We start from the raw sequence: 114229 nt of genomic DNA on the forward strand, positions 1-114229 counted from the left end.
CCTGCCCGCAGCCTGGACGAGCCAACGCGCGAGATGGTCGTTTGGCCAACCTTATCTCCTGACTGATGAACCATCGGGTTCAGCCCAGCGAACGCAACGATGGCAGAGGGACTTTCGTACTTCAGCGGATCGCCCAGCTCGGCGAGCAGCAAGGCTGCCGTGGTGTCGCCCAGTCCGTCGATGGAGGTAATCAGTTCACGACGCCGACGCAGGTCCGGATCGTCATCGATCGTCTGCTCGATGGCCTTGCGAGTCTTTTCCATCTCATCGGTGATGTGCCCGATCACCGCCTTGATCGATGCCTGGACCGTCAGCGGCGCCACATCCAGACGGTTCTGCTCCATCTGGCGCATTTCCTTCAGGTCGTCCAGGCGGCGTACCAGCGCTCGCAGACGTCGCTGAGCTTCTGGCTCAGGCTCCCATTGGCGCAGCGAGTCGCCCTTGTGCTGAGCATAGGCAGCAATGGTCTTGGCATCGGCTTTGTCGGTCTTGACGCGCCGCAGCTCAAATTCGGCGAACTTCGCGATTACCGCTGGGTTGACGATGCAGACCCGATAGTGACGGGCATGCAGGTATTCGGCCAGCGCCTCATGGTAGGTGCCAGTGGCTTCCATCACCACCCAGGCGCCAGGCTCGGCGTGGGTTTGCAGCCAGGCCTCGAACTGTTCGAAGCCTTTTGAATCGTTGGCCAGTCTGGCCTTGGTGCGGACCTTGCCGTTGGCAAGCGGGGTAGCAATGTCGAAAGATCGCTTGGCGACATCGACGCCAACAACAACGGACATGATCTTCTCCTTCAGACGATAGGGGGGATCATCCAGCACTCGGTTCAACCTTGTGAATGCGTGCTCACGCCGGGGGCGGGCACTAGATACCGTTCGAACTGTTCGAGTGAGGGTGGAAGGCCCGAGCATATCTACAATGCGGGCTCGATGCCCTAGGAGCGGCTCTGCTTCATGGCCTTCCCTCGATGATCAGTCGAGAACTTTGGCCTGCAAGGAGGCAAAAGTCGAGATACAAGGAGCGGCCCCTGTGCCGCGATTGGGCCCGCCAGGGCCCACATCAGCACTTGGCAGAAACCATAGAATCTCCCACAAAGGGTGCGATGGCCTGCAGCGCTGCGGTGTGACTACAGGCCCAATCGCGACATTGGTGCCGCACACACAAGGGGGCGTGACAGCCTGCGACACTGCGAGGTGGTCACGGGTGTGGGAGCGGGCTTGCCCGCGAGGCAAGCGCAGTGAACCCCAGCCCACCTGTTCTCTCGAATGCAGAACCCTGCGCCCTGGCGCGCCACTGACCCCGAGGCCAACCGATGACGACGCTGTTCGATCCGATCACCCTGGGCGACCTGCCCCTGCCCAACCGCATCATCATGGCACCCTTGACCCGCTGCCGCGCCAGCGAAGGCCGTGTGCCCAACGCGCTGATGGCCGAGTACTACACACAACGCGCCAGCGCCGGGCTGATCCTCAGCGAGGCGACGTCGGTGACGCCGATGGGCGTCGGCTACCCGGACACGCCGGGCATCTGGACCCAGGAACAGGTCCGTGGCTGGACCCAGGTGACCGAGGCCGTGCATGCCGCCGGTGGGCGGATCTTCCTGCAGCTCTGGCACGTGGGCCGCATCTCGCACCCGACCTACCTCGATGGTCGCACCCCAGTCGCGCCCAGCGCACTCAAGCCCGCAGGCCATGTCAGCCTGGTACGCCCGATCACCGACTACCCAACGCCACGTGCACTGGAGACCGACGAAATCGCCGAAGTCGTCGAGGCCTTCCGTGTCGGCGCCGAGCATGCCAAGGCGGCCGGCTTCGATGGTGTGGAGATCCACGGCGCCAACGGGTACCTGCTCGACCAGTTCCTGCAAAGCAGCACCAACCAGCGTGACGACCGCTACGGTGGCACCCTGGAGAACCGCGCACGGCTGATGCTGGAGGTCACCGATGCAGTGATCGGCGTGTGGGGCGCGCAACGGGTCGGCATGCACCTGGCGCCTCGCGCCGATGCCCACGACATGGGCGACGCCAACCGGGCCGAAACCTTCACCTATATCGCTCGTGAACTGGGTGCCCGCGGCCTGGCCTTCCTCTGCGCCCGTGAGCAGGAAGCCGATGACAGCCTCGGGCCGCAGCTCAGACAAGCCTTCGGCGGCCCCTACATCGCCAACGAAGGCTTCGACAAGGCCAGCGCCACGGCCGCATTGACCGAAGGCCGCGCCGATGCAGTGGCGTTCGGCGTGCCCTTCATCGCCAACCCGGACCTGCCGGCACGACTGGCAGCCGACGCGCCGCTCAACCCGGCCCGTCCGGAAACGTTCTATGGCCAGGGGCCGGTGGGTTACATCGACTACCCTCGCCTCTGAGACGGCAACACCTCTGCGGGTCAGCGCCGGGCATCAGGCCTGGCGTTGATCTGCTGCTGAAGGTTCTGCACCTGACTCTGCAAGGTGTTGAGGTTGCGGCTGACCTGGGTGCGGAAGGCATCGAACTCTTGCACCGAGGCGCCGCCGGTCGCACTCGGTGCCGGGCGGTTCTCGAGCTGCGCCTTGAGCACCAGCATGTCCTGCTGCAGAGCGTCGAGCGCCGCGGTGGGGTCGCCCTGCTGCTTCAAGGCAGCCAGCTCGCCGTCCAGGCGCTTGAGCCCGTCCCCCAGCGCGCGGCCGTCGACCTGGGCCGTCTTGAGCGTGGCCAGGTCGGCGGTGATCGACTGCACCTGTTCCTGCACGCGTGCCTGCGCCTCGCTCAAGGCCGCCTGCTGACGCTGGGATTCGGCCAGGGCTTGCTCGAGGCGCTTGCCCAGGTCGCCCGCCTGGCCCACCACGCCGTCCTGCTGCTTGCCCTGCTCGTCCAGGGCGGCCTGCAATTGGCGAATCTGCAGCTTCAGGGCCTCGGTGTCGGTGCTGACGCTGGACTCGCGGGCCTGTACTCGACCGCTGATGACGTTCAACCGCCCTGCGGCCTCCTCGCTGATGCGCGCGAAGCTCTCCTGGGTCGCGACCAGCTGCTGCTCGAGCAAGGCGATCTGCTGGGCGCTCCACCAGCCCAGCCCGGCCAGGGCGATGCACGCCGCGCCCAGTAGCGCCCACAGCGGCCCGGTGCCGGCCGAGCGCGTCGGGCGCGGATGAGCATGGGCAGCGCGCAAGGGGGCGTCGTCACGGGCGCCGGCATGCAGCGCGGGGACATCGTCGGGATCATCGTGGGTATCGTTACGCATCTGAAGCTTCACCACGGGGGCAACCAAAAGAGGCGCCAGTATAAACCGTCCAGGCCAGCGTTCGGCAGCGAGGCCTCACTGACCGCCCTGCCCCTTCCACCAGGTGCAGAACTCGTCCAGGGCCGCCCACAGGCTGACCTGGGGACGGTAGCCGAGTCGCTGGCGCGCACGGCTGATGTCGAGGGTGAAATCCTGGCTCAAGGCCTGCACATCGTGACGCGACTGGCTGGGCTGCGGACGCCCTGGCCAGGCCCGGCAGACGGCTTCGCTCAGGGCGCCCAGGCCATAGGCCAGCCCGGGGTCGCAGTAACGCGTCACCGGCGGCAACCCCATCTGACGCATGACGTAGTTGACCACGTCCCACAGCGGCAGCGGGTGACCGTTGCTGATGTTGTACACCTGACCCAGGGCGTCTTCCTCGGCGAAGACGGCGGCCAACAAGGCATCGTTGAGGTTGTGCACGCTGGTGAAGTCGACGCGGTTCAGACCGTTGCCGATGATCGCCAGCCGACGCTTGCGGTGGCGCTGCATCAGGTGCGGGAAGAATCCGGCATCGCCTGCGCCGGTCACCCGATGGGGGCGCACGGCCAGCGTTTCGAGGCCGAACTCCTGGGCACCGAACACCTTCTGCTCGGCCAGAAAGCGAGTCAACGCCTGTGGGCCGCGCAAGCGACGCGGCAGCGGGTCTTCGTGGATCTCGGTGCGGCCCGGGCCATACACCGCCGAGGAGGACACATAGACCAGCCGCCGCACATGCTCCTTGAGGCTGCCTTCGACGATGTTCTCGGTGGTCACCACGTTGGCCTGGTGAAGCGCCTGATAACCGCCCCATTGCCCCTGCATGCCCGCGCAATGGACCACGACATCGACACCCTGGCACACGCGCCGGGCCAGACGTGCATCGCCCAGGTCGCCCGGCATGAAGTGCGCGCCGCGCTTGACCAGGTGCTCGACCCCTTCGGCACGACGGCCATTGACCCGGACGTCGAGGCCCTGTTCGAGCGCGAAACGGGCGAAACGGCCGCCTATGAAGCCGCTCGCACCGGTGACCAGAATTCGCATGTTTGACCTCGCCTTGCCAGATTCCAGATGCAACAGACGCCCGCCGGGCCTACAACGGCACCAGCCAGTGCGCTGCCGCCTGTCGCAGGTGCTCGGTCAGGTGGCCGAGCAGCATCCCGCCATTGCGCCAATGATGCCAGTACAACGGCACGTCGATGGGCGTGTCCGGGCAGATCTCCACCAGCTGGCCCGTCTCCAGGTGCGTCAGGATCTGGCATTCCGGCACCATTCCCCAGCCCAGCCCGGCCTCGGTCATGCGCAAGAAGCCTTCGGCCGAGGGGCACAAGTGGTGGACGAACCCTCCTTCGAGGCCCAGCGAGGCCAGGTACCGGTGTTGCAGGAAGTCATCGGGGCCGAACACGATCGCCGGCAATCGACTCAGCCGTGCCTTGTCAAACCCGTTCGCAAAGTGGCGCGTCATGAAGGCCGGGCTCGCCACCGCACGGTAGCGCATGGCGCCCAGCGGCAGGCAGCGTGCCCCGGCCACGGGGCGCTCGCTGCCGCACAGACAGGCGGCGACTTCACCGGCCTTCATGCGCCGCAGGCCCACGTCCTGGTCTTCGACCACCAGCTCCAGCAGCAGCGACTGGGCCGCGCAGAACGGCCCGATCGCGCCTGCCCACCAGGTCGCCAGGCTGTCGGCATTGAGCGCGATGCGCATCCGCTCCGGCATGCCGTCGGCCTCCAGCGCAGGCACCTGGCGCTGCAGGTCGCGCTCCAGCAATCGCACCTGCTGAACGTGGTTGAGCAGCTGGCGACCGACGTCGGTAGGCAACGGCGGTGTGGCCCGCACCAGCACCGGCTGACCGACACGCGCCTCGAGCAGTTTGACCCGTTGCGACACGGCCGACTGCGACAGCCCCAGGACCTGGGCGGCGCGTTCGAACCCGCCTTGCTCGATGACCGCCGCCAGGGCGGCCAGCAACTTGTAGTCGAACATCGTTTTCCCTAATGCCGGATCAGCGTTATTTGTTTTTCTTATATCGTAGCCAGCGCCAGAATGCTCGCCTTCATATCGACGATCGCGTTGCCTACCGGGCAACGTCAGGGGAGCACTTCTCGCATGTGGCAAAGTTATCTCAACGGGCTGTTGGTGTCCTTGGGCCTGATCATGGCCATCGGCACCCAGAATGCCTTCGTGCTGGCCCAGAGTCTGCGCCGCGAACACCACCTGCCGGTGGCCGCACTCTGCGTGTTGTGCGACGCGCTGCTGGTGAGCGCTGGCGTGTTCGGCCTGGCCACGGTGCTCGCCAACAGCCCGATACTGCTGACCGTGGCCCGCTGGGGCGGCGCGGCGTTTCTGGTGTGGTACGCCAGCAAGGCGCTGCTGCGCGCCTGCAGCCGACAGAGCCTCGCGCAGCAGCAGGGTCTGGGCCTGCGCTCGCGTCGGGCCGTGTTGCTCAGCGCCCTGGCGGTGACCCTGCTCAACCCGCACGTGTACATCGACACCGTGTTGCTGATCGGCTCGCTCGGCGCCCAGCAGCCCGTGCCAGGCGCCTACGTCGCCGGCGCCGCCAGCGCGTCGCTGATCTGGTTCTTCACCCTGGCCCTGGCCGCTGCCTGGCTCGCCCCCTGGCTGGCGCGTCCGACCACCTGGCGCCTGGTCGACCTCATGGTCGCGGCGATGATGTTCGCGGTGGCGGTGCAATTGGTGGTGGGGTGAGCTGCACGCTGCCTGTCCCTGTCCCTCAGCTCTAACTTGCGGTCTGCCGCTCCCCAGATGCTATGATCCGGCCCCGCGTCGCAAAGAGTACAAACTCGCCGACGCGTTGAAGGCCGCCCGTGATCGGCCTTGCGTCCCCTCGCAAACAGACCTGAACAGGAGAACGACCATGGCTTTTGAATTGCCGCCGCTGCCGTACGCCCACGATGCCCTGCAGCCGCACATCTCCAAGGAAACCCTGGAGTATCACCACGACAAGCACCACAACACCTACGTCGTGAACCTGAACAACCTGATCCCAGGTACCGAATTCGAAGGCAAGACCCTCGAAGAGATCGTCAAGACCTCCTCGGGCGGCGTCTTCAACAATGCCGCGCAGGTCTGGAACCACACCTTCTACTGGAACTGCCTGTCGCCCAACGGCGGCGGCGAGCCGACCGGTGCGCTGGCCGACGCCATCAACCAGGCGTTCGGCTCCTTCGACAAGTTCAAGGAAGAATTCAGCAAGACGTCCATCGGCACCTTCGGCTCTGGCTGGGGCTGGCTGGTGAAGAAGGCCGACGGTTCGCTGGCCCTGGCCAGCACCATCGGCGCCGGCAACCCGCTGACCAATGGCGACACCCCGCTGTTGACCTGCGATGTCTGGGAACACGCCTACTACATCGACTACCGCAACGTGCGTCCGAAGTACGTCGAAGCGTTCTGGAACCTGGTGAACTGGGACTTCGTCGCCCAGCAGTTCGAAGGCAAGCCCTTCACCGCCTGATCCCGACGTTTCCTGAGCCCGGCGCGTGCCGTGATGCCGTTCGATCCCGAACGTCGTCGCGGCAACCGCCGGGCTTTTTTCATCCTGTCATGCGCTGGGACAACTTGCCGCACGCGTATGGCACGCTAACATCAAGCAGTGGCAAGCGACGAGGCGCTCATGCAGCGCCAGGAAGCGGCCGATAGCGTCATCAGGACGCCGCCACGCACCACGAAACGAACCCGCTGCCCGAGCAGCATCGGTGGATAGTGCGCGAGCCACTTTAATGGCAGTATGCCGTCACGCGCATGGATGAAGGACACCTCCGTTGAAGCTGGAATTCAAGAACAGCTTGTCGGTCAAGCTGCTGAGGGTCGTGTTGCTGTCGGCGCTGGCGGTAGGCGTCGTTCTGAGCTGCGCGCAAATCGTCTTCGATGCCTACAAGACGCGCCAGGCCGTGGCCACCGATGGCCAGCGCATCCTCGACATGTTCCGCGACCCCTCCACGCAGGCGGTCTACAGCCTGGACCGTGAGATGGGCATGCAGGTCATGGAAGGCCTGTTCCAGGATGAGTCGGTGCGCATGGCCTCGATCGGCCACCCCAACGAAACCATGCTGGCGGACAAGGCCCGCCCGATGAAAGAGACGCCCACGCGCTGGCTCACCGACCCGATCCTGGGCAGCGAGCGCAACTTCACCACGCAATTGGTGGGGCGCGGCCCCTACAGCGAATACTACGGCGACTTGCGCATCACGCTGGACACCGCCCGCTACGGCGAAGACTTTCTGGTCAACGCGGTGATCATCTTCGTCTCGGGTGTGCTGCGCGCGCTGGCCATGGGCCTGGTCCTGTACCTGGTGTACCACTGGCTGCTGACCAAACCGCTGTCGAAGATCATCGAGCACCTGACGCACATCAACCCTGACCGCCCCAGTCAGCACCAGATCCCGCAGCTCAAGGGCAACGAGAAGAACGAGCTGGGCCTGTGGGTCGACACCGCCAACCAGTTGCTGGCCTCCATCGAACGCAACACGCATTTGCGCCACGAGGCTGAAAGCAGCCTGCAACGCATGGCCCAGTACGACTTTCTCACCGGCCTGCCCAATCGCCAGCAACTGCAACAGCAACTGGACATGATCCTGGACGATGCCGGGCGCCTGCAGCGCCGCGTGGCGGTGCTGTGCTTCGGGCTGGATGACTTCAAGGGCATCAACGAACAGTTCAATTACCAGGCTGGTGACCAGTTGCTGCTGGCGCTGGCCGACCGCCTGCGTGCCCACAGCGGTCGCCTGGGCGCGCTGGCCCGGCTGGGCGGGGATCAGTTCGCGCTGGTTCAGGCCAACATCGAGCAGCCCTACGAAGCCGCCGAGCTGGCGCAGACCATCCTCGACGACCTGGAGGCGCCCTTCTCGCTCGAACAGCAACGGATTCGCCTGCGCGCCACCATCGGCATCACGCTGTTCCCCGAAGACGGCGACAGCACCGAGAAACTGCTGCAAAAAGCCGAACAGACCATGACCTTGGCCAAGGCCCGGTCGCGCAACCGCTACCAGTTCTACGTCGCCAGCGTGGACAGCGAGATCCGTCGGCGACGGGAGTTGGAGAAGGACCTGCGCGAAGCCCTGGCGCACGATCAGTTCTACCTGGTCTACCAGCCGCAGATCAGTTACCGCGACAAGCGTGTGGTCGGCGTCGAAGCGCTGCTGCGCTGGCAGCATCCGCGCCTGGGCCTGGTGCCGCCCGACCAGTTCATCCCGCTGGCCGAACAGAACGGCTGCATCATCGCCATCGGCGAGTGGATTCTCGACCAGGCCTGCCGGCAGTTGCGCGAGTGGCACGATCAAGGGTTCAGCGAGTTGCGCATGGCGGTCAACCTGTCGACCGTCCAGCTGCACCACAACGAACTGCCGCGGGTGGTCAACAACCTGCTGCAGGCCTACCGGTTGCCACCCGGTAGCCTGGAGCTGGAAGTCACCGAGACCGGCCTGATGGAAGACATCAGCACCGCGGCGCAGCACCTGCTGAGCCTGCGCCGCTCCGGTGCCCTGATCGCCATCGATGACTTCGGCACCGGGTATTCGTCGCTCAGCTACCTGAAGTCGCTGCCGCTGGACAAGATCAAGATCGACAAGAGTTTCGTCCAGGACCTGATCGACGATGACGACGACGCCACCATCGTGCGGGCGATCATCCAGTTGGGCAAGAGCCTGGGCATGCAGGTGATCGCCGAGGGCGTGGAGACTGCCGAGCAGGAGACCTACATCATCGCCCAGGGCTGCCACGAAGGTCAGGGCTACCACTACAGCAAGCCCTTGCCGGCACGCGAGCTGACACAGTTCATCCGGCACACCCGGCAGGCGCAGGTCTCGGCGCTCTGACGCGCGACGCCGAGCTGGGTGAGCGATACGCCCTGTAACGACCCTCACCTTCGAGATTTGCGCCAACCCCTTTACATAAAATGCAAATCTTTCGCATTATGTGCCGGTTTCGCGTGCCGCCGGCACACAGTCCCACTCCCTTGACGCAGGAAACACCGACCATGATTCGTATGCCCCTGGCCTCCGCCAGCCTGTTGGCCATCGCCATCGCCCTCGCCGGGTGCGGCGAGAAGGAAGACAAGACTGCCGCGCCGACCGCTCAGGCACCCGCTGCCGCCAGCACCCCTGCCGTGGCCCCGGGCGCCGTCGATGAAACGGCCGGCAAGGCCGTGGTCAAGCACTACGCTGAAATGGCCTACGTCATCTATGGCGACTCGCTCAGCACCGCCAAGGCCCTGCAGAGCGCGGTCGATGCGTTCCTGGCCAAGCCGGACGACCAGACCCTGAAAGCGGCCCGCGACGCCTGGATCGCCGCACGCATCCCCTACCTGCAAACCGAAGCCTTCCGCTTCGGCAATACCATCATCGACGACTGGGAAGGCCAGGTGAACGCCTGGCCCCTGGACGAAGGCCTGATCGACTACGTCGACAGCAGCTACGAACATGCCCTGGGCAACCCGGCCGCCAGCGCCAACATCATCGCCAACACCGAGATTCAGGTGGGCGAAGAGAAAGTCGACGTCAAGGACATCACCCCCGAGAAACTCGCCAGCCTCAATGAGCTGGCCGGTTCGGAAGCCAACGTCGCCACCGGCTACCACGCCATCGAATTCCTGCTCTGGGGCCAGGACCTCAACGGCACCGGCCCAGGCGCCGGCAACCGTCCGGCTTCCGACTACCTGGAAGGCGAAGGCGCCACCGGTGGTCACAACGACCGCCGTCGCGCCTACCTCAAGGCGGTCACCGACCTGCTGGTCAGCGACCTGGAAGAAATGGTCGCCAACTGGGCACCGAACGTCACCGACAACTACCGCGCCACGCTGGAAGGCGAATCGGTCAACGATGGCCTGCGCAAGATGCTGTTCGGCATGGGCAGCCTGTCGCTGGGCGAACTGGCCGGCGAGCGCATGAAGGTGTCCCTGGAGGCCAATTCGCCTGAAGACGAGCAGGACTGCTTCAGCGACTACACCCACTTCGCGCACTTCTACGACGCCAAGGGCATCCGCAACATCTACCTGGGCGAATACACCCGTGCCGACGGCACCAAGCTGACCGGCCCGAGCCTGTCCTCGCTGGTGGCCAAGGCCGACCCGGCCACCGACACGGCGCTCAAGGCCGACCTGGCAGCCACCGAAGCGAAGATCCAGGTCATGGTCGACCATGCGCTCAAGGGCGAACACTACGACCAGCTGATCGCGCCGGACAACGCCGCGGGCAACCAGATCGTGCGTGACGCCATCGCAGCGCTGGTCAAGCAGACCGGCACCATCGAGCAGGCCGCAGGCAAGCTGGGCATCACCAACCTGAGCCCGGACACCGCCGATCACGAGTTCTGATCGGCCCCCGGCCTGAGGCGTCGCTCGCGGCGCCTCAGGCCGCCCCTCCCCTGCAGCCGGCCCCTGACTAACGTCGATTTCATCCGGCAAACGCAAATCCCTCTTATTCATACCTCGCCAGCCTGCTAAGCTTGCACCCCTGTTTTTCGCTCGAGCCCTCCAGGATCATCGATGTCCTCGCCGCTGCTCCGTCTCTCGCCCTTGCTGCTGCTCTGTGCGCTGACCGCCTGTGATGACGCGCCGCGTTTCACCCAGGCCGAGCCGGGCGAAGCCTTGTCGGGTGGCGCCACGACCGTGCAACGGCAGGACCGCCAGGCGTTTTCGCTGCCGTCGGCCAACCTGACGCCCGAGCGCCGGCTGGATTTCAGCGTCGGCAACAGCTTCTTCCGCAGCCCCTGGGTGATCGCCCCGTCGACCACCACGGCGCGCGACGGCCTGGGCCCATTGTTCAACACCAATGCCTGCCAGAACTGCCATGTGCGCGACGGTCGCGGGCACCCCCCGGAGCCCGATGCGCGCAATGCCGTGTCGATGCTAGTGCGCCTGTCGATCCCCAACCAGCCCGCCTACCTGCAGGAAATCGAGCGCCTGGGCGTGGTTCCCGAACCGACCTACGGCACGCAACTGCAGGACATGGCCGTGCCAGGCGTTGCGCCGGAGGGCAAGGTGCGCGTGGACTACAGCGCCGAGCCGGTCCGCTTCACGGACGGCTACACCGTCGAGCTGCGCCGGCCTCACGTGCGCATCACGCAGCTGGGGTACGGCCCGATGCACCCTGACACGCGCCTGTCGGCACGGGTCGCGCCGCCGATGATCGGGCTCGGCCTGCTCGAGGCGATCCCGGAAGCGGCGATCCTGGCCAATGCCGACCCGGACGACCGCAATGGCGATGGCATCCGCGGGCGCCCGAACCGGGTCTGGGACCAGGCGCGGCAGGCGACGGTGCTGGGACGCTTCGGCTGGAAGGCCGGGCAACCCAACGTCAACCAGCAGAACGCCCATGCCTTCGCGGGCGACATGGGGCTGACCACCACCTTGCTGCCGAACGACGACTGCACGCCCGCCCAGGTCGAGTGCCAGCGCGCGCCCAATGGCGATGGCGCCGACGGCGAAAAGGAGGTCAGCGACAACATCCTGCGCCTGGTGACGTTCTATGCGCGCAATGTCGCCGTCCCGGCGCGCCGCGACGTCGACGCGCCTCAGGTGCTGGCCGGCAAGCGCCTGTTCCACGAGGCCGGCTGTGCGGCCTGCCATACCCCCACCTTCACCACGGCGGCCGACGGCGTCGAACCCGAACTGGCCAACCAGGTCATCCGCCCCTACAGTGACCTGCTGCTGCACGACATGGGGCCAGGGCTGGCGGATGGCCGCAGCGAGTTCGATGCGAGCGGCCAGCAGTGGCGCACGCCGCCGCTATGGGGCGTCGGCTTGACCCAGGCGGTGAGCGGCCACACGCAACTGCTGCACGACGGACGTGCCCGCAACCTGCTCGAGGCGGTGCTCTGGCACGGCGGCGAAGCGCAAGCGGCTCGTCGCCACGTACTGACTTTCGACGCCGAGCAGCGTGCCGCGCTGCTGGCCTTCCTGAACTCACTCTAAGCGCAAAGGATCCGGGCATGTTCCGACCCAAACTGTTGTTCACCAGCCTCGCCGCACTCGCCCTCGGCGCCTGCGCCCCGCAGGACCCGCAAGCCGTGACCTCGGCCGCCATCGCCAAGCAGGTGATCCTGCCGACCTACAGCCGTTGGGTCGAAGCCGATCGGCAGCTGGCCGCCAGCGCCCTGGCCTTCTGCGAAGGCAAGGAGACTCTGGAAGCGGCCCGCAGCGACTTCCTCGCCGCGCAGAAGGCCTGGGCCGAACTGCAACCGCTGCTGGTCGGCCCGCTGGCCGAAGGCAACCGCGCCTGGCAGGTGCAGTTCTGGCCGGACAAGAAGAACCTGGTCGGGCGCCAGGTCGAGCAGCTGGTCAACGGCGACACGCCCGTCGACGCACAGACCTTGGGCAAATCCAGCGTCGTGGTACGCGGCCTGTCGGCCTACGAGTACATCCTCTTCGACAGCAAGCCGGACATCGCCACTGCCGAGCAGAAGGCCCGCTACTGCCCGCTGCTGGTCGCCATCGGCGAGCACCAGAAGACCCTGGCCGAAGAGATCCTCAAGGGCTGGAACACCACCGACGGCATGCTTTCGCAGATGACCACGTTCCCCAACCAGCGCTATGCCGACTCCCACGAGGCGATCGCCGATGTGCTGCGCGCCCAGGTCACCGCGCTCGATACCTTGAAGAAGAAGCTCGGCGCGCCGATGGGTCGCCTGAGCAAGGGCATCGCCCAGCCGCTGCAGGCCGAAGCCTGGCGCAGCCACGCCTCGATGAAGAGCATCGAAGCCAGCCTCAAGGCCGCGCAAGCCTTGTGGGTGGGTGTCGACAACAAGGGCCTGCGCGGATTGCTGGGCAAGGAACACGCCGCCCTGGCCGACAAGATCGACGACGCCTACGCCACTGCACTCAAGCGGCTGGGCGACAACCAGAAGACCCTGGGCGAGCTGCTGACCGACGACGCCGGCAAACAGACCCTCGACCAGATCTACGACAGCCTCAACGTCGTCCATCGCCTGCACGAAGGCGAGCTGGCCAAGGCGTTGAACATCCAGCTGGGCTTCAATGCCAACGACGGTGACTGATCATGTTGCGAGACCAGGCCAAGCGATTCGGTAGCACGGTGCTCAACGCCCTGATGCTGCGTGGCTGGACCCTGCGTCGCGACACGGCCGACGGCCAGCTGCTGTTGTCGGCGCGCGACGATGCCGACGGCAAGCACTACGCCGTCGGCTATCGGCTCGATGGCCGCCAGGTGTTCGCCACTGAGGTGGGGCAACGCTGCCACGCCATCATCGACCACCCGACGCTGCCGGTCGCGCTGTTCGTCGCCCGGCGCCCCGGCACCGAGAGCTACCTGATCGACGTGCGCGACGGGCGTCTGCTGCAGACCCTCACCTCGCGCCAGCACCGGCACTTCTATGGGCATGCGGTGATTCACCGCGACGGCGAGTGGCTGTACACCACCGAGAACGACACGACCGACCCAGGGCGTGGCGTCCTCGGTGTGTACCGATTCGACGGTGAACGCCTGGTCCAGGCCGGCGAGCTGTCGACCCATGGTATCGGGCCGCACGAGGTGTCCTGGCTGCCGGATGGCGAAACCCTGGTCGTGGCCAATGGCGGCATTCGCACGGAAGCGGAAAGCCGGGTGGAGATGAACCTCGACGCGATGGAACCCAGCCTGGTGCTGATGCGACGCGACGGCAGCCTGATCAGCAAGGAAACCCTGTCCCAACCCATGAACAGCGTTCGCCACCTGGCGATCGGCGGCGACGGCACCATCGTGGCCTGCCAGCAGTTCATGGGCGATGCCGACGAAACCGCCGAGCTGCTGGCGATCAAGCGTCCGGGCCAGCCGTTTCAGGCCTTCCCGGTGCCGGAGGCACAACTGCGCTCGATGGCGCAGTACACCGCCAGCGTGGCCATCCACGATGAACTGCGTCTGGTGGCGCTGACCGCACCGCGTGCCAACCGGCTGTTCGTCTGGGGCCTGGACGATGGCCAGGTGCGCCTGGATGCACCGATGCCCGATTGTGCCGGGGTCGGGGCGGTGAAGGACGGTTTCGTGGTGACGTCGGGGCAAGGCCGATGCCGTTACTACGATTGCCGTACACCGGCACCGATCGGCCAGCCCCTGCAGATGCCTTCGGGCTTCTGGGACAATCACCTGCACCTGGTCTAGGGCACGGTATCGAACACGGGGCCAGTCACGGCCCCTTGGTCGCAGGTAGCGGTGCGGGAAGCTAGCTACCGGCGCGCAGCCCCTGGCGCATGCCGAACAGAAACAGCAGCAGGTCCTGATCCGGCTCGGCAACGGCAGGCACCTTGGCGTCCCGAGGCGCCAGGCATTGCGGTGAACTCAGCACCTGCGGTCGAGGCTCGTGCCAGGCGGCTGCGGCTGCCGTGGTGACCACCAATGCAGCCACCAGAAACAAAGCTCGTGCTATTTCTAGTTTCATTACCCTAACCCTTTGATAGCGCTGCCAAACGCTTCTCGATAAAAGTAGAGCAGCTTTTGCCATTCTGCTTCGGTGAGTGACGAATGGCGCTTGAGCTGACGCAGGTCGTTGCCTGCCGCGCGTTGACGGCTCAGCCGTGTACGGCTTTTCTCCAGATCCAGCAACGCGACCTCGACCGAGGCCTGGGTGCCCTCACCTATTACCCGGACGAAGACATGCTTGCCGTAGAGGCAGCCGTGTTGCCTGTGTCCTTGGTGCAAACGCGCCAGGTTCACTGCCAGCTCCCGCAGCAAAGCGTCGTGCACGGCCTGTCCGTACTGTTGACGCGCACCTTGGGCATGCCAGGTGTCGAGGTCGACGAAGCCGTCGAGGGCCTTGCTCACCAACAGCGCTCGCCACTGCCGTTCGGCGTCGCGCTCCACGCCACAGAAGACGATGGCCGGCACCCGGACACCCAGCGCCTGGCAACTGCGCAGGGCGTCGAGTTCGCGCAGCACGGTGGGACGTCCGAACGGGTGCAGCAGGGTACGGTACACATGACCGATCTGGCGCTTGGCGTACAGCGTCTGCCCCTGATCGTCGCGCAGGCGTTGCACACCGCTTTCGCCGCCGCGACGCTGGTTGGGTTCCTCGACCCATTCGCCCTGCTGTTTCCAGTAGAACTCGAATTGTCGGGATGCCCCGTGGGCTACTGCCATCGTCACTACCTCTTCCTCAATAGATACACGCGCCACATCGCATAGAACGGCAGGAAATCCAGACGCTCCTGGATGGCGAAGCCGGCGGCGGCGAACTCCGCCTCGACCACCTTGGCAGGCAGCACGTAGCGGTTCTGGTACCGTTCGTCCTGACGCTCGAGGTGGCGGCGTGCTTCGAGCCGCTTGCGCCGCCAGGCCTTGAAATTGCCATCCACCCACAGCGACAGGATCACGCTGTCGCGGCTGACGCGCTTGAATTCTTGCAACAAGGCCCGCCGATGTTCGGCCTGGCCTACATGGTGAAACAGACGCATGCAAAAGATGCTGTCGACGGCATTGTCCGGCAGGTCCAGGGCGAAGGCGGAGGTCTGCAACGGCTTCACCCGGGCCACCACCTCGGGCGGTTGCGCCGCGCACGCGGTTTCGAGCATGGCCGCCGAATAGTCGGCGCCAATGATCACCCGGTTGGGTTTCTCCGCCAGCAACGGCCAGAACCGCCCGGCCCCGCTGGGGACATCGAGTACCAGGCCGGGGTCGCCCGCCAGGGCCAAGGCGCGCCTGGCCAGCTGTTCGTCACGCTGGTGCGAGAGTTTGCGGGCCAGACTGTCCTGGTGCTTGTGCAGGTAGGTCTGGGCGTGTTCCCAATCGTATTTTTCGGAAAACTCAAGCTTGATGGGGTCGTGCATCGCGCATCTCCGGAGAAGGTGCGCCACCTTAAGCAGACGAACGTTGGCATCCGGTCACGTCGATGTGAAAAAACCGTCGGCCCATTCGGACGTTTCCGACGGTTCATGCAGGGTCGTTTTCCGGGCCAGGAAGCGCGGGGGCAAGACCTGCGGCCTTGTTGGGCGCCAGGTTGACCTGGAAGCGACAACCATGGGGCAGCGTCGTCGTCAGCGTCACCTGCCAGCCCTGGTCGTCGCAAATCCGCTGGACCAGCGACAGCCCCAGCCCCAGCCCTTCCCCGCGACGCTCGTCGCCGCGCACGAACGGTTGGAACATCGCTTCGCGCTGCTCCTCGGGGATACCGACGCCACTGTCCTCCACGCTGAAGCCGTCGGCCTCCAGGGTCAGGCGAATGTAGCCATGGTCGGTGTAATGCGCAGCGTTGCGCAGCAGGTTGCCCATCACCGATTGCAGGAAAGTCGCGTTGTAGAGCTCCGAGCCGGCATTGGCGCGACCTTCGTAATGCAGGGTCAGGCCCTTCTGCTCGATGGTGTCGCGCCAGACCCCGATCAGGTCGTCCGCCACTTCCCGCAGCGAGGCCCGAGAGGCGACTGCGCCTTCGTCGCGCTGGGCCCTGGCCAGCATCAGGAAGGTCTTGACCAGCTCACGCATCTCTTCGGTGGCTCGGGCGATCCGCTCGACCTGGTTGCGGGCGCGACCGTCCAGGGCCGGGTTTTCCTGCAACAGCTCGCACGAGGTAGCCAGCACCATCAACGGCGTGCGCAGTTCATGGCTGACGTCGCTGGTGAACAGCCGCTCGCGGGTCAATGCATCGCGCAGACGCCCCAGGGTGTCGTCGAAGGCCACGGCCAACTGCCCGACTTCATCGGCGGCATAGTCGGGTGCCAGGGGCGGCGCCAGGCCCAGCAACTGGTCGCGGTGACGCACCTGGCGTGCCAGGCGGATGACCGGCGCCATGACCCGCCGTGCCAGGATCCAGCCAAGGAAGGTCGCCAATGCCAGGCTCAGCACGAAACCGACCACGACCACGGCGAACAGCACCCGCTCGCGCTCTTCGAAATCGCTCTGGTCCTGCAGCAGCACGTAGTGGCGACCGTCGACGATCTCGACCATGGCGTGGTAGGACAACTGGTCGCGAAACACTTCGTGGAAGCCTGGCGTCAGGTGATGCAAGTCCTTGGGCAAGGCGAAGTCGTCCCGGCCGTCGCTGAAATAGAACAGCTGGTCCGGCCGCGGCCGATGGCTCCAGTCACTGATGCTGTCCATGCGCAGCAGCCGCTGCAGGTCACCGCCGAGCACGGCCGAGATCAGTCGTTCCTCGACCAGGTGCACGGTGGCGACGATGCCGAAGGCGAAGGCGCCTGCGACCAGGGCGCTCATCAGCGCGAAGGCGATGATGATGCGCTGGGCAAGGCTCTGTCTAAACTCCATCACGACCCTCGGCGAGGCGATAGCCGACGCCATGGACGGTGTGCAACAGCGGGCGCTCGAATGGCTTGTCGATGACCTGGCGAAGCTGGTGCACGTGGCTGCGCAGGCTGTCGCTGTCCGGGCAATCGTCGCCCCACAGGGTTTCTTCCAGGACCTCGCGACGCAACACGTGCGGGCTCTTCTGCATCAGCACCGCCAGCAGCTTGAGGCCGACCGGGTTGAGCTTCAGGGCACGGCCCTCGCGGCTGACCTCCAGCGTGTCCAGGTCATAGGTGAGGTCGGCGACCTGCAGCACACGCCTCCCGCCGCCCTGGGCACGCCGCAGGACCGCTTCGATGCGGGCAGCCAGCTCCGACAGTGCGAAGGGCTTGAGCAGGTAGTCGTCGGCGCCGGAGCGAAAGCCCTGCAGGCGGTCGTCGAGCTGGTCGCGGGCGGTGAGCATGATCACCGGCGTATCGCGCCGCGCGTCCTCGCGCAGACGCTTGCACAGGGTGTAGCCGTCGATCCCCGGCAGCATGATGTCGAGCACGATCAGGTCGTAGTGCTCGGTGGCCGCCAGATGCAGCCCGGACAGGCCATCCTGGGCGCAGTCGACGGTGTAGCCCTTCATGCCGAGGTAGTCGGCCAGATTGGCGAGAATATCGCGGTTGTCTTCAACCAGTAAGATGCGCATCGGGTCTCCTGTGCGGCGCTCGTGGGTCTGCGCGGCAGGCGCAGCTTACGGGCATCACGGGAAGGGCTTCAAGCTGCATGGACAGAAAGCCGTGTCGGAGGCGCACAACGAGACGGATGAGACAGGCGGCGCATGCCCTGTCGCCGACTCATCGGCTCAGTTTTTCCATCGCCGCATCTGCCAGAAAGGAGGATCGACTTTTGACATTGTGGTCGCGCACGTACCGGTCGATTCGTTGGATGACCACACCTGGCAGAGTGACATTGACTTTTTCGGTCTTGCCCAAATAGGGTGCGATGTCGATGTCCAACAGACCCCAACCCCTGTCCGCAAACTCGGGATTACTCCGATGGACAGACGCATCGGAGGGCATGGGTATGGCCTGACCAGACGCTGCGATGTCCTCCAACATCATGTGGGCCACCTCGACCGCCGCCGTGTACGCTTCTTCGAACGTATCTCCTGCCGTTACCGCTCCTGGAATATCTGGCACCTGAATACCGATGGCGGTGTGTTCGTCGCCCCACTCGATGCAGATGGGGTATCTCATGGTTGCCTCCTGCTCGCTTGCAAGCCTGAATCTGATGACTTCAAACCCGCCCGCTCCCTGATGCTTTTGACAGTACCGATTGGCAAATCCTTTTTTGGATGGGGAACAGGTATCGAATTTGGATTGTAGGGATGTTTGAACACGTGATGACTCCCCGTCACACGAACCAGCGTCCACCCCGCCGCCTCAAGCTCCTTCATCAATTGTCTACTTTGCACGCCCGTCTCACCCAATATCATAACCCTGGAGTTATAGTAATTGAAACAGCGGGGTATAAAGTGGGCTGGGGCAACACACGATGTGTCATGAAAAATAGCCTGACATAAAAAAATCCGGCATCAGATACTGATGCCGGATTTCCGGAGGTCTCACCTGCGCATGCAGGCTCGTGCAAACATTGTTACACGATGTGACCTTCAGGGGTCACGCGGGCCGATCGGCTATTACATCATGCCGCCCATGCCACCCATGCCGCCCATGTCTGGCATGCCGCCGCCTGCTGGCTTGTCTTCCGGCAGGTCAGCGACCATGGCTTCGGTGGTGATCATCAGACCACCGATCGAGGCCGCGGCTTGCAGGGCCGAACGGGTGACCTTGGCAGGGTCGAGAATACCCATCTCGATCATGTCGCCGTACTCGCCGGTCGCGGCGTTGTAGCCGTAGTTGCCCGAACCTTGCTTGACCTTGTCGGCCACGACGCTTGGCTCGTCACCGGCGTTGGCAGTGATCTGACGCAGCGGGGATTCGACAGCGCGACGCAGCAGTGCGATACCGACGTTCTGGTCTTCGTTGTCGCCCTTGAGGTCGACGATCGCAGCCAGGGCACGTACCAGGGCCACGCCACCGCCAGGCACCACGCCTTCTTCGACGGCTGCACGGGTGGCGTGCAGGGCGTCTTCGACGCGGGCTTTCTTCTCTTTCATCTCGACTTCGGTGCCTGCACCGACCTTGATCACGGCAACGCCACCGGCCAGCTTGGCCAGACGCTCTTGCAGTTTTTCACGGTCGTAGTCGGAGGACGTCTCTTCGATCTGGGCGCGGATCTGCTTGACGCGGCCTTCGATGTCGGCGTCGGTGCCAGCACCGTCGATGATGGTGGTGTTTTCCTTGGACAGGATGACGCGCTTGGCGTTACCCAGGTGCTCCAGGGTGGTGGTTTCCAGGCTCAGGCCGATTTCTTCGGAGACCACGGTACCACCGGTCAGGATGGCGATGTCCTGCAGCATGGCCTTGCGGCGATCGCCGAAGCCAGGTGCCTTGACCGCAGCGACCTTGACGATGCCACGCATGTTGTTGACGACCAGGGTCGCCAGGGCTTCGCCCTCGACGTCTTCGGCAACGATCAGCAGCGGACGGCCTGCCTTGGCGACGGCTTCCAGCACCGGCAGCAGCTCACGGATGTTGGAGATCTTCTTGTCGACCAGCAGCAGCAGCGGGCTGTCCAGCTCGGCGACCATGGTGTCCGGCTTGTTGACGAAGTACGGCGACAGGTAGCCACGGTCGAACTGCATGCCTTCGACGACGGACAGTTCGTTTTCCAGGCCCGAGCCTTCTTCGACGGTGATCACGCCTTCCTTGCCGACTTTTTCCATGGCTTCGGCGATGATGTCACCGATGGAGTTGTCGGAGTTGGCCGAGATGGTGCCGACCTGAGCGATGGCGCGCGAATCGGCGCATGGCTTGGACAGGTTCTTCAGTTCGGCGACGACGGCGGCGGTGGCCTTGTCGATGCCGCGCTTGAGGTCCATCGGGTTCATGCCGGCAGCGACGGCTTTGAGGCCTTCGTTGACGATGGCCTGAGCCAGGACGGTCGCGGTGGTGGTGCCGTCACCGGCAGCGTCGTTGGCCTTGGAAGCGACTTCCTTCACCAGCTGGGCGCCCATGTTCTCGAACGCGCACTTGAGTTCGATTTCCTTGGCGACGGAAACGCCGTCCTTGGTGATGGTCGGTGCGCCGAAGCTCTTGGCCAGGACCACGTTGCGGCCTTTCGGGCCGAGGGTCGCTTTTACCGCATCAGCCAGCACGTTGACGCCAACGAGCATTTTCTTGCGGGCGGAATCACCGAATTTTACGTCTTTAGCAGCCATGATCGTTCAATCCTTAAATGCTGGGGTTACCGGAAACCGGGGAATCAAGCTTCGATGACGGCGAGGATTTCGTTCTCGCTCATCACCAGCAGGTCCTCACCGTCGACCTTCACGGTGTTGCTGCCCGAGTACGGGCCGAACACGACCTTGTCACCCACTTTCACGGCCAGCGCACGCACTTCACCGCTGTCGAGCACACGACCGGTACCGACCGCGACGATCTCGCCACGGTTTGGTTTTTCAGCGGCCGAACCCGGCAGGACGATACCGCCAGCGGTTTTCGATTCTTCTTCGCTGCGACGGATGACGACGCGGTCATGCAGAGGACGAAGCTTCATTGTCGATCTCTCCCAATTGTGGTTTTCATCGGCCGGTGTCGACACCGGCGGGTTTGATACGGTCCGGCGTGGCCGGAGGTGACCTGCCTGGGCAGGCCACCGAAGTCATGTCTGACGCCAATGGCGGCAGAAACCTTGCGGTGACTCCAACATGAGGTCGGCTATCAGGATTACAAGGTGGGCCGCTGAAATTTTTTTTCATGTCCCCGGCCCGCCTGTAACGCGAACGGCCCCTTTCGGGGCCGTCGTGGGCGCAGGTGACGCCTCGATCACTGGTCGCGGCGCTGGTATTCGCCTTCGATGACGTTCGGACGGTGGCCCGGGTCCTGAGGACGACCGGCCAGCGGATCGTCGCTGAACGCGCGCTGGCGCAGCGTCTGCGCCTCGGCGCGCTCGCGCAGCTTGCGGGCGATCAAGCGGCGGGTGAACGGCAGCAGGCACAGCACGCCGAGCACGTCACTGATGAAGCCGGGGATCAGCAGCAGGCCGCCACCGAGCGCCATCATCAGGCCCTGGAACATGTCTTCGGCCGGCAGTTCGCCGCGCTGGATGCTTTCACGGGCACGCAGTGCCGTGGCCAGGCCGGCCAGGCGCATCACCACGATGCCCAACGCGGAACCGGCGATGATCAGCAGCAGGGCCGGGAAGAAGCCGATGGCAGCGCTGACTCTGACGAAGACGAACAGCTCCAGCACCGGGAAAATCAGGAACAGCAGGAGAAAAACACGCATCAAGGGATCCTCTGCGGAAGACAGCCTTCCAGTAAGACCCCAAATGGATGCAATCAATCGTTATTTCAACCCGCGACGGCCTCAACGGTCGGCCACTGGGACGCGCGAGCCAGGCACACCAAGGCTTCGCGCACTTGTGTCGGCGTGTTGCAAACTGTGAGGAACGGTAGCCAATGCAGCGCATGACCGATGCGCAGGTGCAACCCTTCGCTGTCCAGCCCGACCAGGTGCGCGGGCGTCGCTTCAGGCAGGCCGGCCAGGCGAACGTAATGGGCGATGGCCTCGGCATGGTCGCTGTTCATGTGCGCCAGCATGCGCGCTTCCACGGCACCGGCGAACGGATTGGCCAGGGTGACCTGATCGAGCCAGTGGATGGCACCGAAGCCGCCGATGTAGCGATGCCGGACGGGTTCGAGGACCCAGAAATCGAACGCATGCGCCTGGTGGTAGCCGGCCGACTCCGGGAAGTAGCGGTAGTAGCGCTGGGCAGCGAGGTCCAGCGCCTCGGCATCTTCCAGCTTGCGAGCCTGTGCCAGAACCGTCAGGCGCCCTACGGCCTGCACGTCCACCGCGTCGCGCTCACCGACCAGCAACGAACACTTGGGGTCGGCCAACAGGTTGTGGGTGTGCTGGGCGATACGGCTGATCAGGATCAGCGGCTGGCCTTGGGCATCCAGGCAGTACGGCACGCTCGAACCGAAGGGAAAGCCCGGCATGGCCTTGGAATGCGTCGAGAGGACACCTTGATACGCCTTGAGCAGCAGTTCGCGGGCGTTGCGCAGGGGGGTGGCGCTCATGGTCGGGTTCCGTGGCAAGTGGCAGGTGTAGGGCGTTGAGATTCGGGCAAGGCAGAACGTGAGGAGGGGCTGATTTATGGGCCCTGCGGGCCCAATCGCGGCACTGGGGCCGCTCCTACACCCGTAGCCACACCGCGGCATGGCAGGCTATCTCAGTCACCTGTGGGAGCGGCCCCAGTGCCGCGATTGGGCCCGCAGGGCCCATGAAACCAGCCACACTGCTCTGTGGCAAGGCAAAGGTTCCGCCCCGCCTATACGTGCAGCTTACAGCCCGCTCTCCGCTTACCAGGCCACCCCGAACCCTGCCGTATACCGCGTCTTGTCCAGGTCGCTCCCGCTGGTCCCGCTGATCACGTCCTTCTCGGCCTTGAGGTTCAGCGACGCCCAGTCCGTGACCTTGTAGCGCAACCCGACCTCGGCATCCAGCGCATAGTCGGCCACATTGCCCAGCGGCTTGCCCAGCTCGCCGTTGGTGAACAGCTCGACCTTCTTGCCGATCAGGTAACGGTTGTAGTCCCACTTGACTGCCACGGAATAGAAGTCGTCCTTGCCGCCTTCGGCATACTCGTAGTCGGTCCGGTTGAACAGCCCGCCCAGAGAGAAGGCGCCCAGCTCGTCATCCCAGAACTGATAACCCGGGCCGGTACCGACCGTACGCTGGCGCGCCAGGTCTTCCACGTGATCGCGCTTGTACTCCAGACGCCCCTGCCAGAACCACTGCTCGGTGAGGAAGCGGTCCAGGGCGTACTCGGCGCTCCAGTTGTCCGTAGTGGTCACGTCGTCCTTGGTCTCGCGGTTGTATTCGCCCTCGGCGCTGTGCCGCCAGCGACCGTGCCGCGCCGTGGTCTTGAAGTCGATGTCGTAGTCGTCGGTGTCGTTCTCGGCACGCTTGTAGTCCAGCGCCAGGTCGACGTTGCCTTTCCAGACCAGGTCCTGCACCACTGGCTTGGGCTTGAGGATCTGCTGGATGGACGCCAGCTCCACCGTCTTGGGCGCCTCGCCGTTGGCCAGGGTGACCTTGCCTGCGTCGGCGGGCGTGAGCGCCTTGGCCTTTTCGCCGCTGTAGGCGTCCTGCTTGACCAGCAGTTCCTGATCGCTTTCGAGGGTCTTGACCTGCTTCCAGTCCAGCGCGATGGAACCGCCATAGGGCGTTTCGAGCAGCAGCTTGCCGCCATCGAATACTTTGATCTTGCCACTGAGTCGATCACCGTTCTTCATCCAGACGGTATCGGCGAACGCAGGCGAGGACAGCGCAACAGCAGTGAGGCACAACAGAAGACGTGGATACATGAGCGACTACGGGTTAGATTCGTGAGCAAAGGCAGGCATCGTCCAGCCACCTTTCGTTGAAGCAAGGACAGACCACATTCATGCACTTGAGTTCCGTTCTCATCTCGTTCCAGCGTCCCTGCCCGTCGCTACGCCACCGGGTGTCGCCCTGATGGCCAGGGCCGGCAGCCTGACCCCCGAGCAGGCGGATGCCCGACGAATGGCACTGTTCCTGGTGCTCGATCAGGTACCGCCCGGCAAGGTGGTCAGCTATGGCCAGCTGGCCGACCTGGCCGGGCTGGGGCCGGTCGCACGCTGGGTGGGACGTGCGCTGAGCCAACTGCCTGACGGCACCCGCCTGCCGTGGCACCGCGTGCTGGGGGCAGGCGGTCGACTCTGCCTGGCGTGCGGCACAGTCTCGGGCGACGAGCAACGCGCGCGACTGCGCGCCGAAGGCGTGACCGTACGGCACAATCGTGTGGATATGTTACGCCATGGCTGGCGCCCGGTGGAGCACAGCGGTTAGAGTGCGCGCTTTGTTTTCGCAACCTTGAGGCAGATGTTGCTCCATGCCCCGTAAAACCTGGCGCGCTGCGCTCGCTGCCTATGCCAGCCCGTCCACGCTGGTGCTACTGCTGCTTGGATTCGCTGCCGGGTTGCCGTACATGCTGGTGTTTTCGACGCTGTCGGTCTGGTTGCGCGAGGCCGGTGTGGCCCGGGAAACGATCGGGTACGCCAGCCTGATCGGGCTGGCCTATGCGTTCAAGTGGGTCTGGTCACCGCTGCTCGACCAGTGGCGCTTGCCGGTCCTCGGGCGCATGGGACGGCGGCGCTCGTGGCTGTTGCTGTCGCAGGTGCTGGTGGTGGCAGGCTTGATCGGCATGGGCCTGTGCGATCCGCAGAAGCACCTGTCCTGGCTGATCGCCCTGGCCGTGCTGGTCGCCTTCGCCTCGGCCACCCAGGACATCGCGGTGGACGCCTACCGTCTGGAGATCGCCGACGATCAACGCCAGGCGGCCCTGGCGGCCAGCTACATGGCCGGTTACCGCATCGCTGCCCTGCTCGCCACGGCCGGTGCGCTGTTCTTCGCCGAATGGTTCGGCTCCACCGGCTTCAGCTACCTGCACGAAGCCTGGACCGGCACCTACGTGCTGTTCGGCCTGATCATGCTGCCGGCGGTGTTCACCACGCTGGTGATGCGCGAGCCACCGGTCGCCTTGCAGACCCAGCTGTCGGCTGCGCGCTATGGCCTGACCCATCAGCTGGCCTCGGTGTTCGTGCTGATCATCCTGCTGGTCTCGGTGCCGGCGATGTTCACCCAGCTGTTCAACACCGACTGGGCCAGCATGGTCTTCGGCAGTGCCACGCCGCTGGACCTGTTGCTCGAAGACCGGGCCTTCCTGCGTGCGATCCTCTACACCAGCCTGACCTGGGCCTGCCTGTCCTCCATGGGTCGACGCGGCCTGGCGCCGGTGCTGACGCCCATCAACGACTTCATCGTGCGTTATCGCTGGCAGGCGTTGCTGCTGCTGGGGCTGATCGCCACCTACCGGATGTCGGACACGGTGATGGGCGTGATGGCCAACGTGTTCTACATCGACCAGGGCTTCACCAAGGACCAGATCGCCAGCGTGAGCAAGATCTTCGGCCTGATCATGACCCTGGTCGGCGCAGGCGCGGGCGGGCTGCTGATCGTGCGCTTCGGCATCCTGCCGATCCTGTTCATCGGCGGCGCGGCATCGGCAGCGACCAACATCCTGTTCCTGATGCTGGCCGACATGGGGCCGAACCTGGAGATGCTGGTGGTGACCATCTCGCTGGACAACTTCAGCTCAGGGCTGGCGACCTCGGCCTTCGTGGCCTACCTGTCGAGCCTCACCAACCTGAAGTTCTCCGCCACCCAGTACGCCCTGCTCAGCTCGATCATGCTGCTGCTTCCACGCCTGATCGGCGGCTACTCGGGCGTCATGGTGGAAAAGCTCGGCTACCACAACTTCTTCCTGATCACCGCCCTGCTCGGGGTGCCGACCCTGATCCTGATCGCCCTGCACTGGCACCAGGAGGCTGGTCGTGGCAGGCAGGCGCTGACCGATTCGCAGGTCACCGACGCGCCCTGATCAGGGCGTGGTCGGCCCGGCCCCGGCGCGTTCATGCGCCTGGTGGCTGTCGCGAATCACCCGACGCAGCGGCCACAGGGCCAAGGCCCCGGCCACACTGGCGATCACCGCGAAGTGCAGCAGACTGGCGCCGGCCCCGAGCATGGCCATCAGCACGCCCCCCACCCCCAGCAGCGCGATGGTGATCATGCCCAGCATCGCCGAGACCAGGCCCTTGCTCTGATCGCTGGCGAACAGGGTCAGCCGGTACAGCACGGCATTGGCTACCCCCAGGCCCAGGGCATAGACCGTCAACCCGATCACCAGGCCGAGCACGCTCGGCCACCCCACCGTCGCCAACAGCATGGCCAGCAGGCCGGCCAGGTACGGCCATAGCGCACCTTGCACCAGCCGGTGCAGCGGGTAGCGATCCGCGATGCGGTTGATGATCAGGTTGCCGCTGATCAGCCCGGCGAAGACCGGCAGTTGCCAGAGTGCATAGGCCAGGGTGCTGAGGCCCTCATCGTGGATCAGCAGCACGGGAGACAGGCCGATCCAGCCAATCAGCGGCAAGCTGACCAGCCCCAGGGCCACGCTGCCGGCGATGAAACGACGGTTGGCCAGCAGGCGCCCATAGCCTTGCACCAGCGGCAGCACCTGGATCGGCGTGAACGGCAGGCGCGACCCGTCGCGGCGTTCCACCCCCAGGGTTTCCGGCATCAGCCGGTAGAGTGCCAGCCAGGTCAGCACCGCCCCTGCCGCGAACGCCACGAACAGCCAGCGCCAGTCGAGCCATTGCAGCATCAGGGTGCCGATCAGCGGCCCCAGCAGCGGTGACAGCAGGGCGATATTGGCCAGGAGCGCCATCATGCGCACGGCGTCGGCCTCGCTGAAGGCCTCGTTCAGCGCGGGGTAGCTGACCGTGACGACGAAGCCCAGGCCGATGCCCTGCAACAGCCGCAGCAGGTTGAACAGACCGATGTCATGGACCCAGTAGGTCGCCAGGCAGGCGACGGCGAAACAGGCGCAGCCGCTCAGCAGCAAGGGCCGCCGGCCATAACGGTCGGCCAGCGGACCGATCAGCCATTGCAGCACCACGCCGCCGAGCAGGTACAGGTTGAGCGCGTGCGGGATGTAGTCGGGGCTGGCCTGGAGGTCGGCGACCACGACCGGCATCGCCGGCATGACGGCGTCGCTGGCCAGGTAGGTCAAGAGCTCGAAAAGCGCCAGGATCAGGCCGAAGCCCAGGGCGCGGCGTGGGGTGATGTGCAGAAGAGGCGTCATGACGGGGTTCGAAGGCAGGAAGGTGGCGCGCAGGCTACAGGCTACGGGCCACCGGCTACAAGCAACACGCTACACGCTACACGCTACACGCACCGAGCTGTCGGTCACCTGCTTCAGCTTGTCGCCTGTCGCTTGCCGCTCACCCTCGCATCACTGCGCCACCGGCTCCTGCACCACACGGATCACCCGCTGCGGGAACGGAATGTCGATGCCTTCGGCCCGCAGACGGTCGCGGACCTGCTCGTTGAGCATGAACATCAGGCTCCAGTAGTCCGGCGTGTTGACCCAGACCCGCAGCGACAAGGTGATCGAGCTGTCGCCCAGCTCCGAGACCACGGCGGCAGGGGCTGGGTCAGGCAGCACGCGAGGGTCCTTGGCCAGGTCGAGCAGCACCTGCTGGGCCTTCTGCAGGTCGGCGTCGTAGTCGACCCCGACGTCGAACACCACCTTGCGCGTCGGCTGACGGTTGTAGTTGGTAATGATGCCGTTGGACAGGCTGCCGTTGGGCACGATCACGGTCTTGTTGTCACCGGTGCGCAGCACGGTGTGGAAGATCTGGATGGTGTCGACGGTCCCGCTGACACCTTGCGCTTCAATCCAGTCGCCCAGGCGGAAAGGACGGAACAGCAGGATCAGCACTCCCCCGGCGAAGTTCGCCAGGCTGCCTTGCAACGCCAGGCCGATGGCCAGGCCCGCGGCACCGATGGCAGCGACGAAGGACGTGGTCTCGATGCCGATCATCGATGCCACGCTGACGAGCAGCAGGATCTTCAGGATGATGTTGGCCAGGGTGCTGATGAAGCCTTGCAGCGCCGGATCGGAGTGGCGCAGGCTGACCAGCTTGCCCAGGCGGGCACTCAGGCGGTTGACGATCCACCAGCCGATCGCCAGCGTTACCAGGGCCAGCAGCAGGCGGCCGCTGTACTGCACGATCAGGGGAATCCAGCTTTGCGAGGTGCGAACCAGATGGTCCACTTCGGCGTTCAAATCCATGTAGGTCTCCCGGAATCGAGCGTCAGGAACAAAAAAACAGGCCGCCTTGGGGCGGCGGCCTCGGGAAGCGGTGGACTGTGTCAGGCGGGCAAGGTTCCGACCCGGCCTGCCCTCAGTCGCGGAAGTTGTTGTATTGCAGCGGCATCTCGAAGTCCATGCCGCGCAGGGTGGCGATGGCCTCTTGCAGGTCGTCACGCTTCTTGCCGGTGATGCGCACCTGCTCGCCCTGAATGGCCGCCTGCACCTTGAGCTTGGCGTCCTTGACCTTGGCGACGATCTTCTTGGCCAGCTCCTTGTCGATGCCTTCGCGGAAGATCGCTTCCTGTTTCATCTCCTTGCCGGACGGATAGGCGTCCTTGACCTCGAGGCACTTGACGTCGATCTTGCGCTTGACCAGGGCCAGGCGAAGGATTTCGATCATCGCTTCAAGCTGGAACTCGGCTTCGGCCGTCAGCACGACGGTCTTGTCCTTTTCCTTGAATTCGAAGTTGCCCTTGCCCTTGAGGTCGTAACGGCGATCGAGCTCCTTGATGGCGTTGTCGACCGCGTTGTGCACCTCGTGCTTGTCCAGTTCCGATACCACGTCGAACGAAGGCATGCTGCTCTCCAGATGTGCGCGCCCCTCGCATCGAGACCGACGATGGAGCGCGTGGGGATTGAGGGTTAAAATGTGCGCTGATTATAACGGGTTGTGAAACGCAGATGAGCAGCACCTGGCACATTCTCGGCGCTGGCAGCCTCGGTACGCTGTGGGCCTGCCGGTTGGCACGGGCCGACAAACCGGTCCGGCTGATCGTGCGCGACGCCGATCGCCTGGCCGCCTACCGCGCCGCCGGCGGCCTCACGCTGGTCGACGGCACGTGCACGACGCGCCATGCCCTGCCGGCGCAGACGCCTGATCACGATGAACCGATCCACCGCCTGATCCTGGCCTGCAAGGCCTACGACGTGGCCGAGGCCGTGCGGCGGCTCAGGCCACGGCTGGCCCCAGGCGCCGAGCTGGTGCTGCTGCAGAACGGGCTGGGCAGCCAGCAAGAGGCGATCGCGCAGGCCGGCCAGGCGCGCTGCCTGTTCGCCTCCAGCACCGAGGGTGCCTTTCGCGAAGCGCCCTGGCAGGTGCGTTTTGCCGGCCAGGGGCTCAACTGGCTGGGTGATCCGCTCGACCCGACGGTCCCGGCCTGGTTCGACGAACTGCGCCAGGCCGGCATCCCTGCGCAGTGGAGCGGCGACATCCTCGGTCGCCTGTGGCGCAAGCTGGCGATCAACTGCGCGATCAACCCGCTGACGGTGCTGCTGGAATGCCGCAACGGGGGGCTGCGCCAGCACGCCGACGAGGTGGCGGCGCTGTGCGAAGCGCTCACCGCCCTGCTCGAGCGCTGCGGTCAGTCCGAGGCGGCCAGGGGCTTGCTGCAGGCTGTCGAGCAGGTGATCGACGCGACCGCCGCCAACTATTCCTCGATGTACCAAGACGTCCTGCACGGTCGCCGTACCGAGCACCGCTACCTGCTCGGGTACGCCTGCCAGCAGGCGCGGCACCACGGGTTGCAGCTACCAGGCCTGGAACGCCTGCACCGACGCCTGGTCGATACCCTCACGGCGCGCGGCCTGCCCATCGACTGACGGCCCGCCCTCCACCTTGACGGACAGTGCCACGCCCATGACCTTGCGCCAACGTCTGGAAAACCTCCCGGTCGGGCAGAAACTGCTGGCGGCCTTGCTGGTTCTGCTGGTGACCATCCTGGTGGTCGCCAACCTGACCTTCATCAGCGCGGCCTACTGGATCACCCAGGAAAGCATGGCCCCTCAGGCCCTGCAGACCCTCGGGCGACTGGTCGCCAACCCTCAGCTGTCGGCGCGCGCGGGCGAATCGCCCGCCTCCGCCACTGCGCTGCTCGACACATTGCACGACTACGCTCCGTTGCGCGCAGGCGCGATCTACGGCAGCGACGGGCGCCTGCTGGCGCAGATCCAGCACGGCGAGCCACTGGCCCTGCCCAAGCGCTACCGCAACGTCGAGGCCTGGCGCCTGACCGAGTTCCGCAGCACCCAGCTGGTCCGCCTGCCACGCCCTGGCAGCCCACCGTCGCACTTGTTGCTGGTGGCCAGCAGCGAGTTGCCCACGGCGTTCTACACCGGCACCCTGACCGCCAGCCTGGGCATCCTGGTCTTCAGCGTCCTGCTCTGGCTGGTCGTGGCCCGACAGATCAAGCGCCTGGTCACCCAACCGATTCACCAGCTCGAAGAACTCAGCCGCCAGGTGACCCGCGAAGAGAGCTACGCGTTGCGCGCCCGGCCCGGCAACGACGACGAGATCGGCAGCCTGGCCCAGGCCTTCAACACCATGCTGTCACGCATCGAGGCGCGTGAGCAGCAGCTCAAGCGTGCCCGTGACGAGTTCCAGTCGGCCTTCGACCAGGCCCAGGGGCTGGCCGAGGAAACGCGCCACACCAACCGCAAGCTGGAGCTGGAAGTCCAGGTGCGCAGCAAGATCGAAAAGAAGCTCACCGGTTTCCAGAACTACCTCAACAGCATCATCGACTCGATGCCGTCGGCACTGATCGCGCTCGACGAGCAACTCTACGTGACCCAGTGGAACCAGGAAGCCACGGCTCTCTCCGGCACGCGCCTGGACGAAGCGCTGAATCAACCGGTGTTCCTCGCCTTCGAGCCGCTCAAGCCGTTCCTGCCGCAGCTCAGGGCCAGCGTGCAGCAGCATCGGGTCGAGAAGATCGAGCGGGTCACCTGGCCCAAGCACGACGAGCCGCGTCACTATGCCCTGACGTTCTACCCCCTGACCGGCGGTGGCGGCCGTGGCGTGGTGATCCGGATCGACGACATCACCCAGCGGTTGTCGCTGGAAGAGATGATGGTGCAGTCGGAGAAGATGCTGTCGGTGGGCGGCCTGGCCGCCGGGATGGCGCACGAGATCAACAACCCGCTCGGCGCGATCGTGCACAACGTGCAGAACATCCGTCGCCGCCTCTCCCCCGAGTTGCCGCGCAACCTGGAGCAGGCCGAGGCGCTGCAGCTGGACCTGGCCGACATCCATCGCTACCTGGAAGCGCGCGACATTCCGCAACTGCTCGACGGCATCCAGCAGGCGGGCGGGCGGGCAGCCAAGATCGTCACGCACATGCTCAACTTCAGCCGTCGCAGCGATCGGCAACTGGTGCCCTGCGACCTGGCGGCCTTGATCGACCAGGCCGTGGAGATCGCGAGCAACGATTTCGACCTGACCATCGGCTTCGACTTCAAGGGCCAGTCGATCGTGCGTCAGTTCGACCCTGAGCTGGGGCCGGTGCCCTGCACGGCGAACGAGCTGGAACAGGTGCTGCTCAACCTGCTGAAGAATGCCGCACAGGCCATCCATCAACGGCCCGAGGGCGGCGAGCCGGGACGGATCATCCTGCGGACACGGCTCAACCCGCCCTGGGCGGAGATCCAGGTCGAGGATAATGGCGTCGGCATGCCGGAGGCCGTACGCAAACGCACCTTCGAACCGTTCTTCACCACCAAGGAGATCGGCCAGGGCACCGGGCTGGGGTTGTCCGTGTCCTACTTCATCATCACCAACAATCACAAAGGGCAGATGGAAGTGCATTCGGCGCCTGGCCAGGGCACCTGCTTCACGCTGCGGCTGCCCCTGGGCACGCCAGCGCTGCCCGCGGACTCCGAGGAATCGTGACATGGGCTTTCGGCTTTCCAAGATCTACACACGCACCGGCGACAAGGGCGAGACCGGCCTGGGCGATGGCCGCCGCGTGCCCAAGGATCACCCCCGCATCGAAGCCATCGGCGAGGTGGACAGCCTGAACAGCCAGCTCGGCCTGTTGCTGGCCGGCCTGGCCGACGCAGGCCTGAGCGAGGTGAGCGACGTCCTGGCGCCCTGCCAGCACCGGTTGTTCGACCTGGGCGGCGAACTGGCGATGCCCAGCTACCAGGCACTGGACACAGCTGAGGTCGAGCGGCTGGAGGCGGCGATCGACCACTGGAACGACGAGCTGGGGCCGTTGGAGAACTTCATCCTGCCGGGCGGCTCGGCGCTGGTGGCCCAGGCCCATGTGTGCCGCAGCCTGGCGCGCACGGCCGAGCGGCGTTGCCAGCAGCTCAATCAGGTGGAGCCGTTGGCCGGGGTGGGGTTGGCCTACGTGAACCGTTTGTCGGACCTGCTGTTCGTGGCCGCGCGAATCATCGGGCGGCGCCAGGGCGTGGACGAGGTGTTGTGGCAGGCGGCGAAGCGGGCGCCGCGTTGAGGGGCCCAGTCGCGGCCGGTCCGGCATCAAAACAGCGCTACACCATCTGAACGGCCTTTCAGGCCTGGCAGACCGAAGAACGCCTTTTTTGGGAGTCCGCCCGCCGCCTTGGCGCCGCGCTGTCGCGCAGAGAACATGGCGATAGCTGGCAGGATCCGGGGCTTTACTGCTAATCGATTTTAGGGCCGCTTTGCGGCCCATCGCGGCCGGTCCGGCGCCCCGGCTGGGGCCGCTCCTACACCCGTAGCCCCACTGCGGGGTTGCAGGCTATCGCGGTCACCTGTGCGGCCCCTGTGCCGCGATTGGGCCCGCAGGGCCCACAAAGCTCTGTAACTAATTCATTTAAAATCAACAATTTAACTTATGTTCTATGAGAGGGTCCACACCCTCTGTCAGCACAAACCGTCGCCCGTAGCGCCTCTCACGACCTGCAGGCGCGTCTTCACTCCGCCGGCCAGAACGCCCGAATGCCCGCCACGCCCTGTGCGCCGATCTCACGGGCACGCGCGCTGTCCTGCGGCCCCACGCCACCGAGCAGAAACACCGGCTGTGCGCACCCGTCGATGAGCCGCTGGGCCATCTCCCACCCCAACGGGGTCGCCTCAGGGTGGGTCTGGGTCGCCTGCACCGGCGAAAGCGTCACGAAGTCCACGCCCATCTGGCGCGCCAGGCTCAGTTCTTCCTCATCGTGGCAGGAGGCCGCCAACCAGCGATCGACCGGGAACGGTCGACCCTTGGCCGCGTACTTGCGCAACTGCTGCGCAGTCAGATGCCAGCCAGCCGACGGGAAATCGCCCAGCCACTCCAGAGGCCCCTTGAGCATGAGCTGCGCCTTGCCCGCGCACAGACCGATGGCGTCCACCGCCACGTCCCGGTACTTGGGGTCGTACAGGTCCGGGGCGCGCAGCTGGATGAGCTTGCAGCCTTGTGCCACGGCCTGGCGGATGCCGCGCAGGAGCGCCGGCACGTCGAGCCCGTCCGGTGTGATCAGGTACTGGTCGGGAAGGCGTGCAGCGGCGACGATCGCCTTGTTGGCTTCCGGGAAGGCATAGTCGCCCAGCGCCCTGGGCGACACCCAGGCCACAGGCTGACCTTCGGCGCCATGGGGTTCGCCTTCGAATGCCTCCACCTCGTGCACGTCGAGCAGGATCTGCTTGTCGGCGTAGTCGTGACGCACCTTGATCAACGGCTTGGCGCGCACCACGCGAATCCCCAGCTCCTCGTGCAGCTCGCGGCCCAGGGCGGCGCCGACGTCCTCACCCTCCTCGACCTTGCCGCCCGGAAATTCCCACAGCCCGCCCTGGTGCTGCGTCTCGGCGCGGCGGGCGATCAGAATACGCCCGTCCTCGCCACGGATGACCGCTGCAGCGACATGGATCCGTTTCATTGCGTGCCCTCCCGGCGGCCTTGGGCAGGGCCTGAGGCAAGGTTCGTGGAGGACGTCGGGCGGCCGGCCCGCGGTGAACGCGCATGAGGCGTGTGTAGCGCAGGGCCGACAGTCAGGTGATGGCGCATGGGAGACTCCCTGGGATGGCACAGACGATGGGACAGACGGGCCACAGGCCCGATGCCCGTCGCCGCGACCGTGGACCACGGGCGGCGAACGGGCGAAGGAGAACCGATCAGGTCCGGTATTCGGCGTTGATCTTCACGTACTCATGGGAGAGGTCGGTGGTCCAGATCGTCTCGCTGCACGCGCCACGGCCCAGGTCGATGCGGATGGTGATCTCTTCCTGCGCCATGACCGCGGCGCCCTGCTCTTCCGTGTAGCTCGGGCTGCGGCAGCCCTGGCTGGCAATGCACACTTCGCCCAGGTACACGTCGATCAGGCTGACGTCCAGTTCCGGTACGCCGGCACGGCCCACGGCAGCCAGGATGCGGCCCCAGTTGGGGTCGGAAGCGAACAGCGCGGTCTTGATCAGCGGCGAGTGCGCCACGGCATAGCCGACGTCCAGGCATTCCTGATGAGTGCCGCCACCGTTGACCTGCACGGTGACGAACTTGGTGGCGCCCTCGCCGTCACGGACGATGGCCTGGGCCACCTCCATGCAGACCTCGAACACGGCGGCCTTCAAGGCCTCGAACAGGGGGCCGCTGGCGTCGGTGATTTCCGGCAGGTCGGCCTTGCCCGTGGCGATCAGCATGCAGCAGTCGTTGGTCGAGGTATCGCCGTCGATGGTGATGCGGTTGAACGACTTGTTGGCGCCGTCGAGCATCAGGTCTTTCAGCACACCGGGGGCGACCTTGGCGTCGGTGGCGATGTAACCGAGCATGGTGGCCATGTTCGGGCGGATCATGCCCGCGCCCTTGCTGATGCCGGTCACGGTGACGGTGATGCCCTCGTGCTGGAACTGACGGCTGGCGCCCTTGGGCAGGGTATCGGTGGTCATGATGCCAGTGGCGGCGTCGGCCCAGTTGTCTTCCGACAGGTCATCCAGCGCCGCCTGCAGGGCGCCTTCGATCTTTTCCACCTGCAAGGGCTCGCCGATCACGCCCGTGGAGAACGGCAGAACCGCGCTGGCCTCGACGCCTGCCAGGTCGGCCAGGGCCGCGCAGGTGCGCTCGGCGGCGGCCAGGCCAGGTGCGCCGGTGCCGGCGTTGGCATTGCCGGTGTTGGTCAGCAGGTAACGCACGGTGCCCTGCACCCGCTGCTTGGCCAGGATGACCGGCGCAGCGCAGAACGCGTTGAGGGTGAACACACCGGCCACGCTGGCGCCTTCGGCGCAGCGCATGACGACCACATCCTTGCGTCCGGGACGCTTGATGCCCGCTGAAGCGATGCCGAGTTCGAAACCGGGAACCGGGTGCAAGGTAGGCAGGGGACCAAGACCAACAGCCATGAAAGCGCTCCTAGGTAGATAGATCGCACAGAGTAAGACGAAGCAGTAGAAGGAACAACGCCGCGGCGGTCGAAACCGGCGCGGCGCAGTGTTCAGTCGCGGGATGTCGCGCTGTCAGGCCTGATCAGTCGATCTGGCCATGGCAGTGCTTGAACTTCTTGCCCGAGCCACACCAGCACGGCTCGTTGCGGCCCAGCTTCTGGTCGTTGCGCACCGGTGCGGTGGCCACGGCGGTGTCGACGGCTTCACCTTCGACGACCGGTTGCTCTTCCAGGCCGGGTGCCTCGGCGTGCTCGAAGTGCATGCGGCTGGCCAGCTCCTCGGCATCGCGGCGCAGGCGCGCCTCTTCCTCGGCAGGGTCTTCACGGCGGACCTGGACGTGCGAGAGCACGCGGATGGCGTCGCGCTTGATCGAGTCGAGCAGCTCCTGGAACAGGGTGAAGGACTCGCGCTTGTACTCCTGCTTGGGGTTCTTCTGCGCATAACCGCGCAGGTGAATGCCATGACGCAGGTGATCCATGGTCGACAGGTGGTCCTTCCACAGGTCGTCCAGCACGCGCAGCACGATCTGCTTCTCGAACGAACGCAGCGCCTCGGCGCCGGCCTGGTCTTCCTTCTCGTGATAAGCGGTGGTGATCTCGCTCAGCAGCTTCTCGCGCAGGGTCTCTTCGTACAGACGCTCGTCGTCGTCGAGCCACTGCTGAATCGGCAGCTTGATGCCGAAATCGCTGGCCAGCGCGGCTTCCAGGCCCGACACGTCCCATTGCTCGGGCAGCGACTGGGGCGGGATGTGCTGGCTGATGGTGGCATCGAGCACTTCCTGGCGGAACGCGGTGATGGTCTCGCCGATGTTCTCGGCCGCCAGCAGGCTGTTGCGCATGTGGTAGATCACCTTGCGCTGCTCGTTGGCGACGTCGTCGTATTCGAGCAACTGCTTGCGGATGTCGAAGTTGCGGCCTTCGACCTTGCGCTGCGCCTTCTCGATGGCGTTGGTGACCATGCGGTGTTCGATGGCTTCACCGGACTGCATGCCCAGGGCCTTCATGAAGTTCTTCACTCGGTCGGAGGCGAAGATGCGCATCAGGCTGTCTTCGAGCGACAGGTAGAAGCGGCTGGAACCGGCATCGCCCTGACGGCCGGCACGGCCACGCAGCTGGTTGTCGATCCGGCGCGACTCGTGACGCTCGGAGGCGATCACGTGCAGACCACCGGCTTCCAGCACCTGCTGGTGACGCTTCTGCCAGTCGGCCTTGATCTGGGCGATCTGCTCGGCGGTGGGGTTGTCCAGCGCGGCGACTTCGGCTTCCCAGTTGCCGCCCAGCAGGATGTCGGTACCCCGGCCAGCCATGTTAGTGGCGATGGTCAGCGCACCGGGACGGCCCGCCTGGGCGATGATCTCGGCTTCCTTCTCGTGGTACTTGGCGTTGAGCACCTTGTGCTCGATGCCTTCCTTGACCAGCAGGTTGGCCATGTGCTCGGACGTCTCGATGGTCGCGGTACCGACCAGCACGGGACGGCCCTGGGCCATGCTTTCCTTGATGTCGGCGATGATCGCGGCGTACTTCTCGTCGGCGGTCAGGTACACCAGGTCGTTGAAGTCCTTGCGCGCCAACGGCTTGTTCGGCGGGATGACCATCACGTTGAGGCTGTAGATCTGGGCGAACTCGAACGCCTCGGTGTCGGCGGTACCGGTCATGCCCGACAGCTTGGTGTAGAGACGGAAGTAGTTCTGGAACGTGGTCGACGCCAGGGTCTGGCTCTCGGCCTGGATGTTGAGGTTTTCCTTGGCCTCGATGGCCTGGTGCAGGCCTTCGGACAGGCGACGGCCCGGCATGGTACGGCCGGTGTGCTCGTCGATCAGCAACACCTGGCCATCCTGCACGATGTATTCGACGTTGCGGTGGAACAGCTTGTGCGCACGCAGACCCGCGTACACGTGGGTCAGCAGGCCCAGGTTGTGCGCCGAGTACAGGCTCTCGCCCTCGGCCAGCAGCCCGGCCTGGGTGAGCATCTCTTCGATGAACTGGTGCCCGGCCTCGTTGAGCTCGACCTGACGGGTCTTCTCGTCGATGGTGTAGTGGCCTTCCTGGGTCACCTGGCCTTCGACTTCTTCGATGTGCTGGGTCAGGCGCGGGATCAGGCGATTGATCTCGATGTACAGCTTGGAGCTGTCTTCGGCCTGGCCCGAAATGATCAGCGGGGTACGGGCTTCGTCGATCAGGATCGAGTCGACTTCGTCGATCACGGCGAAGTTGAGTTCACGCTGGAATTTCTCGTCCTGGCTGAACGCCATGTTGTCGCGCAGGTAGTCGAAGCCGAACTCGTTGTTGGTGCCGTAGGTGATGTCGGCGGCGTAGGCGGCGCGCTTGTCTTCCGGCGGCTGGAAGGCCGAGACGATGCCCACGGTCAGGCCGAGGAACTCGTACAGCGGACGCATCCAGTTGGCGTCGCGGCTGGCCAGGTAGTCGTTGACCGTGACCACGTGCACGCCCTTGCCGGACAGTGCGTTGAGGTAGACGGCCAGGGTACCGACCAGGGTCTTGCCCTCACCGGTACGCATCTCGGCGATCATGCCTTCGTGCAGCGTCATGCCGCCGATCAGCTGGACATCGAAGTGACGCATGCCCATGACGCGCTTGCCGGCCTCACGGGCCACGGCGAACGCCTCGGGCAGCAGCTGATCGAGCGTCTCGCCTTTGGCCAAGCGTTCCTTGAACTCTGCGGTCTTGGCGCGCAGTTGCTCATCGGACAAGGCCACCATCTTCTCTTCGAAGGCATTGACGGTGTTCACCGTCTTGAGCATGCGTTTGACTTCACGCTCGTTCTTGCTTCCAAAAAGTTTTTTTAACAAAGGCGCAAACATATCGGCAGGATCTTCCACACGTGGGGATGGAGGGCGGCCCCGTGAAGTCGCCCGTGCAGCCGGAGGCCGCATGCGAACGAGCATTCTACCCGGAAACGATGGTGAGGAAAGTGGCGGATGTCCACGATACTGGCACAGCGCTGTGACGGGGCCCTTGTAAGATAGGGACGAATCGGGGGAGTTCAAGGTGCGAGGAAAAAGCGGTGAGCGGAGAGCCTGACGCCGATCAATGAAGTCCATCCTGTGGGAGCGGGCTTGCCCGCGAGGCAGGCGCCGCCTGATCGGGCGCTATCGCTGGCAAGCCAGCTCCTACTGGCCCTCATTCCAGGCAACCGCCAGGCATCAGCCTACTGACCAGTCCATCCTGTGGGAGCGGGCTTGCCCGCGAGGCAGGCACCGCCTGATCGGGCGCTATCGCTGGCAAGCCAGCTCCCACTGGCCCTCATTCCAGGCAACCGCCAGGCATCAGCCTATTGACCAGTCCATCCTGTGGGAGCGGGCTTGCCCGCGAGGCAGGCGCCGCCTGATCGGACGCTATCGCTGGCAAGCCAGCTCCTACTGGCCCTTATTCCAGGCAACCGCCAGGCATCAGCCTACTGACCAGTCCATCCTGTGGGAGCGGGCTTGCCCGCGAGGCAGGCACCGCCTGATCGGGCGCTATCGCTGGCAAGCCAGCTCCTACTGGCCCTCATTCCAGGCAACCGCCAGGCATCAGCCTACTGGCCCTCATTCCAAGCAACCGCCAGGCATCAGCCTACTGACCAGTCCATCCTGTGGGAGCGGGCTTGCCCGCGAGGCAGGCAGTGCTCAGCTTGCCGCTCCGCTTCCCACCTCCCCGTCTGATAAGCTACCCCCACTTCCACGTCGGTTACTCCATCCCATGGCCTACAAGCCCTCCCCCGCCCGCCCACCGTCCGAACTGCTGCGTGGCGCGCGGCCGCTCAAGCTGTTGCTGAACCAGGCCCAGCGCCTGGCGCACTTGCAACGCCTGCTGGAAAGCCAGTTGCAGCCGGCGGCACGTGCCCATTGCCATATTGCGGCCTGGCGCGACGGCGTCTTGTCGCTGGTGGTCACCGACGGGCACTGGGCCACGCGCCTGCGATACCAGCAAAAGCGCTTGCAGCGCCAGCTTCAGGTGCTCGAGGCCTTTGGCAACCTGCAGAAGATCCGCTTCCAGGTCAGGCCGCCCCTGGTGTCGGCGCCACGGGTCAGCCAGCCGATGGTGCTGTCCAACGGTGCCGCCACCAGCCTTCGCGATTCGGCCGAGGGCATCAGCGACCCGCGTTTGCGTGAGGCCTTGGAGCGCCTGGCCAAGCACGCATCGCCCAAGCCCTGACCCCAACGAAAAAGGCCGCCCCAAAGGGCGGCCTTTTCAGTGCATCAGCAAGCGAATCGCTTACACGGCAGCCACAGGCCGCATGTAGGAAATCGGCGCCGTGCTGGCATCTTCGAACGTCACGACTTCCCAGGCATCGGTCTCGTCGATCAGGCGACGCAACAGCTTGTTGTTCAGCGCATGGCCGGACTTGAAGCCGTAGAACTCGCCGATCAGGCTCTTGCCCAGCAGGTACAGGTCGCCGATGGCATCGAGGATCTTGTGCTTGACGAATTCGTCCTCATAACGCAGGCCGTCCTCGTTGAGCACACCGCTCTCGTCGACGACGATGGCGTTGGCCACGCTGCCACCCAGTGCGCGGTTGTGCTTGCGCATGTACTCCAGGTCACGCATGAAACCGAACGTGCGTGCGCGGCTGACTTCCTTGACGAACGAGGTGCTGGAGAAGTCGACGCTGGCCGTCTGCGTGCGATTGCGCAGCACCGGATGGTCGAAATCTATTTCGAAGCTCACCTTGAAGCCTTCGAACGGCTTGAAGGTCGCGCGCTTGTCGCCATCGGTAACGGTGACTTCACGCAGAATACGGATGAATTTCTTCGGCGCGTCCTGCTCTTCCAGGCCTGCCGACTGAATCAGAAACACGAATGGACCGGCGCTGCCATCCATGATCGGGACTTCCGATGCGGAAAGCTCCACATAGGCATTGTCGATGCCGAGGCCTGCCATGGCCGACAGCAGGTGCTCGACGGTATCGACCTTCACGCCACCGTCGACCAGCGTCGTGGACATGGTGGTTTCACCGACGTTCTTCGCCCAGGCGGCGATTTCCACGACCGGGTTCAGGTCGGCGCGGCGAAAGACGATGCCAGTGTCGACAGGCGCGGGCTTGAGGGTCAGGTAGACCTTTTCCCCCGAGTGCAGGCCGACGCCTGTGGCACGGATGGTATTCTTCAGGGTGCGTTGTCTAATCATGGCTTCGGCCGCTTCAGCGCAAATTGCGAACAGGTATCAACAAAGGCCAGGGATGATAACAGACCCGACCTTTGCTGAACACCAATCACCTGCATAGCCCTGATAAATTCCATCAATCGGCCTGACGGCGCAGGAAGGCTGGAATGTCCAGGTAATCCAGGTCGTCCTGCGGGTTGAGCTTGGCTGCGGCAGCAGCGCCCTGGTGCGCCTGGTTGCGCATGACGGTCGGGCGCTCGAGGTCGCGGTAGTTGACCGAAGACTGCTCGTTGCGCACTGGCGCAGGGGCCGGCGTCTGTTGCGAAGCCGATGCGGCGGCCGATTGCAGCGTGTTGTCGATGACCTTGACCGGCTTCTCGATACGCGCACCCAGCCCGGTGGCCACGACGGTCACGTGCAGCTCGTCGCGCATGTCCGGGTCGATGACGGTACCGACCTTGACCATGGCGTGATCGGAGGCGAAGGCCTCGATGATGCTGCCGACGTCGGAGTACTCGCCCAGGGACAGGTCGGGACCTGCGGTGATGTTGACCAGGATGCCGCGGGCGCCCTGCAGGTTGACGTCTTCGAGCAGCGGGTTGCGGATGGCCGCTTCGGTCGCTTCACGCGCACGGTTCGGGCCGCTGGCGCAGCCGGTACCCATCATGGCCATGCCCATCTCGCCCATCACGGTGCGCACGTCGGCGAAGTCGACGTTGATCATGCCCGGACGCTTGATGATGTCGGAAATACCGCGCACGGCGCCGGCCAGTACGTCATCGGCCTTGGCGAAGGCGGACAGCAGGCTGGCGTCCTTGCCGAGAATGGTCAGCAGTTTTTCGTTGGGAATGGTGATGAGCGAGTCGACGCTTTCGGCCAGCGAGCGGATCCCTTCGTCGGCGATCTGCATGCGCTTGCGGCCTTCGAACGGGAACGGACGCGTGACCACGGCCACGGTCAGGATGCCCATTTCCTTCGCCACTTCGGCAATGATCGGCGCAGCACCCGTGCCGGTGCCGCCGCCCATGCCGGTGGTGATGAACACCATGTTGGTGCCTTGCAGCACTTCGGCGATGCGTTCACGGTCTTCCAGCGCGGCCTGACGACCGACTTCCGGGTTGGCGCCAGCGCCCAAGCCCTTGGTGACCCCGGTACCCAGCTGCAGGATAGTGCGCGCACCAATGTTCTTGAGCGCCTGAGCATCGGTGTTGGCGCAGATGAACTCGACGCCTTCGATGTTGCTCTTGACCATGTGGTTGACGGCGTTGCCACCGCCGCCACCGACGCCGATCACCTTGATGACCGGGCTTTGCGGGACGTTGTCTACGAGCTCGAACATTTTCCCTCTCCTTACATTCTCTAGTTTTGTGCGCCTGCCACTACTGCTTTTGAAACTTAGAAATTGCCTTGGACCCAGCGCTTGAAGCGCTCAAGCACTGGGGCCTTCGTTTCTTCGCCGTAACTGTTGCCGCCGTGCCCGGCCTGCGGGATGTCGTCGGACTGCTTTTGCAGACCGTAGGCGAGCAACCCCACGCCTGTGGAATAGATCGGGTTGCGCACGACGTCGCTCAGTCCCCGAACGCTATGCGGTACGCCCAGGCGCACCGGCATGTGGAAAATTTCTTCGGCCAGCTCCACCGCACCTTCCATCTTCGCGGTGCCGCCGGTCAGCACGATGCCTGCCGGCACCAAGTCTTCATAACCGCTGCGGCGCAATTCTGCCTGGATCAAGGTGAAAAGCTCGTCGTAGCGAGGCTCGACCACTTCGGCCAGCGCCTGACGCGACAACTCGCGCGGTGGGCGATCACCCACGCTCGGCACCTTGATCGTCTCGCCTGCGCTGGCCAACTTGGCCAAGGCGCAGGCATAACGGATCTTGATCTCTTCAGCGTACTGGGTCGGCGTGCGCAAGGCCATGGCAATGTCGTTGGTAACCTGATCACCGGCAATGGGAATCACGGCTGTGTGACGAATGGCACCCTCGGTGAAGATGGCGATGTCGGTCGTGCCGCCGCCGATGTCCACCAGGCACACGCCCAGCTCTTTCTCGTCGTCGGTCAGCACCGAGTAGGCCGAGGCCAACTGCTCGAGGATGATGTCGTCGATTTCCAGCCCGCAGCGGCGCACGCACTTCTCGATGTTCTGCGCCGCGTTGACCGCGCAGGTCACCACGTGGACCTTGGCTTCCAGGCGCACACCGGACATGCCCAGTGGCTCGCGCACGCCTTCCTGGTTGTCGATCACGTAGTCCTGCGGCAGGGTGTGCAGGACCCGCTGATCGGCCGGGATGGCGACGGCCTGGGCCGCGTCCAGGACGCGCTCCAGGTCGGCGGCGCTGACCTCGCGGTCGCGGATGGCGACGATGCCGTGGGAGTTCAGGCTGCGGATATGGTTGCCTGCCACGCCGACGAAGGCCGAGTGGATACGGCAGCCTGCCATCAGCTGGGCCTCTTCCACGGCACGCTGAATCGACTGGACGGTCGATTCGATGTTCACCACCACGCCCTTCTTCAGGCCGCGGGACGGGTGCGTCCCGATGCCGACGATTTCCAGCGTCCCGTCTTCACCGACTTCGCCCACCAGTGCCACCACCTTGGAGGTACCGATGTCCAGCCCGACGATCATCTTTCCGCTATGCGCGTTTGCCATTTGTCCTGCCTCTCTCTAATTCTTGGCAACGGCGGGTTGGGCCGTCGTCGGTGCAATCGGTTCCCGCCAACCAACGGCCAGGCCGTTGGCGTAACGCAGATCGATGCGGGCAATGTGGGTGATCTGCTCTTTGAGTGTCTTGTCGTAAATGGCAATGAAACGGCGCATCTTTTCTACCAGGTGGTCACGTCCCAACAATAATTCGATACCCGGCCCGGCCGTGCCCGAACCGGTGGTGAGGAACCAGCTGCCGCGTTCACGCAGCTCCAGCCGAGCGATGGAGAAGCCCAATGGGCGCAGCATCTGGCTCAACACCTGGTACTGCTGCATGACCTGCTGCGGCGCACGCTGCGGCCCGGCCAGCTTGGGCAGGTGCTCGTAGTTGGCCAGTTCGCGCGGCGCAAAGGCCTGGCCCTGGTTGTTGAGCAGGGCATCGTCGCCCCAGCGCGCGACCGGCAGTTGCTCTTCGAGCCGCACCACGACCTCGTCCGGCCAGACGCGACGCACTTCGGCGTGGGCGATCCAGGGCATCTGCTCGAGTTCGGCGCGCATCGCGCTCAGGTCGACGGTGAAGAAACTGGCGGCGACGTACGGCGCGATCCGCTGCTGCACCGCCTGCTGGCTGATGTAGCTCAGGTCGCCCTGCACGGCGATCTTGGTGATGGGGCGGTCGGCATACGGCATCAGGCGGATGGCGCCCTCGTAGGCGCCAAAGCCTGCAGCCACCAGCAGCACGGGCCAGAGCAGGCGCTTGAAGACACCGAAATGGGTTTTCTTCAGGCGCGCCGCGACCGGCTCTTCAGCCACCAGACGACTGGCACCGCGCGGCACCGGCTTGTTGCGGCCGGGGGCGGGTTGCTGCTGACGTACCATCGCGCCTTGCATGGCTCGTTAACCTCGTTTCTCGACGCTGTCCGCCAGGATCGCCAGCACCAGTTGCTGGAAGTCCAGGCCGGCGGCACGCGCCGCCATGGGCACCAGGCTATGATCGGTCATGCCTGGTGCGGTGTTGACCTCGAGCAGCCAGAACCGGCCCTGCTCGTCCTGCATGACGTCGAGCCGTCCCCAGCCCTCGATGCCGATGGCATCGCAGGCGCGCGCGGTCAGCTCGACCAGTTCCTGCTCGCGGTCACTGCTCAATCCGCACGGAATGCGGTACTGCGTGTCGTTGGCCAGGTACTTGGCATCGTAGTCGTAGAACACGTGCGGCGTGCCGAGGGCGATTGGCGGCAGCACCTGCCCGCGCAATACGCTGATGGTGTACTCGGGGCCGTGAATCCATTGCTCGACGAGTACCTGCGAATCGTACGTGGCAGCCTCCTTCCATGCGGTGACCAGTTCCTGCACGCTGTTCACCTTCGCCATGCCGATACTTGAACCTTCATGCGCGGGTTTGACGATCAAAGGAAAGCCCAGTTCCTGCCCGGCGGAAAAACAATCGTTTTCACTGCCCAGCACGGCGTGGCGAGGCGTGGGAATGCCCAGGCTCTGCCAGACCTGCTTGGTGCGCAGTTTGTCCATGGCCAGGGCCGACGCCAGGATGCCGCTGCCGGTGTAGGGAATGCCCAGGCACTCCAGCAGCCCTTGCATGCTGCCGTCTTCACCGCCGCGGCCATGCAGGATGATGAAGGCGCGGTCGATGCGCTCCTGCTGCAGACGGCTCAACAGGTCGTCGCCGACATCGATGCCGAACGCATCGACGCCTCCGCTCTGCAAGGCGTCGAGCACGGCGGCGCCGGACTTGAGCGACACCTCGCGTTCGGCGCTCGTGCCGCCGTACAGCACCGCGACCCGGCCGAAGGCTTTCGGGTCGAGGGTCGAATGCAGGGCGTGGTACTGGGCCGCCGTCATTTCGAATGCTCCTGAGTGGCCTGGGCACCCGCGAACAGCGGGCTGCGCAGCAATTGCGGGGCCAGGCCGCCGATATCACCGGCACCTTGGCAGATGAGGATGTCACCGGCGCGCAGCATCGGCTTGACCACAGGGGCCAGCTCGGTGCCGCGCTCGATGTAGACCGGGTCGAGCTGGCCACGCTGACGAATGCTGTGGCACAGCTGGCGGCTGTCGGCGCCCGGGATCGGCTCTTCGCCGGCCGGGTAGACCTCCATCAGCAGCAGCACGTTGGCGTCGCCCAGCACCTGGACGAAATCGTCGTACAGGTCGCGGGTGCGGCTGTAGCGGTGCGGCTGGTACACCATCACCAGGCGGCGCTCCGGCCAGCCGCCACGCACGGCCTTGATCACGGCGGCCACCTCGGTCGGGTGGTGACCGTAGTCGTCCACCAGCATCACGCTGCCACCGTCCACCGGCAGCTCGCCGTAGACCTGGAAGCGTCGGCCGACACCCTGGAAGCCCGACAGCCCCTGGACGATGGCCTCGTCGCTGATGCCTTCGTCGGTGGCGATGGCGATGGTCGCCAGGGCGTTGAGCACGTTGTGGTTGCCCGGCATGTTCACCGACACGTCCAGCGGCGCGCGGTCGCGGCGCAGCACGGTGAAGTAGGTCTGCATGCCCTGCTGACGCACGTTGATCGCACGCACGTCGGCTTCTTCGCTGAAGCCGTAGGTGACCGAGGGCCGCTTGACCTGCGGCAGGATCTCGCGCACCACCGGGTCGTCCAGGCACATCACCGCCAGCCCGTAGAACGGCAGGTTGTGCAGGAACTCGACGAAGGTCTTCTTCAACCGGTTGAAGTCACCTTCGTAGGTGGCCATGTGGTCGGCGTCGATGTTGGTCACCACCGCCACCAGCGGCTGCAGGTGCAGGAAGCTGGCGTCGCTCTCGTCCGCCTCGGCGATCAGGTAGCGGCTGGTGCCCAGCTGCGCATTGGTACCCGCCGCGTTCAGGCGACCGCCGATGACGAAGGTCGGGTCCAGGCCACCGGCCGCGAACACCGAGGCCAGCAGGCTGGTGGTGGTGGTCTTGCCGTGGGTGCCGGCGACGGCGATGCCGTGGCGGTAGCGCATCAGCTCGGCAAGCATCTCGGCACGTGGCACGACGGGGATGCGCCGCTCGAGCGCAGTGGCCACTTCAGGGTTGGCCTTGTTGACGGCGCTGGACACCACCAGCACATCGGCCTTGGCCGCGTTCTCGGCACGGTGGCCCACGAAGATCTCGGCGCCGAACGACTGCAGGCGCTCGGTCACCGGCGACGCCTTGAGGTCTGACCCGGACACCTGGTAGCCCAGGTTGAGCAGCACCTCGGCGATGCCGCACATGCCGACGCCACCGATACCGACGAAGTGGATCGTGCGGATGCGGCGCATCTCGGGTTGCGGCATGGCTTTCTGACTTTCAACCATGGGCGACCTCCAGGCAGAGGTCGACCACGGTACCGGTTGCGTCAGGCGTGGCCAGGCGGCGTGCGGTGCCGGCCATGGCGTTGAGTTTCTCGGGTTGCATCAGTACCTCGTTCAGGCGTTCAGCGAGCTGCGCTGCGCCGGTTGTCGCTTGTGGCATCAGGAAGGCGGCGCCTTCGCGAGCCAGGTAATGGGCGTTGTGGGTCTGGTGATCGTCGATGGCGTGGGGCAAGGGCACCAGCATCGACGGCAGCCCGGCGGCGGCCAGCTCGCTCACGGTCAGCGCGCCGGACCGGCACACCACCAGATCGGCCCAGCCATAAGCCTGGGCCATGTCCTTGATGAACGGCTCGACCTGGGCTTCGAGCCCGGCCTGGCGGTAGCGCTCGGCAGTGATCGCGGCATGCTGCCGGCCGGCCTGGTGGAAGACTTCCGGGCGGACGTCGCCCGGCACTTCGGCCAATGCCTGGGGCAGCAACACGTTCAAGGGCTCGGCCCCCAGGCTGCCCCCCAGCACCAACAGGCGCGCACGACGTCCGGCCAAGGGCGCACGGCTGTCGTTCAGGAACAGCTCGGCACGCACCGGATTACCCGTGGTACGGCGCTTCTCGCTCGGCGGGAACGTCTCGGGGAAGGCCTCGCAGACACGCGCCGCCAAGGGCGCCAGCAGACGGTTGGCCGTGCCGGCGCGGGCATTCTGTTCGTGGATCACCAGCGGTACCCCACACAGGCGCGCCGCCACGCCACCCGGGCCGGTCACGTAACCGCCGAACCCCAGTACGCAGACCGGCTTGACCTGCCGGATGATGCGCCGCGCCTGGGCCACGGCCTTGACCAGGGTCAACGGGGCCTTGAGCAGGGACAGCTTGCCCTTGCCGCGCAGCCCGGTGACCTGGATCAGGTGCAAGGGCAACCCTGCCTGGGGCACCAGCTCGTTCTCGATGCCGCGCGGCGTGCCCAGCCAGTGCACGCGGTAGCCGCGGGCCTGGAACTCACGCGCGCAGGCCAGGGCCGGGAAGACATGCCCGCCCGTCCCCCCGGCCATGATCAATACGCTCTTGCCGTCATCGGCCATGGGCAGGCTCCTCGGCAAAGTCGCTCTCTTTGAATTCGTGCTCTTCGCTGCCCAGGTGCGTTCGACTCTCCCACTCGATGCGCAGCAACAGCCCGACGCAGGCGCAGCAGATCACCAGCGAGCTGCCCCCGTAGCTGAGGAAGGGCAAGGTCAGGCCCTTGGTCGGCAACAGGCCGACGTTCACACCGATGTTGATCAGGAACTGGCCGATCCACAGGAAGGACAGGCCGAACGCCATGTAGGCCGCGAAGAACTGCTTGGCCTTCTCGGCCCACAGGCCGATGTACAAGGCGCGCACGGTGACGAACACGAACAGCGCCACGGTGACCAGCGAGCCGACCACGCCCAGCTCCTCGGCCAGCACCGAGAACACGAAGTCAGTGTGCGCCTCGGGCAGGTAGAACTGCTTCTGCACACTGTTGCCCAGGCCCACGCCCAGCCACTCGCCGCGGCCGAAGGCGATCAGGGCCTGGGTCAACTGGTAACCGGAGCCGAACTGATCGGACCAGGGGTCGGTGAAGGTGATCAGACGCGCCATCCGGTAAGGCTGGGCCTGTACCAGCACGAACACCGCGACCACGGCCAGCACCACCATCAGGCTGAAGCGGAACAGCCCCACCCCGCCGAGGAACAGCATGGCGGCTGCAGCGCCCATCATCACCACGGTGGCGCCGAAGTCGGGCTCCATCAGCAGCAGGCCGGCCATGGGCAGCAACACGATGAACGGCTTGAAGAAGCCCATCCAGCTCTCGCGCACTTCCTGCTGGCGGCGGACCAGGTAGCCGGCCAGGTAGATGACCACGAAGACCTTGGCGATCTCCGACGGCTGCACGTTGAAGAAGCTGAAGCCGATCCAGCGCATCGACCCGTTGACCTCACGCCCGATGCCGGGCACCAGCACCAGCACCAGCAGCCCGAAGGCGCACAGCAGCATGGTGAACCCCATGCGCTGCCAGGTGGCGATCGGCACCAGCATGGTGACGCCGCAGGCGCCCAGGCCCAGCGCCACGTACACCAGGTGGCGGAACATGTGGTACAGCGGGTTGCCGGACTGCACGGCCGCGACTTCTGACGAGGCCGAGGTGATCATCACCAGGCCCAGGCCGAGCAACGCCAGGCAGCCGGCCAGGAAGGCGAAGTCCAGGTCGATGCCACGGCCGCTGATCAGCGGTGAGGGATACGGCTTGATGACATTGAAGATCATGCCAGTGCTCCCACGGCCTGCGCGAACAGGCGCCCACGCTCTTCGAAATTGCGGAACATGTCGAGGCTGGCACAGGCGGGCGACAGCAGCACCGCATCGCCTGGCAGGGCCAGGGCAGCGCTGCGTCGCACGGCCTCTTCGAGGCTGCTCACGCGCACCTGCACGACCTCGTCGCCCAGCGCCTCGGCCAGGCGATCGGCGTCACGCCCCAGCAGCACCACCGCACGGCAGTGACGCGCCACCGGGCCGCGCAAGGCCGAAAAATCGGCGCCCTTGCCATCGCCGCCAGCGATCAGCACCAACTGGCCGTCGATGTCGGCTCCCAGGCCTTCGATCGCCGCAAGTGCCGCACCGACGTTGGTGGCCTTGGAGTCGTCGTACCAGTTCACCGCCTCGCGCTCACGCACCCATTGGCAACGGTGCGCCAGGCCGGTGAAGGCCCGCAGGGCGTCGAGCATCGGCGCGAAGGCCAGGCCGACGGCATGGCCCAGCGCCAGGGCGGCCAGTGCGTTGCTCTGGTTGTGAGCGCCCCGGACCTTCAGCTCCCGCACCGGCATCAGGGGCTGGAACTCGAACGCCAGGTGCTTCTCGCCGTCGACCTCGCGCAACCCGAACGCCTTGAAGTCCGGCGCATTGAGGCCGAAGGTCCAGCAGGGCTGGCCTTCGACCGGCAAGGGCCGGCTCAGGGCATCCTGACGGTTGACCACCACCTGGCGCGCACCACGGAAGATCCGGTGCTTGGCCAGGTGATAGGCCGGCAGGCCGCTGTAGCGGTCCATGTGGTCTTCGCTGATGTTCAGGACCGTCGCCACCTCGGCGTCGAGCTGGTCGGTGGTTTCCAGCTGGAAACTCGACAGCTCGAGCACGTACAGCTCGACGCCGTCGTCCAGCAGGTCCAGCGCTGGCGTGCCCAGGTTGCCGCCGACCGCCACTCGCTTGCCGGCCTGGACGGCCATCTCGCCGACCAGGGTGGTGACGGTGCTTTTCGCATTCGAGCCGGTGATGGCCACGATCGGCGCCTTGGCGTGCCGGGCGAACAACTCGATGTCGCCCGACAGTCGCACGCCCCGTGCCGCCGCTGCCTGCAGCGCAGGCGTGGCCAGGGCCAGACCGGGACTGACGTACAGTTCGTCGGCGCGGCAGAGGAACTCGACGTCGAGTTCACCGCAGCGCACGTCCACGTGCGGATAGTCGCGACGCAACGTCTCGAGCTCTGGCGGGCACGCGCGCGTGTCGGCGACCGCAAAGGCGATGCCCCGGCTCGCCAGGAAGCGAACCAGGGACATGCCGCTCTTGCCGAGGCCGACGACGATGCGGAAGTGGTCAGATGCGATCAGGGACACGCGCGACTACCTCAGTTTCAGGGTGGCAAGGCCGATGAGCACCAGGATCACCGTGATGATCCAGAAGCGCACGATCACCCGGGGCTCGGGCCAGCCTTTGAGTTCGAAATGGTGATGGATCGGTGCCATGCGAAAGACCCGCTTGCCGGTCAGCTTGAACGAGGCGACCTGGATGACCACCGACAGGGTCTCCATCACGAACACGCCACCCATGATGAACAGCACGATTTCCTGACGCACGATGACTGCGATGGTGCCCAGGGCCGCGCCCAGCGCCAGGGCGCCGACGTCGCCCATGAACACCTGGGCCGGGTAGGTGTTGAACCAGAGAAAGCCCAGGCCTGCCCCGATCAGCGCGCCACAGAACACGATCAGCTCGCCGGCGCCCGGTACGTACGGGATGAGCAGGTATTCGGCAAACTTCACGTTGCCCGACAGGTAGCAGAAGATGCCCAGGGCGCCGCCGACCATCACGGTCGGCATGATCGCCAGGCCATCGAGGCCGTCGGTAAGGTTGACCGCGTTGCTCGAACCGACGATGACGAAGTAGGTCAGCACGATGAAGCCTGCGCCCAGGGGTAGGGTCAGGTCCTTGAACATCGGCACGATCAGCGTGGTTTCGACGCTGGTGGGCGCCGTCACGTAGAGGAAGACCGCAGCGCCCAGGCCGAACACCGATTGCCAGAAGTACTTCCAGCGGCTCGGCAGGCCACGCGAGTTCTTCTCGATCACCTTGCGGTAGTCATCGACCCAGCCAATGGCGCCGAACAGCAGGGTGACGATCAGCACGACCCACACGTAGCGATTGGTCAGGTCGGCCCACAGCAGCGTGCTGATGCCGATGGCGGACAGGATCAGCGCACCGCCCATGGTCGGCGTGCCGGACTTGGACAGGTGCGATTGCGGACCGTCGTTGCGAACGGCCTGGCCGATCTGACGGATCTGCAGCGTACGAATCATCCATGGCCCCAGCCACAGCGCCAGCGACAAGGCGGTCAGCACGCCGAGAATCCCGCGCAGGGACAGGTACTGAAAGACCGCAAAGCCTTTGTGGAACTGTTGCAGATACTCAGCCAACAGCAGCAGCATTAATGTTTCTCCCCGCTGGCACCGCACAATGCCGCCACGACGTGTTCCATCGCAGCGCTGCGTGAGCCCTTGATCAAGATAGTGGTGTCGCTGGCATTCTCGGCGCGCACGGCGTCGATCAGCTCAGCCTGAGTGGCGAAATGGCGGCCGTCGGCACCGAAGGCCTGCACGGCATGCCGCATGTCGACCCCCGTCGCATACAGCGCATCGACCTTGCCGCGGGCATACTCCCCGACCTCGCGGTGGCCTTGCTCGGCCCAGTCACCCAATTCGCCGATATTCCCCAGCACCAGGACGGTGCGGCCGGAAAAGCCGGCGAGTATATCAATCGCCGCGCACATGGAGGTGGGATTTGCGTTGTAGGTGTCGTCGATCACGCGCGCGCCGCTGGGCGCCACGTGCGCCACGGTACGGCCCTTGACCGGCTGCAGCGCGCCAAGGCCGGCGGCGATCGCCTCGAGCCCCACGCCCAGGGCGTGGGCTGCGGCCGCGGCGGCCAGGGCATTGGCCACGTTGTGGGTGCCGAGCAGGTTCAGTTGCACGGCGACCGAACCCGCGGGGCCCTGCAACTGGAAGGACGGGCAACCGCGTGCATCGTGCGTGATGTCCGACGCGTGGAAGCTGGCCGCTGCGTCGCGCAGCGCGAAGGTGATGACCGGGCGACCGGCGGCGCGTCGCTGCCAGATCGGGAAGGCCTTGTCGTCCAGGTTGAGCACGGCGGTGCCATCGGCCTGCAGGCCTTCGATGATCTCGCCCTTGGCTTCGACGATCTTGTCCGGGCCGCCGAACTCGCCGACGTGGGCGGTCCCGGCGTTGTTGAGGATCGCCACCTGGGGACGGGTCAGGCCCACGGTGTAGTGGATCTCGCCCAGGCGCGAGGCCCCCAGCTCGATCACGGCGGCACTGTGCTCGCGGCCGATCTCCAGCAGGGTCAGCGGCGCACCCAGGTCGTTGTTGAGGTTGCCGCGGGTGGCCAGGACCGGCCCGACGGTACGCAGGATGCTGGCCAGCAGCTCCTTGACCGTGGTCTTGCCGCTGGAGCCGGTGATCGCCACCACCGGCTTGTCGAAGGCGTCGCGGTTGAGCGCGCCGAGGTGCCCGAGCGCCAGGCGCGTGTCGGCGACCAGCAGCTGCGGCAGGTCGATGCCCGGTACCTCGCGCTGCACCAGGGCTGCGACCGCCCCTTTGGCCTGGACATCGGCCAGGTAGTCATGACCGTCGAAACGCGGCCCGCTCAATGCCACGAACAGCTGGCCTTGGCCGACGCTGCGGCTGTCGATGCTGACACCCGTGAAAGTGGCATCGTCCCCGATCAGCCGGGCGTGCAGCGGGGCAACCAGCGTACTCAGGGTGAAGGGATGAATCATGGATGAGCCTCCCAGGCTGCCAGCGCCTTGTCGGCTTCGATCAGATCGGAGAAATCGTGGCGCTCGCCTGCGATTTCCTGGTAATCCTCATGCCCCTTGCCGGCCAGCACGACCACGTCGTCGACGTGAGCGCTGGCGATCAGCCGGGCGATGGCCTCGCCGCGTCCGGCGACGAAGGTGACGTCGGCCGAGGCCGTGAATCCCGGACGAATGTCGTCGAAAATCTGCCGAGGCGCTTCGCTGCGCGGGTTGTCGTCGGTCACGCACACCTGGTCGGCCAGGCGCTCGGCCACTTCGGCCATCAGCGGGCGCTTGCCGCGGTCACGGTCGCCCCCGCAGCCAAACAGGCACAGCAGTCTGCCGCGCGCATGGGGACGCAGGGCTTCGAGGACTTTTTCGAGGGCGTCAGGGGTGTGGGCATAGTCGACCACTACCAGTGGACGCTCGCCGCCGCCCAGACGTTGCATGCGACCCAGCGGGCCTTGCAGGCGGGGGGTGACGGCCAGCACTTCGTCGAGGGTGTAGTCCAGCGCCAGGAGGGTGGCGACTGCGGCCAGCACGTTGCTCAGGTTGAAACGGCCCAGCAGTGGGCTGCGCAGCGTGCGTTCGCCGTGGGCGGTGACCAGCGTGGCGCGCACGCCCTCGTCGCTGAACACGGCATCGCGCGTGTACAAGGAGGCGTCGGTACGCACCAGGCTATAGGTGATCAGCCGCGTTTCGACGTGGTCGCTGACAGGCCGCTGCGCATAGGCCTGGCACAGCCGCTCGCCGAACGCATCGTCCAGGTTCACCACCTGGCTGCGCAGGCTCGGCCAGGCGAACAGCTTGGCCTTGGCTGCCTCGTAGGCCTGCATGCTGCCATGGTAGTCGAGGTGATCGCGCGATAGGTTGGTCAGCACGGCGACATCGAAGTCGACGGCCGTCACACGGCCCTGCTCGAGCGCATGGGACGACACTTCCATGGCCACGGCCTTGGCACCGGCCTTTTTCAGGTCGTAGAGGGTCGACTGCACGGCGATCGGGTCCGGCGTGGTCAGCCGACCACTCTGCAAGGCGCCGTAGAAACCGGTGCCCAAGGTGCCGATCAGCCCGCAATGCTGGCCGAGCAGGTCCAGCGCCTGGGCCACCAGCTGGGTGACGCTGGTCTTGCCGTTGGTCCCGGTCACGCCGATCATCGGCACCTGTCGGCTCGGCTCGCCATAGAAGTGGCCCGCGATGCTCGACAGCTGGGCGATCAGGCCGCGCACCGGAATCAACGGCACGTCGGTCAAGGGCAGTACGCTTGCGCCCTGCTCTTCGTACGCCACGGCCGCGGCGCCTCGGGCCAAGGCATCGGCGATGTGCGCCCGACCATCGACCTTGGCGCCGGGCACTGCCAGGAACAGATCGCCCGGGCGAACCCGGCGGCTGTCCAGGGTCAGCTCGCGGATCAGCGGATCGCGGCTGGCATGGGCGAACAGTTTGCTCAATGGCATCGTCATCATCCACGCCCTCCCTTGGCGGGGTCTGCACTGGCCTGCTGCGGCTCGGTCGGCACCGGCAGGTTGTCAGGCGGTACGTTCATCAGGCGCAGGGTGCCGGACATGACCTTGCTGAAGACCGGTGCCGACACCAGGCCGCCGAAGTAGCCGCCCTTGCTCGGCTCGTCGATGACCACGACGATGGCGTAGCGCGGGTCGCTCATCGGGCCGAACCCGGCGAACAGCGAGCGGTAGGCGTTTTCGGTGTAGCCCTTGGAGCCGACCGTCGCCTTGCGCGCCGTACCACTCTTGCCGGCCACGTGATAGAACGGCACCTGGGCCCGGTAGACGCCACGCGGCGCTTCGATCACCTGTTGCAGCATGCCCTGGATGGTCTCGGCCGTCTCTTTGGGCACGACCTGGGTCGACTCGGGCTCCTTGTCCACCTTGAGAATGCTCAGCGGTACCATCTTGCCGTCGTTGGCCAGGGCCGCGTAGGCGTGCACCAGCTGCAGCGCCGTCACCGAAAGACCGTAGCCATAGGACAGCGTCGCCGTCTCGGCCTTGCGCCACTCGCGGTGGTTGGGCAGGTTGCCGACCCGCTCGCCCGGGAAGCCCAGGCCGGTGTACTGCCCCAGCCCCAGCTGCGACATCACCCGGTAGATGGCTTCGCCGCCGATGTCGAAGGCGATCTTGCTCATGCCCACGTTACTGGAGTTGATCAGGATGCCGGTCAGGTCCAGGATCGGGCCCTCGCTGCGCGACACGTCCTTGATGGTGTAGCGGCCGATCTGCAGGCTGCCGGGGTAGACCTCGACCTTGTCGGTCGGCTTCCAGCGCCCGCTTTCCAGCGCGGCGCTCATGGACAGCGGCTTGACCGTGGAGCCAGGCTCGAACACGTCGATGATCGCCCGGTTACGCATCGCGGCCGGGAACATGCTGCGGCGGTTGTTGGGGTTGTACGTCGGCTGGTTGACCATGGCCAGGACCTCGCCGGTCTTGACGTCCATGATCACCAGGCTGCCGGCCTTGGCCTCCTGCTCGGCGATCGCGTTGCGCAGCTCGCGGGTGGCCAGGTACTGCAGGCGCAGGTCGATCGACAGCTCCAGGGTCTTGCCGGCCTTGGCGTTCTTGGTGACCTGGATGTCCTTGATCAGGCGACCGCGACGGTCCTTGATCACCTGGCGCTTGCCCGGCACGCCGGCCAGCCATTCGTCATAGGCCAGCTCGACCCCTTCGCGACCGTGGTCGTCCAGGTCGGTGAAGCCGACCATGTGCGCGGTCACGTCGCCAGCCGGGTAGAACCGGCGGAACTCTTCCATGCCATAGACGCCTGGCACCTTGAGGTCGACCACCTGCTGGCCCTGCTCGGGCGTCAGGCCGCGCACCAGGTAGATGAACTCCTTATTGGCCAGCTGCGTCAGGCGCTCGGTCAACTGCCGTGGGTCCTGCCCCAGCGCGCGCGCCAGCTCGGGCCAGCGCTCCCTGGAGCCCTGCATTTCCTTGGGGTTGGCCCACAGGGTGGTGACCGGGGTACTGACCGCCAGCGGCTCGCCGTTGCGGTCGGTGATCAGGCCACGGTGCGCCGGAATCGGAATGTGACGCAGGCTGCGGGCATCGCCCTGCCCCTTGAGGAAGTCACGGTCGACCACCTGCAGGTCGATGATGCGCCAGGCGATGGCGCCGACCATCAATGCCAGCAAGGCGATGACCACGCGGAAACGCCAGGGATACAGTGCCCCTTCGAGCTTCATCATGGCGCGATCATCCGTATCTCGTCCGCCGCGGGCACACGCATCTTGAGCTGCTCGGTCGCCAGGTTCTCGATGCGGCTATGGGCAGTCCAGGTGCTCTGCTCGAGGATCAGTCGACCCCATTCGGCCTGCGCCTTGTCGCGCTCGTTGAGCTCGCCATACAGCGTGTTGAGCAGTTGGCGGTTCCAGTGCGCGCTGTAGGACACGGCGATGGCCGACACCAGCACGCCGACGAACATCAGCAGCATGAGAAAGCTCCCACCGGGCAGCGGCTTGGCGAACAAACGACTCACCTGAGCTTCTCCGCCACGCGCATGACGGCACTGCGCGCACGTGGGTTGGCCTTGAGTTCGGCTTCGGAGGCGAACTGGGCCTTGCCGTGGACCTTGATGAAAGGCTGGAACGGCTCATGGCGCACGGGCAGATTGCGCGGCAGGTTGTCGGCCTCGCCCTTGGCCAGCTTGCGCATGAACAGTTTGACGATGCGGTCTTCCAGGGAGTGGAAACTGATGACCACCAGGCGGCCGCCGACTTCCAGCGCATCGAGCGCCGCCTGCAGGCCGGTTTCGAGATCGCCCAGTTCGTTGTTGACGTGGATGCGCAACCCCTGGAACGCACGGGTCGCCGGGTTCTTGCCCTTCTCCCAGGCCGGGTTGGCGACCTTGATCACTTCGGCCAGGTCGCTGGTGCGGGTGAACGGCGTCTGCTCGCGACGCTCGACCACGGCGCGGGCCATGCGCCTGGCGAAGCGCTCTTCGCCGTATTCCTTGAACACGCGGGCGATTTCTTCCTCCGGCGCGTTGGCGATGAACTGCGCGGCGCTCTGGCCACGCTCAGGGTCCATGCGCATGTCCAGGGGGCCGTCGTTCATGAAGCTGAAGCCGCGCTCGGGGTCGTCCAGCTGCGGCGACGACACGCCCAGGTCGAGCAACACACCATTGACCTTGCCAGCCAGGTCGCGCGCGCCCAACTCCTGGCCCATCTCGGCAAAACTGCGCTGCACAATGACAAAGCGGCCGTCTTCGGCCGCCAGCGCTTGCCCCGTGGCAATCGCTTGTGGGTCTTTGTCGAAGCCCAGTAGTCGGCCCTGTGGCCCCAGTCGATCGAGGATCAGACGGCTATGCCCACCGCGGCCGAAAGTACCGTCGAGGTAGCAGCCATCGGCGCGTAGGGCCAGGGCATCGACAGCCTCGTTGAGCAGCACGGTGATATGGTTGAAGCCGCTATCTATGGTCACAGGATCAGATCACGCAAATCATCGGGCATGGCGCCCGGTTGTCGAATAGCTGCAAGGTCAGCGGCCGAGACGGTGTCCCAGGCCTCTTCATCCCACAGCTGGAATTTGTTCAGTTGCCCTACCAGCATGGCCTTGCGGTCGAGCCGCGCGTACTCACGCAGTCGGGGTGGCACCAGAAAGCGCCCATTGCCATCGAGCTCGAGATCCACCGCATTGCCGATCAGCAGACGCTGAAGGCGACGGTTCTCTTCGCGCAAGGACGGCAACGCGCGCAACTTGGCTTCGATATGTTCCCACTCATCGAGCGGATACACGCACAGGCAGGGGTCGGAGGCATCGATCGTCACGATCAGCTGACCAGCACACCGCGAATCCAGCTCGTCACGGTACCGACTCGGCATGGCGAGCCTGCCTTTTGCATCGAGGCTGATGGCATTGGCTCCGCGAAACACGGCTGCGATTCCCTACATTGTGAGCTGGATGATGGCAAAAAAACCCACTTCATCCCACTTTTCGCCACTCGCGCACACTATAGGAATCCGCTCGCCGCACCGTCAAGGCACGTTCATAAGGAAATCCCTTACGGGGCCAAGATTTAGCGTCGCAAACGATGGAAGACAGAAGCTTTTGAAGCGCGATCGAAGAACGATTGACTGCCCTTTCAAGGACTTGCGCGACAATGCTGAGAGACTGCATGAAGAGTAAGATTTTTTCATCTTACCGAAGACCGCTCGGCAGACACTGCCGAGGGAAATGAAGAGGTGGAGAGTCGATCTGTAAGCCGGGTTTTGTCGAGGACAGTCATTCCTCTACGACGGCCATCACTGGACGCCTCTAGCAACCTACCCGGTTCCAACGCGGGCCGCGCCATATGGAACCCTATTTGGTCTTGCTCCGAGTGGGGTTTACCTAGCCACGGACTGTTGCCAGCCGTGCGGTGCGCTCTTACCGCACCTTTTCACCCTTACCGGCGCCGAAGCGCTTAGGCGGTTGTTTTCTGTGGCACTTTCCGTAGGCTCGCGCCTCCCAGGCGTTACCTGGCACTCTGCCCTATGGAGCCCGGACTTTCCTCCCCCAGCCTTCGCGGAACGAATGCTGGCAGCGACTGTCCAATCGACTCTCCGCCGCCAAGGGTACCGATAGACGCCGCGCGGGACAAGCGATAGATGCGTCGGATCAGTCGTCCTTCTGTTTTTCCAGGGCCGCCTGGTACAAGAGGTTCTTGCGCACACCGGTGATTTCCGCAGCCAGGGCCGCGGCCCGCTTGAGCGGCATCTCCGCCAGCAGCAGGTCGAGCACGCGCATGGCCTGGGTGCTGATGGCCTGATCGTCCTCCGGTGCGCTCCAGCCCGCCACCAGCACCACGCACTCGCCGCGCTGCTGGTTGCTGTCGCCTTCCACGAAGGCGCTCAGCTCGGCCAGTGGCAGGCCCTTGAGGGTCTCGAAGGTCTTGGTCAGCTCCCGCGCCAGCACGGCCGGGCGCTCGTCGCCGAACACCGCCTGCATGTCCTGCAGGCACTCCAGGATACGGTGGGGCGCCTCGTAGAAGATGAGCGTGCGCGGCTCTTCTCTGACCTGTTCGAGCCTGGCCCGGCGCCCGACGGCCTTGGCCGGGAGGAACCCTTCGAACATGAAGCGATCGGACGGCAGGCCCGCTGCCGACAGCGCGGCGATCAGCGCGCAGGCACCGGGCACTGGTACCACACGCAGACCGGCAGCGCGCGCCTGGCGCACCAGGTGATAGCCCGGATCGGAGATCAGGGGCGTGCCGGCGTCGGAGATCAGGGCCACGTCGTCACCGGCCAGCAGACGGGCGATGAAGCGGCTGCCCTCGTCGCGCTCGTTGTGTTCATGGCAGGGTGCCAGCGGCGTCTGGATGCCGAAGTGCTGCAGCAGGCGCACCGAATGACGGGTGTCCTCGGCGGCGATCAACGCCACCGCGCCCAGGATCTTCAGCGCCCGCGCACTGATGTCGTCCAGATTGCCGATCGGCGTGGCGACGACGTACAACGTCCCGGTCGTGGATTGCGAAGCCCCTGGAACCTCTGTCACTGCGTGCACCTGCCTTGATCCGGATCGAAAGCGCCATTGTAGCCCGACCGTCGGTCACAACGCGCAAACATCTTTGCCCGCCGACAGGCGCGTACCGCCTATATTGAAGGATCCACGTCAGCGACATCGCACCCCGGCCACGGCTTGGGTACAATCGTCGACCTATTTGATCAGGTAACAGGACCTTTCCATGATCGCTTGCCTGCGGCTGCTTGCAGCCCTCTGTTTCGCTGCCTTGCTGGCAGCCTGCGCCAGCTCGCCTTCGTCCCGTCTGGGCGAGTTGCCGCGCACCCCGGATGCCAGCATCGAGCAACTGCTCGAACAGGCGGCTGCGAGCCAGTCGCCGGAGGAGGCCGCGCTGTTGCGCCTGAGCGCGGCCGATCAAGCCTATCGCCAGAAAGACTACCCGCGTGCCACACGCATTCTCGAACAAGTGAAGCTCGATTCGCTCAAGCCCGCGCAGCAGGTCTTCGCCAGCGTGCTGTCGGCAGAACTGGCCATGAGCCGCAACCAGCCCAAGGCAGCGGTCGACGCCTTGTCGCACCCGAGCCTGCAGTACATCGGCCAACTGCCGCCTGAGCTGCAGGTGCGCACCTACAGTGTCCACGCGGCCGCCCTGGAAGCCGATGCCCAACCTCTGGAGGCTGCCCGCCAGCGCACGCTGCTGGCGCCGCTGCTGAGCGAGCCGGCGGCTGCCGCCAAGAACCAGGAAGCCATCTGGACGCTGGTCGCGGCATTGCCCGTCGAGCAACTGGAAGGCGCCAGCCAGGGCACCGACGACCTGGCGGGCTGGGCCAGCCTGGCCCTGGCGGTCAAGCGCGCCGGCACGCTGGAGACCCAGCAGGCCGCGATCGACGCGTGGCGCAAGCAGTACCCGAACCACCCTGCTGCCCGCCAGTTGCCGGAATCCCTGGCCAAGCTGCGTGAGCTGGCCAATCAGCCGCTGACCAGCATCGCCTTGCTGTTGCCCCAGGAAGGTCCCCTGGCCAACGTGGCCAAGGCCCTGCGCGACGGCTTCATGGCCGCGCACTTCCAGGCGACCCAGGCCGGTCAGCCTGCGCCGAAGATCCAGGTGTTCGACAGCTCGCGCATCACCTCCCTGGACGACTTCTACCGCGACGCCCAGGCTGCCGGTGTCCAGCTGGTGGTCGGCCCGCTCGAAAAACCGCTGGTCAAGAAGCTCGCCGACTACCCGCAGCTGCCCATCACGACACTGGCCCTGAACTACGCCGATGCCGGCCAGAAGGCGCCTGCCCAGCTGTTCCAGTTCGGCCTGGCCGCCGAGGACGAGGCCCGCGAAGTCTCCCGCCGCGCCCATGCCGACGGCCGGGTACGTGCCGTTGCGCTGGTGCCGAGCGGTGAGTGGGGCGATCGTGTCCTCAAGGCCTTCCGTCAGGACTGGGAAGCCCGTGGGGGCACCCTGCTGGCCGCCGACCACATCGCTCAACCCGTGGCCCTGGCCCAGCAGATCGCCGACCTGCTGCAACTGCGTCAGAGCGAAGGCCGCGCCAAGAGCCTGCAAAGCGCTGTCGGCGGTGACGTCGCCGCCCAGCCGGCCCGCCGTCAGGACATCGACTTCCTGTTCCTGGCCGCCACGCCACAGCAGGCCCAGCAGATCAAGCCGACCCTGAACTTCCAGTACGCGGGCAACCTGCCGGTCTACGCCACCTCCAACCTGTACAGCGCCAGTGGCGACGTCAACCAGTACAACGACATGAACGGCGTGCTGTTCTGCGAGACGCCATGGTTGCTCGACACCACCAATGGCAATGCCCTGCGCCAGCAAGTGGTTCAGCAGTGGCCGCAAGCCGCAGGCAGCCTGGGCCGCCTGTACGCCATGGGCGCCGATGCCTACGCCCTGGCACCCCGCCTGGGCCAGCTCAAGGCCTTGCCCGACAACCGCATCGACGGCCTGTCCGGCAGCCTGAGCCTCAACCAGAACCAGCGTGTCGAGCGTCAGCTGCCGTGGGCGCAGTTCACCGGAGGCCAGGTTCAGCGCCTGCCGGACACGCCACGCTGATGCCTGTCTCGTCACCCACCTCGCAAGGCCAGCTGGCTGAACGCCAGGCCCTGGCCTTTCTTCAGGCGCAGGGTTTGCAGTTGCTGGCACAGAACTGGCGCTGCCGGGGTGGCGAGCTCGATCTGGTCATGCTCGACCGCGATACAGTAGTATTCGTCGAAGTCCGCTACCGCTTGCACGCGGACTTCGGCGGCGCCCTGGGCAGCATCGATGGGCGCAAGCAGAAGCGACTGGCGCTGGCCGCCAGCCACTTCCTGCACCAGGCGCCTCGCTGGGCCAGTTATCCCTGCCGTTTCGACGTGGTCGCCCTGCAAGGCAGCCAGCACGCCGGACAACCGCTTCAATGGCTGAAAAACGCCTTCGAATGCTGAATCCGTTCTATCACTCTGCTCCGTGTTTCGCGGGCTGGTCTCGTGGTGCGCGTCGCGCCGGCCACCGCCCCATTTAAGGTCTCACCAGATGGACATGCAATCCCGAATTCGCCGGCTGTTCCAGGCCAGCATCGACACCAAGCAACAGGCGATGGACATCCTGGCACCGCACATCGAGCTGGCCAGCGAAGTCATGGTCAACGCCTTGCTCAACGAGGGCAAGATGCTCGCCTGTGGCAACGGCGGCTCCGCCAGCGATGCCCAGCATTTCTCCTCCGAGCTGCTCAACCGCTTCGAGCGCGAGCGCCCGAGCCTGCCGGCGATCGCCCTGACCACCGACAGCGCCACACTCACCTCGATCGCCAACGATTACAGCTACAACGAGATCTTTTCCAAGCAGATCCGCGCCCTGGGCCAGCCCGGCGACGTGCTGCTGGCGATCTCCACCAGCGGCAATTCTGCCAACATCATCCAGGCGATCCAGGCGGCACATGATCGAGAAATGATTGTCGTAGCCATGACCGGCCGCGACGGCGGCGGCATGGCGTCACTGCTGCTGCCCGAGGACGTCGAAATTCGCGTGCCGTCGATGGTCACCGCACGTATCCAGGAAGTCCACCTGCTGACGATCCATTGCCTGTGCGATCTGATCGACAGCCAACTGTTCGGGAGTGAAGAATGAGCCCACGACGTTTCGGCCTGATGACCCTGACCCTCTGCCTGAGCCTCTCAGGCTGCAGCTCGGTCATCAACACTGCGCGGGAAAAACCGATCGAGGACGATCGCAGCACCCGCACCCTGGGGAGCAAGATCGACGACTCGTTGATCGAAACCAAGGTCGAGGTGAACATCGCCAAGGCCAGCCCCGACCTGGACAAGCACTCGCACATCGTCGTCAGCAGCTACAACGGCGTGGTATTGCTTGCAGGCCAGACCCCACGGGCCGACCTCAAGAACCTGGCCGAGCAGACCGCCAGCCAGGTCCAGCGGGTCAAGAAGGTACACAACGAGCTGCAAGTGATGCAGCCCTCCTCCCTCCTGGCGCGCAACAACGACGCCTGGCTGACCACCAAGGTGAAGGCTCAGTTGTTGGGCGATGCCGACGTGCGCAGCTCGCGCATCAAGGTGATCACCGAGAACGGCATCGTCTACCTGCTGGGGCTGGTCAGCCAGCAGGAAGCCAACCAGGCGACGGCCGTGGTGCAGGGCGTGGCGGGCGTGCAGAAGATCGTGAAGCTGTTCGAGTACATCGACTGACGAAGCAGGTGTCCATCTGGGACGCCTGAAGAAATGACTGCGTGGGCCCGCCGGGCCCATGCGTGGCTTGCCCACGACGCAGGCGGCGCCTGACAGGGCCCTATCGCTGGCAAGCCAGCTCCCACTCAGACCTCAACAACCTGTCGGTGTCGGCATGGCTGCGCACGCAGCTTGTGGGAGCGGGCTTGCCCGCGATGCAGGCGACGCCTGACAGGACCTTATCGCTGGCAAGCCACTCACACAGACCTCTGTAGCCTGTCGATGCTGGCATGGCTGCGCACACAGCTTGTGGGAGCGGGCTTGCCCGCGATGGCGGCTATACAGTCACCGCACACTCTTCACAAGCTGCGCCCTCTCGATCAGCGGCTCACTGCCCGGTCCGCGCCTCGCTCAGCACCAGCCGGCCATTGTCATCCAGCGGGATGGTCGAGCCCGGGTCACGGTCCATCTTCACCTGCCCGGCCTTGTCGCCGATCGAGTACTTCACGTTGTACCCCACCACTTCCTCGCTCACGTCATTGACCGTGCTGCAGCGCGTCTGCGTGGTGGTGTAGGTATCGCCGTTCTGCATGTGCTCCTGCACCTTGTTGCCTGCATACCCACCGCCTACCGCACCGGCGACGGTGGCGATCTTCTTGCCGGTACCGCCACCGATCTGGTTACCCAACAGCCCACCGGCCACCGCGCCCAACACGCTTCCGGCGATCTGGTGCTGATCCTGGACCGGCCGCTGGCGGGTGACGGTCACGTCCTTGCACACCTGGCGTGGGGTCTTGATGGTCTTCTTGATCGGCTGAACGTCGGTCACCTGGGCATACTCAGGCCCCTTGTTGACCAAGCTGTAGGTGGCGAATGCACCTCCGGCAGTCACTGCGACAGCACCCAGGACCGCACCCACGAGCATTGATTTGTTCACCTGAACCTCCTGATCTTGTCTGCGGGTCCGCGCCCGCGCTCTTCCCGGCCTTGGAGCGAAAAAAAAGGCGCGAGTTCAATGCTCGCGCCTTCTTCGTGCCCGCCCAGGGGCGTCAGGACAGGGTCATGGACGGTCGTCCACACCTTCGGCCTTGACCGGCGGGATCAGGTCTTCGCTGTTCAGGTTCAGCCAGATCAGCACCACGTTGGCGATGTAGATCGACGAGTAGGTACCGGCCAGTACGCCGATGAACAGCGCCAGCGAGAAGCCGAACAGGTTGTCGCCGCCGAAGATCAGCAGCGCACCGATGGCCAGCAAGGTCGACACCGAGGTGGCGATGGTGCGCAGCAGCGTCTGGGTGGTGGAGACGTTGATGTTCTCGATCAGCGAGGCCTTGCGCATGACGCGGAAGTTCTCGCGTACCCGGTCGAAGACCACGATGGTGTCGTTGAGCGAGTACCCGATGATCGCCAGCACTGCCGCGAGCACCGTCAGGTCGAAGGTGATCTGGAAGAACGACAGGATCCCCAGGGTCACCACCACGTCGTGGATCAGCGAGATGATCGCACCGACCGCGAACTTCCACTGGAAGCGGAAGGCCAGGTAGATGAGGATGCCACCCAGGGCCAGCAGCATGCCCAGGCCGCCCTGGTCACGCAGCTCCTCGCCCACCTGCGGGCCGACGAACTCGACGCGCTTGACCACGGCCGGGTTGTCGCCGCCAGCCTGCTGCAAGGCCTGTGCGACCTTGGTGCCCAGCTGCGGGTCGTCGCCCGGCATGCGCACCAGCAGGTCGGTGGTGGCACCGAAGCTCTGCACGATCGCTTCGTGGAAGCCCGACTTGGACAGCTCGTCGCGCACCGTCTGCAAGTTCGCCGGGCGCTCGTAGGTCAGCTCGATCAGGGTACCGCCGGTGAAGTCCAGGCCGAAGTTCAGGCCCTTCTGCCACCAGCTGAACAAGGCCAGCACGGTGAGCAGCACGGTAACGGCGAACGCGACATTGCGTACGCCCATGAAGTTGATGGTTTTCATGGCAGCCCCTTAAACCCACAGCTTCTTGATGTCACGCCCGCCGCAGGTCAGGTTGACCATGGCACGGGTCACCATGATGGCGGTGAACATCGAGGTGAAAATCCCGAGGGACATGGTGACCGCGAAGCCTTTGACCGGCCCTGTGCCCATGGCGAACAGGATGCCGCCGACCAGCAGGCTGGTCAGGTTGGCGTCGATGATCGCGGTGTAGGCGCGGTTGAAACCTTCATGGATGGCGCGTTGTGCCGACAAGCCCGCACTCAGTTCCTCGCGGATCCGCGAGAAGATCAGCACGTTGGCGTCGACCGCCATGCCCATGGTCAGCACGATACCGGCGATACCCGGCAGCGTCAGGGTCGCGCCGAGCAGCGACATCAGCGCCAGCAGCAAGACCATGTTGCCCGCCAGGGCGATGGTGGCGATCACACCGAAGCCGCGGTAGATGGCGATGATGAACAGCGAGACGAACAGCATGCCCCACAGCGACGCATCGATCCCCTTGGTGATGTTGTCGGCACCCAGGCTCGGGCCGATGGTGCGTTCTTCGGCGAAGTACATCGGGGCGGCCAGGCCACCGGCACGCAGCAGCAGGGCCAGTTCGGACGATTCGCCCTGGCCGTTGAGGCCGGTGATGCGGAACTGGCTGCCGAGGGCGGACTGGATGGTCGCCAGGCTGATGATCTTCTTCTCTTCCTGGAAGGTCTGCACCGCGACGTCCTTCTCGACGCCGTCGACGACCTTCTTCTCGTAGCGCGTGATCGGCTTCTGCTCGATGAAGATCACCGCCATGCTGCGCCCGACGTTGGTGCGCGTGGCACGGTTCATCAGCTCGCCGCCATGGCCATCCAGGCGGATGTTGACCTGCGGACGACCATGCTCGTCGTAGCCGGCCTGGGCATCGGTCACCTGGTCACCGGTGATGATCAGGCCGCGCTCGACGGCGGCGGAGCGATCCCCATCACGGAACTCGAAGACCTCGGTGGTCGCGCGCGAAGCACCGGGTTCGGCGCCGAAGCGGAACTCCAGGTTGGCGGTCTTGCCGAGGATGCGCTTGGCTTCGGCGGTGTCCTGCACGCCCGGCAGTTCGACCACGATGCGGTTGGCGCCCTGGCGCTGCACCAGCGGCTCGGCGACGCCCAGCTCGTTGACGCGGTTGCGCACGGTGGTGAGGTTCTGCTTGACCGCGTAGTCGCGGATCTCGGTGACCTTGGCCTGGGTCAGCGCCATACGCAGGACCGCCAGCTCGTTACGCTCGGTGGTGGTCAGGTCGAAATCGTTGAAATTCTTGCGCACCAGGCTGCGGGCCTGTTCGCGGGTCGCATCGTCGGCGAAGCCGAGCATGATCGCGCCGTCCTGCTGCGGCAGGCTGCGGTAGCGGATGCGTTCTTTGCGCAGCAAGGTCTTGACCTCGCCTTCGTACACTTTCATGCGCGCGCTCATGGCCTTGTCCATGTCCACTTCCAGCAGGAAGTGCACACCACCGGACAGGTCCAGGCCGAGCTTCATGGGGCTCGCGCCGAGGTTGCGCAGCCACTGCGGGGTGGTCGGGGCCAGGTTCAGCGCCACGACGTAGTCATCGCCCAGCACCTTGCGGACCACGTCCTTGGCAGGCAGCTGGTCTTCCTGGTTGGCCAGGCGCAACAGCGCGCCCTTGCCCTGCTCGCCCAGGTTGGTGCCCTTGACGGTGATGCCGGCATCGGTCAAGGCCTTGCTGGCACGGTCGAGGTCGGCCTGGTTGACCTGCAGCGCCGTGCTGGCACCGCTGATCTGCACCGCCGGGTCGTCCGGGTAGAGGTTGGGAGCGGAATAAATGAAGCCGACCGCCAGTACCAGCACGATCAGTGCGTATTTCCACAGAGGGTATTTGTTGAGCATCACGCCGCCCGTTCAAGACGCGGGGCGCGTTGCGCGCCCCACTGGAAAATAAAACCGGTAACTCAGATGGCCTTGAGCGTACCTTTAGGCAGGGTCGCCGCCACGGCGCCCTTCTGGAACTTCAGTTCGACGTTGTCGGACACTTCCAGCACCACGAAGTCGTCGGCGACTTTGACGATCTTGCCGGCGATGCCACCGGTGGTCACCACTTCGTCACCCTTCTGCAAGGCGCCGAGCAGGTTCTTCTGCTCCTTGGCACGCTTGGCCTGCGGGCGCCAGATCATCAGGTAGAAGATGACCAGGAAACCGACCAGGAAGATCCACTCGAAGCCGGTACCGGCAGGGCCTGCGCCAGCAGCAGGGGCAGCATCCGCATAGGCGGCTGGAATCAGAAAGCTCATTTGACACTCCGGTTGTTAACTCGTGATCGCGACGTCATCGTCTGCGATGTCACAGGAAGGACAGTCACGCCAAAGGCGGCACGGGAAGCCCGCGTTTGGCATAGAAGGCGTCGACGAAGGCGGCCAATTTACCCTGTTGAATAGCCTCGCGCAAACCAGCCATGAGGCGCTGGTAATGCCGCAAGTTATGAATGGTATTCAACATGCTGCTCAGCATTTCACCGCACTTGTCCAGGTGGTGCAGATAGGCGCGGGAGAAGTGCGTGCAGGTGTAGCAGTCGCAGGTCGGATCCAGCGGCGAATCATCGTGGCGATGGAACGCGTTGCGGATCTTGATCACCCCGGTGTCGATGAACAGATGGCCGTTGCGCGCGTTGCGCGTGGGCATCACGCAGTCGAACATGTCGACGCCGCGGCGCACACCCTCGACCAGATCTTCCGGTTTGCCTACCCCCATAAGGTAACGAGGTTTGTCAGCCGGCATCTGCCCCGGCAGGTAGTCCAGCACCTTGATCATCTCGTGCTTGGGCTCGCCCACCGACAGCCCGCCGATCGCCAGGCCGTCGAAGCCGATCTTGTCCAGCCCCTCAAGCGAGCGCATGCGCAAGTCTTCGTGCATGCCGCCCTGGACGATGCCGAACAGCGCGGCGGTGTTGTCGCCATGGGCGTTCTTCGAGCGTTGCGCCCAGCGCAGCGACAGCTCCATCGAGGTGCGCGCGACGTCCGGCTCGGCCGGGTACGGGGTGCATTCGTCGAAGATCATCACGATGTCCGAGTCCAGGTCACGCTGGACCTGCATCGACTCCTCCGGCCCCATGAAGACCTTGGAACCGTCGACCGGCGAGGCGAAGGTGACGCCCTCTTCCTTGATCTTGCGCATGGCGCCCAGGCTGAACACCTGGAAACCGCCGGAGTCGGTGAGGATCGGGCCTTTCCACTGCATGAAGTCGTGCAGCCCGCCGTGCTTCTTGATCACTTCGGTGCCCGGGCGCAGCCACAGGTGGAAGGTGTTGCCCAGGATGATCTCCGCACCGATGGCTTCGATGTCCCGTGGCAGCATGCCCTTGACCGTGCCATAGGTGCCCACCGGCATGAAGGCCGGGGTCTCCACGGTGCCACGGGGGAAGGTCAACCGACCGCGACGGGCCTTGCCGTCGGTGGCCAGCAGTTCGAAGGACATACGACAGGTGCGACTCATGCTTGATCCTCTGGGCCGCGTGGCGCGGGATTGCGGGTGATGAACATGGCATCACCGTAACTGAAGAAGCGGTACCCCTGCTCCACCGCCGCGGCGTAGGCGGCCATGGTCTGCGGGTAACCGGCGAAGGCCGAGACCAGCATCAGCAGCGTGGACTCCGGCAGGTGGAAGTTGGTGACCAGAGCATCGACCACGTGGAAGGGCCGGCCGGGGTACAGGAAGATGTCGGTGTCGCCGCTGAACGCCTTGAGCTCGCCATCGCGCGCTGCGCTCTCCAGCGAACGCACGCTGGTAGTGCCCACGGCGACCACGCGCCCGCCCCGGGCACGGCAGGCCTGCACCGCCTCGACCACGTCCTGGCTGACCTCCAGCCATTCCTTGTGCATGTGGTGGTCTTCGATGCGATCGACGCGCACCGGCTGGAAGGTGCCGGCCCCGACGTGCAGGGTGACGAAGGCCTGCTCGACGCCCTTGGCGGCGATCTTCGCCAGCAAGGGCTCGTCGAAGTGCAGGCCCGCCGTCGGCGCGGCCACCGCACCGGCGCGCTCGGCGTACACGGTCTGGTAGCGCTCGCGGTCGGCGCCCTCGTCCGGGCGGTCGATGTAGGGCGGCAGCGGCATGTGCCCGACGCGCTCGAGCAGTGGCAGCACCTCTTCATTGAAGCGCAGCTCGAACAGGGTCTCATGCCGCGCGACCATCTCGGCCTCGCCCCCGCCGTCGATGAGCAGCACGGTGCCGGCCTTGGGCGCCTTGCTGGCGCGCACGTGGGCCAGCACCCGGTGGCTGTCGAGCACGCGCTCGACCAGCACCTCGAGCTTGCCGCCGGAGGCCTTCTGGCCGAACAGCCGCGCCGGGATCACCCGGGTGTTGTTGAACACCATCATGTCACCGGGCTGCAGGTACTCCAGCAGGTCGGTGAACTGCCGGTGCGCCAGCGCCCCGCTCGGCCCGTCCAGGACCAGCAGGCGACTGCCATGGCGCTCGGCCAGCGGATGGCGGGCGATCAGGGAATCAGGGAGTTCGAAAGAAAAATCGGCGACGCGCATGATGATGTTCGGTTCGACAGGGCCGGGAAGTTTAGCCCAACGCGTGAAAATTCACCATGAAAGCCGATTGACCGGCCCCTGGAGCCTCTCTATACTGCGCCCCCACAAGCCCTGATGGCGGAATTGGTAGACGCGGCGGATTCAAAATCCGTTTTCGAAAGGAGTGGGAGTTCGAGTCTCCCTCGGGGCACCAAGATCCAGAAAAAACCGACCTTAGCGTCGGTTTTTTTGTGCCTGTCATCCGCCGATCAAGCATCCCTCTCTTGAACTCTGCGCGCGCAGTCATGCCGCGTGCTAGCCGTCGATGCCCGGACACATCACCCGCGCAATTTCATCGAACGTTCGATCCTGACTCGCCCGCTCGGCCGCGCTCAGGAACCCCTGCTGCTTCACGAACCCGGCGCTCTGCTGGCGAATCGCGTCCACCTGCTTCCACAACACGTCCGCCTGTTCGTGGGTCAAGCGCTGCGCCCGGCGCAGGTTGCCGATGTCGGCCTGCAGGACGTTGGCGCGCATCGCGATGTGGACGTGGCGTGGGTCGGAGAGCTCGCCGCCGGGTTGGCCGGCGATCTGGCGTTGCTGGGCCAGGTCGCAGCTGGGCAGGTCGGGCTGAGGGCCGGCAGCCAGCGCGCCGAGGCTGATCGAGGTCAGGAGAACGGCTGTCACACACTTCATGGAAGGCTCCAACGGTTGAGGTCGCATGCGAGCGACGAGGACATGCCAGCTATGAGTGGGCCGGTGTGACTTCGTTCCTGGCGTGAAGGGCTGCCGTGCCGACTCATGCCCTGCCCGTGTCGCCCTCTGGTCAGCGCAACCCGTCCAGCGGCACGAAGATCCAGCCTTCACGGGGGTCGATGCTCGCGTCAGGCTGCGCCAGTTTTTCGGGTGCATGGCGGAAGGTCCAGCCGACCAAGGCGCAGGTCAGGGCGTCGTCGATGTCCTGATGGACCGGGGTCGCCCCGGTGGATGCACCCTGGGAAGCCGTTCGAAACGGTGCCCTCAGCGTCTCGATGTACGCCGAACGCTTGCAGGCCGACGGGTAGGCTTCGATCGCGGTCAGGCCCTGGCCATCGGTCCAGACGCCGCACCGCATCACCTGGGGAGCGTAGCGGGCCAGGAAATGCAGGCCCTTCGTGGCCTGGCTGCCGATCATGTCCTTGAGTGGCGACAGCGGTGACAGCCCGCGCTGGAACAAGAAGTGTTCGGTCTTGCGGTGCAGGTACGGGTTGCTGGACGACGTGCCGACGGTGTCGACGGCACGCCCCTGGACCACAAGGTCGATAAAGGGCGTCGAGAACCCCAGGGGCGTGTCGATGGCGAACAGCAGCGTGGGCCGCTCGCACGTCGCACGATCGACCTGGCACAGCCCCAGCACCGCGTCGGTCAGCTCGGCGCTGGTGGCCGCCCGGTTGAACACGGCCCTGAGGTTGCCGCGCCAGGGCGTGCCGACCTGGCGTCGCCGATCGTCGAGCAGCACCAGCGCATCCCGGCTGCTGGGGTTCTTGTCGCAGTTCCAGCCGCCTACGTCCCACCCCACGAACACCGTCGCGCTCATCTCGATCCTCGTCCGCTTGCACAGGCCTGCCCGTTCGACCGCACGCGCACTAGATCATCACGACCCGTTTGGGTAGCTCTCTGAGCGTGTGGAACGGGCTGACCAGGCGGATCGGCGTGCCGTTGATCTGGGTCAGGCGACCGCTCCAGGCGTCTTCGTACAGCTGCTTGAGGTCCTGGCGGTCATCGTCGGTCAGTTGGCTGTCCGGGCCGTAGTTCATGATCGACACGGCGTTCTGCACCCCATAAGGCGTCGAGGGGAAGCCGGCCTCGCGCTGCGGGGCGAACCAGTGGCGCAGGCCGAACACATGGCCCAGTTCGTGGGCGAGCGTCTCGATCTGTTCGGCTTCGTCCTGCTTGAACAAGGTCGGGTAGATGACCAGGTCGTGCCGACCGGGATCCGGGAAGAACGCGCTGGCCAGCACGCAGCCGCCGGTGTCGTCACAGCGCTCGACGGGCTGCACCACGACCTGGAAGTCCCAGGCGTCGTCATCGCGGGCAAAACTCACCGGGACCGCCTCGCCCCAGGCACGCAGCGCCTTGCAGAACAAGGCCTCGATGGCGGCCTTGACCGCCTCGGGGTCCTCGAAGGGCAGCAGCGACTGCTCGCGGAAGCGCCAGCGCAGGATCGAGCCCTCGCTCCACAGCGGGATGAAGCCCTGGGTGGCGTCGAGCTGCAGCTCGGCGATGTTGCGCACGCCGCCTCGGGACTCGGTGTCGCAGATGATCGAGCTGTGCGGGCCATACCGGTGCACGTTCGAGTGCGCCGGGTCTGGCGTGGTGTGGGACTTGAGACGAAAGGGGTTTGCCGTCACTGGCTCGTCGGGCGGCTGCTTGGGGGTTCTGGGCGCCATGGTCGCTTACCTGCGTCGAAGGGGTGTGCTTGAACCCTAGTCGAGCGCGCGGTGAGCGCAAGGAGGGAGCGGGCAGAGGCCGTCTGCCCTGCACCGGGCGTCAGGCGGCGCGAGGTACGCGCTGCTCGGCGTAGGCGAAGAACGCCTGGAGGTCCGGCACCGACAGCAGGGGCGCGATCGACAGGATCTCCTCGTGGGGCCAGGTCCACCAGGCCAATGCCAGCAGGCGCTCTCGGATGTCTTCGGGGAAACGGTAGCCGATGACCTTGGCCGGCACGCCGCCGACGATCGCGTAGGGCGGCACATCCCGGGTCACCACCGCGCCCGTGGCGACCACCGCGCCGTCGCCGATGGTCACGCCGGACAGAATCGTCGCGGCGGTGCAGACCCAGACGTCATTGCCGATCACCACATCGCCCGTGGCCGGTGTCGGGTCGGGCATGTCCAGGGAGAGGAAGGCATGGAAAGGGTACGAGGTGACCGAGTCGATGCGGTGGTTGCCGCCGAGCAGGATGCGCGAGGTGCCTGCCAGCGACGTGTAGGCCCCGATCTTCAAGGTCTGCCCGGCGCGGTAGTCCTGCACCGTCGGCGTGCCGTAGGAGCCGCGCCCCATGCTGTAGCGGGGGTAGCGGGCGAGGAACTCGGCACGACCTCGGTCGACCTTGGACAGCCCCTTGATGCCCTTCTTCAGGACTTTGTTAAAACGTTTCTTGGCCGCCGACGGCCCCAGCAGCCGGCGCGCCAGGCGGACTTGCCAGGCAGTGCGTGCGGCGGTCAGGACCTGGTCGACCGGGTCGTCGGCCATGGGCATGGGGATATTCTGGTTCATGTATCGATCTCTTCGACTCGGCGTTCCTGCCCGACGGCAGAGGTGTCGATACTAAACGGCCCGGCCTGGCTTGTCCTGCATCGGCACCTCGATGCACAGGTCATTCGGGCGCGCGGGCGTCAGGCCTGTCACCGGGCGCGTGCCGGCCGGCGTCGAGAAAACGCGCCTGATCCCGTGCACTCGGTAGCTGACAACGGTCGTATCGGCCGAACCAGCGGTAGCGGTGTCGCGCCACGAGGTCATAGACCGCATCGCGTACGGCCTTGGGCACGTACTGCAAGACGCTCAACCAGTGCCAGCGCCTGGACAGCCGTGGCACGAGTTCGAAGAACGCATCGGAGCGGACCCAGAGCTGGTCGTCGCGGATCACGGCCACGGTGTTGAAATGCTGTCGTGGCAGGCCTGCCCAGGCCAGCAGCGCCTGCCCTTCGGGCGATTGCACGGTCGCCAGGCGCAGGCTCGCCTGGGGGTCGTTGCGCAGCAGGAAGTGCACCACGCCGTTGCAGAGCTTGCAGACCCCGTCGTACAGCACCACGGTTTCACCGGGGCGTAGCAGGGGCGCGGGGGTCGGTCGTCGTTCGGGAACGGGCATCGCGACGGTCTCCGTGGATGAGGGCAAGCTACACGCTAGCACTTATTCGCTGATAGCTTGCAGCTTATCGCCAGCCCCCGCTGCCCCCTCAGCCGGCCGCCCGCTGCTGATCCGGAGGGACCATCACGATCCGGTTACGCCCAGCGTTCTTGGCCTCGTACAAGGCCATGTCCGCGGCATGCAGCCAGGCGTCGGCGCTGCTCAGACGATTCTCGAACGGCGCGACACCGATGCTCAAGCTCAGACGCAAGCCTGGCAGCCGTGGATCCTGCCAGGCTTCGATCGCCTGACGCAGGCGCTCCAGTACCTCGATGGCATCGGCAGCGGTAACGTCGGGCAACATCACGCAGAATTCGTCGCCGCCATAGCGGGCGGCCGGGTCACTCTTGCGCAGTTGGCCGGTGAGGGCGCTGCTGATCACCTTGAGCACCTCGTCCCCGACCAGATGCCCATAGCGGTCGTTGACCGTCTTGAAGTGATCGATGTCGATCAGGGCCAGTGTGTTGACGTGCGCCACGTCATGGCAGCGCTGGAACTCCAGGCGCAGCAGCTCTTTCCAGGCACCATGGTTGATCAGCCCGGTCAGGCTGTCGGTCTTGCTCAAGTGCGTCAGGGTGCGCTTGTGAGCGCTGAGCTGGGAGGTCACGCGGTAACAGACCAGGCCGACCACCATCGGGTAGATCAGCAGGATCGGCAGGCAGGCGAGCATCTGCCCTTGGGTGGTTTCCGGGAACACAGGGGGCGCGTAGGCGCACAGGATCACCACGATGCCGACTGCCTGCGCCAACAACACCTTGCCCAGCATCTGCATGCCACCGGCAGCGATCTTGTCCATGGCGATCATCGACAGGATGATCACGCTCGGCAACGGGTTCAGGCCCATCGCCCCGGCCCAGCAGCCGCCAAGCAGACCGTCGCAGACCAGATTGCGCTGCTCGGCACGAAACGGCTGGGCGGAACGACGCGCCAATTGATAGGCCACGTGCGGCCAGAGGAAACCGTGGGCCAACAGCAAGCCCCACAGCCACCAAGCCGGCTGCTGTGGCCAGAGGCCGATCATGACGCAGAAAAAGCCCAACCCCGTGCCCAGGGCGCGAGGCACGTGCATGCGCTTGGCAAAGGAAAGGCCTTTGCCCGTTCGTTCACTCATCAAGGTTCACCGAGTTTAAGCTGTCCATGTCTACTGCACCGGACAGGCGGCAAGCCAGGCTTGCGGTTCGGCGGTAACATTATTGTGCCACTATTGAAAAGCAGAGTTCAAACCTCTCGGACGAGGGACCCCGCCTGATGCCGCCGAACGCAGGACCTGCGGCCAGTGCCTCAGGCCGTCGAACCTGTCTGGCACGCGCCGCACGTCGGCACGGCGCGAACCTTGTCCACTCGACAACGTCCGAAGCTGATCCGACGCTGCGCGAGACATTTCCTGTGAAAGACATGCTGATCCACAAGTACCGCCTGGTGGTGAAGACGCTCGGCTACATCGGCTGGTCGCTGTTCTGGCTGCTGATCTGGGACATCCTGGTCACCATCGATTTCATGCTGTTCTTCGACAGCAAGTTCTCCCTGCCGCTGATCCCGCTGACCCTGCTCGGCTCGGCGCTGGTGGTGCTGGTCAGCTTTCGCAACAGCAGCGCCTACAACCGCTGGTGGGAAGCGCGCACGCTGTGGGGTGCGCTGGTGAACAGCTCGCGCAGCTTCGCGCGTCAGGTGCTGACGCTGATCGACAACGACGCGCACGGCACCAATCCGATCAAGGCGACGCTGCTGCGCCGGCACGTGGCCTACGTCAACTGCCTGGCCGCGCACCTGCGCCGCGAGCCGTGCCCGCCCGAACTGGTGGCCTTCCTCCCGCCCAGCGAATTCGACCGGCGCATCAGCTCGAACAACTTCGCCAACGACATTCTTAGTGGCTCGGCCACGCTGTTGGCCAAGGAGTATCAGGCAGGCCGATTGGACAGCATTCGCCTGGCGCGCCTGGAGTCGACGCTGGTCGATCTGTCCAACGCCCAGGGCGGCATGGAACGCATCGCCAACACGCCCCTGCCCTACCCGTACGTGTATTTCCCGCGGCTGTTCATCAGCCTGTTCTGCCTGATCGTGCCGGTCGGCCTGGTGGAGTCGCTGGGCTGGTTCACGCCGCTGGCCTCCACGGTGGTGGGCTTCATGCTGCTGGCCATCGAACGGATCGGCACCGACCTGCAGAGCCCGTTCCGCGCCAGTGAGCACCAGATCCAGATGGACACCATCTGCGAGACCATCGAGCGCAACCTCGAATCGATGCAGCGCGAGGCCCAGCACGTGGACATGGCAGAGCAGGCCCCTGCCCTCACGCCCGCACATACCGCTGGCGCAACCAGCCACTGAAGGCATCGACCAGCACCACCAGCGCCAGCATGGCCAGGATCACCGTGCTGGCCTGGGCTTCCTGGAAGAGGCTCAAGGTGGTGTAGAGCATCTGCCCCAGGCCACCGGCGCCCACGAAGCCCAGCACGCTAGCCATGCGGATGTTGTTCTCCCAGCGGTACAGGCTGTAGGCCAGCCATTGCGGCCAGAGGTTGGGCAAGGTCCCATAGCAGAACGCCACGAGCTGCCCACCCCCCTGCTGCCGGATGGCCCGCGCCGGCTCGACCGGGGCGTTCTCCAGCGACTCGGCGAACAACCGGCCGAGCACGCCTGCCGTGTGCAGCGCCAGGGCCAACGTGCCGGCATTCGGCCCCAGCCCGGCCGCCAGCACCGTCAGCGCCGCCCAGACCAGCTCGGGGATGGCGCGCAGGGCATTGAGCACCAGGCGGGCCACCCCTTGCAGGGGCCAGCCGAAGCGTCCGGCTGCCGGCAGCGCAAGGAGCATGCCGATCACCATCGCCAGCAGCGTGCCGAGCCCGGACATGGCCAAGGTCTCCAGGGCACCGTGGGCGACGGCGCGCAGCGAATCGGCCGAGACGTCCGGGTGGGCGAAGCGCTTGGCGTAGTCGACCATCTGGCCCAGGCCACCGTTGCCGACCAGTGCCGGCAGGTCCAGCCCCAGGTAGCCGAACGACGCCAGCATCGCGGCCAGGATCGCCACCAGCAGCAGCCCGTTGATCGCCCGGTTCATGTCAGCCTCCCGCGCAACAGCCGGCTCAGGCCGTCGGCGAGCATCACCAGCACGAGGAACGCCAACAGCATGCTGGCCACCTGCGCGCCGTCGAACATGCGCATCGACAGGTCGATCTGCTGGCCCAGCCCGCCGGCGCCGACGAAGCCCATCACCACCGAAGCGCGCACGGCGCACTCCCAGCGGTAGACGGTATAGGACACCAGCTCGGCCATGGCACTGGGCAGGATGCCGTAGCAGAAGGCGAGCAGACGGCCGCTGCCTGCCTGCAGCAAGGCGTGGGCCGGTCGCTGGTCGACCGATTCGAAGATCTCGGCATAGACCTTGCCGAGCATGCCGCTGTAGGTGATGGCGATGGCCAGCACACCAGCCGTCGGCCCCAGCCCCACCGCGCGCACGAACAACAGCGCCCAGACGATCTCCGGCACGCTGCGCAGGAAGATCAGCAGCCCACGCACCGGCCAGCGAGCCAGCTGCGCCAGGGGCATGGGCCGACCACTGCGGGAGGCGGCGCTCAGCGACAGGGCACGGCTGGCCAGCAGGCTGGCGGGAATGGCCGGCAGCAAGGCCAGGCATAGCCCTGCCGTGGCGACGGCCAAGGTCTGCACGGTGGCGTCGAGCAGCAATGCCAGGAACTCAGGGTCATGGGCCGGTGGCCAGAAGGCACCGACGAACGCCGCCATCTGCTGGCGGTTGTCGGCCTGCCACAGCACCGCGGGGTTCAGTTCGCTCAAGTGCACACCCGGCCACAGCACCAGCAGGGCCGCCCCGATCAACAACAGGCGGGGCAAGGCCGCCGGATCACGTGAGTCGACGTTCAGCATCGTGGCATCTGCACGCCTGGCGTCGACCCTGGACGCAGCGGCGGCGACAGCTGCTCGTTGACGTACAACGTCTCCAGCAACGCCTCGGTGACGGCGCTGGCCGGGCAGTCGAAGGCCACCTGCCCGGCGCGAATGCCGACGATGCGCGGGAAATGCGCCATGGCCAGGTCGACCGCATGCAGGCTGGCGACCAAGGTCATGCCATGGGCTTGGGCATGCCGGTTGAGCAATGCCAGGCTGTGGGTGGCGAGCACCGGGTCCATGGCCGACACCGGTTCGTCGGCCAGCAGCAGCGCCGGCCGTTGATACAACACGCGGGCGATGCCCACGCGCTGCAACTGCCCGCCCGACAACTGGCCGCACTGGACGAACAGCTTGTCGGCCAAGCCCAGTTCGGCGAGCGCCTGGCGAGCGCCCGGCACATCGGTGGGGTGCAGCAGGTTGAGCAACCCTCGCAGGCTGCTCCACTGCCCCAGGCGACCGGCCAGCACGGCCGTGACCACCCGTTGGCGCGACGGCAGCGGGGGCGCCTGGTGCACCAGGCCGATGCGCGCGCGCAGCCGTTGCCGGGCGCGACTGGACAGGGCCCATGGGTTTTCACCCAACACCTCCACCTGCCCCGCGCTCAACCGCACGGCACTGGCGATGGCATGCAACAGGCTGGACTTGCCAGCGCCGGACGGGCCGATGATGGCGACCCGCTCCCCGGCTTCGATGCGCAACTCCACGCCGCGCAAGGCATCGACCTGGCCATGGCGCAGCCCGGCCCCGCGCAGGTGGATGCTCACTTGAGCAGCTCGGCGGCGCGTGCGGCCTGCTCGATGCCGTCGTAGTTCTCAGGGCGCGTCGCGATGAAGCGGCTGGCGGCCTGCAGGTCGAGAATCGCCTTCTGCTCGGGCTTGGCCGGGTCCAGGGCCAGGAAAGCGGCCTTGATCTTGTCCTTGAGCGCCGGGTCCAGGCTGCCGCGCACGGTCCAGTTGTAGTCGAAGTAGGTCGGCGTGGTGGCGAAGACCTTGACCTTGTCGGTATCGACCTTGCCCGAGGCGACCAGCTTGTCCCAGACACTGGAGTTGAGCACACCGGCATCGACCTTGCCGGCCTGTACCCAGGCCGCGGTGGCGTCGTGCGCACCGGAATAGGCGATCCGGCTGAAGTAGCCTTCAGGCTTGATGTCGTCGTTCTTGAGCATGAAGTAACGCGGCATCAGGCTGCCCGAGGTCGAGGAGATCGAGCCGAAGGCAAAGGTCTTGCCCTTGAGGTCGGCCAGGCTGTGGACGTCGGGGTTGGCGGTGATGAAGGTGCTGGTGAAGCGCGCATCCTGCTCGCGCTGGACCAGTGGCGTGGCCGTCTTGTCCTTGAGGTGCACCTGGACGAAGGTGAAGCCGCCCAGCCAGGCCATGTCCAGGCGGTCGGTGGCCAGGGCCTCGACCACGGCCGGGTAGTCACTGACCGGCACGAACTGGACCTTCATGCCCAATTGCTGTTCGAGGTAGTCGCCCAGGGGCTTGAACTTGCGCAGCAGTTCGGTCGGCGCCTCGTCGGGAATGGCGCTGACGCGCAGGGTGTCGGCGGCCTGGGCGAGCACGGCGCTGCAGGCCAGCATGAGGCCTGCGGCCAGCGCGAGGGGACGTTTGAACATGGAAGCTCCGGGTCGAGAATGTGCCAGGGGAAGGGGCGATACGGACAGGGCACCGAGCAGAGCGAACAAGGACCAGGACCGTGATCGAAAAAACCCTCGCGCCTGACGCCCTTGCGCCGATCGACACCCGCCGCCGCATGTCGGCTGATTATAAGAGCCACGGGCGCAAAGGCCAGCTTTGCTACAATCGCGCATCAGAACTTCAGAGGTGCGTATGAGCGAGCCGATTCGCCTGACCCAGTACAGCCACGGTGCCGGCTGCGGTTGCAAGATCTCCCCCCAGGTGCTGGACGTGATCCTTGCCGAGAGCGGCACCCAGGCCCTGGACCCCAAGTTGTGGGTAGGCAACGCGTCGCGTGACGATGCTGCGGTGTATGCCCTGGACGACGAGCGCGGCGTGGTCTCGACCACCGACTTCTTCATGCCGATTGTCGACGACCCCTACGACTTCGGCCGGATCGCCGCCACCAACGCGATCAGCGACATCTACGCCATGGGCGGCGACCCGTTGATGGCGATCGCCATCCTGGGGTGGCCGGTCAACCTGCTGGCGCCTGAAATCGCGCGTGAAGTGATCCGTGGCGGGCGTGCCGTGTGCGCCGAAGCCGGCATTCCTCTGGCCGGTGGTCACTCGATCGACGCGCCTGAGCCGATCTTCGGGCTGGCGGTCACCGGCGTGGTCAGCAAGCGCCACCTCAAGCGCAACGACACCGCCCGTGCCGGTTGCCGGCTGTACCTGACCAAACCCCTGGGGATCGGCATCCTCACCACGGCCGAGAAGAAGGCCAAGCTGCGCCCGCAGGACCAGGGCCTGGCCCGCGACTGGATGTGCACGCTCAACACACCCGGCAGCCGCTTCGGCAAACTGGACGGCGTGCTGGCCATGACCGACGTCACCGGGTTCGGCCTGCTGGGCCATCTGGTGGAGCTGGCCGACGGCAGCGGCCTGACCGCGCGTCTGGACTACGCCCAGGTACCCCGCCTGCCCAGCGTCGAGCATTACCTGGCCGAAGGCTGCATCCCTGGCGGCACTCTGCGCAACCATGCCAGCTACGGGCACAAGATCGGCACGCTCAGCGACGATCAGAAACACCTGTTGTGCGACCCGCAGACCAGTGGCGGTCTGTTGGTGGCCGTCGCGCCCGACGGCGAGGCCGCGTTTCTCGCGGTGGCGGCCGAGCTGGGGCTGGACCTGGCGCCGATCGGCGAGTTGGTCGAGCGACAGCGTCATGCAGTCGAGGTGCTCTGATGCGCGACGACTGCACCGATTTTCGCACGCTGTTCCTGCAGGGCGCGCCGATGATGGACATGCGCGCGCCCATCGAATTCGCCAAGGGGGCCTTCCCGGGCACGGTCAACCTGCCCTTGATGACCGACAGCGAACGCCAGCGCGTCGGCACCTGCTACAAGCAGCAGGGCCAGGCCGCGGCCATCACCCTGGGGCATCAACTGGTCAGCGGTGAGGTCAAGCAGGCGCGCCTGGAGGCCTGGGCGCAGTTCGCCACGGCCCATCCCGACGGCTATCTGTACTGCTTCCGAGGCGGCCTGCGCTCGCAGATCGCTCAGCAGTGGCTCAAACAGGACGCCGGCATCGACTATCCGCGCATCACTGGGGGTTACAAGGCGCTGCGCACCTTCCTGCTGGACACCACGGCCCAGGCCGTGGCGCAGTGCGACTTCGTGCTGATCGGCGGACTGACCGGCACTGGCAAGACCGACGTGCTGGCGCAGCTGGACAACGTGATCGACCTGGAAGGCCATGCCAATCACCGCGGCTCCAGCTTCGGCAAGCGCGCCACCGGGCAACCGGCGCAGATCGACTTCGAGAATGCCCTGGCGATCGACGTGCTCAAGAAGCGCGACCGCGGTATCGGTCAGTTCGTGCTCGAGGACGAAGGTCGCATCGTCGGCAGCTGCACCGTCCCGCTCGAGCTGTACCAGGGCATGCAGCACTACCCGCTGGTCTGGCTGGAAGACCGCTTCGACAACCGTGTCGAGCGCATCCTGCGCGACTACGTGATCGACCTGCGCGCCGAGTTCATCGCCGTGCACGGGCAGGAGCATGGCCCCCACGCGTTCGCCGAGCGGCTGCAGCAGAGCATGGCGCGCATCTACAAACGGCTCGGGGGCGAGCGCTTCCAGCGGCTGTCCAGCCTGCTGCAACAGGCGTTGGACGAACAGAGGCGCAGCGGTTCGGTGGAAGCGCACCGGGGCTGGATCGAAGGCCTGCTCAACGAGTACTACGACCCGATGTATGCCTACCAGCGCGACGCCAAGGCCGAACGCATCGAGTTCGTCGGGGACGCCGCCCAGGTCAAGGCCTACCTGCAAGCGCGGGCGCAGCGCGACACGCTGGCGCGGTGAACGGCTGCGCATCGCCCCACGTGGCGATGCAGCGCCTGCCGCTCGGTCAGAGCACCGTCTGCACCGGCGGCATGAGCACCTGATCGCTGTCGAAACGCAACGAATCGAGCTGCGTCGCCCCATAGACGAGCCCTCCGATCGCCACCAGCAGCGCCAGGTCCGGCCAGGTCCATCCGGGCACGTCCTGCCGGCTGCGTGCCGTCCAGACCTGCCAGCCCTGCCCCAGGCAGAACACCAGCATGGCGCTCGACCACAGGTAGAAGCCCAGCCCCAGGTGGGTGACGTCGTGGAAGGCGTAACTCTGGTTGTCGGGCAGGCGCTCGATGGCAACGCTGTTGGCGGCCAGGTACAGCGCCCAGAGACCGAACCCCAGTGACAGGCGTCGGTAACGGCGGTGGGTCAGGATGGCCAGGGCGAACAGCGGGTTGGCGAACCATTGGGTCAGCCCGAAGGGCACGCCCCATGGCCCGTAGATCAGCATCTGCACGGCGGGCATGTGCGCGCCCCCGCGCATGTGCGCACCGTCGAAGCACAGGCCGACGCCCAGCAGGATGAGGGTGAAGGTCAGGTAACGCGCAGCCAAGGTGGCTCTCCAGGCGATGAAACGAGCACCGACCTTACCTGACCTGCCAGGCGCACGACAGGTGCCGCGTGTTGCGTCAGGCGACGGCGATGCCGTCATCCGGCCAGTGCGGCTCGTTGACGCCGGGTGGTGTGAGCGCAGGCAAGCCGTAGGCGGCGCGTGCGGCGTCGCAGCTCGGATTGTGCTCACCGTTCTCCCACGAGGCCTCGAACTCACGACAGGTGCTCGAACGCTGGGCGTACAGCGTGCAGGCCACCTGCTGACCGACCTCCCCGCTCAGGGCCGTGCAGCGACAGGGTTTGCTGTCGGTGCCGATCATCGCCACACGGCTTGGGCTGATCTGCACCACGGCATCGTCAGGCACGAGCCCACCCGCCGACACGCACTCGCCCCAAAAGAAGGACACACGGAAATACCCGCAGCAGGCGCCGCAGTTCAAGCAAGGATTGGTTTCGGACATGATGGGCAGGCTGAAAGAGGTTGGCGTTAGGCGGGTCTGCCCCGCCGCTCTTTGTAATCCAACCGCAGGCGCGTGAGAAGGGGGTGCGAGAGGAAAAGTTACGAGTGGTGAGCTGCACGCTGCAAACCGATGGTGCTGGGGGAAGAAGGGTCTCTGTCTGTTGAAGCGCGGGGCCACTGCATGCAACAGCGGATCGACGATGGTCAGGCCTACGCCAATCCGCTCTTACTTACCGCTTGCCGCTTACCGAGCCAGCAATCCATCCGTGCGGAACATCTGCCGGATGCCACGGATGGCCTGGCGGATGCGGTCGGGGTTCTCGATCAGGGCGAAGCGCACGTGGTCGTCGCCGTATTCACCAAAACCGATGCCGGGCGAGACGCACACCTTGGCGTCGGCCAGCAGCTTCTTGGCGAACTCCAGCGAACCGAGGTGGGCGTAGTGCTCGGGGATCTTGGCCCAGACGTACATCGACGCCTTGGGGTTCTCGACCATCCAGCCCAGCTCGTGCAGGCCCTTGACCAGCAGGTTGCGGCGCTGGCGGTACTGCTCGGCGATGTCGAGCACGCACTGCTGATCGCCTTCCAGCGCCGCGATGGCCGCGACCTGCAGCGGCGTGAAGGTGCCGTAGTCGTGATAGCTCTTGATCCGTGCCAGGGCACTGACCAGCTCGGGATTGCCGACCATGAAGCCGATCCGCCAGCCGGCCATGTTATAGCTCTTGGACAAGGTGAAGAACTCCACCGCGATGTCCTTGGCGCCCGGCACCTGCATGATCGACGGCGCCTTCCAGCCGTCGTAGACGATGTCGGCATAGGCCAGGTCGTGGATGACCAGCACGTCGTAGCGCTTGGCCAGGGCCACCACACGCTCGAAGAAATCCAGCTCGACGCACTGCGCGGTCGGGTTGGAGGGGAAACCGAGGATCATCATCTTCGGCTTGGGGATCGACTCGCGGATGGCCCGCTCGAGCTCGTTGAAGAAGTCCACCCCAGGGATCAACGGCACGGACCGTACCTGCGCACCAGCGATGACCGCGCCATAGATATGGATCGGGTAACTGGGGTTGGGCACCAGCACCGTATCGCCCTGGTCGAGGGTGGCGAGCATCAGGTGCGCCAGGCCTTCCTTGGACCCGATGGTGACGATGGCCTCGCTCTCGGGGTCGATGTCGACCTGGTAGCGGTCCTGGTACCAGCGCGAGATGGCGCGCCGCAGCCGTGGGATGCCGCGCGACGTGGAATAGCCATGGGTGTCTTCGCGCTGGACGACCTGCACGAGCTTCTCGACGATATGCGGCGGCGTGGCGCCGTCGGGGTTGCCCATGCTCAGGTCGATGATGTCTTCGCCACGGCGGCGAGCGGCCATCTTGAGGTCGGCGGTGATGTTGAAGACGTAGGGCGGGAGACGATCGATGCGCGCGAAACGGCGCGGCGAACCTTGTTCGGCCATGATTTCCTCGAAAGACGTAAGCGCCCGGAACCGTCCGAGCGACGTTGGTCACTGCGGTGACCTGTTCGAACGATAATGTCGAATGAGGGGTCCTGTAAAGGTGAAAAACGCGTTTTTCTGGTTATTTTCAGTGATATGTTCGATCCCACTCCTTGCGCGCTCGACACGCGCGGCGCCGAGACATAAACAAAAACCCCGGCACGAAGGCCGGGGTCTTTGGTCGAGCAACCGCTGGATCAGCGTGCGTAGGTCATCAGCACATCCGTCGCGGTCTGGCTGTCCACCGACATCATCACGCTCAGGGCGGTGACGGTGAGGATGGAGAAGCCGAACACCTTGCGCGCCCACTTGCTGTCGTCCTCAGCCTTGTAGCCGCCCCAGGCCATGTACAACCAGTACAGGCCCATGGCAGCCGCGACGGCCAGGTAACCCAGGCCGGCATAACCGCCCAGGGTCAGCATCAAGGTGGCGAGCACGAAGGCCAGCACGTACAGCACGATCTGCTTCTTGGCCGCCAGGATACCGCGCGCCACCGGCAGCACGGGAATCTTCGCCGCACGGTAGTCGTTGAAGCGGAAGATGGCGATCGCGAAGCTGTGTGGCATCTGCCACAGGCTGAACATCACCAGCAAGGTGAAGGCCGCCAGGTCGAAGCTATTGCTCACGGCGCAGTAGCCGATCACCGGAGGCATGGCACCGGACAGGCTGCCCACCAGGGTGCCGTGCACCGAACGACGCTTCAGCCAGAGGCTGTAGAAGCCCACGTAGATGACGAAGCCTGCCAGCGCGCAGTAGGCGGCCAACGGATTGGCACGCACGTACAGCAGACTGAAGCCGACGACGCCCAGCAGCGTGGCATAGGCCAGCGCCACCGGGAGGGACATGGCGCCCTGGACCATGGCGCGGTTCTTGGTCCGTTCCATCTTCTGGTCGATGTCACGGTCGATGCAGTTGTTGAACGCACAACCGGAACCGACCACCAGGGACGTCCCTACCACCACCGCCAGGAACAGCGCGAAGTCCACATGACCCTGCGCGGCGAGGAAAAAGCCCCCCGCCACGGAAAGCACGTTACCGAAGATGATTCCCGGTTTGGTGATCTGGATAAAGTGCTTCAGGGACATGCTGTCTTACCTCACTTGGCCATCATTTCGACGTGGATGCTGAACATGATCCACAGCGACAGACCGACCAGCAGAGCGATCACCACGGTGGTGAACAGGAACGTCGTCAAGTTGTTGCGCTGCTCTTTCGAGCGGTCCATGTGCAGGAAGTAGAACAGGTGCACTACCACCTGGATGACAGCCAGCGCCACGATGACCAGTACGGTCAGGTTCTTCGGCAGGCTCGGGTACATCGCCAGGCCGAAGGGGATCGCGGTCAGGATCACCGACAGGACGAAGCCGATGACATACGACTTCACGCTACCGTGATTGCCTTCGTGATGAGTGTCGTGTGCATTGGCCATTACAGAACCCCCAGCAGGTAGACGACGGTGAAGACGCAAATCCAGACCACGTCCAGGAAGTGCCAGAACAGGCTCAGGCAGCTCATGCGGGTCTTGACGGTCGGGGTGATGCCTTTGGTGTTGATCTGGTACATCAGGATCGCCATCCAGATCAGACCCGAGGTCACGTGCAGACCGTGGGTACCGACCAGGGCGAAGAAGCCCGACAGGAAGCCGCTGCGGTTAGGACCGAAGCCTTCGTTGATCAGGTGATGGAACTCGTAGATTTCCATCCCGATGAAGCCGGCACCGAACAGGAAGGTGATGGCCAACCAGCCCAGCACACCGCTCTTGTTGCCCTTGAACATCTGCAGCATGGCGAAGCCGAAGGTGATACTGGACAGCAGCAGCAACCCGGTTTCGACGGCCACGAACGGCAGTTCGAAGATGTCGTGACCCGACGGGCCGCCGGCAAAACTGCCGGACAGCACCGCGTAGGTGGCGAAGAGCGACGCAAACAGGATGCAGTCGGTCATCAGGTAGAGCCAGAAACCGAAGACGGTCATCTGGCCCGAGTCGTGGTGGTGATCGTCGTGACCATGGTCGTGACCATGGTCACCAGCATTGATTACATGACTGGACATTGATTAAACCCGTTCAAACGTTTCGACACGAGCGCCACCGGTAGGCACGCCGGCGAGCTGCAGGGCCCGTTGACGTTCACCTTCGATACGCGCCACTTCCTCGGCAGGAACCATGTAGCCCTGGTCGTCACGTGCAGCATGGCGAACGAAGACCGCGATGGTCGCCACCAGGCTGACGCCGACCAGCCACCAGATGTGCCAGATGAACGCGAAGCCGAAGACTGCCAGCAGCAGGCCCATGAACACACCGGTCGAGGTGTTGTTCGGCATGTGGATCGCTTCGTACTTGGCCGGGGCCTTGTACGCAACGCCCGCTTCCTTGGCTTCATGCCAGGCATCCAGGCCGACTTTTTCCGGCATGGTGGCGAAGTTGTAGAACGGAGGTGGCGACGAGGTCGACCATTCCAGCGTACGGCCGCCCCATGGGTCGCCGGACACGTCCAGGTTCTGGTTGCGGTCGCGGACCGAAACGAAGAGCTGGATCAGCTGGCAGGCGATACCGCAGGCGATCAGCAAGGCACCGACGACGGCGACGTACAGGTAGGGTTCCCACAGCGGGTTGTCGGTGTGGTTCAGGCGACGGGTCATGCCCATGAAGCCCAGCGCGTACAGCGGCATGAAGGCCACGTAGAAGCCGGAGATCCAGAACCAGAACGCTGCCTTGCCCCACTTTTCGTTCAGGGTGAAGCCGAACGCTTTCGGGAACCAGAACGCGAAGCCTGCGATGTAGCCGAACACGGCGCCACCGATGATCACGTTGTGGAAGTGCGCGATCACGAACAGGCTGTTGTGCAGCACGAAGTCGGCACCCGGTACGGCCAGCAGTACGCCGGTCATGCCGCCGATCGAGAAGGTGACCATGAAGCCCAGGGTCCACAGCATCGGCGGGGTGAACCGCACGCGACCTTGGTACATCGTGAACAGCCAGTTGAACAGCTTCACGCCGGTCGGGATCGAGATGAGCATCGTCGCCAGACCGAAGAAGGTGTTGACGCTCGCGCCGGCACCCATGGTGAAGAAGTGGTGCAGCCAGACCGCGAAGCCCAGGATGGCGATCGCGCCCGATGCGTAGATCATCGCGTGGTGGCCGAACAGGCGCTTGCTGGAGAAGGTCGAGGTGACTTCCGAGAACACGCCGAAGGCCGGCAGGATCAGGATGTAGACCTCAGGGTGACCCCATGCCCAGAACAGGTTGACGTACATCATCGGGTTCCCACCAAGCTCGTTGGTGAAAATGTGGAAGTCCAGATAACGGTCAACGGTCAGCAGGGCGAGCGCAGCGGTCAGGATCGGGAACGAGGCCACGATCAGGACGTTGGCCCAGGTGCAGGTCCAGGTGAAGATCGGCATGTCCATCAGCTTCATGCCAGGCGCGCGCATCTTGGCCACGGTGACCAGGAAGTTCACGCCGGTCAACGTCGTGCCTAGACCCGAGAGCTGGAGCGCCCAGATGTAGTAGTCGACACCGACCCCGGGGCTGTACTCGATCCCCGACAGTGGCGGATACGCGACCCAACCGGTCTTGGCGAACTCGCCGACCCCCAGGGAGACGTTGACCAGGATCACGCCAGCGACCAGCAGCCAGAAGCTCAGGGAGTTCAGGAACGGGAAGGCAACGTCACGTGCACCGATCTGCAGAGGCAGGGCCAGGTTCATCAGGCCGGTGAAGAACGGCATCGCCATGAAGATGATCATGATCACACCGTGGGCGGTGAAGATCTGGTCATAGTGTTCAGGCGGCAGATAGCCTTCGGAGCCGCCGGTGGCGAGCGCCTGCTGGGAACGCATCATGATGGCGTCGGCGAAGCCGCGCAGCAGCATGACCATGGCGACGGCGATGTACATCACGCCGATCTTCTTGTGGTCGACCGAAGTCAGCCATTCGCTCCACAAGTAATTCCACTTGCGGAAGTAGGTGATGCCACCTACCACAGCGATACCACCAAGCGCGATGATGGCAAGCGTCACCATCACTATCGGCTCGTGGAAAGGTACCGCCTCCAGACTTAATTTACCGAACATCTCTTACTCCTCTGCCCCAGCAGCTGGTTGCATACTCGACTCCGCACCCTTGGTAGTGGCCACGTCCTTGCTACCTTCGTGGCTGAGTGGCTTGCCGCGGTTCATCCCTTCGTACTTGTCGACGATGGTCTGGAACAGGTCGGCCGGCACTTCGCCGTACAGCTCTACCGGGTTGTTTTCGCTAGGTTTGGCCAAGGCTTCGTACTGCGCCTTTTCCAGCTTCTTCGGCGACTGCTTGACTTCGTTGACCCAGGCGTCGAAATCGGCTTGGGACGTTGCAGTGGCCTTGAACTTCATGCCGGTGAAGCCGGCACCGCTGTAGTTCGCCGAGATACCGTCGAACTCACCGTTCTCGTTGGCGATCAGGTGCAGCTTGGTGGTCATGCCCGCCATCGCGTAGATCTGGCCGCCCAGACCTGGGATGAAGAAGGAGTTCATCACGGCGTCAGAGGTCACGCGGAAATTCACGGGCGTGTTGGCAGGGAAGACGATCTTGTTGACCGTGGCGATGCCTTGTTCTGGATAGATGAACAGCCATTTCCAGTCTAGCGCGACCACGTCGATTTGCACGGGCTTCACGTCGGAATCCAGTGGACGGTACGGGTCGAGCGAGTGGGTCGTCTTGTAGGTGACGATGCCCAGGGCGATGATGATCAGGATCGGGATCAGCCACACGGCGGCTTCGATCTTGGTCGAGTGCGACCAGTCGGGCGTGTAGGTGGCGGCCTTGTTGGTGGCACGGTACTTCCAGGCAAAGACCAGGGTCATGATGATGACCGGGATCACGACCAGCAACATCAGGCCGAACGCGATCAGGATCAGGTTCTTTTGCTCAATGCCGACCTGACCTTTCGGGTCGAGCAGGGTCCAGTTGCACCCACTGAGTAAAAGCATGCCTAAAAAGGGCAGAATGCCAAACAGTCTGGGGTAACGCTTTTTACTCATCTCACGACCTCTAGATCAGCTTGCTTCAATGCAATTATGTTTTGGTCACCAACACTTCGTCCTGCCAAGCGTCAGCATGTGGTGCGAATGCGCTCGTGCCGGGGTGTTCGACTGCTGAAACGCGGCATCGAGCACAGTTGCGGTGTCATATGGCTTCGTAGGCTTAGCCCGTATTGCAGACCAAGTCCATTTGGTGCGAGAAAACGCGGAGGGAGATCCGCCCGGTATCGCCGTTGGGCGACGCTTGGCTAAGTCAGCAAAAAGGAGCCTTGGCTTCCTTCATTCCTGCGACTTGCAAGCAGTGCCGAACGGAAATTGGGGGCGATTGTAGATAGGTCGCAAACCCTTGACTATGACTTATTGAGCAACAGTCTCTTGCGAGATCTGTAACAATAAGCCCTAAAAAATCAGGTTCGCGACAGTTTGTCACACCCCTTCCGAACCCTCTCCAACCCTTCTATTTCAAGGCTTCGGTCGATTCGCAAGGGATTAACCACAGGGTTTCCAGGGGCACTTGGCGTGTTACGCGACTTGCGCAAGTGGCGCGCTTGGTCTAGGGCCGGCGGCGGTTGCGCAGGATGCCCACGGGCACCAGCACGGCGGTCATCACGAACGCCAGCAACGCCCACTGGGCCAGCGACAACCCCAGCACCGGGGGATAGGGCGTGGTGCAGAACCCGTCGACCTGGAACACCAGCGGCCAGACCTTGGCCAGGGGCAACTCATCGACGATGGGTTGCAGGACATCGATGCCGCAGCTGACGTCCGGGTGGGCGAGTATATACACATGGCGGCCGGCTGCAATCACCCCACCGATCGCACTGAGCACCACACAGCCTTCGAACAGCGTCACACCACGGGCGCTGGGCATCGCCGCCCCGAGGAAGGCGAACAGCGCGATCAGCAGCAGCGCGTACCGTTGCAGGATGCACAGCGGGCACGGTGCCTCGCCCAGCACGATCTGCATGTACAGCGCTCCGCCGATCAGCGCCAGGCAGATCAGCCCCAGCAGTACCAGAAAGCGCCGTTCACGGTTCAGGCGCGAGGTGTAGTCGTTCATTGCGGTTTCCTTCGATGGACAAGACGGCGCGGCGCTGTCGCGGACAGCGATGCGAGACGCTGCCGAATCACGAACGCTCGCAGGGCGCTAGCGTCCGATCTGTCCGGGAGGGTTCAGACCGGTCGTTGGCCAAACGGTTCACGACCCGTCCGCACGCATCGGCGGCCACGGCACGACGCCGCCACGTGCGGTAGCCGTGGCGAGTGAAGGATACAGGGATTAACCGTCGATTAAAGATGAAACGTGTTCGTATTCAGGACGGCCGTGCATGAGGGTTCAGACAACCTCGCCTCATGCGACAGAGCCAGGCGCAGTGCACGCCTGGCGGTATCGGAGCGGGGTTTGCAAGGCATCGGCGTACCCCGCTAGGTCCTCAGGCCAACGCAGCAGCCGGCCCGAAGTGCTCATGGTGCATCTGCGACTCCGGCACACCCAGCGCCTGGAGATGACGGCGCACGGCCGCCATGAACGGTTGCGGCCCGAGGTAGTACACCTGCGCGTCCCTGGGCAGCCAGCGTTCGAGCAGCGCCTGGTCCAGCAGGCCGATGGCATCGGCGCCCGGGGTGCCGTCGCTTTCGGCGTAGCAGTAGAACCGTTTGAGCTGCGGGTGACGCGCCGCCAGCGCATCGACCCAGCCGCCGAAGGCATGCACCGCTGCATTGCGCGCGCAGTGGATGAACGTCACTGGCCGCCCACGTTCGAGCGCGGCTTCGAGCATGGCCAGGGTCGGGGTGATGCCGACGCCGCCGCTGATGAGCACCAGGGGCCCTTGCGCATCCGTCAGGGTGAAGTCACCCGCCGGCGGGAACATCGGCACCGTGTCGCCTACCTGCAGGTGATCGTGCAGGTAGTTGGACGCCGTGCCGCCCGGCTGGCGCTTGACGCTGATCCGGTACTGACGACCATCGCAGCGCGACGACAGCGAATAGTTGCGCCGCTGCTCGACGCCATCGATGAACAGCTGCAGGCCGATGTACTGGCCTGGCTCGGCCTTGAGCACGGGCTGACCATCCGCCGGCTCGAAGTAGAACGAGACGATCTCCTGGCTTTCCTGCTCCCGCCGCACCAGTCGGAAGACGCGAGCGCCCCGCCAGCCGCCGACGGCCTGCGCTTTCTGCTGATACAGGCTTTCCTCGGCGCCGATGAGCAGGTCGGCCAATTGCTGGTAGGCCGCCGCCCAGGCATCGATGACGGCCGGTGTGGCGATGTCCTCGCCCAGAACTTCGCGGATGGCACGCAGCAGGCAGGTGCCGACGATCGGATAATGCTCGGGCAGGATCTGCAAGGCCACGTGCTTGTTGATGATCTGCCCGACCAGACCGCCCAATTGCTCCAGGCGGTCGATGTGCCGCGCGTACATCAGCACGGCGTTGGCCAACGCGCGGGGCTGTGCGCCGCTGGCCTGGTGGGCCGGGTTGAACAGCGGTCGTACCTCGGGGTACTCGGCGAGCATCATGGCGTAGAAGTGCGTGGTCAGCGCCTCGCCGCCGGTTTCCAGCAACGGGACGGTGGCTTTGATGATCGCGCGTTGTTGGTCATCGAGCATGGCAGTCACTCCAAAGGACAAGGTAAGCATGGTCTGATGCACAGGTGTGTTCAGGAACCGTGCCAACTCCATGGCCCCTGTAAACAGGGCGCCTTGATGCAGGTCAGGTCATAATGACTCCTGTTGCGGTAGAGTCTTACCGACCACCAGGAGTCATTATGACCTCGAAACCCTTGCTGACGGCGCTCTTGCCTCTGGTCAGCGACTTGTCCTGCGACCTGCCCGACCGAGAGCGCTACCGTCGCCTGCTGCATGCCATGCGCGCGCTGTTGCCATGCGATGCTGCGGCGCTGCTGAAGCTCGACGGCGAGTGGCTGGTGCCCCTGGCGGTCGACGGACTGTCGGCCGACACCCTGGGCAGGCGATTTCGGGTCAGCGAGCATCCCCGGTTCGCCATCCTGCTCGGCCACAATCACCCCACGCGCTTCGCCAGCGACAGCGAGCTGCCAGACCCTTATGACGGATTGATCAACGCGCCTGACGTCGACCTCGAAGTGCACGACTGCATGGGCTGCCCGTTGAGCGTCAATGACCGCCCATGGGGGCTGCTGACGCTCGACTCGCTGACGCCTGGCCAGTTCGGCAGTGCCGAGCTGGACGCCCTGCAGGCATTCGCCAGCCTGGCCGCCGCGACCGTCACGGTCGCCCAGCGCATCGAACACCTGGCCCTGCGTGCCGAGGATGCCCATCAACGGGCCGAGGTCTATCGCCAGGTCAGTGGCCAGCCCCGCCAGGACATGATCGGCCAGAGCGAGGCCTATCGACACTTGCGCGACGAGATCCGTCTGGTGGGTGCGAGCCAGATGACGGTGCTGATCACGGGCGAGACCGGGGTGGGCAAGGAACTGGTGGCACAGGCGCTGCATCAGGCCAGCGACCGGGCCCACAAGCCCCTGGTCAGCCTCAACTGCGCCGCCTTGCCGGAGACGTTGGTCGAAAGCGAGCTGTTCGGCCATGTACGAGGCGCCTTCACCGGTGCCCATGGCGAGCGCCGTGGCAAGTTCGAGCTGGCCCATGGCGGCACCTTGTTCCTGGACGAGGTGGGCGAGCTGTCGCTCACCGTGCAAGCCAAGCTGCTGCGCGTCATGCAGAGCGGTCAGTTGCAACGCCTGGGCTCCGACCGCGAGCATCATGTGGATGTGCGCCTGATCGCGGCGACCAACCGGGACCTGGCCGAGGCCGTGCGCAGTGGTCGCTATCGCGCTGACTTCTACCATCGCCTGAGCATGTACCCCCTGCAGGTCCCCCCCTTGCGTGAACGCGGACGCGACGTGCTGCTGCTGGCGGGCTACTTCCTCGAGCAGAACCGTTCGCGCATGGGCCTCAATGGCCTGCGCCTGAGCCCGCCAGCGCAGGCGGCCCTGCTCCACTACGCCTGGCCGGGCAACGTGCGCGAGCTCGAACACCTGATCGGGCGCTCGGCGCTCAAGGCCCTGGGGCGTCAGGAACAGCGTCCGCGGATCCTGACGCTGGAGGTCGCCGACCTGGACGTAAGCCCTGGGCAGCCTACGCCGCAACCCCCGGTCCTTGCCGAGCCACCCTCCCCCACTGCCCTTGAGGGCGGACTGCGCCAGGCGCTGGACGAATACCAGCGGCAGGTGATCGCAGCCTGCCTGGCACGACAGGCAGGCAACTGGGCTGCAGTGGCGCGCGAGCTGCAACTGGACCGCGCCAACCTGAACCGACTGGCCAAGCGGCTCGGCGTACGCTGAATGGGGGCGCTCATCTTTATAGTGGGCGCAGGGCAGTGGGCTTGTCAGCGACAGGGCCTGTGCATCCGTGCCAGGGCGAGAGGTCGGTAGTCAGCCGGCGAGGGATGCGGTGCAGATGCCACCGCCATCGCGGGCAAGCCTACTCCCACAGAACCGTGATGGCCTGCACGGCTGCGGTGTGGTTGCAGGTGTGAGCGCCCGGCACAGCCTCGTGCGCTCGATGTCAGCCGTGCCGTTAAAGCCTACCCCGTTCAGGTCGATAACCTGACAATCCGTTCATTCGAGCCCGACGATCCCCATGCCCACCCGAAACGTCCGTGCGGACGCTCTGTCACTGCTGCTGTTCACCCTGCGCAGTGGCAAGCTGATGGCGATCAACCTGCTCAAGGTCAGCGAAATCATCCCCTGCCCCGTCCTGACCGTGCTGCCGCAGTCGCACCCGCACGTGCGGGGCGTGGCGACCCTGCGTGGCCAGGCGCTGTCGGTCATCGACCTGTCCCGCGCCATCGGTGAGCGCCCACTGGCCGACCCGCGGGGCGGCTGCCTGATCGTCACCGACATCAGCCGATCGCGCCAGGGCCTGCACGTGCAGTCGGTCAGCCGGATCATTCATTGCCGCAGCCAGGACATCAAGTCGCCGCCCCATGGGTCCGGCCGCAGTGCCTTCATCACGGGCGTCACCGAAGTCGAAGGGCAACTGGTGCAGGTCCTGGACATCGAAAAGGTCTTGCAGGGCATCGTTCCGCCCAGCCAGGACCCGTCTGTCGGCACCTTGGACCATGACCAGTCGATGCTGCTGGCGGCGGCCAACATCCTGGTGGTCGACGACAGCCTGGTCGCGCTGCAGCAATCGGTCTTCACGTTGCGCAACCTGGGCATCGAATGCCGCACGGCACGCAGTGCCCGCGAAGCCATCGACGTGCTGCTGGAGCTGCAGGGCACTGACAAGGAAATCAACATCGTGGTCTCCGACATCGAGATGTCAGAGATGGATGGCTATGCCTTCACCCGCACCTTGCGCGAGACGCCGGACTTCGAGCACCTCTACGTGCTGCTGCACACCTCGCTGGACAGCGCCATGGCGGGCGAGAAGGCCCGGCTCTGCGGCGCCAACGCCATCCTGACCAAGTTCTCGTCGCCAGAGCTGACCGATTGCCTGATGACGGCTGCCGAGGCCGTGGTCTTCGCCGAACGCTGAAGGTGCTCTCGACCTCCGGCAGGGTCGAACAGGACGCACCGGCAACGAAGCTTTGAACCGACGACGCGATTGGCATTACTCTGTGGTCAACGTCATGCCTATGCGAGACCGCCATGAAACGTTTCATTCTCCCTTTGCTGGCCTGTCTGGTATCGGTCGGCACTGCCCAGGCCTCCAGTGAGCAGGCCTGGACCGAACACCGTCAGCAGGTCCTCAAGACGTGCCTGGCCGCCAGTCAGTTCAAGGACGCCCACGTGCGTGGCAAGCCGGTCGAGTTCGAAGACCAGGTCGGCTACAGCGCGTTGGTGCTCGAAGGTACCTACCCACAGAAGCACCTGAACAAACGCACCGGAACGGAGCTGTGCCTGTTCGACAAGCAACAGCAACGCGCCTTCGTCAGTGAATGGCAGGCGTCATCCTTGAAAGGCCGGCTGATCCGCTAGCGACCGAGCGCGCCCTCTCGTCGCGTCATGTCGACATCGTGCTCTGCAAGGCGGCTGTCGCGCTCACCCGTACAGGTGAGCGTGAACGGCTCAAGCGCGCGGCTTTCAAGAAGATGGCGCCCGATTGGGCGAAAATTGTTACCTGAACCGCAATAGTCATTATCCGGTCGACCGCTGTTTCCACGTCCGTGTCACGCCTACCGTAGGGGTGTTCAACTGATACTTGCCTGGCAAGAAGGACGTTACTCATGTCGATCCACTCCAAACTCGTTTGTGCTTCCCTGCTGTCGACCCTGCTGGCCTCACCCTGGGCGATGGCCGAAGAATCGACGGCGTTCGTCGCCCGAAGCGCAGCGCTCGAGGCCACTCACCAACAAGCACGCGAGGCTTTCGCCGCCCAGCGTGCAGAACGACTGCAAGACGCGCAGCAGACGGCTTCCAAGGAAACCGGCGAAGCGCATGGCGACAGCTGATTCGGACGCCGGAACAGGCAGTGGTACGCGCCGCACGCCACGACACGGATTGTTTCAGTGTGGTAATTTACGCAGCCGCTGACCGACCGGCGGCTTTTCCTTCGTGTGCAGTTCATCCCTTCGCGGTGTGTACGTTCTTGACGAGAAAGTGGCCGGGCCGACCCCACGACCTGCCCACCCTCTCGTACAAAGGAGCCCGTACCGGTGTCCATCGTGTCCCGCTTCACGCCGCTTTTCGTTGCAATCGCTGCAACGATCCCTGCTGCCGTCCATGCCGCCGACGATCAACCCGAAGGCTTTCTCGACGGGGCTTCGCTGAACGTCAACGCCCGCAACGCCTATTTCAACCGCAACCAGCTCAACTCAGGCAATGCCGACAGCCGCGAATGGGGCCAGGGGTTCGTCGCACGCTTCCAGTCCGGCTACACGCCCGGCACCCTTGGCTTCGGGCTCGATGCGCATGCCATGCTGGGCGTGAAGCTCGACGGTGGCGGCGGTCATGCCGGGACCAGCATCCTGCCGCTGCACTATCAGGACGATGGCGAGCTGGGCAAGGCGCCGGGGTCGTTCTCTACCGCAGGGGCGGCGATCAAGCTCAAGGCGTTCGGTACCGAACTCAAGGCAGGTGACCTGTTCCTCACCAACCCGGTGATCGCCGGTGGCGAGACGCGCATGCTGCCGCAGACCTTCCGGGGCGTCAGCCTGACCAACAACAGCATCGACGGCCTCGCCCTCGAAGGTGGCCAGGCCAGCTTCACCAAGCCGTACAACCAAAGCGGGCACCGCCGCATCGACACGTTCTACGGCACCCTGGCCGACGGCAGCAAGAGCCACCACCTGAACTGGGCCGGCGCGACCTGGAGCGGCACGCCGAACGTCACCACCAGCCTGTACGGTGCCGAACTTCAAGACATCTGGAACCAGTACTACGTCGACTTCGAATACATCCACGTCGTCAACGACCAGATCAGCCTCAATCCCGGATTCCACGCCTACCACACCCAGGACACCGGCAAGGCCTTGCTGGGCAGCATCGACAACAACACCTACAGCCTGCACCTGACCCTGGACGTCAACGGCCACAGCGTCACGGCCGCCTACCAGCGTGTCAACGGCGATACCCCGTTCGACTACATCAACCAGGGCGACAGCGTGTTTCTCGACAACTCGCGCATGTACTCGGACTTCAACGGGCCTAACGAGCGCTCCTGGAAGTTGCAGTACGGCTACGACTTCTCGGCGCTGGGCTACCCTGGGCTGAGCACGACCGTGTCGTACTCGCGTGGCGAGATCGACCTGACCAAGGCCGATCGCACCAGCAGCGGCTACGGCAACTGGTACAACCCCGACGGCAAGGACGCGCATCACTGGGAGCGCGACCTGGACGTGCGCTACGTGGTCCAGGAAGGTCAGTTCAAGGACCTGGCGGTGCAGCTGCGCTATGCCAGCCACCGCGGCAGCCAGGGGTATTCGTGGGTCGACAACGACCTCGACGAATACCGGGTGATCGTCGACTACCCGCTGAACGTCTTCTAGCGCCCAGCGCCGTCCCAGGGTGTCGTCGTCGCACCTGCGACACGATGCCCTGGTAGGATGCCCCCGTTTCCTGCCATCAACACCCTGTCACCGTTTTGCCTTCATGGAGTGGAGGGCTTATCCATGAGCGATCATGCAGACCCCGACCACGCGCCCTGCCGTCCACCTTTCTCATTCCAGACAACTGCTGAACCTGGGCAGCGGCATTGCCGTGCTCGCCATTCTGGCCATCGTCGGCTACCTGCTGCTGCGTGAACGCCACAGCGTCGAACAATCGGCCATGCGCGCCTCGAACAACCTGCTGCACCTGATCGAAAGCGACATCCTGGGGACCGTCGAACGGTACGATCAGTCCTTACGCGGACTGATATGGGCCTCGCGACAACCTGCAGTCATGGCCCTGCCGCCTCGCGTTCGCCATCAGTGGTTGTTCGAGCAGGCCCTGGCGCGTCCTCTGCAGGGCGACATCCTGTGGCTGGATGCCCAGGGCGCCGTGGTCGAAGACTCCCGCCGCGTCGCGCCACGGGCTGGCAATCTGGCCCATGCTGCGCTGTTTCGCCAGCACCGCGACGATCCGGCCCTGGGTTTGATCGTGGGCATGCCCTTCCAGGGTCACCTGGATGATCGCCATCGCTACCTCAGCCTGAGTCGCCGTATCGACGACCGCGCCGGTGCCTTCGCCGGTGTCGCCAGTGGCGCATTGCGCCTGTCCTATTTCGACCAGTTGTTCGCGCGCCTGGACATCGGTGCGTCGGGCAGCGTCAGCCTGTTCGACCTCCAAGGCCACCTGATCGCACATCACCCGATGAGCCCGCCTCATCCGCCGTTCGACGGCGACTTCAGCATGCGCGCCGTCTTCGAGCGGGTTCTCGAACAACGCCGCGGCACCTTCGCCTCCACCTCCAGTTTCACAGGCGTGAAACGCGTCTACAGCTTTTCTCAGGTGGGAGATCTACCGTTGCTGTTGGTACTGGCGCAGGCGTCGGACGATATCCTGCAATCGTGGTGGCGAACGGTCTTGCTGATCGGAAGCGCCACGGGAGGGTTATGCGCAGGGCTGCTCTGGCTGACCTGGTTACTGGGCCGCGAGTTGCGCCGGCGGCATGCGGCCGAGCAGGTTCTGGCTTCCCTGGCGTCGACCGACAGCCTGACGGGGTTGGCCAACCGTCGTCACCTGGACCACATGCTGCGTCTGGAATCGGCACGTGCCCGGCGCAGCGGCAGGCCGTTGGCCGTACTGATGATCGATATCGATCACTTCAAGGCCTTCAACCAGCGTCACGGTCATGCGGGAGGGGATCGTGCCTTGCAAGAGGTGGCCAAGGCCATCGAGCGCAGCCTTCATCGGCCCGCCGACCTGGCAGCACGCTATGGAGGCGAGGAGTTTCAGGTCGTGTTGCCGGAAACGGAACGAGGCAGTGCTCTTCGCGTGGCCGAACGTATTCGCGCCAGCGTCGAGGCACTGCCTCTGTTCAGCGACGACTCACGGCCTGTGACCGTAAGCATCGGCGTCGGCTTTCAGCTGCCTGGGAAGCATCAAACGCTTCCTCAGTTGCTCGGCGATGCCGACCGCGCCTTGTACAAGGCCAAGGCGGACGGCCGTAACCGCGTCGAAGGTCTGTGAATCAGTGCTGGACCTTGGAGATCTCACGATCACGCAGGGCTTTGACGTCATCGTGATTCTTCTGCACGCCTTCGAGCTGCTTGCGTACCAGCGCGTAGGGGCCGCTGCCAGTGGCGGCAGTGGTGGCGGTGCTGGTCAGGCCATCGGTGGCACCGACGTGAGTGGCGCCTACCCCGGTGCTGACGGTGGTGTGGCCGACGGCGACGTCGCCATGGCCCAGCTTGGCCAGCTTCTCGACAGCGTCCTTGTAGGCTTTCAGCGCGTAGTCTTCACCGCGCTCCAGCTCTTCGAAGACAGCTTTGTCTTCCTTGCCGGTCAGTGCCGACTTCAGGTTGACCCAGCCGCGGTGCAGGTCGCCGGTGAAGCTGGTGGACGTTTCTGGATCGCCGCCCAGCGCCTTGACTTCGGCCTGCAGCTCACGAGCCGCTTGTGCGCAGCCTTCGGCGCGCTGACGGGCGAAGGCCTTCAGTTCGGGATTCTTCAGATCATCAACAGCCTCTTCGAAACCTTTCTGGCCGTCCTTGCTGTACTCGATCAGGTTGTTCAGTACATCAATCACTTCTTTGTTTGGATTGCTCATGGCTCAAACTCCGTGGCAGTTGATAGTCCCTATATGTGAGAGCAGCCTTCGTGCCAGGTTCAAAGATTTTTCATCGCCCAGTCAAATCAAGGCGTTAGCGGTACGCGCAGTGTGTCGAGGCGTGGTGTTCTGCATGATGGCGGCTTCAGCCATCATGCAGATTGCAGTAGGGTGCGCGCTCTGCCCTGTTCTGGAGGTTCGTCATGAAACCTGAAGCGCTTCAATCGCTCGTCGATCGCACTATGCCGTTCGGCAAGTACCAAGGCCGTACGATCGCCGATTTGCCCGGCGATTACCTGGCGTGGTTCGCACGCAAGGGCTTTCCCGACGGGGAGCTGGGACGGCTATTGGCCTTGATGCACGAGATCGACCACAACGGGCTGGGCGCGTTGCTGGAGCCCTTGCGGCGCAAGCAACAGGAAGGAGGTTGACCACCACTGCCAATGGATGGAAGGCCTTTCACCATCTTTGGAAAGAGTTTCAAGATAGATACAGGCAAGCGCAGCCCCCTGTGGGAGCGGGCTTGCCCGCGATGGCGTCCGGCCCATCACCGCCTGCGTCGCGGGCAAGCCCGCACAGAGGGGATGAACCGCTCTGCCAGATCAGCGATGCGGTCTACAGCGTATTAGGCAAAGACGTTGAAAGACCTGGGCCTTCGACCTCATCGGCAGATGCCGTCAAGGCCGCGACCTGGCCTTGACGGGTCCTGCATGACCGCGGACTACCTCACGGCGCTGCCGAAGCCACGGTCATCTCGACCTTCTCACTGCGCTTGATCACGGCGTAGATCACGGCGGTCAGCACGCTGCCTGCCAGGATCGACAGCAGGTACAGCATCGCGTGGTTGATCGCGTTGGGGATCAGCAGCACGAACAACCCACCATGCGGCGCCATGAGCTTGCAACCGAAGTACATGGTCAGCGCGCCGGTCAGGGCACCTCCGGCGATGCTCGCCGGAATGACCCGCAGCGGGTCCTTGGCGGCGAACGGGATTGCCCCTTCGGAGATGAAGCACAAGCCCAGCACCAGGGCAGCCTTGCCGGCTTCACGCTCGCTCTGGGCGAACTTGCGCCGCGCCAGGAAGCTGGCGATGCCCAGGCCGATCGGAGGCACCATGCCGGCCGCCATGGTCGCGGCCATCGGGGCATAGCTGGACGACGCCAGCAGGCCCACCGAGAACGCGTAGGACGCCTTGTTGATCGGGCCGCCGAGGTCCACGCACATCATCGCGCCCAGCACCAGGCCCAGCAGCACGGCGTTGGTGGTGCCCATGCTGTCGAGGAAGTGCGTCAGGCCTTCGAGCATGGCGGCCACCGGATGGCCGACCACGTAGATCATCACCAGCCCGGTGAACAGGCTGGCCAGCAGCGGGATGATCAGGATCGGCTTGAGCGATTCCAGGCTGCTGGGCAGTCGCGCCCAGCGGTTGATCGCCTTGGCGCTGTAACCGGCCAGGAAGCCGGCGACGATGCCGCCGATGAAGCCAGCCTCCAGGTTGCTCGCCAACAAGCCACCGATCATGCCCGGCGCCAGGCCAGGCCGATCGGCGATGGACCAGGCGATGTAACCGGCCAACAGCGGCACCATCAGCTTGAAGGCCGCCTCGCCACCGATCTGCATCAGGGCGGCAGGCAAGGTCCCCGCCTCCTTGTAGGCTTCGATGCCGAACACGAACGACAAGGCGATCAGCAGGCCACCTGCCACCACCATCGGCAGCATGAACGACACCCCGGTCAGCAGGTGCTTGTAGACGCCGGTCTTCTCGGTGCTCTTGGCTTCACCACCCGTCGCCTGGCCCGTGCTTTCCACACGGCCTTCGGCCAGGGCCTTGTCCAGGGTCGCATGGGCCTGCTTCAGGGCGATGCCGGTACCGCAGCGGTAGATGCGCTTGCCGGCAAAACGGGTGGTCGGCACTTCGATGTCGGCAGCCAGCAGCACCACGTCGGCGTCGGCGATGGCTGCCTCCGGCAGCGGATTGCGGGCGCCGACCGAACCCTGGGTCTCGACGTGGAACGTGTAGCCGGCCTGGGCCGCCGCCTGTTGCAGCGCCTCGGCCGCCATGAAGGTGTGCGCGACGCCGGTCGGGCACGCGGTGATGGCGACGATGCGAGGCGTGGTCGTGCTCGCCTGAGGCGCGGCAGACGCCGACGCCTGGTGCACATGGGTGTTGGCGGCCGCCTCGTCGAGGAACCGCTCGCGATCGGCCAAGGCCTCGGCAGGAGTCGCCTGGTACAGACGCTTGCCGTCGAAGCGCGCGAGGTCCACCGGGCCGGTGGCGACGACCAGGATCCAGTCGGCGGCTTCGATGTCTGCCGACTCGACCCGTGGGCTGGCATGCTGTGGATCATGGATCTCGACGTGGGTGTGCCAGCCCCTGGCGTGGGCGCTGGCGGCCAGCAGGCGTGCGCTGAGCACGCTGGACACCTGGCCGTTGGGGCAGGCGGTGACAATGACGATGTTCATCGGCAAGCCTCGGGTAGGGAAGTGAGTTGAACGCCTGCCTGCAAGCGCTCGAGCTGCGGACGGTCGTGGATGCCGAAGCCGACCTGGGTGACCGCCTGGGCAGCGATCGCCGTCGCACGGCGCAACGTCTGCTCGGCCGGCTCACCGCTGAGCAGCCCGTGCACCATGCCGGCGACCAGCGAATCGCCGGCGCCCACGGTGCTGGCGACGCGTACCGCCGGGGGGCGTGCCTGCAGGGCCTGCGCCGACGAGAACCAGCTGACGCCCTCCTCGCCCTGGGACAGCACCACGTGCTCGACCCCCTGGTCGAGCAGGCGCGCCACGGCCTGGCGGCGCGCCGTCGAATCCTCGAGCGGTACGCCCAGCGCGTCGGCCAGCTCTTCGGCGTTGGGTTTGACCAGCCATGGCGCGGCGTCCAGACCGACACGCAGGGCCTCGCCACTGCTGTCGAGCACCACCTTCAGGCCTTGCCCGCGCAGCTGCACCAGCAGTTGCCGGAACCACTGCGGGCTGACGCCACGGGGCAGGCTGCCTGCGACGACGACGGCGTCATGCCCGGCTGCCAGGCTTTCCAGGCGATGCAGCAGCGCCGCCTGCGCGTCTTCGCTCACCTCTGGCCCCTGGCCGTTGATGTCGGTCACCCGGCCATCGGCTTCCACCAGCTTGAGGTTGCTGCGCGTCTCGCCAGGGACACGGATGAACCCGTCGGTGAAACCTCGTCCTTGCATCAACGCGTCGAAGGGTTGCAGGTTGTCGCGCCCCAGAAAGCCGCTGACGGTCAGGCTGTGACCCAGGTCAGCGAGAACCTGGGCCACGTTGAGGCCTTTGCCAGCGGCATGGGTCGCCTGGCCCTGAGTACGGTTGACGTGCCCGGCGCGCAAGGTGTCCAAGAGGATGGTCACATCCAGCGCGGGGTTGAGGGTGACGGTGAGTATCTTGGCCATCAGTGAGTCTCCACCAGGGCACGAACGGCCTGCGCACTGTCCTGGGCCAGTGCCTCGCGGGCCAGGGCACGCGCGGCCTGGTAATCGGTTTCGCGCACCAGCGCCTTGACTTCCGGAATGCTGCGCGCAGAGACGCTCAGCTCGTCCACTTCCAGCCCGAACAGAATGGCGACCGCCTGCGGATCGGCCGCCAGCTCGCCACACACACCGACCCACTTGCCTTCGGCATGGGCGGCGCGCACGGTCATGTCGATCAGTCGCAAGACCGCCGGGTGCAGGCCATCGGCCTGGGCCGACAGACTGGCATGGCCGCGGTCGATGGCCAGGGTGTACTGGGTCAGGTCATTGGTGCCGATGCTGAAGAAGTCCACTTCGCGGGCCAGCTGAGGGGCCAGCAGGGCTGCAGACGGCACTTCCACCATGATGCCCAGCTGCAGGTCGGCGACCGGAATTTCCTGGCGCAGACGCTCGACCATCGCACGGGCTTCGCGCCACTCGTGGATCTGCCCGACCATGGGGAACATGATCCGCAGGGGCCGGGAACCGGCTGCCAGCAGCAACGCACGCAACTGATCTTCCATCACCTGCGGCCGCTGCAGGGTCAGGCGTACGCCACGCACACCCAGGAACGGGTTTTCTTCGGCTTCGATCGGCCAGTACGGCAGCGGCTTGTCACCGCCGACATCGAGGGTGCGCACCACCAGCGGACGTCCGCCCAGCCCTTCGAGCACGCGTGCGTACTCGGCCTGCTGCGTGGCCACGTCGGGCGCCTGCGAATGGGCCATGAAGATCAGTTCGGTGCGCAGCAGGCCGACGCCTTCGGCGCCGCAGTCCACGACCTTCTCCACCCCTGTGCTCTCGCCGATGTTGGCGAACACCTCGATGGCCTGGCCGTCGCGACTGACGGCCGGCTCCAGACGGCGCTCCCAGGCCGCCTGCAAGCGACGCTCACGGGCGTCGCGCTCGGCCAGGGCGCGGGCCAGCTCGTCGGCGGCCGGTGCGATGCTGACCTGGCCGCGCTGGCCATCGAGCAGCAACGCGGTACCCGGCTCCAGCAGCAGCACGCTGTCACCGGCACCGACCACGGCCGGGATGCCCAGCGCCCGGGCGACGATCGCGCTGTGCGCAGTGGCCCCACCGTGGGCGGTCAGGATCCCGGCCACCCGCGCCGGGTCGAGCCGCGCCACGTCCGATGGACCGACCTCGGCCATGACCAGCACGTAGGGCTCGGCCGGCTCCTCGGGTTCATTGATGCCGCACAACTGGGCCAGTACCCGGCGCCCGATGTCGCGCAGGTCGGCGGCGCGTTCGGCCAACAGGGCATCGCGCAGCGATTCCTGCTGCCGGGCAGCCGCCTCGATGACCGTCATCCAGGCCGCGGCGGCGCTTTCGCCCTGGCCGATGCGCTGTTCGATCTCGTCGGTCAGCCCTGGGTCGGCGAGCATCTCCTGGTGGGTGACGAAAATTTCGCCGATCGCCCGATCGCTGCGTTCGACCAGCCGTTGCAGGTCGGCGTTGACCGCCGTGATGGCCTGCTCGAGCTTGAGGCGCTCTTCTCGAGGCGACTCGCCCCGCTTGGGGTAGTCGATGACCCGCTCGATGCGCAGGTGCGCCGGGCCGCTGGCGATACCAGGCGCCGCGGCGACCCCCTGGATCCGCGTGCCTGCGGCCGGCGCGTGCGCAACAGGCTCGGCCGCTGCGCAGGACACCGGCTCTGCCGCGCTTTCGCTGGCCTGCACAGGCTCGACGGTTTCACCGAGGCCTTCACCGATCGCTGCCAGCAAGGCCGGCAGGGCATCCGTCGCGATCGACGGCTCGGCGCTCAGTTCGAGGGTCTGGCCACGCTGGGCGCCGAGGCTCAGCAGCTTGCTCAAGCTCTTGGCCGACACGGCCGGCTGCCCGCTTTCCACCACGCGCACCCGCACGTCGCCTTCGAAATCCTTGGCCAGTTGCGCCAGCACCTTGGCAGGGCGTGCGTGCAGCCCATGGGCATTGGCCAGCACGATGCGTTCGCTCGGCCAGTCGGCCGGCACCTGTTCGCCCAGGACCTCCAGGACCGCACGGCTGCTCGTCGCCTGGTAGAGCATCTGGCCGCGGCCTTCGATCAGCACCTGACACAGGCGCTCGAGCAAGGCCTGATGAGCAGCGCCCAGGCTGGCCAGGCAGAACAGCCCGTTGAGCGGCTGCCCGCGATAGGTCTGCGGTTGCTGCGCGGTGACGAACGCCAAGCCTGGCTGACGCACGTGACGCTCGCTGTGCAACCACCACAGCCCTTCACCCAGCGGCAGAGGCTCGGCCTGCTGGAGCACGCCGGCGAACCCTTCGTCGGCGCAGCCGGCGCGCTGCAGCAGCCGCGCGCCACGCCAGGCCAGTTCCTGGAAGTCTTCGGCCGGTTGCTGCAAGCCGATCAGCTGGGCGTCCAGCGCCAGCTCCTTGGGTGCACCCTGCAGCAGCTTGAGCAGCGCTTCGGCAGAGCTGGCCCGACGCAAGGCTTCGGCCAGGTCGGTCTCGCCCAGGGCGCGGGTCAGCAGCTGCAGCAGCCGAAGGTGCTCGTCCGAACGTGCGGCGATGCCGATCGCCAGGTAGACGATCTGCCCATTGCCCCAGTCCACACCCTCGGGAAACTGCATCAGGCGCACGCCCGTGGTGAACACCAGCTCGCGGGTGTCCGGTGTGCCGTGCGGAATGGCGATGCCTTGCCCGAGGAACGTCGACCCTTGGGCTTCACGGGCTTCCAGCCCATCGAGGTAACCTTCGGCCACCAGGCCGTCGGCGACCAGGCGGTCCGCAAGCAGGCGCAGTGCGGCGGGCTTGTCGGCCGCTACCTGCCCCATGGCTATCTGCTCTTTGGCGAGCTCCAGCATGACCTTCTCCTTTACGGTACCCGATGCGGTACCCGGTATTTTTTTGAGTACAGGGCAGGAGCGTGTCGCTGACTCCCGGCAGGCGTGAAGACGGTGACAGTAAGCGCCTGCTGAAACGATTAACCTGATTAACCGGCCACGTTACTCGATATTCGAGCGGCAAAAAAGCCCAGCCTGTCGTCTACGGCCCCGAACGCCTGGCGCGGTCTTCGCCTGTAGCCAGTATGGCCCATCCTCGGCCTACGGCTTTTGCGCCCGCACGCCTGCCATCGAGACGCACGGTAGACGATGTACACGTCTGACTTTCTCGAAGCAACGGCGTTACCATGCCCACAGACAACTACGACATTGGTCGCCTGCGCTGGGTGCAGCGTATCGGCAAGACTGTCGAGCACAGGCCGGACCTTCGGCCATGACAAGGAATCTGTGGTGAAACTCAGCGATATCGCTCGACTGGCGGGTGTCTCCGTGACCACCGCCAGCTACGTCATCAACGGCAAGGCCGGACAGCAGCGCATCAGCCAGACCACGGTCGAGCGCGTGCAGGCGGTGGTCGAGGCCCACGGGTTCACGCCCAACCCGCAGGCTGCCGGGCTGCGCAGCCGCCATACCCGTACCCTGGGCTTCATTCTCCCCGACCTGGAAAACCCCAGCTACGCACGGCTGGCCAAGCAGCTCGAGCAAGGCGCACGGGCACGCGGCTACCAGTTGCTGATCGCCAGCAGCGACGATCAGCCCGAAAGCGAGCGTCAGTTGCAGCAGCTGTTTCGCGCGCGGCGTTGCGACGCCCTGTTCGTCGCCAGCTGCCTGCCGGCGGACGATGACAGCTACCGCACGTTGCAGGCCCAGGGCTTGCCGATCATCGCCATCGACCGACAGATGGATGCGGCGCACTTCTGCTCGGTGATCAGCGACGACCAGGACGCCAGCCGGCTGCTGACTGCCAGCCTGCTGGCCACCGCACCTCGGCGCATCGCCCTGATCGGCGCGCGTCCGACGCTGGGGGTCAGCCAGGCGCGCCTGCACGGGTTCGACCAGGCCGTGCAGGGCCATGCCGGACAGGTGGCGCACTATGAAGGGGACGCGTTCAGCCGTGACTGGGGCGAACGCCTGATGCAGCGCTTGATCGACGACTTCGGCGGGCTGCCCGATGCTCTGGTGACCACTTCCTACGTCCTGCTGCAAGGCGTGTTCGACGTGCTGCGTACCTGCGCCGACGATTCCCGGCACTTGCGGCTCGGGACCTTCGGCGACAACCAGTTGCTGGACTTCCTGCCCCTGCCGGTCAACGCCATGGCCCAGCAGCACGGCCTGATCGCCACCACGGCGCTGGACCTGGCCGTGTCCGCCGTGGAGCAGAAACGCTACCAGCCTGGGGTGCATGCAGTGGCGCGCACCTTCAAGCAACGTCTGCTCAAGGCCTGACCATGCGCCTGATCGATACCCACACCCACCTGGACTTCGAGGACTTCGACCCGGACCGGCTGGCCGTCCTGGACAGGGCCAAGGCAGGCGGCGTGGAGCGCATCGTGGTGCTGGGGGTCTACCAGGCCAACTGGCAGCGGGTCTGGGACCTGGCCTGCACCCACGAGGCGGTTCATGCCGCCCTGGGCCTGCACCCGGTCTACCTCGACCAGCATCGGCCCGAGCACCTGGTCGAGCTGCGCGGCTGGCTCGAACGCCTGCACGGCCAGGCACGCTTGTGCGCCCTGGGCGAATTCGGCCTGGACTACTACCTGCCCGCTCTCGACAAGGCCCAGCAGCAGAGGGTGTTCGAAGCGCAGTTGCAGCTGGCCGTCGAGTTCGAGCTGCCCCCCTTGCTGCACGTGCGGCGCAGCCACGCGCAGGTGATCGCCACGCTCAAGCGCCATCGGTGGCAAAGGCCCGGCATCATCCATGCGTTCGCGGGCAGCGTCGAAGAGGCACGTGAATACATCAAGCTGGGCTTCAAGCTGGGCCTGGGCGGTGCCGCCACCTGGCCACAGGCGCTTAGGCTGCAGCGCACCCTGCCGCAACTGCCCCTGGACAGCGTGGTGCTGGAAACCGACGCCCCGGACATGGCGCCCTCCATGTTCCCCGGCCAACGCAACAGCCCGGACCACCTGCCGCAGATCGCCATGGCACTGGCCCAGGTCATGGGCCTGGACCCCGACGTGCTGGCGCAGGCCAGCAGCCGCAATGCCGACGCCGTGTTCGGCTGGTAGAGCCGATGCCTGGCGAAGGCACCAGGCGCGTCCGGCTCAGGCGAGCACGACCACCAGCGCCAACCCGACGTACCACAACACGGCACTGCGCTGCAGCAGCGCCCACTGGCTGTCCAAGTAATCCAGCCCCTGCTGGCCGGCACCGGGCTCGAGCGGCGAGTCCGCTGCCTGCCCTGCCCTGGCCAGCAACGCAGGCGCCGTCGTTCGCCAGGCCAGGGCTTCCTGCAGCAACAGGCGCATGACCGCGACGAAGTGGCCGACCAATGCGAAGCTCACGACCAACAGCCTGGCCGGCACCCAGTCCAGCGCATGGCGCAGCCGTCCGGCAGACCGGACCAGATCGCGCTGGCGGCCATGTTGCCGGCACAGGGTCAACAACCGAAAGCCCAGGGCGCCTGCCGGCCCGAGCACGGCGTACCAGAAGATCACCGCGAAGAACCCATCGTAGACCTGCCAGATCAGATGGCCCTGCACCCGCGTCACCACCGAGCCGGCCTCTTCACCCCGGATGCCCAGGTCGCGCGCAGCCGCCGCCAGGCTGGCCTGGCTGTCGCCGCGACGCCAGGCGTCACGGAACGGGCCAAGCGCGCCCTTGGTCTGCCCGCGCCCCAGGCTGTAGAGCAGCACCAGCAGGTGCACGGGCAAGGTCAGCAGACCGTATGCCACCGGGTCGAGCACGTGCAGTACCCAGGCCAGCAGCCCCATGGGCACGGCGACCAGGAGCACCAGCACCGCCAAGGGCGCGCGCTTGCGTCCGCGTTCGAGGCGCGCCAGCTCACGCAGGAACCACCCATCGCGCTGGAGCCGCGTACGCCAGGACGAGAACTTCTCGATCCCCAGGATCAGGATCAGCGCCAGATAACTCATGGAAGCCCCTTGTCGGTGAGGGTGGCCTCGAATCGGGCCCAGTCGAACGCCGGCCCCGGGTCGGTCTTGCGCTGCGGGGCGATGTCGCTGTGGCCCTGGATGCGGTCCGGGCCGATGGCCGGCCAGGCCGCCTGGATCGCGCCGGTCAACTGGGCCAGCACCGTGTACTGGACGTCCGTGTAAGGCAAATCGTCGGTGCCTTCCAGCTCGATACCGATGGAGAAGTCATTGCAGCCTTCGCGCCCGTCGAAGCAAGACACACCGGCATGCCAGGCACGGTCGAGCAGCGACACGAACTGGGTCACCTGCCCCGTGCGTTCGATGAGCAGGTGCGCCGAGACCGTCAGCCCTCGCAGGCCTTCGAAATAGGGATGCTCGGCCGGGTCCAGGCGATTCTGGAACAGTGCCTGGACTTTGCCCGTGCCGAAGCGGCCAGGTGGCAGGCTGATGTTGTGGATGACCAGCAGCGAGATCTGCTCGTTCGCCGGGCGGGCATTGAAGTTCGGTGAAGGGCATCGTACGACGCCCGTGAACCAGCCGGTCGCGAGGTCCAGGTGCATGAACGTTCCTGCATCATGAAGAAGAACCGCCAGTATGCCGCGAGGCCCTGGCGCTTGCATGAAGATTCAATGCAGGGACGGGGCACGCAGCTGGGTCAGCACACGCTGCCAGGCTCGCTCGAACACCGGGCCATCTTCGAGCAACCGTACTTCGCCACGACGCAGGGCCATGGCCAGGCCGGCGCGGGTCCATTCGCGCACCTTACGTCCGGCGTGGTGAGTGAACACCAGTCGATCGGCCTCGTCCAAGGCTACCACCAGCTTGCAGCGATTCGACTCGCCATCGTCGGTGACGATCCAGTGGCCCACGCGCAGCGCACGAACGCTCGACAGCGAGGGGTCATCCGCCGCTGGCTGCCAGAGGGGGCCGCAGGCGGTTTCCTGTGGAACGGCCAGGACGATTTCATCCTGCACATGCACCAGTGCCTCCTGAACGTCCTCGTCGTCCTCCGTCTGGCTGCAGGCGCGCAGGTGCAGCTGCTGCAGACGCTGGAAGAACGCACTCATGGCCGTCGATTCCATGGCCACGCCTGCCAACCCTTCACGCAACGCCTTGAGCAACCCCGGCACCCGTTCGAGCAGTTCCTGCCTGGCCAGTGTCTGCCGGTGTGGGGCCACGCTGAGCAACAGCGAGTCCATGGTCGCCAGGGCCTTGGACCACGGCAAGGAGCGCTCGCCGTGCTTGAGCCAGGCCATCAGCAACACCTGGCTCCAGCCGGTGACCAGCATGTCCACCACCATGTGCGGCATGAAACGCCCATGCAGGCGCAGGTTGAGTTCGCGTTGCACGCTTTGCCGCGCCTGCAGCCAGCGCAGGCGCCCTTCCTCGGCATCGCGCACGCGCTGCTCGAGCCGGGCGGTGCGTTGGCGCTCCTCGTCGACGCGCGCCAGGCACTCGTTCAGCACGGCAGTGAACAGGCCCATGTCCTCGGCGAAATCGGCCAGCAGGCGGTGCACCAGGTGTTCGAGCGTGACCTGCACCCCTTCAGGAGACGCCTCGCCTTCCTCGCTCCACCCCATTCCGGCATCGGCGATCACCTGGATCAGGCGCCTGGCCGGATGCCCTGGATGATCGAAGAACCCCGCCTCCAGCAAAGCCGCCTTCATCACCGGCAGCCGTACACGGTCGATCAACGTCTTGAGCGCGCGCGGCAGGTTCGGGTCCGCCAGGAACTGATCGAACGTCAGCCCTACCAGGTCGATCACCGCTTCATCGTGTTCGGTGAGGCGGCACGCCAGCGACCCGCGCCTGGCGATGTGCGCCAGGGACTGCTCGAGTTGCTCGACCACGCTCAGGGGCTCTGATTGCTCGGGGGCAAGGACGCGCTGCTGCAAGGCCGTCAACAAGCGCAACAGGTCATGCCCTTCGATGACCTGGGCGCCACGGCTGCCGGGCGCCTTGGCAGACAATCGCCCACGACGCTCGGCCAGCAGGCCGCACGCCGTCAAAAAGCAGGTACCGTCCACGCCTTTCTCCGGCGCCGTGGGTGCGTCGTCCTGGTTGGCGGGCAGTATGCTGCTCACTCGCTGGCCGTCTTGCGCACGCCGGCGCGGTGCGGACTTGAGGGCGCCGAGGACACCGGCGGCCATGAGCATCTGGTTGCTTTCGGCATACATCAGGTCCACATCGCGCAGAACGCAGCGATCGAAGAGTTTCACCAAGACCCGCTTGACCTGGGCGCTCACCTCCAGCATGTGCACCACACGCAGGAAGTAATCGCCGAGGCACCGCGGCCCCAAGGGATTGTGCTGCATGTCCAGCGGCGCTTCGAGCAGGTGATGCAGGCGCACGTTCAGGTGGTGCAGGGCCTGGCTGTCGCGCGCGATCGTGCGTTCGACCATGGCTTCGAGCACGGAGGCCGATTCGCGGTACTCCGGCGGGTTCCAGGCCTGGTCCACGGAGCGGGTCGGCCAGGTCGCGGCGCGCGAGCGAGCGATCTGATAGAACGCGTCATGGAACATATCCAGAAACGTGCGCTCTAAATGTTTGCGCTGCTGACGAATCTCGTGCATCGCATCGAGGATGAGACGTCGGTCATGGTCGCAGAAGGCCTTGTCCGCCAGCTCGAAGAGGGTGTCGTCGGCAATGTCGAACAACGTGCGCAGACCCTGGTGCAACTGCAAGGCTGCCTTGTCGCGCACCTGCACGACCAGCATGGGCAGCCCGGGCTCGACGACGCGGACACCGGGTCGCATGGCCTGTGCCAGGTTCACAACGTTGCTTTCCTTGTACATCCCGATCTCCTTGACAGGGCGCGTTACCAACGCCGCTGCGGGTCCCTATCCACGAGGTCCATCAGCCTGACCTCGACCATGACGTCTGCCTCGCCACCTGGGCGCGCAAGAGCGGTCGTTATCACAGACCGTGAAACCCTGATAAAGCTCCCTTTACGATGACGAAAGGCAGCACGTCACGCGCCTGTACAGTGACGCCGCCTGCCCTATAATCGCCGGCATCCCGTTTTGGAGCCCGTCATGCCGAACCTACGCCTTGCCGACCTTTCCGCCGAAATCGAAGCCAATGTGCGCCGCGCCCTGCTCGAAGACGTCGGCAGCGGTGATATCACCGCCCAGCTCATCCCGGCCGAGCGCCTGGCCAAGGCAACCGTCATCACCCGCGAGACCTGCGTGATCAGCGGGACAGCGTGGGTCGATGCCGTGTTTCGCCAGCTCGACCCACGTGTCGCGGTGCACTGGCACGTCACCGACGGTCAAGGTGCGACGGCCGGCCAGACCCTGTTCCACCTTGAGGGCCCGGCCCGCTCGCTGCTGACCGGCGAGCGCTCGGCGCTGAACTTCCTGCAGATGCTGTCGGGCGTCGCGACGCAGGTGCGGCATTACGTCGATCGGGTGGCCGACACGTCGGTGCGCCTGCTCGATACGCGCAAGACCCTGCCTGGCCTGCGCGCGGCGCAGAAATACGCCGTCACCTGCGGCGGCGGGCACAACCACCGCATCGGTCTGTTCGATGCCTTCCTGATCAAGGAGAACCACATCGCCGCCAGCGGCGGGATCGCGCAGGCCGTGGCCGCCGCACACCGCATCGCGCCGGGCAAACCCGTGGAGGTCGAAGTCGAAAGCCTGGACGAGCTGGGCCAGGCGCTGGAGGCCGGTGCCGACATCATCATGCTCGACGAGCTGAGCCTGGACGACATGCGCGAAGCCGTGCGCCTGACGGCAGGCAAGGCCAAGCTCGAGGCCAGTGGCGGGGTGAACGCGTCGACCCTGCGCGAGATCGCCCTGACCGGCGTCGACTTCGTTTCCATCGGTGCCATGACCAAGGACGTCAAGGCCGTCGACCTGTCGATGCGCCTGAGTCTCTGAAACGCGGACACGAAAAAGCCCGGGTCGCATGCGCGACACCGGGCTCGTTCGAGGTGCGCCCCGGCGCCTGCCGGGTGCCCTCACCCCTGTCGGGTCAGAACGAAGCGTTCTGCAGGCCGTCCAGGTAGCGCTCCACGTCCAGGGCCGCCATGCAGCCAGCGCCGGCCGAGGTGATCGCCTGACGGTAGACGTGGTCGGCCACGTCGCCTGCGGCGAACACGCCTTCGACGTTGGTCGCCGTGGCATTGCCTTCACGGCTGCCGCTGACCACCAGGTAGCCGTCCTTGAGGGTCAGCTGGCCTTCGAACAGCGAGGTGTTCGGTGTGTGACCGATGGCGATGAAGACGCCGTCGACCTTGATCTCTTCGCTGCTGCCGTCGTTGTTCTTCAACCGCGCGCCGGTCACGCCCATGTTGTCGCCCAGCACTTCGTCCAGGTTCGCGTTGAGCTTGAGTTCGATCTTGCCTTCGGCAACGCGTGCATGCAGCTTGTCGACCAGGATCTTCTCGGCGCGGAACGTGTCGCGACGGTGTACCAGGGTCACCTTGCTGGCGATGTTGGCCAGGTACAAGGCTTCTTCCACGGCCGTGTTGCCACCGCCGATCACGGCGACCGGCTTGTTGCGGTAGAAGAACCCGTCGCAGGTGGCGCAGGCCGAGACGCCCTTGCCCATGAACGCCTCTTCCGACGGCAGGCCCAGGTAGCGGGCGCTGGCACCGGTGGCGACGATCAGGGCGTCACAGGTGTAGGTCGCGCTGTCGCCGGTCAGGGTGAAAGGCTTGTTGGCCAGGTCCACGGCGTTGATGTGGTCGAAGACGATTTCGGTCTCGAACCGCTCGGCGTGTTCCTGCATGCGCTGCATCAGGGCCGGGCCGGTCAGGCCATGGGGATCGCCAGGCCAGTTGTCGACCTCGGTGGTGGTGGTCAGCTGACCCCCTGCCTGCATGCCGGTGATCATCAGAGGCTTGAGGTTGGCGCGTGCGGCGTAGACGGCGGCGCTGTAGCCGGCAGGGCCCGAGCCGAGGATGATGACGCGCGAGTGACGTGATTCGGACATGATGCACTCCTGTCGACGCGATCACGCAGGACCGTCGTCGTGGCGCCGGCGATGCCGGCTGGATGTTGAAGACCGCGACCTGCTGCCTGGAGCGCCGGCCGCGGTGAAGCAGCACTGCGTGTTACAGGCTGCTGGCGTTCTCGGCCAGGTAGTCGGCGACGCCCTGGGCATCGGCCTTCATGCCTTTCTGGCCCTTGCGCCAGCCAGCCGGGCAGACTTCGCCGTGCGCTTCGGTGAACTGCAGGGCCTCGACCAGGCGGACCATCTCGTCGACTTCACGACCCAGCGGCAGGTTGTTGACCACCTGGTGCTGGACCACGCCTTGCTGATCGATCAGGAACGATGCGCGTAGCGCAACGCCTGCTTCGTGCTCGATGCCGTAGGCACGGGTGATCTCGTGCTTGACGTCGGCGACCATGGTGAATTCGACCGCGCCGATGCCGCCCTTCTCCACCGGCGTGCTGCGCCAGGCGTGGTGGGTGAACTGCGAGTCGATCGACACACCGACCACCTCGACGCCCAGCTCGCGGAATTTGTCCATGCGATTGTTGTGGGCGATGATTTCCGACGGGCAGACGAAGGTGAAGTCCAGCGGCCAGAAGAACAGCACGACGTACTTGCCGCGCAGCGAGGACAGCTTGAAGCTGTCGACGATCGAGCCATCGCCCAGAACGGCGGCTGCATCGAAGTCCGGGGCCTGCTTGTTGACCAGAATGCTCATGGTGACTCCTTGTTAAGTCGAGATCCGAAGGGTTTGAAACGTGAGGGCACTGTAACGAGGTCGCAGAGAGTAAGGAAATATCCATCGACAATCCACCTCATAGCCCGACTCTATCCCTCACGCGGTGCTCGATCGGCCCGGAACCTCGCGCTGTCATACCGCGTCACAGGCAGGCCGCTTCCGCCTGCCGCGCAAACTCGGTAAGGTCGGCGCACTTGTCGAACCTGGAGTGTCTTCGATGCCTGTTCCCGTTCTGTCCGGCCCTCGCTACCTGCGTGAAGGGCTCAGGCTGGTGTTGAGCCCCGGCCTGCGCCTGTTCGTGCTGTTGCCGCTGCTGATCAACCTGCTGCTGTTCGGCGGCCTGGTGTACTTCGCCTGGCACCAGTTCGGTCTGTGGGTCGATACCCTGATGCCGAACCTGCCGGACTGGCTGAGCTTTCTCAGCTACCTCATCTGGCCGCTGTTCGTGGCCCTGGTGGCGCTGATGGTGTTCTTCACCTTCACGATGGTCGCCAACATCATCGCCGCGCCGTTCAACGGGTTCCTGGCGGAGAAGGTGGAGGTCGTGGTGCGCGGCGAGGACCCGTTCCCGGCGTTCAGCTGGGGCGAGCTGG

General features: G+C 65.3%; 106 protein-coding genes, 1 tRNA gene and 1 other RNA gene (1 of these 108 cut by a window edge). 33 read left to right on the forward strand and 75 right to left on the reverse strand.

What is annotated here, in order from left to right; genetic code table 11:
* On the reverse strand, positions 1-821 hold an 821-nt coding region (locus G7Z99_RS07175), incomplete at its 3' end, for an IS110 family transposase (RefSeq protein ID WP_181092881.1).
* 491 nt (positions 822-1312) lie between these two features.
* Here G7Z99_RS07175 and G7Z99_RS07180 point away from each other — a divergent pair.
* Positions 1313-2362 (forward strand): alkene reductase, encoded by a 1050-nt coding sequence (locus G7Z99_RS07180; RefSeq protein ID WP_181092882.1) that lies wholly within the window; start codon positions 1313-1315, stop codon positions 2360-2362.
* A 20-nt stretch (positions 2363-2382) separates the two neighbouring features.
* On the opposite strand, the gene G7Z99_RS07185 is transcribed toward G7Z99_RS07180, so the two are convergent.
* From G7Z99_RS07185 to G7Z99_RS07195, 3 genes are all read right to left on the reverse strand, one after another.
* Positions 2383-3213: an ATPase gene (locus G7Z99_RS07185; RefSeq protein WP_181092883.1), complete on the reverse strand. Its 831-nt coding sequence runs from the start codon at positions 3211-3213 to the stop codon at positions 2383-2385.
* Positions 3214-3288: 75 nt separating this feature from the next.
* Complete coding sequence (locus G7Z99_RS07190; RefSeq protein ID WP_181092884.1) at positions 3289-4275, reverse strand: NAD-dependent epimerase/dehydratase family protein; 987 nt, start codon at positions 4273-4275, stop codon at positions 3289-3291.
* 49 nt (positions 4276-4324) lie between these two features.
* Positions 4325-5215, reverse strand: coding sequence for a LysR family transcriptional regulator ArgP (locus tag G7Z99_RS07195; protein ID WP_181092885.1), 891 nt, complete (start codon positions 5213-5215; stop codon positions 4325-4327).
* A 123-nt stretch (positions 5216-5338) separates the two neighbouring features.
* Between G7Z99_RS07195 and G7Z99_RS07200 the strand changes: the two genes are divergently transcribed.
* The 7 genes from G7Z99_RS07200 to G7Z99_RS07230 all read left to right on the forward strand — a co-directional run bounded on the left by G7Z99_RS07200 (position 5339) and on the right by G7Z99_RS07230 (position 14340).
* Entirely contained in the window at positions 5339-5938 is a 600-nt protein-coding gene (locus G7Z99_RS07200; RefSeq protein WP_181092886.1) for a LysE/ArgO family amino acid transporter, read from the forward strand.
* Between the two features lie 169 nt (positions 5939-6107).
* A complete protein-coding gene (locus G7Z99_RS07205) occupies positions 6108-6704 on the forward strand; it encodes a superoxide dismutase (protein ID WP_181092887.1) in 597 nt (198 codons plus the stop codon).
* A gap of 307 nt (positions 6705-7011) precedes the next feature.
* Positions 7012-9063 carry a putative bifunctional diguanylate cyclase/phosphodiesterase gene (locus tag G7Z99_RS07210; RefSeq protein ID WP_181092888.1) on the forward strand — a complete coding sequence of 684 codons (2052 nt, stop codon included), beginning with the start codon at positions 7012-7014 and terminating at the stop codon, positions 9061-9063.
* A gap of 161 nt (positions 9064-9224) precedes the next feature.
* Positions 9225-10559 (forward strand): imelysin family protein, encoded by a 1335-nt coding sequence (locus G7Z99_RS07215; protein ID WP_181092889.1) that lies wholly within the window; start codon positions 9225-9227, stop codon positions 10557-10559.
* Between the two features lie 171 nt (positions 10560-10730).
* On the forward strand, positions 10731-12158 hold the full coding sequence (locus tag G7Z99_RS07220) for a di-heme oxidoreductase family protein (RefSeq protein ID WP_181092890.1): 1428 nt from the start codon (positions 10731-10733) through the stop codon (positions 12156-12158).
* Between the two features lie 17 nt (positions 12159-12175).
* The gene (locus tag G7Z99_RS07225; RefSeq protein ID WP_181092891.1) at positions 12176-13240 is read left to right on the forward strand and encodes an imelysin family protein; all 1065 of its coding nucleotides are present in this window, start codon (positions 12176-12178) and stop codon (positions 13238-13240) included.
* Positions 13241-13242: 2 nt separating this feature from the next.
* Positions 13243-14340, forward strand: a complete 1098-nt coding sequence (locus tag G7Z99_RS07230; RefSeq protein ID WP_181092892.1) for a DUF1513 domain-containing protein — start codon at positions 13243-13245, stop codon at positions 14338-14340.
* Between the two features lie 61 nt (positions 14341-14401).
* Here the strand turns inward: G7Z99_RS07230 and G7Z99_RS07235 are convergent, their stop codons facing one another.
* The 12 genes from G7Z99_RS07235 to G7Z99_RS07290 form a co-directional block, all read right to left on the reverse strand.
* On the reverse strand, positions 14402-14617 hold the full coding sequence (locus tag G7Z99_RS07235) for a hypothetical protein (RefSeq protein ID WP_181092893.1): 216 nt from the start codon (positions 14615-14617) through the stop codon (positions 14402-14404).
* Positions 14617-15315: a lipopolysaccharide kinase InaA family protein gene (locus tag G7Z99_RS07240; protein ID WP_181092894.1), complete on the reverse strand. Its 699-nt coding sequence runs from the start codon at positions 15313-15315 to the stop codon at positions 14617-14619. Before G7Z99_RS07240 ends, G7Z99_RS07235 begins: the two co-directional genes overlap by 1 nt.
* A gap of 5 nt (positions 15316-15320) precedes the next feature.
* Positions 15321-16001: a class I SAM-dependent methyltransferase gene (locus tag G7Z99_RS07245; RefSeq protein WP_181092895.1), complete on the reverse strand. Its 681-nt coding sequence runs from the start codon at positions 15999-16001 to the stop codon at positions 15321-15323.
* Positions 16002-16104: 103 nt separating this feature from the next.
* The gene (locus G7Z99_RS07250; protein WP_181092896.1) at positions 16105-17433 is read right to left on the reverse strand and encodes a sensor histidine kinase; all 1329 of its coding nucleotides are present in this window, start codon (positions 17431-17433) and stop codon (positions 16105-16107) included.
* A complete protein-coding gene (gene colR, locus G7Z99_RS07255) occupies positions 17423-18106 on the reverse strand; it encodes a two-component system response regulator ColR (RefSeq protein WP_181092897.1) in 684 nt (227 codons plus the stop codon). Before colR ends, G7Z99_RS07250 begins: the two co-directional genes overlap by 11 nt.
* Positions 18107-18254: 148 nt before the next feature.
* Positions 18255-18656 (reverse strand): type II toxin-antitoxin system HicB family antitoxin, encoded by a 402-nt coding sequence (locus tag G7Z99_RS07260; protein ID WP_181092898.1) that lies wholly within the window; start codon positions 18654-18656, stop codon positions 18255-18257.
* On the reverse strand, positions 18653-18874 hold the full coding sequence (locus G7Z99_RS07265) for a type II toxin-antitoxin system HicA family toxin (RefSeq protein WP_181092899.1): 222 nt from the start codon (positions 18872-18874) through the stop codon (positions 18653-18655). Before G7Z99_RS07265 ends, G7Z99_RS07260 begins: the two co-directional genes overlap by 4 nt.
* Before the next feature lie 225 nt (positions 18875-19099).
* Positions 19100-20743, reverse strand: a complete 1644-nt coding sequence (gene groL, locus G7Z99_RS07270; protein WP_181092900.1) for a chaperonin GroEL — start codon at positions 20741-20743, stop codon at positions 19100-19102.
* Between the two features lie 44 nt (positions 20744-20787).
* Positions 20788-21081: a co-chaperone GroES gene (locus tag G7Z99_RS07275; RefSeq protein ID WP_060392695.1), complete on the reverse strand. Its 294-nt coding sequence runs from the start codon at positions 21079-21081 to the stop codon at positions 20788-20790.
* Positions 21082-21350: 269 nt separating this feature from the next.
* Positions 21351-21812, reverse strand: a complete 462-nt coding sequence (locus tag G7Z99_RS07280) for an FxsA family protein (RefSeq protein WP_181092901.1) — start codon at positions 21810-21812, stop codon at positions 21351-21353.
* Between the two features lie 65 nt (positions 21813-21877).
* Positions 21878-22609: a HugZ family pyridoxamine 5'-phosphate oxidase gene (locus tag G7Z99_RS07285; protein WP_181092902.1), complete on the reverse strand. Its 732-nt coding sequence runs from the start codon at positions 22607-22609 to the stop codon at positions 21878-21880.
* Positions 22610-22891: 282 nt separating this feature from the next.
* Entirely contained in the window at positions 22892-23899 is a 1008-nt protein-coding gene (locus tag G7Z99_RS07290; RefSeq protein WP_181092903.1) for a DUF481 domain-containing protein, read from the reverse strand.
* 151 nt (positions 23900-24050) lie between these two features.
* On the opposite strand from G7Z99_RS07290, the gene G7Z99_RS07295 reads away from it, so the two are divergent.
* A complete protein-coding gene (locus G7Z99_RS07295) occupies positions 24051-24404 on the forward strand; it encodes an MGMT family protein (RefSeq protein WP_181092904.1) in 354 nt (117 codons plus the stop codon).
* A gap of 43 nt (positions 24405-24447) precedes the next feature.
* On the forward strand, positions 24448-25995 hold the full coding sequence (locus G7Z99_RS07300) for an AmpG family muropeptide MFS transporter (protein WP_181092905.1): 1548 nt from the start codon (positions 24448-24450) through the stop codon (positions 25993-25995).
* On the opposite strand, the gene G7Z99_RS07305 is transcribed toward G7Z99_RS07300, so the two are convergent.
* From G7Z99_RS07305 to G7Z99_RS07315, 3 genes are all read right to left on the reverse strand, one after another.
* Positions 25996-27258, reverse strand: coding sequence for an MFS transporter (locus tag G7Z99_RS07305; protein ID WP_181092906.1), 1263 nt, complete (start codon positions 27256-27258; stop codon positions 25996-25998).
* Positions 27259-27408: 150 nt separating this feature from the next.
* Positions 27409-28251 (reverse strand): mechanosensitive ion channel family protein, encoded by an 843-nt coding sequence (locus G7Z99_RS07310; RefSeq protein ID WP_181092907.1) that lies wholly within the window; start codon positions 28249-28251, stop codon positions 27409-27411.
* A 112-nt stretch (positions 28252-28363) separates the two neighbouring features.
* Positions 28364-28849, reverse strand: coding sequence for a YajQ family cyclic di-GMP-binding protein (locus G7Z99_RS07315; RefSeq protein ID WP_181092908.1), 486 nt, complete (start codon positions 28847-28849; stop codon positions 28364-28366).
* A gap of 104 nt (positions 28850-28953) precedes the next feature.
* On the opposite strand from G7Z99_RS07315, the gene G7Z99_RS07320 reads away from it, so the two are divergent.
* The 3 genes from G7Z99_RS07320 to G7Z99_RS07330 are packed head-to-tail and all read left to right on the forward strand — an operon-like array spanning position 28954 to position 32504.
* Positions 28954-29871 carry a putative 2-dehydropantoate 2-reductase gene (locus G7Z99_RS07320; RefSeq protein WP_181092909.1) on the forward strand — a complete coding sequence of 306 codons (918 nt, stop codon included), beginning with the start codon at positions 28954-28956 and terminating at the stop codon, positions 29869-29871.
* 37 nt (positions 29872-29908) lie between these two features.
* Complete coding sequence (locus tag G7Z99_RS07325; RefSeq protein WP_181092910.1) at positions 29909-31936, forward strand: sensor histidine kinase; 2028 nt, start codon at positions 29909-29911, stop codon at positions 31934-31936.
* Between the two features lies 1 nt (position 31937).
* Positions 31938-32504 carry a cob(I)yrinic acid a,c-diamide adenosyltransferase gene (locus G7Z99_RS07330; protein ID WP_181092911.1) on the forward strand — a complete coding sequence of 189 codons (567 nt, stop codon included), beginning with the start codon at positions 31938-31940 and terminating at the stop codon, positions 32502-32504.
* 442 nt (positions 32505-32946) lie between these two features.
* Here the strand turns inward: G7Z99_RS07330 and G7Z99_RS07335 are convergent, their stop codons facing one another.
* The 3 genes from G7Z99_RS07335 to secA form a co-directional block, all read right to left on the reverse strand.
* Positions 32947-33891 carry a Nudix family hydrolase gene (locus G7Z99_RS07335; RefSeq protein ID WP_181092912.1) on the reverse strand — a complete coding sequence of 315 codons (945 nt, stop codon included), beginning with the start codon at positions 33889-33891 and terminating at the stop codon, positions 32947-32949.
* 235 nt (positions 33892-34126) lie between these two features.
* Positions 34127-35344, reverse strand: a complete 1218-nt coding sequence (argJ, locus tag G7Z99_RS07340) for a bifunctional glutamate N-acetyltransferase/amino-acid acetyltransferase ArgJ (protein ID WP_181092913.1) — start codon at positions 35342-35344, stop codon at positions 34127-34129.
* Positions 35345-35468: 124 nt separating this feature from the next.
* On the reverse strand, positions 35469-38207 hold the full coding sequence (secA, locus tag G7Z99_RS07345; RefSeq protein ID WP_181092914.1) for a preprotein translocase subunit SecA: 2739 nt from the start codon (positions 38205-38207) through the stop codon (positions 35469-35471).
* Positions 38208-39087: 880 nt separating this feature from the next.
* Between secA and G7Z99_RS07350 the strand changes: the two genes are divergently transcribed.
* The gene (locus tag G7Z99_RS07350; RefSeq protein WP_181092915.1) at positions 39088-39543 is read left to right on the forward strand and encodes a DUF721 domain-containing protein; all 456 of its coding nucleotides are present in this window, start codon (positions 39088-39090) and stop codon (positions 39541-39543) included.
* 60 nt (positions 39544-39603) lie between these two features.
* Here G7Z99_RS07350 and lpxC read toward each other — a convergent pair whose 3' ends face one another.
* The 18 genes from lpxC to rsmI form a co-directional block, all read right to left on the reverse strand.
* Positions 39604-40515 (reverse strand): UDP-3-O-acyl-N-acetylglucosamine deacetylase, encoded by a 912-nt coding sequence (gene lpxC, locus G7Z99_RS07355; protein WP_060392679.1) that lies wholly within the window; start codon positions 40513-40515, stop codon positions 39604-39606.
* A 112-nt stretch (positions 40516-40627) separates the two neighbouring features.
* Positions 40628-41830 (reverse strand): cell division protein FtsZ, encoded by a 1203-nt coding sequence (ftsZ, locus tag G7Z99_RS07360; protein ID WP_060392678.1) that lies wholly within the window; start codon positions 41828-41830, stop codon positions 40628-40630.
* Between the two features lie 56 nt (positions 41831-41886).
* Positions 41887-43140 carry a cell division protein FtsA gene (gene ftsA / locus G7Z99_RS07365; protein ID WP_181092916.1) on the reverse strand — a complete coding sequence of 418 codons (1254 nt, stop codon included), beginning with the start codon at positions 43138-43140 and terminating at the stop codon, positions 41887-41889.
* A gap of 15 nt (positions 43141-43155) precedes the next feature.
* On the reverse strand, positions 43156-44025 hold the full coding sequence (locus G7Z99_RS07370; RefSeq protein ID WP_181092917.1) for a cell division protein FtsQ/DivIB: 870 nt from the start codon (positions 44023-44025) through the stop codon (positions 43156-43158).
* Between the two features lie 6 nt (positions 44026-44031).
* Positions 44032-44991 carry a D-alanine--D-alanine ligase gene (locus tag G7Z99_RS07375; protein ID WP_181092918.1) on the reverse strand — a complete coding sequence of 320 codons (960 nt, stop codon included), beginning with the start codon at positions 44989-44991 and terminating at the stop codon, positions 44032-44034.
* Positions 44988-46442: a UDP-N-acetylmuramate--L-alanine ligase gene (gene murC / locus G7Z99_RS07380; protein ID WP_181092919.1), complete on the reverse strand. Its 1455-nt coding sequence runs from the start codon at positions 46440-46442 to the stop codon at positions 44988-44990. Before murC ends, G7Z99_RS07375 begins: the two co-directional genes overlap by 4 nt.
* Entirely contained in the window at positions 46435-47514 is a 1080-nt protein-coding gene (murG, locus tag G7Z99_RS07385; protein WP_181092920.1) for an undecaprenyldiphospho-muramoylpentapeptide beta-N-acetylglucosaminyltransferase, read from the reverse strand. The genes murC and murG overlap by 8 nt, the downstream gene beginning before the upstream one ends.
* A complete protein-coding gene (gene ftsW, locus G7Z99_RS07390) occupies positions 47504-48718 on the reverse strand; it encodes a putative lipid II flippase FtsW (protein WP_219854113.1) in 1215 nt (404 codons plus the stop codon). The genes murG and ftsW overlap by 11 nt, the downstream gene beginning before the upstream one ends.
* The gene (gene murD / locus G7Z99_RS07395) at positions 48715-50061 is read right to left on the reverse strand and encodes a UDP-N-acetylmuramoyl-L-alanine--D-glutamate ligase (RefSeq protein ID WP_181092921.1); all 1347 of its coding nucleotides are present in this window, start codon (positions 50059-50061) and stop codon (positions 48715-48717) included. The genes ftsW and murD overlap by 4 nt, the downstream gene beginning before the upstream one ends.
* A gap of 6 nt (positions 50062-50067) precedes the next feature.
* Complete coding sequence (gene mraY, locus G7Z99_RS07400) at positions 50068-51150, reverse strand: phospho-N-acetylmuramoyl-pentapeptide-transferase (RefSeq protein WP_181092922.1); 1083 nt, start codon at positions 51148-51150, stop codon at positions 50068-50070.
* Complete coding sequence (locus tag G7Z99_RS07405; RefSeq protein ID WP_181092923.1) at positions 51150-52517, reverse strand: UDP-N-acetylmuramoyl-tripeptide--D-alanyl-D-alanine ligase; 1368 nt, start codon at positions 52515-52517, stop codon at positions 51150-51152. Before G7Z99_RS07405 ends, mraY begins: the two co-directional genes overlap by 1 nt.
* Positions 52514-53998 carry a UDP-N-acetylmuramoyl-L-alanyl-D-glutamate--2,6-diaminopimelate ligase gene (locus G7Z99_RS07410; RefSeq protein WP_181093057.1) on the reverse strand — a complete coding sequence of 495 codons (1485 nt, stop codon included), beginning with the start codon at positions 53996-53998 and terminating at the stop codon, positions 52514-52516. The genes G7Z99_RS07405 and G7Z99_RS07410 overlap by 4 nt, the downstream gene beginning before the upstream one ends.
* Positions 53998-55731, reverse strand: a complete 1734-nt coding sequence (locus G7Z99_RS07415; RefSeq protein WP_181093059.1) for a peptidoglycan D,D-transpeptidase FtsI family protein — start codon at positions 55729-55731, stop codon at positions 53998-54000. The genes G7Z99_RS07410 and G7Z99_RS07415 overlap by 1 nt, the downstream gene beginning before the upstream one ends.
* Entirely contained in the window at positions 55731-56024 is a 294-nt protein-coding gene (ftsL, locus tag G7Z99_RS07420) for a cell division protein FtsL (protein ID WP_181092924.1), read from the reverse strand. Before ftsL ends, G7Z99_RS07415 begins: the two co-directional genes overlap by 1 nt.
* Entirely contained in the window at positions 56021-56968 is a 948-nt protein-coding gene (gene rsmH, locus G7Z99_RS07425) for a 16S rRNA (cytosine(1402)-N(4))-methyltransferase RsmH (protein ID WP_375139138.1), read from the reverse strand. The genes ftsL and rsmH overlap by 4 nt, the downstream gene beginning before the upstream one ends.
* Positions 56965-57420, reverse strand: coding sequence for a division/cell wall cluster transcriptional repressor MraZ (mraZ, locus tag G7Z99_RS07430; RefSeq protein WP_181092925.1), 456 nt, complete (start codon positions 57418-57420; stop codon positions 56965-56967). Before mraZ ends, rsmH begins: the two co-directional genes overlap by 4 nt.
* Positions 57421-57729: 309 nt before the next feature.
* An RNA gene (gene rnpB / locus G7Z99_RS07435) (RNase P RNA component class A) lies at positions 57730-58089 on the reverse strand.
* A gap of 55 nt (positions 58090-58144) precedes the next feature.
* Positions 58145-59020 (reverse strand): 16S rRNA (cytidine(1402)-2'-O)-methyltransferase, encoded by an 876-nt coding sequence (rsmI, locus tag G7Z99_RS07440; protein ID WP_181092926.1) that lies wholly within the window; start codon positions 59018-59020, stop codon positions 58145-58147.
* 190 nt (positions 59021-59210) lie between these two features.
* On the opposite strand from rsmI, the gene G7Z99_RS07445 reads away from it, so the two are divergent.
* From G7Z99_RS07445 to G7Z99_RS07460, 4 genes are all read left to right on the forward strand, one after another.
* Positions 59211-61040, forward strand: a complete 1830-nt coding sequence (locus G7Z99_RS07445) for a penicillin-binding protein activator (protein ID WP_181092927.1) — start codon at positions 59211-59213, stop codon at positions 61038-61040.
* Entirely contained in the window at positions 61040-61411 is a 372-nt protein-coding gene (locus tag G7Z99_RS07450) for a YraN family protein (protein WP_181092928.1), read from the forward strand. The genes G7Z99_RS07445 and G7Z99_RS07450 overlap by 1 nt, the downstream gene beginning before the upstream one ends.
* Before the next feature lie 88 nt (positions 61412-61499).
* Positions 61500-62093 (forward strand): phosphoheptose isomerase, encoded by a 594-nt coding sequence (locus tag G7Z99_RS07455; protein ID WP_060392661.1) that lies wholly within the window; start codon positions 61500-61502, stop codon positions 62091-62093.
* Positions 62090-62668, forward strand: coding sequence for a BON domain-containing protein (locus tag G7Z99_RS07460; RefSeq protein WP_181092929.1), 579 nt, complete (start codon positions 62090-62092; stop codon positions 62666-62668). The genes G7Z99_RS07455 and G7Z99_RS07460 overlap by 4 nt, the downstream gene beginning before the upstream one ends.
* 367 nt (positions 62669-63035) lie before the next feature.
* Here G7Z99_RS07460 and G7Z99_RS07465 read toward each other — a convergent pair whose 3' ends face one another.
* From G7Z99_RS07465 to queA, 6 genes are all read right to left on the reverse strand, one after another.
* A complete protein-coding gene (locus G7Z99_RS07465; protein ID WP_181092930.1) occupies positions 63036-63584 on the reverse strand; it encodes a glycine zipper 2TM domain-containing protein in 549 nt (182 codons plus the stop codon).
* Positions 63585-63707: 123 nt separating this feature from the next.
* Positions 63708-64616: a protein translocase subunit SecF gene (gene secF, locus G7Z99_RS07470; protein ID WP_181092931.1), complete on the reverse strand. Its 909-nt coding sequence runs from the start codon at positions 64614-64616 to the stop codon at positions 63708-63710.
* Between the two features lie 9 nt (positions 64617-64625).
* The gene (secD, locus tag G7Z99_RS07475; protein ID WP_181092932.1) at positions 64626-66491 is read right to left on the reverse strand and encodes a protein translocase subunit SecD; all 1866 of its coding nucleotides are present in this window, start codon (positions 66489-66491) and stop codon (positions 64626-64628) included.
* A gap of 62 nt (positions 66492-66553) precedes the next feature.
* Complete coding sequence (gene yajC, locus G7Z99_RS07480) at positions 66554-66892, reverse strand: preprotein translocase subunit YajC (protein WP_181092933.1); 339 nt, start codon at positions 66890-66892, stop codon at positions 66554-66556.
* A gap of 64 nt (positions 66893-66956) precedes the next feature.
* Positions 66957-68072: a tRNA guanosine(34) transglycosylase Tgt gene (tgt, locus tag G7Z99_RS07485; protein WP_172798486.1), complete on the reverse strand. Its 1116-nt coding sequence runs from the start codon at positions 68070-68072 to the stop codon at positions 66957-66959.
* 14 nt (positions 68073-68086) lie between these two features.
* A complete protein-coding gene (queA, locus tag G7Z99_RS07490; protein ID WP_181092934.1) occupies positions 68087-69136 on the reverse strand; it encodes a tRNA preQ1(34) S-adenosylmethionine ribosyltransferase-isomerase QueA in 1050 nt (349 codons plus the stop codon).
* Positions 69137-69244: 108 nt separating this feature from the next.
* Between queA and G7Z99_RS07495 the strand changes: the two genes are divergently transcribed.
* Positions 69245-69329: transfer RNA gene (locus G7Z99_RS07495), tRNA-Leu, on the forward strand.
* Between the two features lie 101 nt (positions 69330-69430).
* On the opposite strand, the gene G7Z99_RS07500 is transcribed toward G7Z99_RS07495, so the two are convergent.
* The 6 genes from G7Z99_RS07500 to G7Z99_RS07525 form a co-directional block, all read right to left on the reverse strand.
* Positions 69431-69811 carry a hypothetical protein gene (locus G7Z99_RS07500; RefSeq protein ID WP_181092935.1) on the reverse strand — a complete coding sequence of 127 codons (381 nt, stop codon included), beginning with the start codon at positions 69809-69811 and terminating at the stop codon, positions 69431-69433.
* A 130-nt stretch (positions 69812-69941) separates the two neighbouring features.
* A complete protein-coding gene (locus G7Z99_RS07505) occupies positions 69942-70691 on the reverse strand; it encodes a hypothetical protein (RefSeq protein WP_181092936.1) in 750 nt (249 codons plus the stop codon).
* Between the two features lie 49 nt (positions 70692-70740).
* Positions 70741-71544 carry a matrixin family metalloprotease gene (locus G7Z99_RS07510; protein WP_181092937.1) on the reverse strand — a complete coding sequence of 268 codons (804 nt, stop codon included), beginning with the start codon at positions 71542-71544 and terminating at the stop codon, positions 70741-70743.
* Positions 71545-71644: 100 nt separating this feature from the next.
* Positions 71645-72373 (reverse strand): CatB-related O-acetyltransferase, encoded by a 729-nt coding sequence (locus tag G7Z99_RS07515; protein ID WP_258196978.1) that lies wholly within the window; start codon positions 72371-72373, stop codon positions 71645-71647.
* Between the two features lie 100 nt (positions 72374-72473).
* On the reverse strand, positions 72474-72965 hold the full coding sequence (locus tag G7Z99_RS07520) for a thiol-disulfide oxidoreductase DCC family protein (RefSeq protein WP_181092938.1): 492 nt from the start codon (positions 72963-72965) through the stop codon (positions 72474-72476).
* Positions 72966-73053: 88 nt separating this feature from the next.
* On the reverse strand, positions 73054-74115 hold the full coding sequence (locus G7Z99_RS07525; protein WP_181092939.1) for a diguanylate cyclase: 1062 nt from the start codon (positions 74113-74115) through the stop codon (positions 73054-73056).
* 284 nt (positions 74116-74399) lie between these two features.
* Between G7Z99_RS07525 and G7Z99_RS07530 the strand changes: the two genes are divergently transcribed.
* Positions 74400-75329: a bestrophin family protein gene (locus G7Z99_RS07530; protein ID WP_219854121.1), complete on the forward strand. Its 930-nt coding sequence runs from the start codon at positions 74400-74402 to the stop codon at positions 75327-75329.
* Here the strand turns inward: G7Z99_RS07530 and phnE are convergent.
* The 4 genes from phnE to G7Z99_RS07550 are packed head-to-tail and all read right to left on the reverse strand — an operon-like array spanning position 75292 to position 78522.
* The gene (gene phnE / locus G7Z99_RS07535; RefSeq protein ID WP_181092941.1) at positions 75292-76059 is read right to left on the reverse strand and encodes a phosphonate ABC transporter, permease protein PhnE; all 768 of its coding nucleotides are present in this window, start codon (positions 76057-76059) and stop codon (positions 75292-75294) included. The two genes, G7Z99_RS07530 and phnE, sit on opposite strands and share 38 nt — an antisense overlap.
* Entirely contained in the window at positions 76056-76883 is an 828-nt protein-coding gene (locus G7Z99_RS07540; RefSeq protein ID WP_181092942.1) for a PhnE/PtxC family ABC transporter permease, read from the reverse strand. The genes phnE and G7Z99_RS07540 overlap by 4 nt, the downstream gene beginning before the upstream one ends.
* Positions 76877-77671 (reverse strand): phosphonate ABC transporter ATP-binding protein, encoded by a 795-nt coding sequence (locus G7Z99_RS07545; protein ID WP_181092943.1) that lies wholly within the window; start codon positions 77669-77671, stop codon positions 76877-76879. The genes G7Z99_RS07540 and G7Z99_RS07545 overlap by 7 nt, the downstream gene beginning before the upstream one ends.
* Entirely contained in the window at positions 77668-78522 is an 855-nt protein-coding gene (locus tag G7Z99_RS07550) for a putative selenate ABC transporter substrate-binding protein (protein WP_181092944.1), read from the reverse strand. Before G7Z99_RS07550 ends, G7Z99_RS07545 begins: the two co-directional genes overlap by 4 nt.
* Positions 78523-78736: 214 nt before the next feature.
* On the opposite strand from G7Z99_RS07550, the gene selD reads away from it, so the two are divergent.
* Together selD and mnmH are read left to right on the forward strand one after the other, a co-directional pair.
* Positions 78737-79771, forward strand: coding sequence for a selenide, water dikinase SelD (selD, locus tag G7Z99_RS07555; RefSeq protein WP_181092945.1), 1035 nt, complete (start codon positions 78737-78739; stop codon positions 79769-79771).
* Positions 79771-80886, forward strand: a complete 1116-nt coding sequence (gene mnmH / locus G7Z99_RS07560) for a tRNA 2-selenouridine(34) synthase MnmH (protein WP_181092946.1) — start codon at positions 79771-79773, stop codon at positions 80884-80886. The genes selD and mnmH overlap by 1 nt, the downstream gene beginning before the upstream one ends.
* A 46-nt stretch (positions 80887-80932) precedes the next feature.
* Here mnmH and G7Z99_RS07565 read toward each other — a convergent pair whose 3' ends face one another.
* The 10 genes from G7Z99_RS07565 to hmpA form a co-directional block, all read right to left on the reverse strand.
* The gene (locus G7Z99_RS07565; protein WP_181092947.1) at positions 80933-81469 is read right to left on the reverse strand and encodes a hypothetical protein; all 537 of its coding nucleotides are present in this window, start codon (positions 81467-81469) and stop codon (positions 80933-80935) included.
* A gap of 76 nt (positions 81470-81545) precedes the next feature.
* Positions 81546-81929, reverse strand: a complete 384-nt coding sequence (locus G7Z99_RS07570) for a YkgJ family cysteine cluster protein (RefSeq protein ID WP_181092948.1) — start codon at positions 81927-81929, stop codon at positions 81546-81548.
* A 243-nt stretch (positions 81930-82172) separates the two neighbouring features.
* Positions 82173-83381 carry an alanine transaminase gene (alaC, locus tag G7Z99_RS07575; RefSeq protein ID WP_181092949.1) on the reverse strand — a complete coding sequence of 403 codons (1209 nt, stop codon included), beginning with the start codon at positions 83379-83381 and terminating at the stop codon, positions 82173-82175.
* 236 nt (positions 83382-83617) lie between these two features.
* Positions 83618-84505 carry a heme o synthase gene (gene cyoE / locus G7Z99_RS07580; RefSeq protein WP_181092950.1) on the reverse strand — a complete coding sequence of 296 codons (888 nt, stop codon included), beginning with the start codon at positions 84503-84505 and terminating at the stop codon, positions 83618-83620.
* A gap of 11 nt (positions 84506-84516) precedes the next feature.
* Positions 84517-84849: a cytochrome o ubiquinol oxidase subunit IV gene (gene cyoD / locus G7Z99_RS07585; protein ID WP_181092951.1), complete on the reverse strand. Its 333-nt coding sequence runs from the start codon at positions 84847-84849 to the stop codon at positions 84517-84519.
* A complete protein-coding gene (locus G7Z99_RS07590; RefSeq protein WP_181092952.1) occupies positions 84849-85472 on the reverse strand; it encodes a cytochrome o ubiquinol oxidase subunit III in 624 nt (207 codons plus the stop codon). The genes cyoD and G7Z99_RS07590 overlap by 1 nt, the downstream gene beginning before the upstream one ends.
* Positions 85473-85475: 3 nt before the next feature.
* Positions 85476-87494, reverse strand: coding sequence for a cytochrome o ubiquinol oxidase subunit I (cyoB, locus tag G7Z99_RS07595; RefSeq protein ID WP_181092953.1), 2019 nt, complete (start codon positions 87492-87494; stop codon positions 85476-85478).
* 3 nt (positions 87495-87497) lie between these two features.
* Positions 87498-88439 (reverse strand): ubiquinol oxidase subunit II, encoded by a 942-nt coding sequence (cyoA, locus tag G7Z99_RS07600; protein WP_181092954.1) that lies wholly within the window; start codon positions 88437-88439, stop codon positions 87498-87500.
* A 553-nt stretch (positions 88440-88992) separates the two neighbouring features.
* Positions 88993-89499 carry a disulfide bond formation protein B gene (locus tag G7Z99_RS07605; RefSeq protein ID WP_181092955.1) on the reverse strand — a complete coding sequence of 169 codons (507 nt, stop codon included), beginning with the start codon at positions 89497-89499 and terminating at the stop codon, positions 88993-88995.
* A gap of 373 nt (positions 89500-89872) precedes the next feature.
* Positions 89873-91045, reverse strand: a complete 1173-nt coding sequence (gene hmpA, locus G7Z99_RS07610; protein ID WP_181092956.1) for an NO-inducible flavohemoprotein — start codon at positions 91043-91045, stop codon at positions 89873-89875.
* Between the two features lie 158 nt (positions 91046-91203).
* On the opposite strand from hmpA, the gene norR reads away from it, so the two are divergent.
* The 6 genes from norR to G7Z99_RS07640 all read left to right on the forward strand — a co-directional run bounded on the left by norR (position 91204) and on the right by G7Z99_RS07640 (position 98031).
* Entirely contained in the window at positions 91204-92757 is a 1554-nt protein-coding gene (norR, locus tag G7Z99_RS07615; protein ID WP_181092957.1) for a nitric oxide reductase transcriptional regulator NorR, read from the forward strand.
* Between the two features lie 298 nt (positions 92758-93055).
* On the forward strand, positions 93056-93955 hold the full coding sequence (locus tag G7Z99_RS07620) for a chemotaxis protein (RefSeq protein WP_181092958.1): 900 nt from the start codon (positions 93056-93058) through the stop codon (positions 93953-93955).
* Between the two features lie 113 nt (positions 93956-94068).
* Positions 94069-94398 (forward strand): hypothetical protein, encoded by a 330-nt coding sequence (locus G7Z99_RS07625; protein ID WP_060392629.1) that lies wholly within the window; start codon positions 94069-94071, stop codon positions 94396-94398.
* Positions 94399-94646: 248 nt separating this feature from the next.
* A complete protein-coding gene (locus G7Z99_RS07630; RefSeq protein WP_181092959.1) occupies positions 94647-94871 on the forward strand; it encodes a hypothetical protein in 225 nt (74 codons plus the stop codon).
* 204 nt (positions 94872-95075) lie between these two features.
* Entirely contained in the window at positions 95076-96407 is a 1332-nt protein-coding gene (locus tag G7Z99_RS07635; protein WP_181092960.1) for an OprD family porin, read from the forward strand.
* A gap of 133 nt (positions 96408-96540) precedes the next feature.
* Positions 96541-98031: a GGDEF domain-containing protein gene (locus tag G7Z99_RS07640; RefSeq protein ID WP_181092961.1), complete on the forward strand. Its 1491-nt coding sequence runs from the start codon at positions 96541-96543 to the stop codon at positions 98029-98031.
* Position 98032: 1 nt separating this feature from the next.
* Here the strand turns inward: G7Z99_RS07640 and G7Z99_RS20110 are convergent, their stop codons facing one another.
* Positions 98033-98611 (reverse strand): ferritin-like domain-containing protein, encoded by a 579-nt coding sequence (locus G7Z99_RS20110; protein WP_375139139.1) that lies wholly within the window; start codon positions 98609-98611, stop codon positions 98033-98035.
* 203 nt (positions 98612-98814) lie between these two features.
* On the opposite strand from G7Z99_RS20110, the gene G7Z99_RS07650 reads away from it, so the two are divergent.
* Positions 98815-99042, forward strand: a complete 228-nt coding sequence (locus G7Z99_RS07650) for a DUF3820 family protein (RefSeq protein WP_181092962.1) — start codon at positions 98815-98817, stop codon at positions 99040-99042.
* A 295-nt stretch (positions 99043-99337) separates the two neighbouring features.
* On the opposite strand, the gene G7Z99_RS07655 is transcribed toward G7Z99_RS07650, so the two are convergent.
* From G7Z99_RS07655 to ptsP, 3 genes are read right to left on the reverse strand one after another with little or no spacing between them, the layout of a single operon-like run.
* Positions 99338-101074 carry a fructose-specific PTS transporter subunit EIIC gene (locus G7Z99_RS07655; RefSeq protein WP_181092963.1) on the reverse strand — a complete coding sequence of 579 codons (1737 nt, stop codon included), beginning with the start codon at positions 101072-101074 and terminating at the stop codon, positions 99338-99340.
* On the reverse strand, positions 101071-102018 hold the full coding sequence (pfkB, locus tag G7Z99_RS07660) for a 1-phosphofructokinase (RefSeq protein WP_181092964.1): 948 nt from the start codon (positions 102016-102018) through the stop codon (positions 101071-101073). Before pfkB ends, G7Z99_RS07655 begins: the two co-directional genes overlap by 4 nt.
* Entirely contained in the window at positions 102018-104882 is a 2865-nt protein-coding gene (gene ptsP, locus G7Z99_RS07665) for a phosphoenolpyruvate--protein phosphotransferase (protein ID WP_181092965.1), read from the reverse strand. The genes pfkB and ptsP overlap by 1 nt, the downstream gene beginning before the upstream one ends.
* 429 nt (positions 104883-105311) lie before the next feature.
* On the opposite strand from ptsP, the gene cra reads away from it, so the two are divergent.
* The gene (gene cra / locus G7Z99_RS07670; RefSeq protein WP_181092966.1) at positions 105312-106307 is read left to right on the forward strand and encodes a catabolite repressor/activator; all 996 of its coding nucleotides are present in this window, start codon (positions 105312-105314) and stop codon (positions 106305-106307) included.
* Between the two features lie 2 nt (positions 106308-106309).
* On the forward strand, positions 106310-107086 hold the full coding sequence (locus G7Z99_RS07675) for a TatD family hydrolase (protein WP_181092967.1): 777 nt from the start codon (positions 106310-106312) through the stop codon (positions 107084-107086).
* A 36-nt stretch (positions 107087-107122) separates the two neighbouring features.
* Here the strand turns inward: G7Z99_RS07675 and ampE are convergent, their stop codons facing one another.
* The 3 genes from ampE to G7Z99_RS07690 all read right to left on the reverse strand — a co-directional run bounded on the left by ampE (position 107123) and on the right by G7Z99_RS07690 (position 110748).
* The gene (gene ampE, locus G7Z99_RS07680; RefSeq protein WP_181092968.1) at positions 107123-107953 is read right to left on the reverse strand and encodes a regulatory signaling modulator protein AmpE; all 831 of its coding nucleotides are present in this window, start codon (positions 107951-107953) and stop codon (positions 107123-107125) included.
* Positions 107950-108513 (reverse strand): 1,6-anhydro-N-acetylmuramyl-L-alanine amidase AmpD, encoded by a 564-nt coding sequence (gene ampD, locus G7Z99_RS07685; RefSeq protein WP_181092969.1) that lies wholly within the window; start codon positions 108511-108513, stop codon positions 107950-107952. Before ampD ends, ampE begins: the two co-directional genes overlap by 4 nt.
* Before the next feature lie 66 nt (positions 108514-108579).
* Entirely contained in the window at positions 108580-110748 is a 2169-nt protein-coding gene (locus G7Z99_RS07690) for a DUF1631 domain-containing protein (RefSeq protein WP_181092970.1), read from the reverse strand.
* 240 nt (positions 110749-110988) lie between these two features.
* Here G7Z99_RS07690 and nadC point away from each other — a divergent pair, with 240 nt between their 5' ends.
* Positions 110989-111837, forward strand: coding sequence for a carboxylating nicotinate-nucleotide diphosphorylase (gene nadC / locus G7Z99_RS07695; RefSeq protein ID WP_181092971.1), 849 nt, complete (start codon positions 110989-110991; stop codon positions 111835-111837).
* Positions 111838-111931: 94 nt separating this feature from the next.
* Here nadC and trxB read toward each other — a convergent pair whose 3' ends face one another.
* Complete coding sequence (gene trxB / locus G7Z99_RS07700; protein WP_181092972.1) at positions 111932-112894, reverse strand: thioredoxin-disulfide reductase; 963 nt, start codon at positions 112892-112894, stop codon at positions 111932-111934.
* A gap of 121 nt (positions 112895-113015) precedes the next feature.
* On the reverse strand, positions 113016-113615 hold the full coding sequence (locus G7Z99_RS07705) for a peroxiredoxin (RefSeq protein ID WP_181092973.1): 600 nt from the start codon (positions 113613-113615) through the stop codon (positions 113016-113018).
* 238 nt (positions 113616-113853) lie between these two features.
* Here G7Z99_RS07705 and cysZ point away from each other — a divergent pair, with 238 nt between their 5' ends.
* Positions 113854-114229, forward strand: the beginning of a protein-coding gene (gene cysZ, locus G7Z99_RS07710) for a sulfate transporter CysZ (protein WP_181092974.1). The gene runs 389 nt beyond the window's last position; 376 of the gene's 765 nt are visible here — the first part of the coding sequence; it begins with the start codon at positions 113854-113856; the stop codon falls past the right edge of the window.

Source organism: Pseudomonas entomophila, assembly GCF_013523165.1.
Lineage (GTDB): Bacteria > Pseudomonadota > Gammaproteobacteria > Pseudomonadales > Pseudomonadaceae > Aquipseudomonas > Aquipseudomonas entomophila_A.

Bases quoted from the DNA above. Each gene is read 5' to 3' on its own strand.
- secF (WP_181092931.1), bottom strand. From the start codon at position 64,616: ATGAAAACCATCAACTTCATGGGCGTACGCAATGTCGCGTTCGCCGTT.
- G7Z99_RS07415 (WP_181093059.1), bottom strand. From the start codon at position 55,731: ATGAAGCTCGAAGGGGCACTGTATCCCTGGCGTTTCCGCGTGGTCATC.
- selD (WP_181092945.1), top strand. From the start codon at position 78,737: ATGAGCGAGCCGATTCGCCTGACCCAGTACAGCCACGGTGCCGGCTGC.
- ftsZ (WP_060392678.1), bottom strand. From the start codon at position 41,830: ATGTTCGAGCTCGTAGACAACGTCCCGCAAAGCCCGGTCATCAAGGTG.
- G7Z99_RS07330 (WP_181092911.1), top strand. From the start codon at position 31,938: ATGGGCTTTCGGCTTTCCAAGATCTACACACGCACCGGCGACAAGGGC.
- G7Z99_RS07245 (WP_181092895.1), bottom strand. From the start codon at position 16,001: ATGCACGACCCCATCAAGCTTGAGTTTTCCGAAAAATACGATTGGGAA.
- murG (WP_181092920.1), bottom strand. From the start codon at position 47,514: ATGGCCGATGACGGCAAGAGCGTATTGATCATGGCCGGGGGGACGGGC.
- G7Z99_RS07455 (WP_060392661.1), top strand. From the start codon at position 61,500: ATGGACATGCAATCCCGAATTCGCCGGCTGTTCCAGGCCAGCATCGAC.
- G7Z99_RS07310 (WP_181092907.1), bottom strand. From the start codon at position 28,251: ATGGATTTGAACGCCGAAGTGGACCATCTGGTTCGCACCTCGCAAAGC.
- lpxC (WP_060392679.1), bottom strand. From the start codon at position 40,515: ATGATTAGACAACGCACCCTGAAGAATACCATCCGTGCCACAGGCGTC.
- G7Z99_RS07705 (WP_181092973.1), bottom strand. From the start codon at position 113,615: ATGAGCATTCTGGTCAACAAGCAGGCCCCGGACTTCGATGCAGCCGCC.
- G7Z99_RS07405 (WP_181092923.1), bottom strand. From the start codon at position 52,517: ATGATTCATCCCTTCACCCTGAGTACGCTGGTTGCCCCGCTGCACGCC.
- G7Z99_RS07630 (WP_181092959.1), top strand. From the start codon at position 94,647: ATGTCGATCCACTCCAAACTCGTTTGTGCTTCCCTGCTGTCGACCCTG.
- G7Z99_RS07290 (WP_181092903.1), bottom strand. From the start codon at position 23,899: ATGTATCCACGTCTTCTGTTGTGCCTCACTGCTGTTGCGCTGTCCTCG.
- G7Z99_RS07295 (WP_181092904.1), top strand. From the start codon at position 24,051: ATGGCCAGGGCCGGCAGCCTGACCCCCGAGCAGGCGGATGCCCGACGA.
- G7Z99_RS07240 (WP_181092894.1), bottom strand. From the start codon at position 15,315: ATGGCAGTAGCCCACGGGGCATCCCGACAATTCGAGTTCTACTGGAAA.
- ampD (WP_181092969.1), bottom strand. From the start codon at position 108,513: ATGCACCTGGACCTCGCGACCGGCTGGTTCACGGGCGTCGTACGATGC.
- G7Z99_RS07690 (WP_181092970.1), bottom strand. From the start codon at position 110,748: ATGTACAAGGAAAGCAACGTTGTGAACCTGGCACAGGCCATGCGACCC.
- groL (WP_181092900.1), bottom strand. From the start codon at position 20,743: ATGGCTGCTAAAGACGTAAAATTCGGTGATTCCGCCCGCAAGAAAATG.
- ptsP (WP_181092965.1), bottom strand. From the start codon at position 104,882: ATGCTGGAGCTCGCCAAAGAGCAGATAGCCATGGGGCAGGTAGCGGCC.
- G7Z99_RS07200 (WP_181092886.1), top strand. From the start codon at position 5,339: ATGTGGCAAAGTTATCTCAACGGGCTGTTGGTGTCCTTGGGCCTGATC.
- G7Z99_RS07260 (WP_181092898.1), bottom strand. From the start codon at position 18,656: ATGAGATACCCCATCTGCATCGAGTGGGGCGACGAACACACCGCCATC.
- G7Z99_RS07500 (WP_181092935.1), bottom strand. From the start codon at position 69,811: ATGAAGTGTGTGACAGCCGTTCTCCTGACCTCGATCAGCCTCGGCGCG.
- G7Z99_RS07190 (WP_181092884.1), bottom strand. From the start codon at position 4,275: ATGCGAATTCTGGTCACCGGTGCGAGCGGCTTCATAGGCGGCCGTTTC.
- G7Z99_RS07445 (WP_181092927.1), top strand. From the start codon at position 59,211: ATGATCGCTTGCCTGCGGCTGCTTGCAGCCCTCTGTTTCGCTGCCTTG.
- G7Z99_RS20110 (WP_375139139.1), bottom strand. From the start codon at position 98,611: ATGAGCAATCCAAACAAAGAAGTGATTGATGTACTGAACAACCTGATC.
- phnE (WP_181092941.1), bottom strand. From the start codon at position 76,059: ATGAACCGGGCGATCAACGGGCTGCTGCTGGTGGCGATCCTGGCCGCG.
- G7Z99_RS07515 (WP_258196978.1), bottom strand. From the start codon at position 72,373: ATGAACCAGAATATCCCCATGCCCATGGCCGACGACCCGGTCGACCAG.
- G7Z99_RS07300 (WP_181092905.1), top strand. From the start codon at position 24,448: ATGCCCCGTAAAACCTGGCGCGCTGCGCTCGCTGCCTATGCCAGCCCG.
- G7Z99_RS07605 (WP_181092955.1), bottom strand. From the start codon at position 89,499: ATGAACGACTACACCTCGCGCCTGAACCGTGAACGGCGCTTTCTGGTA.
- G7Z99_RS07570 (WP_181092948.1), bottom strand. From the start codon at position 81,929: ATGTCCGAAACCAATCCTTGCTTGAACTGCGGCGCCTGCTGCGGGTAT.
- G7Z99_RS07450 (WP_181092928.1), top strand. From the start codon at position 61,040: ATGCCTGTCTCGTCACCCACCTCGCAAGGCCAGCTGGCTGAACGCCAG.
- ampE (WP_181092968.1), bottom strand. From the start codon at position 107,953: ATGAGTTATCTGGCGCTGATCCTGATCCTGGGGATCGAGAAGTTCTCG.
- secD (WP_181092932.1), bottom strand. From the start codon at position 66,491: ATGCTCAACAAATACCCTCTGTGGAAATACGCACTGATCGTGCTGGTA.
- cyoD (WP_181092951.1), bottom strand. From the start codon at position 84,849: ATGGCCAATGCACACGACACTCATCACGAAGGCAATCACGGTAGCGTG.
- G7Z99_RS07370 (WP_181092917.1), bottom strand. From the start codon at position 44,025: ATGCAAGGCGCGATGGTACGTCAGCAGCAACCCGCCCCCGGCCGCAAC.
- G7Z99_RS07655 (WP_181092963.1), bottom strand. From the start codon at position 101,074: ATGAACATCGTCATTGTCACCGCCTGCCCCAACGGCCAGGTGTCCAGC.
- G7Z99_RS07550 (WP_181092944.1), bottom strand. From the start codon at position 78,522: ATGTTCAAACGTCCCCTCGCGCTGGCCGCAGGCCTCATGCTGGCCTGC.
- G7Z99_RS07410 (WP_181093057.1), bottom strand. From the start codon at position 53,998: ATGACGATGCCATTGAGCAAACTGTTCGCCCATGCCAGCCGCGATCCG.
- G7Z99_RS07510 (WP_181092937.1), bottom strand. From the start codon at position 71,544: ATGGCGCCCAGAACCCCCAAGCAGCCGCCCGACGAGCCAGTGACGGCA.
- colR (WP_181092897.1), bottom strand. From the start codon at position 18,106: ATGCGCATCTTACTGGTTGAAGACAACCGCGATATTCTCGCCAATCTG.
- G7Z99_RS07675 (WP_181092967.1), top strand. From the start codon at position 106,310: ATGCGCCTGATCGATACCCACACCCACCTGGACTTCGAGGACTTCGAC.
- tgt (WP_172798486.1), bottom strand. From the start codon at position 68,072: ATGTCCTTCGAACTGCTGGCCACCGACGGCAAGGCCCGTCGCGGTCGG.
- G7Z99_RS07505 (WP_181092936.1), bottom strand. From the start codon at position 70,691: ATGAGCGCGACGGTGTTCGTGGGGTGGGACGTAGGCGGCTGGAACTGC.
- G7Z99_RS07335 (WP_181092912.1), bottom strand. From the start codon at position 33,891: ATGAAACGGATCCATGTCGCTGCAGCGGTCATCCGTGGCGAGGACGGG.
- G7Z99_RS07220 (WP_181092890.1), top strand. From the start codon at position 10,731: ATGTCCTCGCCGCTGCTCCGTCTCTCGCCCTTGCTGCTGCTCTGTGCG.
- alaC (WP_181092949.1), bottom strand. From the start codon at position 83,381: ATGGCCGAACAAGGTTCGCCGCGCCGTTTCGCGCGCATCGATCGTCTC.
- G7Z99_RS07185 (WP_181092883.1), bottom strand. From the start codon at position 3,213: ATGCGTAACGATACCCACGATGATCCCGACGATGTCCCCGCGCTGCAT.
- G7Z99_RS07275 (WP_060392695.1), bottom strand. From the start codon at position 21,081: ATGAAGCTTCGTCCTCTGCATGACCGCGTCGTCATCCGTCGCAGCGAA.
- G7Z99_RS07305 (WP_181092906.1), bottom strand. From the start codon at position 27,258: ATGACGCCTCTTCTGCACATCACCCCACGCCGCGCCCTGGGCTTCGGC.
- G7Z99_RS07350 (WP_181092915.1), top strand. From the start codon at position 39,088: ATGGCCTACAAGCCCTCCCCCGCCCGCCCACCGTCCGAACTGCTGCGT.
- argJ (WP_181092913.1), bottom strand. From the start codon at position 35,344: ATGGCTGTTGGTCTTGGTCCCCTGCCTACCTTGCACCCGGTTCCCGGT.
- G7Z99_RS07540 (WP_181092942.1), bottom strand. From the start codon at position 76,883: ATGCTGAACGTCGACTCACGTGATCCGGCGGCCTTGCCCCGCCTGTTG.
- ftsA (WP_181092916.1), bottom strand. From the start codon at position 43,140: ATGGCAAACGCGCATAGCGGAAAGATGATCGTCGGGCTGGACATCGGT.
- G7Z99_RS07525 (WP_181092939.1), bottom strand. From the start codon at position 74,115: ATGAGTGAACGAACGGGCAAAGGCCTTTCCTTTGCCAAGCGCATGCAC.
- G7Z99_RS07620 (WP_181092958.1), top strand. From the start codon at position 93,056: ATGCCCACCCGAAACGTCCGTGCGGACGCTCTGTCACTGCTGCTGTTC.
- murC (WP_181092919.1), bottom strand. From the start codon at position 46,442: ATGGTTGAAAGTCAGAAAGCCATGCCGCAACCCGAGATGCGCCGCATC.
- G7Z99_RS07590 (WP_181092952.1), bottom strand. From the start codon at position 85,472: ATGTCCAGTCATGTAATCAATGCTGGTGACCATGGTCACGACCATGGT.
- mnmH (WP_181092946.1), top strand. From the start codon at position 79,771: ATGCGCGACGACTGCACCGATTTTCGCACGCTGTTCCTGCAGGGCGCG.
- G7Z99_RS07205 (WP_181092887.1), top strand. From the start codon at position 6,108: ATGGCTTTTGAATTGCCGCCGCTGCCGTACGCCCACGATGCCCTGCAG.
- G7Z99_RS07180 (WP_181092882.1), top strand. From the start codon at position 1,313: ATGACGACGCTGTTCGATCCGATCACCCTGGGCGACCTGCCCCTGCCC.
- secA (WP_181092914.1), bottom strand. From the start codon at position 38,207: ATGTTTGCGCCTTTGTTAAAAAAACTTTTTGGAAGCAAGAACGAGCGT.
- G7Z99_RS07320 (WP_181092909.1), top strand. From the start codon at position 28,954: ATGAGCAGCACCTGGCACATTCTCGGCGCTGGCAGCCTCGGTACGCTG.
- G7Z99_RS07315 (WP_181092908.1), bottom strand. From the start codon at position 28,849: ATGCCTTCGTTCGACGTGGTATCGGAACTGGACAAGCACGAGGTGCAC.
- G7Z99_RS07235 (WP_181092893.1), bottom strand. From the start codon at position 14,617: ATGAAACTAGAAATAGCACGAGCTTTGTTTCTGGTGGCTGCATTGGTG.
- yajC (WP_181092933.1), bottom strand. From the start codon at position 66,892: ATGAGCTTTCTGATTCCAGCCGCCTATGCGGATGCTGCCCCTGCTGCT.
- mraY (WP_181092922.1), bottom strand. From the start codon at position 51,150: ATGCTGCTGCTGTTGGCTGAGTATCTGCAACAGTTCCACAAAGGCTTT.
- hmpA (WP_181092956.1), bottom strand. From the start codon at position 91,045: ATGCTCGATGACCAACAACGCGCGATCATCAAAGCCACCGTCCCGTTG.
- G7Z99_RS07215 (WP_181092889.1), top strand. From the start codon at position 9,225: ATGATTCGTATGCCCCTGGCCTCCGCCAGCCTGTTGGCCATCGCCATC.
- cyoA (WP_181092954.1), bottom strand. From the start codon at position 88,439: ATGAGTAAAAAGCGTTACCCCAGACTGTTTGGCATTCTGCCCTTTTTA.
- G7Z99_RS07325 (WP_181092910.1), top strand. From the start codon at position 29,909: ATGACCTTGCGCCAACGTCTGGAAAACCTCCCGGTCGGGCAGAAACTG.
- trxB (WP_181092972.1), bottom strand. From the start codon at position 112,894: ATGTCCGAATCACGTCACTCGCGCGTCATCATCCTCGGCTCGGGCCCT.
- G7Z99_RS07375 (WP_181092918.1), bottom strand. From the start codon at position 44,991: ATGACGGCGGCCCAGTACCACGCCCTGCATTCGACCCTCGACCCGAAA.
- nadC (WP_181092971.1), top strand. From the start codon at position 110,989: ATGCCGAACCTACGCCTTGCCGACCTTTCCGCCGAAATCGAAGCCAAT.
- cyoE (WP_181092950.1), bottom strand. From the start codon at position 84,505: ATGTCCCTGAAGCACTTTATCCAGATCACCAAACCGGGAATCATCTTC.
- G7Z99_RS07195 (WP_181092885.1), bottom strand. From the start codon at position 5,215: ATGTTCGACTACAAGTTGCTGGCCGCCCTGGCGGCGGTCATCGAGCAA.
- G7Z99_RS07520 (WP_181092938.1), bottom strand. From the start codon at position 72,965: ATGCCCGTTCCCGAACGACGACCGACCCCCGCGCCCCTGCTACGCCCC.
- G7Z99_RS07225 (WP_181092891.1), top strand. From the start codon at position 12,176: ATGTTCCGACCCAAACTGTTGTTCACCAGCCTCGCCGCACTCGCCCTC.
- G7Z99_RS07650 (WP_181092962.1), top strand. From the start codon at position 98,815: ATGAAACCTGAAGCGCTTCAATCGCTCGTCGATCGCACTATGCCGTTC.
- G7Z99_RS07250 (WP_181092896.1), bottom strand. From the start codon at position 17,433: ATGGAGTTTAGACAGAGCCTTGCCCAGCGCATCATCATCGCCTTCGCG.
- G7Z99_RS07640 (WP_181092961.1), top strand. From the start codon at position 96,541: ATGCAGACCCCGACCACGCGCCCTGCCGTCCACCTTTCTCATTCCAGA.
- G7Z99_RS07230 (WP_181092892.1), top strand. From the start codon at position 13,243: ATGTTGCGAGACCAGGCCAAGCGATTCGGTAGCACGGTGCTCAACGCC.
- cyoB (WP_181092953.1), bottom strand. From the start codon at position 87,494: ATGTTCGGTAAATTAAGTCTGGAGGCGGTACCTTTCCACGAGCCGATA.
- norR (WP_181092957.1), top strand. From the start codon at position 91,204: ATGACCTCGAAACCCTTGCTGACGGCGCTCTTGCCTCTGGTCAGCGAC.
- G7Z99_RS07285 (WP_181092902.1), bottom strand. From the start codon at position 22,609: ATGAGCGCCACCCCCCTGCGCAACGCCCGCGAACTGCTGCTCAAGGCG.
- pfkB (WP_181092964.1), bottom strand. From the start codon at position 102,018: ATGGCCAAGATACTCACCGTCACCCTCAACCCCGCGCTGGATGTGACC.
- G7Z99_RS07625 (WP_060392629.1), top strand. From the start codon at position 94,069: ATGAAACGTTTCATTCTCCCTTTGCTGGCCTGTCTGGTATCGGTCGGC.
- G7Z99_RS07530 (WP_219854121.1), top strand. From the start codon at position 74,400: ATGCTGATCCACAAGTACCGCCTGGTGGTGAAGACGCTCGGCTACATC.
- G7Z99_RS07280 (WP_181092901.1), bottom strand. From the start codon at position 21,812: ATGCGTGTTTTTCTCCTGCTGTTCCTGATTTTCCCGGTGCTGGAGCTG.
- G7Z99_RS07460 (WP_181092929.1), top strand. From the start codon at position 62,090: ATGAGCCCACGACGTTTCGGCCTGATGACCCTGACCCTCTGCCTGAGC.
- ftsW (WP_219854113.1), bottom strand. From the start codon at position 48,718: ATGATCTTCAATGTCATCAAGCCGTATCCCTCACCGCTGATCAGCGGC.
- queA (WP_181092934.1), bottom strand. From the start codon at position 69,136: ATGCGCGTCGCCGATTTTTCTTTCGAACTCCCTGATTCCCTGATCGCC.